This window comes from Methylomonas sp. ZR1, from assembly GCF_013141865.1.
In the GTDB taxonomy this organism is placed as follows: Bacteria; Pseudomonadota; Gammaproteobacteria; order Methylococcales; family Methylomonadaceae; genus Methylomonas.
In genome coordinates this window covers 1,437,311-1,552,653 of record NZ_RCST01000001.1, presented here as the reverse complement: position 1 = coordinate 1,552,653, position 115,343 = coordinate 1,437,311, and the positions used below count along the sequence as shown (strand labels likewise).

113 protein-coding genes, 1 tRNA gene and 5 pseudogenes (2 of these 119 running past the window's edge) are annotated in these 115,343 nt (G+C 52.9%); 32 read left to right on the top strand and 87 right to left on the bottom strand.

The genetic code is table 11. The features are described from left to right. The 4 genes from DDY07_RS07105 to DDY07_RS07090 form a co-directional block, all read right to left on the bottom strand. Window positions 1-93 carry the 5' end (the start) of a methanol dehydrogenase [cytochrome c] subunit gene (locus DDY07_RS07105; RefSeq protein WP_101052345.1) on the bottom strand. It extends 189 nt beyond the left edge of the window, so only the first 93 of its 282 coding nucleotides appear in the window; the start codon lies at window positions 91-93; its stop codon lies off the left edge, out of view. A gap of 157 nt (window positions 94-250) precedes the next feature. After that, window positions 251-727 (bottom strand): cytochrome c(L), periplasmic, encoded by a 477-nt coding sequence (gene moxG, locus DDY07_RS07100; RefSeq protein WP_171695352.1) that lies wholly within the window; start codon window positions 725-727, stop codon window positions 251-253. Between the two features lie 14 nt (window positions 728-741). Continuing rightward, entirely contained in the window at window positions 742-1,584 is an 843-nt protein-coding gene (gene moxJ / locus DDY07_RS07095) for a methanol oxidation system protein MoxJ (RefSeq protein ID WP_171695351.1), read from the bottom strand. Window positions 1,585-1,730: 146 nt separating this feature from the next. Further along, window positions 1,731-3,539, bottom strand: coding sequence for a methanol/ethanol family PQQ-dependent dehydrogenase (locus tag DDY07_RS07090; RefSeq protein WP_033156197.1), 1,809 nt, complete (start codon window positions 3,537-3,539; stop codon window positions 1,731-1,733). A 506-nt stretch (window positions 3,540-4,045) separates the two neighbouring features. Between DDY07_RS07090 and DDY07_RS07085 the strand changes: the two genes are divergently transcribed. Together DDY07_RS07085 and DDY07_RS07080 are read left to right on the top strand one after the other, a co-directional pair. Beyond that, complete coding sequence (locus DDY07_RS07085; RefSeq protein ID WP_171695350.1) at window positions 4,046-4,717, top strand: response regulator; 672 nt, start codon at window positions 4,046-4,048, stop codon at window positions 4,715-4,717. A gap of 438 nt (window positions 4,718-5,155) precedes the next feature. Further along, a complete protein-coding gene (locus DDY07_RS07080) occupies window positions 5,156-7,357 on the top strand; it encodes a hypothetical protein (RefSeq protein WP_171695349.1) in 2,202 nt (733 codons plus the stop codon). Window positions 7,358-7,497: 140 nt separating this feature from the next. On the opposite strand, the gene DDY07_RS07075 is transcribed toward DDY07_RS07080, so the two are convergent. From DDY07_RS07075 to DDY07_RS07055, 5 genes are all read right to left on the bottom strand, one after another. Beyond that, window positions 7,498-8,025, bottom strand: a complete 528-nt coding sequence (locus DDY07_RS07075) for an SRPBCC family protein (RefSeq protein ID WP_171695348.1) — start codon at window positions 8,023-8,025, stop codon at window positions 7,498-7,500. Between the two features lie 211 nt (window positions 8,026-8,236). Next, a complete protein-coding gene (locus tag DDY07_RS07070) occupies window positions 8,237-17,626 on the bottom strand; it encodes a YDG domain-containing protein (protein ID WP_171695347.1) in 9,390 nt (3,129 codons plus the stop codon). Window positions 17,627-17,652: 26 nt separating this feature from the next. Then, window positions 17,653-18,381: a SapC family protein gene (locus DDY07_RS07065; protein ID WP_101053099.1), complete on the bottom strand. Its 729-nt coding sequence runs from the start codon at window positions 18,379-18,381 to the stop codon at window positions 17,653-17,655. Between the two features lie 47 nt (window positions 18,382-18,428). Further along, window positions 18,429-20,150 carry a ShlB/FhaC/HecB family hemolysin secretion/activation protein gene (locus DDY07_RS07060; protein WP_101053101.1) on the bottom strand — a complete coding sequence of 574 codons (1,722 nt, stop codon included), beginning with the start codon at window positions 20,148-20,150 and terminating at the stop codon, window positions 18,429-18,431. 554 nt (window positions 20,151-20,704) lie between these two features. Continuing rightward, window positions 20,705-21,322 carry a TetR/AcrR family transcriptional regulator gene (locus DDY07_RS07055; protein ID WP_171695346.1) on the bottom strand — a complete coding sequence of 206 codons (618 nt, stop codon included), beginning with the start codon at window positions 21,320-21,322 and terminating at the stop codon, window positions 20,705-20,707. Between the two features lie 109 nt (window positions 21,323-21,431). Here DDY07_RS07055 and DDY07_RS07050 point away from each other — a divergent pair, with 109 nt between their 5' ends. From DDY07_RS07050 to DDY07_RS07040, 3 genes are read left to right on the top strand one after another with little or no spacing between them, the layout of a single operon-like run. Next, on the top strand, window positions 21,432-22,679 hold the full coding sequence (locus DDY07_RS07050) for an efflux RND transporter periplasmic adaptor subunit (RefSeq protein WP_171695345.1): 1,248 nt from the start codon (window positions 21,432-21,434) through the stop codon (window positions 22,677-22,679). A 3-nt stretch (window positions 22,680-22,682) separates the two neighbouring features. Beyond that, entirely contained in the window at window positions 22,683-25,874 is a 3,192-nt protein-coding gene (locus DDY07_RS07045) for an efflux RND transporter permease subunit (RefSeq protein WP_171695344.1), read from the top strand. Further along, entirely contained in the window at window positions 25,871-27,340 is a 1,470-nt protein-coding gene (locus tag DDY07_RS07040; RefSeq protein ID WP_171695343.1) for an efflux transporter outer membrane subunit, read from the top strand. Before DDY07_RS07045 ends, DDY07_RS07040 begins: the two co-directional genes overlap by 4 nt. A 374-nt stretch (window positions 27,341-27,714) precedes the next feature. On the opposite strand, the gene DDY07_RS07035 is transcribed toward DDY07_RS07040, so the two are convergent. Beyond that, window positions 27,715-28,929 (bottom strand): PepSY domain-containing protein, encoded by a 1,215-nt coding sequence (locus tag DDY07_RS07035; RefSeq protein WP_171695342.1) that lies wholly within the window; start codon window positions 28,927-28,929, stop codon window positions 27,715-27,717. A 13-nt stretch (window positions 28,930-28,942) separates the two neighbouring features. Beyond that, on the bottom strand, window positions 28,943-31,369 hold the full coding sequence (locus DDY07_RS07030; protein WP_171695341.1) for a TonB-dependent receptor: 2,427 nt from the start codon (window positions 31,367-31,369) through the stop codon (window positions 28,943-28,945). A 265-nt stretch (window positions 31,370-31,634) separates the two neighbouring features. Here DDY07_RS07030 and DDY07_RS07025 point away from each other — a divergent pair, with 265 nt between their 5' ends. Both DDY07_RS07025 and DDY07_RS07020 read left to right on the top strand, forming a co-directional pair. After that, a complete protein-coding gene (locus DDY07_RS07025; RefSeq protein ID WP_033156185.1) occupies window positions 31,635-31,829 on the top strand; it encodes a type II toxin-antitoxin system VapB family antitoxin in 195 nt (64 codons plus the stop codon). Next, window positions 31,826-32,215, top strand: a complete 390-nt coding sequence (locus DDY07_RS07020; RefSeq protein WP_171695340.1) for a PIN domain-containing protein — start codon at window positions 31,826-31,828, stop codon at window positions 32,213-32,215. Before DDY07_RS07025 ends, DDY07_RS07020 begins: the two co-directional genes overlap by 4 nt. 27 nt (window positions 32,216-32,242) lie before the next feature. On the opposite strand, the gene DDY07_RS07015 is transcribed toward DDY07_RS07020, so the two are convergent. Together DDY07_RS07015 and DDY07_RS07010 are read right to left on the bottom strand one after the other, a co-directional pair. After that, a complete protein-coding gene (locus DDY07_RS07015) occupies window positions 32,243-33,208 on the bottom strand; it encodes a FecR domain-containing protein (protein WP_171695339.1) in 966 nt (321 codons plus the stop codon). A gap of 6 nt (window positions 33,209-33,214) precedes the next feature. Then, complete coding sequence (locus tag DDY07_RS07010; RefSeq protein WP_171695338.1) at window positions 33,215-33,718, bottom strand: sigma-70 family RNA polymerase sigma factor; 504 nt, start codon at window positions 33,716-33,718, stop codon at window positions 33,215-33,217. A 514-nt stretch (window positions 33,719-34,232) separates the two neighbouring features. Here DDY07_RS07010 and DDY07_RS07005 point away from each other — a divergent pair. Beyond that, window positions 34,233-37,400, top strand: coding sequence for a hypothetical protein (locus DDY07_RS07005; protein ID WP_171695337.1), 3,168 nt, complete (start codon window positions 34,233-34,235; stop codon window positions 37,398-37,400). Window positions 37,401-37,406: 6 nt separating this feature from the next. Here the strand turns inward: DDY07_RS07005 and DDY07_RS07000 are convergent, their stop codons facing one another. Beyond that, entirely contained in the window at window positions 37,407-38,798 is a 1,392-nt protein-coding gene (locus DDY07_RS07000) for a glycoside hydrolase family 30 beta sandwich domain-containing protein (protein ID WP_171695336.1), read from the bottom strand. A 238-nt stretch (window positions 38,799-39,036) separates the two neighbouring features. On the opposite strand from DDY07_RS07000, the gene DDY07_RS06995 reads away from it, so the two are divergent. Continuing rightward, the gene (locus DDY07_RS06995) at window positions 39,037-39,276 is read left to right on the top strand and encodes a hypothetical protein (protein WP_033156179.1); all 240 of its coding nucleotides are present in this window, start codon (window positions 39,037-39,039) and stop codon (window positions 39,274-39,276) included. A gap of 94 nt (window positions 39,277-39,370) precedes the next feature. Here the strand turns inward: DDY07_RS06995 and DDY07_RS06990 are convergent, their stop codons facing one another. Next, the gene (locus tag DDY07_RS06990) at window positions 39,371-39,655 is read right to left on the bottom strand and encodes a hypothetical protein (protein ID WP_133120677.1); all 285 of its coding nucleotides are present in this window, start codon (window positions 39,653-39,655) and stop codon (window positions 39,371-39,373) included. Window positions 39,656-39,885: 230 nt separating this feature from the next. Here DDY07_RS06990 and DDY07_RS06985 point away from each other — a divergent pair, with 230 nt between their 5' ends. After that, on the top strand, window positions 39,886-40,206 hold the full coding sequence (locus DDY07_RS06985; RefSeq protein WP_171695335.1) for a hypothetical protein: 321 nt from the start codon (window positions 39,886-39,888) through the stop codon (window positions 40,204-40,206). Window positions 40,207-40,399: 193 nt separating this feature from the next. Here DDY07_RS06985 and DDY07_RS06980 read toward each other — a convergent pair whose 3' ends face one another. From DDY07_RS06980 to DDY07_RS06850, 26 genes and pseudogenes are all read right to left on the bottom strand, one after another. Continuing rightward, window positions 40,400-41,533, bottom strand: a complete 1,134-nt coding sequence (locus DDY07_RS06980; RefSeq protein WP_171695334.1) for a methyltransferase — start codon at window positions 41,531-41,533, stop codon at window positions 40,400-40,402. A 1-nt stretch (window position 41,534) separates the two neighbouring features. Next, window positions 41,535-42,146: a TetR/AcrR family transcriptional regulator gene (locus DDY07_RS06975; protein WP_171695333.1), complete on the bottom strand. Its 612-nt coding sequence runs from the start codon at window positions 42,144-42,146 to the stop codon at window positions 41,535-41,537. 177 nt (window positions 42,147-42,323) lie between these two features. Beyond that, the gene (locus tag DDY07_RS06970) at window positions 42,324-42,938 is read right to left on the bottom strand and encodes a hypothetical protein (protein ID WP_171695332.1); all 615 of its coding nucleotides are present in this window, start codon (window positions 42,936-42,938) and stop codon (window positions 42,324-42,326) included. A 189-nt stretch (window positions 42,939-43,127) separates the two neighbouring features. Continuing rightward, complete coding sequence (locus DDY07_RS06965) at window positions 43,128-44,453, bottom strand: hypothetical protein (protein WP_171695331.1); 1,326 nt, start codon at window positions 44,451-44,453, stop codon at window positions 43,128-43,130. Continuing rightward, window positions 44,438-45,640: a toll/interleukin-1 receptor domain-containing protein gene (locus DDY07_RS06960; RefSeq protein WP_171695330.1), complete on the bottom strand. Its 1,203-nt coding sequence runs from the start codon at window positions 45,638-45,640 to the stop codon at window positions 44,438-44,440. The genes DDY07_RS06965 and DDY07_RS06960 overlap by 16 nt, the downstream gene beginning before the upstream one ends. A gap of 29 nt (window positions 45,641-45,669) precedes the next feature. Next, on the bottom strand, window positions 45,670-46,098 hold the full coding sequence (locus DDY07_RS06955; RefSeq protein WP_171695329.1) for a toll/interleukin-1 receptor domain-containing protein: 429 nt from the start codon (window positions 46,096-46,098) through the stop codon (window positions 45,670-45,672). A 140-nt stretch (window positions 46,099-46,238) separates the two neighbouring features. Continuing rightward, entirely contained in the window at window positions 46,239-46,421 is a 183-nt protein-coding gene (locus tag DDY07_RS23855) for a hypothetical protein (protein ID WP_216614723.1), read from the bottom strand. Further along, complete coding sequence (locus tag DDY07_RS06945; RefSeq protein WP_171695328.1) at window positions 46,405-46,632, bottom strand: DUF6290 family protein; 228 nt, start codon at window positions 46,630-46,632, stop codon at window positions 46,405-46,407. Before DDY07_RS06945 ends, DDY07_RS23855 begins: the two co-directional genes overlap by 17 nt. Window positions 46,633-46,875: 243 nt before the next feature. After that, window positions 46,876-47,178, bottom strand: coding sequence for an XRE family transcriptional regulator (locus tag DDY07_RS06940; RefSeq protein ID WP_171695327.1), 303 nt, complete (start codon window positions 47,176-47,178; stop codon window positions 46,876-46,878). Continuing rightward, the gene (locus DDY07_RS23850; protein ID WP_367650912.1) at window positions 47,175-47,456 is read right to left on the bottom strand and encodes a type II toxin-antitoxin system RelE/ParE family toxin; all 282 of its coding nucleotides are present in this window, start codon (window positions 47,454-47,456) and stop codon (window positions 47,175-47,177) included. Before DDY07_RS23850 ends, DDY07_RS06940 begins: the two co-directional genes overlap by 4 nt. Further along, a pseudogene (locus DDY07_RS06930) lies at window positions 47,425-48,125 on the bottom strand (IS3 family transposase); the annotation flags it as partial. The gene DDY07_RS23850 and the pseudogene DDY07_RS06930, both read right to left, overlap by 32 nt. 144 nt (window positions 48,126-48,269) lie before the next feature. After that, window positions 48,270-49,139, bottom strand: coding sequence for an AraC family transcriptional regulator (locus DDY07_RS06925; RefSeq protein ID WP_319960792.1), 870 nt, complete (start codon window positions 49,137-49,139; stop codon window positions 48,270-48,272). A 66-nt stretch (window positions 49,140-49,205) separates the two neighbouring features. Next, window positions 49,206-50,246 carry an alpha/beta fold hydrolase gene (locus DDY07_RS06920; protein ID WP_171695324.1) on the bottom strand — a complete coding sequence of 347 codons (1,041 nt, stop codon included), beginning with the start codon at window positions 50,244-50,246 and terminating at the stop codon, window positions 49,206-49,208. 40 nt (window positions 50,247-50,286) lie between these two features. Continuing rightward, window positions 50,287-50,741, bottom strand: a pseudogene (locus DDY07_RS06910) (flavodoxin domain-containing protein). Window positions 50,742-50,903: 162 nt separating this feature from the next. Beyond that, window positions 50,904-50,980: transfer RNA gene (locus tag DDY07_RS06905), tRNA-Met, on the bottom strand. A 119-nt stretch (window positions 50,981-51,099) separates the two neighbouring features. Further along, window positions 51,100-51,930 carry a heme-binding protein gene (locus DDY07_RS06900; protein WP_171695321.1) on the bottom strand — a complete coding sequence of 277 codons (831 nt, stop codon included), beginning with the start codon at window positions 51,928-51,930 and terminating at the stop codon, window positions 51,100-51,102. A gap of 176 nt (window positions 51,931-52,106) precedes the next feature. Then, window positions 52,107-52,619 carry a phosphatidylglycerophosphatase A gene (locus DDY07_RS06895; RefSeq protein ID WP_171695320.1) on the bottom strand — a complete coding sequence of 171 codons (513 nt, stop codon included), beginning with the start codon at window positions 52,617-52,619 and terminating at the stop codon, window positions 52,107-52,109. Next, entirely contained in the window at window positions 52,603-53,535 is a 933-nt protein-coding gene (gene thiL, locus DDY07_RS06890) for a thiamine-phosphate kinase (protein WP_171695319.1), read from the bottom strand. Before thiL ends, DDY07_RS06895 begins: the two co-directional genes overlap by 17 nt. After that, window positions 53,535-53,978 (bottom strand): transcription antitermination factor NusB, encoded by a 444-nt coding sequence (nusB, locus tag DDY07_RS06885; protein ID WP_033158640.1) that lies wholly within the window; start codon window positions 53,976-53,978, stop codon window positions 53,535-53,537. Before nusB ends, thiL begins: the two co-directional genes overlap by 1 nt. Beyond that, complete coding sequence (gene ribE, locus DDY07_RS06880; RefSeq protein ID WP_171695318.1) at window positions 53,978-54,454, bottom strand: 6,7-dimethyl-8-ribityllumazine synthase; 477 nt, start codon at window positions 54,452-54,454, stop codon at window positions 53,978-53,980. Before ribE ends, nusB begins: the two co-directional genes overlap by 1 nt. Window positions 54,455-54,516: 62 nt before the next feature. Continuing rightward, window positions 54,517-55,629 carry a bifunctional 3,4-dihydroxy-2-butanone-4-phosphate synthase/GTP cyclohydrolase II gene (gene ribBA / locus DDY07_RS06875; RefSeq protein ID WP_171695317.1) on the bottom strand — a complete coding sequence of 371 codons (1,113 nt, stop codon included), beginning with the start codon at window positions 55,627-55,629 and terminating at the stop codon, window positions 54,517-54,519. Then, window positions 55,626-56,282, bottom strand: a complete 657-nt coding sequence (locus DDY07_RS06870; protein ID WP_171695316.1) for a riboflavin synthase — start codon at window positions 56,280-56,282, stop codon at window positions 55,626-55,628. Before DDY07_RS06870 ends, ribBA begins: the two co-directional genes overlap by 4 nt. A 36-nt stretch (window positions 56,283-56,318) precedes the next feature. After that, on the bottom strand, window positions 56,319-56,561 hold the full coding sequence (locus DDY07_RS06865; RefSeq protein WP_171695315.1) for a hypothetical protein: 243 nt from the start codon (window positions 56,559-56,561) through the stop codon (window positions 56,319-56,321). Window positions 56,562-56,583: 22 nt separating this feature from the next. Further along, the gene (gene ribD / locus DDY07_RS06860; protein WP_171695314.1) at window positions 56,584-57,675 is read right to left on the bottom strand and encodes a bifunctional diaminohydroxyphosphoribosylaminopyrimidine deaminase/5-amino-6-(5-phosphoribosylamino)uracil reductase RibD; all 1,092 of its coding nucleotides are present in this window, start codon (window positions 57,673-57,675) and stop codon (window positions 56,584-56,586) included. Beyond that, a complete protein-coding gene (gene nrdR / locus DDY07_RS06855) occupies window positions 57,665-58,123 on the bottom strand; it encodes a transcriptional regulator NrdR (protein WP_064037024.1) in 459 nt (152 codons plus the stop codon). The genes ribD and nrdR overlap by 11 nt, the downstream gene beginning before the upstream one ends. A gap of 84 nt (window positions 58,124-58,207) precedes the next feature. Continuing rightward, complete coding sequence (locus DDY07_RS06850; RefSeq protein WP_171695313.1) at window positions 58,208-61,579, bottom strand: mechanosensitive ion channel domain-containing protein; 3,372 nt, start codon at window positions 61,577-61,579, stop codon at window positions 58,208-58,210. Window positions 61,580-61,622: 43 nt separating this feature from the next. Here DDY07_RS06850 and DDY07_RS06845 point away from each other — a divergent pair, with 43 nt between their 5' ends. After that, window positions 61,623-62,285 (top strand): class II aldolase/adducin family protein, encoded by a 663-nt coding sequence (locus tag DDY07_RS06845; protein ID WP_171695312.1) that lies wholly within the window; start codon window positions 61,623-61,625, stop codon window positions 62,283-62,285. A 37-nt stretch (window positions 62,286-62,322) separates the two neighbouring features. Continuing rightward, window positions 62,323-62,577 (top strand): glutaredoxin 3, encoded by a 255-nt coding sequence (grxC, locus tag DDY07_RS06840; protein ID WP_171695311.1) that lies wholly within the window; start codon window positions 62,323-62,325, stop codon window positions 62,575-62,577. Between the two features lie 150 nt (window positions 62,578-62,727). On the opposite strand, the gene DDY07_RS06835 is transcribed toward grxC, so the two are convergent. From DDY07_RS06835 to smpB, 14 genes are all read right to left on the bottom strand, one after another. Then, window positions 62,728-63,306, bottom strand: a complete 579-nt coding sequence (locus DDY07_RS06835; RefSeq protein ID WP_101052410.1) for a PilZ domain-containing protein — start codon at window positions 63,304-63,306, stop codon at window positions 62,728-62,730. An 89-nt stretch (window positions 63,307-63,395) separates the two neighbouring features. Next, the gene (locus DDY07_RS06830; RefSeq protein WP_171695310.1) at window positions 63,396-64,583 is read right to left on the bottom strand and encodes an O-succinylhomoserine sulfhydrylase; all 1,188 of its coding nucleotides are present in this window, start codon (window positions 64,581-64,583) and stop codon (window positions 63,396-63,398) included. Window positions 64,584-64,594: 11 nt separating this feature from the next. Continuing rightward, a complete protein-coding gene (purF, locus tag DDY07_RS06825) occupies window positions 64,595-66,103 on the bottom strand; it encodes an amidophosphoribosyltransferase (RefSeq protein ID WP_101052408.1) in 1,509 nt (502 codons plus the stop codon). Between the two features lie 12 nt (window positions 66,104-66,115). Further along, a complete protein-coding gene (locus DDY07_RS06820) occupies window positions 66,116-66,634 on the bottom strand; it encodes a CvpA family protein (RefSeq protein WP_171695309.1) in 519 nt (172 codons plus the stop codon). Window positions 66,635-66,676: 42 nt separating this feature from the next. Continuing rightward, window positions 66,677-67,516: an SPOR domain-containing protein gene (locus DDY07_RS06815; RefSeq protein WP_171695308.1), complete on the bottom strand. Its 840-nt coding sequence runs from the start codon at window positions 67,514-67,516 to the stop codon at window positions 66,677-66,679. Between the two features lie 11 nt (window positions 67,517-67,527). Then, the gene (gene folC, locus DDY07_RS06810) at window positions 67,528-68,793 is read right to left on the bottom strand and encodes a bifunctional tetrahydrofolate synthase/dihydrofolate synthase (RefSeq protein WP_171695307.1); all 1,266 of its coding nucleotides are present in this window, start codon (window positions 68,791-68,793) and stop codon (window positions 67,528-67,530) included. An 11-nt stretch (window positions 68,794-68,804) separates the two neighbouring features. Then, a complete protein-coding gene (gene accD / locus DDY07_RS06805) occupies window positions 68,805-69,743 on the bottom strand; it encodes an acetyl-CoA carboxylase, carboxyltransferase subunit beta (protein ID WP_171695306.1) in 939 nt (312 codons plus the stop codon). A gap of 24 nt (window positions 69,744-69,767) precedes the next feature. Further along, on the bottom strand, window positions 69,768-70,571 hold the full coding sequence (gene trpA / locus DDY07_RS06800; RefSeq protein WP_171695305.1) for a tryptophan synthase subunit alpha: 804 nt from the start codon (window positions 70,569-70,571) through the stop codon (window positions 69,768-69,770). Then, complete coding sequence (trpB, locus tag DDY07_RS06795; RefSeq protein WP_101052402.1) at window positions 70,568-71,770, bottom strand: tryptophan synthase subunit beta; 1,203 nt, start codon at window positions 71,768-71,770, stop codon at window positions 70,568-70,570. The genes trpA and trpB overlap by 4 nt, the downstream gene beginning before the upstream one ends. 5 nt (window positions 71,771-71,775) lie before the next feature. Then, complete coding sequence (locus tag DDY07_RS06790) at window positions 71,776-72,396, bottom strand: phosphoribosylanthranilate isomerase (RefSeq protein ID WP_171695304.1); 621 nt, start codon at window positions 72,394-72,396, stop codon at window positions 71,776-71,778. Between the two features lie 119 nt (window positions 72,397-72,515). Further along, on the bottom strand, window positions 72,516-73,277 hold the full coding sequence (locus DDY07_RS06785; RefSeq protein ID WP_171695303.1) for a DUF2231 domain-containing protein: 762 nt from the start codon (window positions 73,275-73,277) through the stop codon (window positions 72,516-72,518). A 52-nt stretch (window positions 73,278-73,329) separates the two neighbouring features. Next, on the bottom strand, window positions 73,330-74,355 hold the full coding sequence (locus DDY07_RS06780; RefSeq protein WP_171695302.1) for an FAD:protein FMN transferase: 1,026 nt from the start codon (window positions 74,353-74,355) through the stop codon (window positions 73,330-73,332). Window positions 74,356-74,370: 15 nt separating this feature from the next. Further along, window positions 74,371-74,937, bottom strand: coding sequence for an isochorismatase family protein (locus DDY07_RS06775; RefSeq protein ID WP_171695301.1), 567 nt, complete (start codon window positions 74,935-74,937; stop codon window positions 74,371-74,373). Between the two features lie 5 nt (window positions 74,938-74,942). Continuing rightward, a complete protein-coding gene (gene smpB / locus DDY07_RS06770; RefSeq protein ID WP_020481594.1) occupies window positions 74,943-75,428 on the bottom strand; it encodes an SsrA-binding protein SmpB in 486 nt (161 codons plus the stop codon). Between the two features lie 100 nt (window positions 75,429-75,528). Here smpB and DDY07_RS06765 point away from each other — a divergent pair, with 100 nt between their 5' ends. The 5 genes from DDY07_RS06765 to DDY07_RS06745 all read left to right on the top strand — a co-directional run bounded on the left by DDY07_RS06765 (window position 75,529) and on the right by DDY07_RS06745 (window position 79,105). Next, window positions 75,529-76,887, top strand: coding sequence for a sodium-dependent transporter (locus DDY07_RS06765; RefSeq protein WP_171695300.1), 1,359 nt, complete (start codon window positions 75,529-75,531; stop codon window positions 76,885-76,887). Next, the gene (locus DDY07_RS06760; RefSeq protein ID WP_201798987.1) at window positions 76,888-77,325 is read left to right on the top strand and encodes a type II toxin-antitoxin system RatA family toxin; all 438 of its coding nucleotides are present in this window, start codon (window positions 76,888-76,890) and stop codon (window positions 77,323-77,325) included. Then, window positions 77,315-77,596, top strand: coding sequence for an RnfH family protein (locus DDY07_RS06755; RefSeq protein ID WP_171695299.1), 282 nt, complete (start codon window positions 77,315-77,317; stop codon window positions 77,594-77,596). The genes DDY07_RS06760 and DDY07_RS06755 overlap by 11 nt, the downstream gene beginning before the upstream one ends. 161 nt (window positions 77,597-77,757) lie before the next feature. After that, window positions 77,758-78,279: a hypothetical protein gene (locus DDY07_RS06750; protein ID WP_216614722.1), complete on the top strand. Its 522-nt coding sequence runs from the start codon at window positions 77,758-77,760 to the stop codon at window positions 78,277-78,279. Between the two features lie 28 nt (window positions 78,280-78,307). Continuing rightward, window positions 78,308-79,105 carry a restriction endonuclease gene (locus DDY07_RS06745; protein ID WP_171695298.1) on the top strand — a complete coding sequence of 266 codons (798 nt, stop codon included), beginning with the start codon at window positions 78,308-78,310 and terminating at the stop codon, window positions 79,103-79,105. 334 nt (window positions 79,106-79,439) lie between these two features. On the opposite strand, the gene DDY07_RS06740 is transcribed toward DDY07_RS06745, so the two are convergent. The 3 genes from DDY07_RS06740 to DDY07_RS06730 form a co-directional block, all read right to left on the bottom strand. Then, entirely contained in the window at window positions 79,440-79,631 is a 192-nt protein-coding gene (locus tag DDY07_RS06740) for a hypothetical protein (protein ID WP_171695297.1), read from the bottom strand. A 179-nt stretch (window positions 79,632-79,810) separates the two neighbouring features. Next, complete coding sequence (locus DDY07_RS06735; RefSeq protein ID WP_171695296.1) at window positions 79,811-81,517, bottom strand: ATP-binding protein; 1,707 nt, start codon at window positions 81,515-81,517, stop codon at window positions 79,811-79,813. 4 nt (window positions 81,518-81,521) lie between these two features. Further along, window positions 81,522-82,877: a (Fe-S)-binding protein gene (locus tag DDY07_RS06730; protein WP_171695295.1), complete on the bottom strand. Its 1,356-nt coding sequence runs from the start codon at window positions 82,875-82,877 to the stop codon at window positions 81,522-81,524. 324 nt (window positions 82,878-83,201) lie between these two features. On the opposite strand from DDY07_RS06730, the gene DDY07_RS06725 reads away from it, so the two are divergent. From DDY07_RS06725 to DDY07_RS06715, 3 genes are all read left to right on the top strand, one after another. Next, complete coding sequence (locus tag DDY07_RS06725) at window positions 83,202-83,510, top strand: DUF6156 family protein (protein WP_171695294.1); 309 nt, start codon at window positions 83,202-83,204, stop codon at window positions 83,508-83,510. 125 nt (window positions 83,511-83,635) lie between these two features. Then, on the top strand, window positions 83,636-84,238 hold the full coding sequence (locus tag DDY07_RS06720; protein WP_171695293.1) for a GNAT family N-acetyltransferase: 603 nt from the start codon (window positions 83,636-83,638) through the stop codon (window positions 84,236-84,238). Continuing rightward, a complete protein-coding gene (locus tag DDY07_RS06715) occupies window positions 84,231-85,091 on the top strand; it encodes a carbon-nitrogen hydrolase family protein (protein WP_171695292.1) in 861 nt (286 codons plus the stop codon). The genes DDY07_RS06720 and DDY07_RS06715 overlap by 8 nt, the downstream gene beginning before the upstream one ends. Before the next feature lie 105 nt (window positions 85,092-85,196). On the opposite strand, the gene DDY07_RS06710 is transcribed toward DDY07_RS06715, so the two are convergent. Beyond that, a complete protein-coding gene (locus DDY07_RS06710) occupies window positions 85,197-85,370 on the bottom strand; it encodes a hypothetical protein (protein WP_171695291.1) in 174 nt (57 codons plus the stop codon). Here DDY07_RS06710 and DDY07_RS06705 point away from each other — a divergent pair. After that, on the top strand, window positions 85,369-85,968 hold the full coding sequence (locus tag DDY07_RS06705) for a hypothetical protein (protein ID WP_033158672.1): 600 nt from the start codon (window positions 85,369-85,371) through the stop codon (window positions 85,966-85,968). The two genes, DDY07_RS06710 and DDY07_RS06705, sit on opposite strands and share 2 nt — an antisense overlap. Before the next feature lie 46 nt (window positions 85,969-86,014). On the opposite strand, the gene DDY07_RS06700 is transcribed toward DDY07_RS06705, so the two are convergent. Then, window positions 86,015-86,374 (bottom strand): hypothetical protein, encoded by a 360-nt coding sequence (locus tag DDY07_RS06700; RefSeq protein WP_129871394.1) that lies wholly within the window; start codon window positions 86,372-86,374, stop codon window positions 86,015-86,017. Window positions 86,375-86,841: 467 nt separating this feature from the next. Between DDY07_RS06700 and chrA the strand changes: the two genes are divergently transcribed. The 8 genes from chrA (at window position 86,842) to DDY07_RS06660 (ending at window position 94,281) form a co-directional block, all read left to right on the top strand. Further along, the gene (gene chrA / locus DDY07_RS06695; RefSeq protein ID WP_171695290.1) at window positions 86,842-88,218 is read left to right on the top strand and encodes a chromate efflux transporter; all 1,377 of its coding nucleotides are present in this window, start codon (window positions 86,842-86,844) and stop codon (window positions 88,216-88,218) included. Between the two features lie 609 nt (window positions 88,219-88,827). After that, window positions 88,828-89,637: an energy transducer TonB gene (locus DDY07_RS06690; protein WP_171695289.1), complete on the top strand. Its 810-nt coding sequence runs from the start codon at window positions 88,828-88,830 to the stop codon at window positions 89,635-89,637. A gap of 17 nt (window positions 89,638-89,654) precedes the next feature. Then, on the top strand, window positions 89,655-90,422 hold the full coding sequence (locus DDY07_RS06685; RefSeq protein ID WP_171695288.1) for a MotA/TolQ/ExbB proton channel family protein: 768 nt from the start codon (window positions 89,655-89,657) through the stop codon (window positions 90,420-90,422). Then, a complete protein-coding gene (locus tag DDY07_RS06680; RefSeq protein ID WP_171695287.1) occupies window positions 90,422-90,832 on the top strand; it encodes a biopolymer transporter ExbD in 411 nt (136 codons plus the stop codon). The genes DDY07_RS06685 and DDY07_RS06680 overlap by 1 nt, the downstream gene beginning before the upstream one ends. 158 nt (window positions 90,833-90,990) lie before the next feature. Beyond that, window positions 90,991-91,884: a dienelactone hydrolase family protein gene (locus DDY07_RS06675; RefSeq protein ID WP_171695286.1), complete on the top strand. Its 894-nt coding sequence runs from the start codon at window positions 90,991-90,993 to the stop codon at window positions 91,882-91,884. A gap of 18 nt (window positions 91,885-91,902) precedes the next feature. Next, entirely contained in the window at window positions 91,903-92,613 is a 711-nt protein-coding gene (locus tag DDY07_RS06670; protein ID WP_171695285.1) for a cytochrome b/b6 domain-containing protein, read from the top strand. A gap of 35 nt (window positions 92,614-92,648) precedes the next feature. Beyond that, window positions 92,649-93,110 (top strand): cytochrome c, encoded by a 462-nt coding sequence (locus DDY07_RS06665; RefSeq protein ID WP_171695284.1) that lies wholly within the window; start codon window positions 92,649-92,651, stop codon window positions 93,108-93,110. A 322-nt stretch (window positions 93,111-93,432) separates the two neighbouring features. Then, window positions 93,433-94,281 carry an EAL domain-containing protein gene (locus tag DDY07_RS06660; protein WP_171695283.1) on the top strand — a complete coding sequence of 283 codons (849 nt, stop codon included), beginning with the start codon at window positions 93,433-93,435 and terminating at the stop codon, window positions 94,279-94,281. A 902-nt stretch (window positions 94,282-95,183) separates the two neighbouring features. On the opposite strand, the gene DDY07_RS06655 is transcribed toward DDY07_RS06660, so the two are convergent. After that, window positions 95,184-95,933, bottom strand: a complete 750-nt coding sequence (locus DDY07_RS06655) for an IS5 family transposase (protein WP_171695282.1) — start codon at window positions 95,931-95,933, stop codon at window positions 95,184-95,186. Between the two features lie 218 nt (window positions 95,934-96,151). Between DDY07_RS06655 and DDY07_RS06650 the strand changes: the two are divergent. The 3 genes and pseudogenes from DDY07_RS06650 to DDY07_RS06645 all read left to right on the top strand — a co-directional run bounded on the left by DDY07_RS06650 (window position 96,152) and on the right by DDY07_RS06645 (window position 97,971). Then, window positions 96,152-97,274, top strand: a pseudogene (locus DDY07_RS06650) (IS5 family transposase). A gap of 265 nt (window positions 97,275-97,539) precedes the next feature. Next, window positions 97,540-97,784: pseudogene (locus DDY07_RS24020) on the top strand (conjugal transfer protein); the annotation flags it as partial. A gap of 40 nt (window positions 97,785-97,824) precedes the next feature. Then, window positions 97,825-97,971, top strand: a complete 147-nt coding sequence (locus DDY07_RS06645) for a hypothetical protein (RefSeq protein ID WP_165385956.1) — start codon at window positions 97,825-97,827, stop codon at window positions 97,969-97,971. Window positions 97,972-98,189: 218 nt separating this feature from the next. Here DDY07_RS06645 and DDY07_RS06640 read toward each other — a convergent pair whose 3' ends face one another. The 26 genes and pseudogenes from DDY07_RS06640 to DDY07_RS06520 form a co-directional block, all read right to left on the bottom strand. Continuing rightward, window positions 98,190-99,047 (bottom strand): GyrI-like domain-containing protein, encoded by an 858-nt coding sequence (locus DDY07_RS06640; RefSeq protein ID WP_367650856.1) that lies wholly within the window; start codon window positions 99,045-99,047, stop codon window positions 98,190-98,192. A 203-nt stretch (window positions 99,048-99,250) separates the two neighbouring features. After that, the gene (locus DDY07_RS06635; protein WP_171695280.1) at window positions 99,251-99,790 is read right to left on the bottom strand and encodes a methyltransferase dimerization domain-containing protein; all 540 of its coding nucleotides are present in this window, start codon (window positions 99,788-99,790) and stop codon (window positions 99,251-99,253) included. 1 nt (window position 99,791) lies between these two features. Next, entirely contained in the window at window positions 99,792-100,403 is a 612-nt protein-coding gene (locus tag DDY07_RS06630) for a TetR/AcrR family transcriptional regulator (protein WP_171695279.1), read from the bottom strand. Window positions 100,404-100,580: 177 nt separating this feature from the next. Then, window positions 100,581-100,904 (bottom strand): hypothetical protein, encoded by a 324-nt coding sequence (locus tag DDY07_RS06625; RefSeq protein WP_171695278.1) that lies wholly within the window; start codon window positions 100,902-100,904, stop codon window positions 100,581-100,583. A 5-nt stretch (window positions 100,905-100,909) separates the two neighbouring features. Next, window positions 100,910-101,134, bottom strand: a pseudogene (locus DDY07_RS24410) (hypothetical protein); the annotation flags it as partial. Window positions 101,135-101,288: 154 nt separating this feature from the next. After that, window positions 101,289-101,444: a hypothetical protein gene (locus DDY07_RS06620; RefSeq protein WP_171695277.1), complete on the bottom strand. Its 156-nt coding sequence runs from the start codon at window positions 101,442-101,444 to the stop codon at window positions 101,289-101,291. A gap of 166 nt (window positions 101,445-101,610) precedes the next feature. After that, window positions 101,611-102,084 carry an N-acetyltransferase gene (locus DDY07_RS06615; RefSeq protein ID WP_171695276.1) on the bottom strand — a complete coding sequence of 158 codons (474 nt, stop codon included), beginning with the start codon at window positions 102,082-102,084 and terminating at the stop codon, window positions 101,611-101,613. A 24-nt stretch (window positions 102,085-102,108) separates the two neighbouring features. After that, window positions 102,109-102,741: an FMN-binding negative transcriptional regulator gene (locus DDY07_RS06610; RefSeq protein ID WP_171695275.1), complete on the bottom strand. Its 633-nt coding sequence runs from the start codon at window positions 102,739-102,741 to the stop codon at window positions 102,109-102,111. Between the two features lie 40 nt (window positions 102,742-102,781). Beyond that, on the bottom strand, window positions 102,782-103,171 hold the full coding sequence (locus DDY07_RS06605; RefSeq protein ID WP_171695274.1) for a tautomerase family protein: 390 nt from the start codon (window positions 103,169-103,171) through the stop codon (window positions 102,782-102,784). 41 nt (window positions 103,172-103,212) lie between these two features. After that, window positions 103,213-103,503 carry a DUF1330 domain-containing protein gene (locus DDY07_RS06600; RefSeq protein ID WP_171695273.1) on the bottom strand — a complete coding sequence of 97 codons (291 nt, stop codon included), beginning with the start codon at window positions 103,501-103,503 and terminating at the stop codon, window positions 103,213-103,215. Further along, the gene (locus DDY07_RS06595; RefSeq protein ID WP_171695272.1) at window positions 103,500-104,189 is read right to left on the bottom strand and encodes a CTP synthase; all 690 of its coding nucleotides are present in this window, start codon (window positions 104,187-104,189) and stop codon (window positions 103,500-103,502) included. Before DDY07_RS06595 ends, DDY07_RS06600 begins: the two co-directional genes overlap by 4 nt. A gap of 24 nt (window positions 104,190-104,213) precedes the next feature. Further along, a complete protein-coding gene (locus tag DDY07_RS06590; protein ID WP_171695271.1) occupies window positions 104,214-105,032 on the bottom strand; it encodes an alpha/beta fold hydrolase in 819 nt (272 codons plus the stop codon). Continuing rightward, the gene (locus DDY07_RS06585) at window positions 105,020-106,516 is read right to left on the bottom strand and encodes an amidase (RefSeq protein ID WP_171695270.1); all 1,497 of its coding nucleotides are present in this window, start codon (window positions 106,514-106,516) and stop codon (window positions 105,020-105,022) included. Before DDY07_RS06585 ends, DDY07_RS06590 begins: the two co-directional genes overlap by 13 nt. 7 nt (window positions 106,517-106,523) lie before the next feature. After that, the gene (gene lspA, locus DDY07_RS06580) at window positions 106,524-107,012 is read right to left on the bottom strand and encodes a signal peptidase II (protein WP_171695269.1); all 489 of its coding nucleotides are present in this window, start codon (window positions 107,010-107,012) and stop codon (window positions 106,524-106,526) included. 17 nt (window positions 107,013-107,029) lie between these two features. Further along, window positions 107,030-107,431 (bottom strand): GFA family protein, encoded by a 402-nt coding sequence (locus DDY07_RS06575; RefSeq protein WP_171695268.1) that lies wholly within the window; start codon window positions 107,429-107,431, stop codon window positions 107,030-107,032. Then, on the bottom strand, window positions 107,428-108,171 hold the full coding sequence (locus DDY07_RS06570) for a bifunctional 2-polyprenyl-6-hydroxyphenol methylase/3-demethylubiquinol 3-O-methyltransferase UbiG (protein WP_171695267.1): 744 nt from the start codon (window positions 108,169-108,171) through the stop codon (window positions 107,428-107,430). The genes DDY07_RS06575 and DDY07_RS06570 overlap by 4 nt, the downstream gene beginning before the upstream one ends. Before the next feature lie 96 nt (window positions 108,172-108,267). After that, entirely contained in the window at window positions 108,268-108,897 is a 630-nt protein-coding gene (locus tag DDY07_RS06565) for a class I SAM-dependent methyltransferase (protein ID WP_171695266.1), read from the bottom strand. Beyond that, complete coding sequence (locus DDY07_RS06560) at window positions 108,894-110,021, bottom strand: alpha/beta hydrolase (RefSeq protein ID WP_171695265.1); 1,128 nt, start codon at window positions 110,019-110,021, stop codon at window positions 108,894-108,896. Before DDY07_RS06560 ends, DDY07_RS06565 begins: the two co-directional genes overlap by 4 nt. Next, window positions 110,022-110,588, bottom strand: a complete 567-nt coding sequence (locus tag DDY07_RS06555) for a hypothetical protein (protein WP_171695264.1) — start codon at window positions 110,586-110,588, stop codon at window positions 110,022-110,024. It lies immediately after the preceding gene. A gap of 71 nt (window positions 110,589-110,659) precedes the next feature. Beyond that, a complete protein-coding gene (locus DDY07_RS06550; RefSeq protein ID WP_171695263.1) occupies window positions 110,660-111,343 on the bottom strand; it encodes an SAM-dependent methyltransferase in 684 nt (227 codons plus the stop codon). 36 nt (window positions 111,344-111,379) lie between these two features. Next, entirely contained in the window at window positions 111,380-111,781 is a 402-nt protein-coding gene (locus tag DDY07_RS06545) for a DUF4260 domain-containing protein (protein ID WP_171695262.1), read from the bottom strand. Window positions 111,782-111,987: 206 nt separating this feature from the next. Further along, complete coding sequence (locus DDY07_RS06540) at window positions 111,988-112,791, bottom strand: shikimate dehydrogenase (protein WP_171695261.1); 804 nt, start codon at window positions 112,789-112,791, stop codon at window positions 111,988-111,990. Between the two features lie 36 nt (window positions 112,792-112,827). Further along, a complete protein-coding gene (locus DDY07_RS06535; protein ID WP_171695260.1) occupies window positions 112,828-113,388 on the bottom strand; it encodes a histidine phosphatase family protein in 561 nt (186 codons plus the stop codon). Between the two features lie 39 nt (window positions 113,389-113,427). Further along, on the bottom strand, window positions 113,428-113,922 hold the full coding sequence (locus tag DDY07_RS06530; protein WP_171695259.1) for a GNAT family N-acetyltransferase: 495 nt from the start codon (window positions 113,920-113,922) through the stop codon (window positions 113,428-113,430). Then, complete coding sequence (locus tag DDY07_RS06525) at window positions 113,919-115,028, bottom strand: NAD(P)H-dependent oxidoreductase (protein WP_171695258.1); 1,110 nt, start codon at window positions 115,026-115,028, stop codon at window positions 113,919-113,921. The genes DDY07_RS06530 and DDY07_RS06525 overlap by 4 nt, the downstream gene beginning before the upstream one ends. Window positions 115,029-115,035: 7 nt before the next feature. After that, window positions 115,036-115,343, bottom strand: the 3' portion of a protein-coding gene (locus DDY07_RS06520) for a GNAT family N-acetyltransferase (protein ID WP_171695257.1). The gene runs 124 nt beyond the window's last position; the window shows 308 of its 432 coding nt (coding positions 125-432); its start codon lies beyond the right edge, outside the window; its stop codon occupies window positions 115,036-115,038.

Below are 115,343 nucleotides of genomic sequence, written 5' to 3'. Positions count from 1 at the left end.
GGCTTCTTTGCATTTGGTGCCGTCGTAGGCTTTTGCCGCGCCGGACAGGCCAAAAGCCAGCAGGACCGCGCCTAACATTACTAATTTGTTCATGTTGATCTCCTGATATATTAAATTTAAATTTGCTTTAGCTCTTCCTCGTTCCCACGCGCTGCGTGGGAACGCATGGCTTGTCCGCGCTGCGGCAAAATCGCCATTACCATTTATGCCCTTGGGTACGCGACGCGCGAGAACGAGTCAAAACGTGGCTTCACTTCAACCACTCGGCTTTCTTCGGATCGCCCTTATAAATGCTGCGCAAGAAAGCCATGATGTGTAGCATGTCATCGGTGCTGAAGTTGACGTACTGCGGCCCCATCATGCCGTTGGCGCCACCGAACAGGATTTCGAACAAGCCCTGGTCGGTCAGGCCGCGCGGATAAGTCCAGTAGTCGTCGGCCAGACCGGGGCCGAGTTTGCCTTCGGCTTCATGGCCGTGGCAGCCCGAGCAACCGGTCATGTACAAGCTTTCGCCTTTCTTGGCTGCCTCGGCATCGCCGTTGTAAGGATTTTTGCCGGTTTGCATGAATTGCTTGAATTTGTCGGTGTTGCCGCCTTTTTTGGCGAAACTCAAATCCAGCGCTTCCCCGGTCAAGGCATGGCGCAGGGTAATATCGGCCTGGACAGCACTTGCCGCCAGCGCTGACATCGACAGCACGGCGCCAGTCAAAAATGTTTTCAATTTCATTCAAGGTTTCCTGTTTAGTTCATGGACACGGCTGTTTCGGGTTGATCCAGCAACGGAATGCCTTCCGCTTCCAGCAACGCTTCGATATTGTCCTGCCCGTCTTTGATGATTTTGTTCAATTGCCCCAGCAAAGCGCTGTCGTCCTTGCGCACACCGATGGCGGTGCTGTAATGCAAACCTACCTTTTCGCCGTCGGCGCGCTTGGCGTTGTCCGGAATGACCGTCATCGTCAGCGGCGTGGCCGATGCCTTCACGTAGCGGGCCGCGGCGGGCCCCCACAAGATGGCGATTTCCGCTTTGCCGGAAGCCACTTCGTTAACCAGCTTGTCGTTGTCGTACTTGACGTACTGGTTACGTTTGGACTTGAAGCCGGCCAACTCTTGTTGGTAATTGAACATATCGTTGTAACGGCCGATGGCCCGCAGCATGGTTTCGGCCGGAGAGCCCGGTGCGAAAGCAATCCGCTGGGCTTGCTTCAAGGCCGGGCTATCCCAGTTCTGCAAGTCCAACCCGTCTTTTTCGCGGCTGATAAAGACATAGCCGGACCGGTAGTAAGGTGCCGTGGTCAACAAACGCGGGTCGCCGGCATCGACGCCCATTACCACGTCGCACAAGCCTTTATCCAGGTAATCGCGGATAAAGTAGCGCGGATCTGTCCAGCTGACGGTTTCCAATTTACGGCCCAGTTGTTCGGCCACATACTGCGCCAATTTGTTTTCAAAGCCTTCGCCGTTTTTATTGGAGTAAGGCATTTCGTTTTCAGCCGTGCAGACTTTTAAAACCGGCTGTTCGGCTTGAACTGTGGAAAAACCAAAGCCCAATGCCAACGCAGCCACAATGCGTGTGCTTGTTTTCATAGTGATTCTAGGAATTAAGTAGACTCGTTGCCTCGTTCCCACGCGCTGCGCGGGAACGCCTTAGTAGCCGCGCTGCGGCAGATCATCGCCACCGCAGCGCGGTTAACCTGAATTCCCACGCAGCGCGTGGGAACCAGGAAAGCTTTCTACAACGCGAACACCATCACGCCGCCACCCATTTGGGTGTAATGCGCTAGTTCCTTGAACGCACCCACCGCACCCAAACCAGCGGTCGGATCGGCCAAGTCGAATACCAGACCTACGCCAGGCCAGCCGCCGACACCGTAATAAATCGCAACGTACTGTTTGTTGTTGTGTTTATAGGTGATCGGATGGCCGATAACACCGGAAGGCAATTTAAACTTCCACAGCTCTTCGCCGGTTTTGGAATGACGAGCTTTGATGTAGCCGTCCAGGGTGCCGTAGAACACCAAGTCGCCGGCAGTGGCGGTGGTGCCGCCCCACACTGCGAATTTCTCTTGAACTTCCCATTCCATTTTGCCGGTCACCGCGTTCATGGCTTTGACTTGGCCCAAAGTGCCTTTTGGCCCCGGATACATGTTCAAAGTCGCGCCGACGAAGAACTGGCCGGCACGGTAAGGCAGCATGAACGGTTCCCAGTCCATGCAGATATGGTTGGTACCCATGAAGAACAGCTTTTTGTTCGGATCGTAAGACTCGATACCTTGGTTGTGGTAACCCATCGCCGACGGGCAGATACCGGTGGCTTGGTGGTCCATGTGTGTCGAATATTCCGGATCGCGGATCGGCAGACCGGTTTTCAGATCGACTTTTTTCACCCAGTTGACGGTGTCGTCGATTTTGAAGGCATTGACCAAGCTGCCGTTTTCGCGGTTCAAGGTATACACCAAGCCGTTACGGTCCGGGTGCGTCAGCAGTTTGGTCATTTTGCCGTCGACCATTTGCTCGGACAGCCCCATGTAGTTGACGCCCGCGTAGTCCCACTCGTCGTGCGGGGTTTTTTGGTAACCAAATTTGGCTTCGCCAGTGTTAACGTCGCGGCCCCAGATGGTCATGGTCCATTTGTTGTCGCCGGGACGCATGGTTTCGTTCCACGGTGCCGGGTTACCGGAGCCGTAGTAGAGCATTTCCAGGTCGCTGTCGTAAGCATACCAACCCCAGTTGGTGCCGCCGCCGATTTTCCAGGCATCGCCTTCCCAGGTTTTCAGACCCAAACCGAACTGACCGTAATGCGGGTTAGCGCTGTTGAAGTCTTTGGATAATTTGATGTCTTCATCCGGACCGGTGGCATACACGCGCCAGGCTTGCTTACCATCTTTGATGTTGTAAGCGGTGGCGTAACCACGCACCCCCAACTCGGCACCGGAGGTACCGACGATGACTTTGTCTTTCACCACGAACGGTGCGACGGTCAACGTCGAACCCATGGCGATGTCGGAGTTTTCCATTTTCCACAGTACTTCGCCGGTCTTGGCGTTAATCGCCACCACATGACCATCCAGCTGGTTTAAGAAAATGGTAGCCGGATAATCTTTGCCGGCCGGTGCATAGGCCAAGCCCCGGTTGACCACGTCGCAACAAGCGACGGCGCGCGCCGCTGGATTTTGCTTGGGTTTGAACTGCCACAAAATTTTGTCCGGCTCGTCCAGGCTGATTGCAAATACGTTGTTAGGATATGGCGTATGGACGTACATAATGCCATCAACAACCAGAGGCCCACCTTCATGACCGTTGAGCACGCCCGTGGAAAACGACCACGCCACTTTCAGATTTTTGACGTTGTTGGCGTTGATGTCGATCATCTCGCTGAAATGAGTCGAGCCATAATCTTTGGTCTGCATCACCCAGTTGGTGTTTTGCTTGGCTAGTTGTTCCAGTTCTTTATTCGCTTGCGCCGATGACGACACGGCCAAGGCCGCAGCCGTGACTAAGGCCGTGGTCGATACCTGCTTGGCAAACCGTGAAATTTGCATGAATCCTCCTATGTTGTTTATTAGGTTGCATGGCCCGGCAAATCGGTTGGTTAGGGGAGCCTTCCGTTAAAAGCGGATAACGCCATCGGCATTTCCGGGCAAAATCAATCACACGCTGCGCTTAATTTTGGCGTCCATCCGTGACGCGAGATTTTGCTTTGCGGCAGAAATCTCCTTCACTTTTCACATCAGCAATCTCAATCAAGTCGCACACAATATTGACTTAGACCTACCGGGCCATGCTGGCGCAAATGGTAAAGAAGGCGGCCTATCGGGCGTTACGGAATAATCCATAAATAGCCTGGGAATTCCGCGAAAAAAGTCGTGGAAGTTTTCCCAGTCGCAGGCAGCCGCACGCCGCAGCAAAACGGGAAAAGCTCCCATGGTTTCCCGGCATAAAAATCGGCATCATGGCGGGGCAAGAAGCGCCGGCTAGGGATAGCACCGGTTCTGCCGGGGGCGTTTCTTGCTCATCCACACCAAAAACCAATCAGGGCACGTAGTTAGTGGCGAATAAAATCAGCGTTTTATTAGTAGACGACCATGCAGTGGTCAGAGCCGGTTACAAGACTTATTTATCCTTGTCTGAACGAATAGGCGCCGTCTATGAAGCCGATAGGGGCGAGACCGCTTGCCAGGTATATGACAAGCAGACGCCGGATGTGGTGGTGATGGATTTATCCATGCCCGGTCTGGGCGGTTTGGAATCGGTGCGGCGCTTATTGGTTCGCTACCCCAGTTGCAAGATATTGGTATTTTCGATTCATAACGAACTGGTCTACGTCACCCGCGCGATCAAGGCCGGCGCCAAAGGTTACATCACCAAAAATAATGAGCCGGACACGCTGGTGACCGCAGTTTGCACGCTGGCGGAAGGCGGCACGTACATCGAACCGGCTTTGGCGCAGCAATTGGCGGTGAATATGGCCATCGGCCAGGATGAGGCATATAAGGTTAAATCGCTGTCGCCGCGCGAATTCGACATTTTTTGCCTGCTGGCCAATGGTTTGAGCACCCGTCAAGCGGCGGAAAAATTATGTTTGAGCTACAAAACCGTCTGCAACCACAGTACGGCGATCAAAGAAAAATTAAACGTCAAAACCATGTCGGAATTGACACTGCTGGCTGGTCGCCAGGGTATTATCAATACCGGAAGCGAACTGTGTGAGCACAGCTAGCGCGGAACACACCCTTCCCTAATAACCAGGCCCCATTTATCCCTGGCATGCCGTTCGGACTGAGCGAATCGAAGCCTAGGCCGGTGTGCGCTTCGATAGACTCAGAGCTAACCGGTCTAACAACGCTGTGAATGGCCGCTTGCGACCGGAACTCCCGGTTGTAAGCCTGCAATCCCCCTCCCAAGCAACTGGCTCAAGACGCCCGATTCAAGCCTTCCGGGTCTAAAAGCTGCGCCAGTCTTAATCATTACTTCATTATATTTTCATCTTCAATTCATGTTGAATGGTTATTGTGCCGACTGAATAACCTTATTAAAAAAAGTAATAAAGCATCATCGAGAAGCGACGCGGTATCGGATGTTGGCCGTTTGCTTCCATTCATATGGGCAATTCATTAACGATTACCCATCCGATCAAAACGTATTCATGGGAGATATTATGAATGCACGTCTATTTATATTTCAGCTTTTGCTGATTTTTCTGGGTGTATGCGAATTTGGTAGCGTCCAGGCGCTTGAACTCAAACCTAATTCCGTCGAAATCTTCGTGGGCGAAATAGCCAAGATTGCGGTCACAAAATCATCCGGAAGCATCAGTGTAAAATCCAGTAATACCAGTGTGGCGACAGTCACTTACGCCAGCGGTATCGCTAGCATCAAGGGTGTAAAAGCTGGTTCTACGACGGTCACAGTAAAAGATCGTAAGAGCTCGAAGCGCGTGGAAGTCAAAGTCATCAGCGCCCCTTCTCCCGTCTTGACGATTTCGCCGGCCGTATTGGCGGTCAATGTGGGCGGCACTGCCACCGTCACGGTCACTAACGCCTCCGGCACAGTAAACGTTCAATCGTCGGACAACTCAATTGCTAGCGTCGGCTATGCCAATAATCTCGCTACCATAAAAGGTCTTAAAGCCGGCTCGGCCACGGTGACCATCCGCGACAGCAAGACCTCCAAAACGGTCGCAGTGACGGTGTTAAATACCACGGCTGTCGGCGAATACACCCTGCTCGCCTGGAATGATTTAGGCATGCATTGCATGGACGGCCTGGATTTTTCCGTGTTCGCCATCTTGCCGCCCTACAATACTTTGCATGCGCAATTGAAAGACAAAAACGGTAAGTTAGTCAGCAGCAACGTGTTGCTGACTTATGAAGCAGTCGCCGACAGTAGCGGCTCTATCAATACCAGCAGCGCCAACAAAACCAATTTCTGGTCTTGGGTCGGTGAGTTGGTAGGCTTGAATCCGGCACCGGATGTCGGGGTTAACCTGGACGGACTCGCCAGCGGAAACCCCATGCCCGGCAACAAAACGCCATCCCTGACACCCGCGCCGATGACCTACAACACAGCGTTCGGATGGTTCGAGGCCGAGGGTATTCCGGTGACGCCCTTCGACGACAAAGGTAATAAGAACTTCTATCCCACCGTTAAGGTCGTCGCCAAGGATGCGCTGAGCGGTAAGGTTCTGGCTAGCGCTACCACCGTGTTGCCGGTCAGCGACGAGATGACTTGCAAAGGCTGCCACGCATCCACTGACACCAATAACAATGCCGCGCAAATTGCCGCCAAACCGGCGACGGGCTGGGTGTTCGATGCCGATCCCGACAAAGACTGGAAGCGTAACATTCTGCGTCTGCATGATGAAAAACAGGCCGCCAATCCATTATTCAAGGATGCGCTGACCACATTGAATAGCAAAGGCTACAAATCAACAGGCTTACTGGCGACGGCCGATGCCGGGCAACCGGTTCTTTGCGTGGCGTGCCATGCCAGCAATGCCTATTTCGATAAGGAAAACAAGACCACGGTGATGGGCGGCATGACCGGCATTGCGCCATTCACCCAGTCCTTGCATTTAAAACATGCCGATGTAAAAGACCCTGCCACCCAGTTAACCCTGGATAGTCTGGACAACCGCAGCGCTTGTTACCAATGTCATCCGGGATCGGTAACGCAATGTCTGCGTGGCGCGATGTCCACCGCCACGGACGCCAGCGGCGACCCGTCTATCAGTTGCCAGAGCTGTCACGGCAATATGAAAGCGGTCGGTAGTGCCACTCGGCAAGGCTGGTTCAACGAGCCGACCTGCGAGTCTTGCCACAATAGCGCCGCACCCGGCAAACGCGCGATTTCAGGCATCGACGCCACCGGCAAAGCGATTGTGCCAACAGATCATACCTTTGCCACCAATGCCAATACGCCTGTTCCCGGATTGAACTTGTACCGTTTCAGTAAAGGCCACGGCGGCTTGCAATGCGAGGCTTGTCACGGTGCGACACACGCGGAGTATCCCTCCACACATGCCGACGAAAACCTGCAAAGCATCGCCGTGCAAGGACACGCCGGTACGGTAGCCGAATGTAAGGCTTGCCATACTACAGTCCCGAACACGGTAAACGGCGGCCCTCACGGCATGCATACCACCGGTGACGCCTGGGTTAAGCAACACGAAGACGCCAATAAAAACGGCACAGCCACTACGCCAAGCTGTAGCTATTGCCATGGTACAACCAGCGCCGGCACTCCCTTGAGTGCGGTAAAGGTTGCGAAAACCATTGATGCCGATGAGTTTGGTATTAAGAATTGGCCGGCGGGTTATCAAGTGAGTTGTTTTAGCTGCCACAACGGACCCAATCCGTAAAACTTCAGACAACAGATCGCCCCGCAAGGGGCGATTTTTTTTGTGGGTTGACTCCGCTCACTACAGGAGACGATTGAAATTCACATACAAAGGTCTCTGGCTCTGTCACTCCCACGTAAGCAGGAATGACGACATAAAATTTACTTCTCCAGCTTGGCCTTCAAGCCATTCAAGCCGTTCTTGAAAAAATGCGTCATTGCTTTAACCGCCGCTTCGTCACTCAAATTCTCCGGTGGCGTGTTGCCGGTATCACCGCGGTAGAAGCGGCTTTTGATGGTGACCACGCTGCTGTCGGCGGCCTCACCTGCCGCGACTTTCACATCGACCGTATGCGAACTGGTCGGAAGCGCTTTGGTGTTTTCGGTTTTCAGCCGGTAGCTGTATTCGTGTTCGGCTTCGTTGTAATAATCCAATTCTTCAGTGAGGGTTTCGTCGTTTTGAAAGGTTAACGTGCGTAAACCGCCGGACTGATTCTTGCCGTCACCCGCACTCTTTTTCAAGTCGCTATGCCAATTGGCAATGTCGTCGAAATTTTTCAGCTCTGCCCATACCTTGGCGATAGGCGCTTGGATGGTCACAGACTCCTTGGCTTTTTGCGGCGTCGGGCCGTGAGCGTGAACTTGCCAGGAAAGGAGCAAAAAGCTGAATGAAAGCATGATGTGTCGCATAAGCAATCCCGAAGGGTGGTGAAAAACCCGGTATTATCCGGGCGCACCGCCAGCGTTCATCGGGAATAAACCCCGAATTGATCCGGGGAAACTTCATTTAGCCTGCTGCCGGCAACTGCCGAAAGGAGCGAAAAGGTAAGTGCATCGCGAAGCCGACGCAGTTAAACCGAGCAAAGGTTCGCCCGGTCGATCAGCTTTTATCGCCGCAGATTCAGATTGCTTGGTCTTGTTTTTCGATAGTCACCACAATCGATTTTTGTTGGCCGCTCGCGCTGGTCTGAGTGATTACGACTTGCAGCGGTAACTGCGCCGCACCGGCGCTGTCGGTACTGAAGCTTAACGACTGACTATTAAAACTCAGCCAAGCCGGTAACGGCTCGCCGTTACCCATTTTCGCCGAGACCGTGCTGTCTCCGGCCGTTGCAGGCAGTGCTCCGGCAGGCAGCGCAAAACTGAAGCCACTTGAATAATCATTAACCTCAACGTTGGCAACGATCTGCATCTGCCCTCCCGCCACCAAGGTTTGGGACGCCAATAAATGCACGGTATTGCCTGATTGCGTCGGCCCGGTACCACCCGTCGTCAAGCCGGTGGCGCTACTACCACCACCATTGATCCCCGAGTCGGCGATATTAAATTGTACGGTCCGGTTGCTATCGGCACCGCGTAACGCAGAAAGCGCCAAGCCGCCGGTTTTGGCGCCGCTGTTGGAACCGTTGTTGCCCACGCCGCCGTTTCCGCCGCTGTCCGGTACTACGGTACCGGCGTCGACGGTATCGGTTGGCGTATTGCCGGCGGAGCTTTGTAGGATGGTGACCACTGGATTGCCGCCGGCTAGCGTGTAATTGCCGGCCAAGCCGCCATTTCCGCCGTCGCTCAAGGCCAAGGTTCCAAGATCGACCGGTTTATCGATACCGGCGCTACTATCTAACATTTGGCCAGCCCCGCTCAGCAGCAGAGTTTCATTGCCAACCAAAGTGCCTAAATTGAATACATTAGCATTCACAAGGTTACTGCCGTCGAACGCCCTCGAACCGGTTAAATGGATGACGTAAGGCAAAATTGTGCTGGTCGTGTTATCGCTGTAACTGATTGCGTAGTTGTTGCCACCATTGCCGTCGGAAACGCTAATACCGCTAACTCTCACAGTGCTACCGCCGCTGGCATTCTTATCAATGAACGTGTACACACCGCCGGATAAACTGTCCGAGCCGAACAGTTGGCTAGCGCTGCCGGCTTTGACGATTGGCGTGCCCGAGGCGGACGTGGTGCCGTCGTACGTTTTGATGATGTCGCTGGTGGTCAAAACCAAATTGGCTTGGCTGATGTCCGCTCTAAGATCTCCTCCTATCAAGGTGTAATTGCTGGCCAAGCCGCCGTTGCTGCCGTCGGCCAAGGTCAAAGAGCCTAAGCTCACGCTTTTGCCGATGCCAACGTTTTTATCAGCGATGGAGCCCGCACCTGATAGGGTTAAAGTCTCGCTACCGACCAGACTTCCGATGTGCAAATCCGTGGCGGCGACGGCTGTGGTGCCGTCATAGCTCCTGCCGCCACTCAGGTTCACAACAAACGGGCTGATAGTGCTGGTTGTGTTGTTCAGATAGGACACCGAATAATTATTGCCGGCATTGCCATCGTTCACGGTGACCCCGGCAACCGTGACGGTCTTAGTGCCGATACCGACATTTTTATCGGTGAAGGCAAACGTGCCGCCAATCAGGCTGTCGCTACCATAGAGTGTGCCGCTTGAGACCATGGCGGCGCCTATCACCGACGTATTGCCATCGTAGGTTTTACTGACGTTTCCAGTGCTGACGGTCAAACTTGCCGTAGTGAGGGTCGCGTTATGTGTGCCGCCCGTCAGCGTGTAATTGCTAGCCAAACCGCCGTTGCTGCCGTCGGCCAGCGCTAGGCTGCCCAGCGTCACGGATTTACCGACCCCTACGTGTTTATCCGCTACCGTACCGGTACCGCTTAGGTTCAAGGTTTCGGTTCCAAGCAGCGCACTCATGGCAAAAATATTGTCAGCCACATCGGCACTGCCGTCGTAGCTGCGATTGCCTGTCAAACTGACTGTGTAAGCCGTAATATCGGCACTAAGCGTACCGCCAACCAAGGTGTAATTGCTGGCCAGACCGCCGTTGCCGCCATCATTCAAGGCCAAAGAGCCTAGCGAAAGCGTTTTACCGGTGCCGACATTTTTATCGGCGACCGTTCCGGCACCGCTCAGGCCCAGGGTTTCGCTACCGACCAGGGTAGAGGTCGCCAAACTAGCGGCAGTGATGGCGGTGGTGCCGTCGTAAGTGCGACTGCCGGTCAGGTCGACGACGTAGGCCGTAATATCGGCAGCATGCGTGCCGCCCGTCAGCGTGTAGTTGCTGGCCAAACCGCCGTTGCTGCCGTCGGCCAGGGCCAAAGTCCCCAAGGTCACCGCTTTGCCGGTGCCGACGTTTTTATCGGCGACCGTGCCGGTGCCGCTCACACTCAGGGTTTCGCTGCCAACCAAGCTGCCGGTGGAGAAAATGCCCGCCGCCACGTTGCTCGAACCGTTATAGGCCCGGTTGCCGGTCAGGCTGACCACGAACGGCGTGATGGTGCTGCTGGTGTTATTGGCGTAACTGATCGAATAGTTGGCACCGCTGTTGCCGTCGCTCACCGTCACGCCGCTGACGCTCACCGTTTTATTGCCGCTGCCGACGTTTTTGTCGGTGAAAGCGAATGTCCCACCGCTCAGACTATCGCTGCCGTACAGCGTACCGCCGGTCAGCGTGGCAGTACCGGCCGCACTGGTGCCGCCGTCGTATGCCTTGCTGACGTCGCTGGTGCTGACGGTCAAGCCGGCCGCTGAAATATCGGCGGTATGCGTGCCGCCCGTCAGCGTGTAGTTGCTAGCCAAACCGCCGTTGCTGCCGTCGGCCAGGGCCAAAGTCCCCAAGGTCACCGCTTTGCCGGTGCCGACGTTTTTATCGGCGACCGTGCCGGTGCCGCTCACACTCAGGGTTTCGCTGCCAACCAAGCTGCCGGTGGAGAAAATGCCCGCCGCCACGTTGCTCGAACCGTTATAGGCCCGGTTGCCGGTCAGGCTGACGACATAAGGTGTGATGGTCAAAGTGCCGTTGACGTAGCTGAAATCGTAGTTACTCGCGGTATAGCCGCTCGCGGTGAAGGTGTAGCTACCCGCATTGGTGGCGCCTTGCGAGGTGCCGCCGTAACTGACGCTGCCGCCCAATACGCTTGATGTTTCGCTGTTAACGAAGCCGGTAATATTGACGCCATGACCACCGCTATAGCCCAAGCCGTTGTAGGCGCGGCTGTCGTCACTGGCGGTCACGGTCAGCGTTTTTTTGTTGACCGTTAAGGTTCCGCTGGCGCCGCCGGTGCCTATCGTCGTCGAATAACCGGCCCCGCCACTGATGGCGGCCGAACCGACCGCGCCGTTGACGGTATAGCTGCCGACCGCGCGGGCAGTGCCGGCGGTGCCGCCGACGATGCTAAAACTGGGCGTGCCACTTAAACCCGCAACGGTGGCGGAGTCCGTCACGCCGTCGTCGTTGACGTAACCCGAAAACGCGCTGCTCGCGCTCGGATCGGCGTCGCCGTAGGTTTTGCTGATGTTGCCGACGTCGACGCTCAGGCTAGGCTGGTAGTCATAGATCAGGTGATTGCCCGCGACGATTGTTGCCGGCGCGTTGCCATCGTAAGTTTTGTTGTATAGTCTGGGGAGCGCCGAACCCGCCGCCCCGGTCAGGCCGCCCTCGGTCGAGCCGGATGGACTGTGCATATACACTAGCCACCGTCCGTTGGCGGCGGACAGTACACCATTGCCGACATTGTTGATCAATTCGCCGCCGCTGGCGGCCGCCAAAACCAGCGCATCCCCGCTGCCGCTGGCGGTCAAGCTCGCGCCGCTGTTCAAAACGATATTCTTGCTGCCGCTCGCGCCGCCGGTGCCGCGATGGATAATGCTGATGGTATCGGCCAGGATTTGTCCCGCCAGGGTGATGTTGCCGCTGTCGTCCTCGGTGTTGCCGGTGCCGTCGCGTAACTCCATGGTGACCGAACCGGCGCCCGCATCTATCGTGACACCGTTGGCAACTTCGATAACGGCATTCCCGGCCGCGCGATCAGCGTCGACAACGCCGTTGGCCGCCAAATCGTTGGCGTGCAGCACTAGGTTGCCGCCGTCGGTGGTGACGTCGGCATTGACGTAAATGCTGCGTCCCGCCTCCAATTTCAGGGTCGCTGACGAACTGAAAAGCCCGGCGACATTGAGCGCGCTGTTAACAGTGATGTCGTTGCTGGCTTGTAGCGTGACGTTGGTACCCCAGCCGAGTAGATTGGTCAAAACGTCCGGGGCTATGGTCATGTCCTTGCCGACCGCCATACCATAAGTAATGCGACTCGGATCGGTAGCACCCGAGGTTACCCGGCCGCTATTTTCGTTGGCGAAGCTGACCACGAAGGTATCGCCGTGGTCATAAGCAAAGCCTGGCAGCAGGCTGAAATAGTTGGTGCCGGCATATTGATAGTAATCCACCCAAGGGCCGCCGGTATCGAAGCTGATGCCGCTGTTCGCCGTGGTGCCGACAACGCTGTTCGCGTCCGAAACCTCGCCGAAAATACCGTAGAAGGCATCGCCGTAGGTCACGGCGCCGGCGTTCGCCAATCCGCCGTTGCGCCAATCGGTATCGATGACCAGATAGTCGTAATAGTAGGTATTGTAGTTAACGGTTAATCTAACTTGGTTCAGGCCGACGTCCTGATTGCTGTAACTACCGATCAAGCTATTGCTGGCCGACACCGCGCCGGCTCCGCCGATACTGGCGCGCGCCCAGGATAGCGCGCCGGCATCCGCCGCGGAACCGTTATGCCAGTGCCGGCTACCGACCAAATAAGACACGCCCAAATCGATGACCCCGTCGCTACCGACCTGGTCGCCAGCCTGGCTGCCGACTAAGCTGTTACCGATTCCGACCACCGCACCTTGGCTGCTCTCGCCGTAAGCGAAGCCGGTTTTTTCCGCGACCCAGGTCACCGCGCCGGCATCGGCGTTGGCGCCACTATGCCAGTGCGGACTTAGCACCAGATAGTTGTAACTCGAGACGCCGTTGATAGGATCGTAACCGTTCGTCAAAACCGTGACGCCGCCGCTGCCGACCTGATCGCCGGACGTGGCGCCTATCAGGCTGTTGCTGCTGCTCACCGCCCCTAAAGCGCCGGTCAGGCGGCTGCCCCATGTCACCGCACCCAACTGCGTGTCGGTGCCGTTACCCCAGTTCGGGCTGATCACAACATAGCCCACCCGCGTCGCGTTGTTATATTCCGCCGGCAGTGCGACCACGCCGCCACTGCCGACGCGGTCGTTGGCGTAAGTACCGACCAAACTGTTGGCCGCGCTGGCATTGCCGGTCAACGGCGACGCCGCGCCGGCCGTCGTGGTGACGCTGCCCCAAGTCACCGCGCCGGCATCGGCCGTCGCGCCGTTGTCCCAATAAGGACTCGCAATCGAGTAATAATCCAGATGGTACTGTTTCTGACCTACTCCGCTACCCGTGGTCCAGTCGTACGGCAACAGCGTGACGCCGCCGCTGCCGATTTGATCGCCTGCGGTACCGCCGATCAAGCTGTTTGCCGAGCTAATACTTCCGGTTATGCCTGTGGCCGCCGCGGTTTTGGTAACGGCCCCAACGTTCGCGTTGCCGCCGTCGCTCCAATTGGGGCTAATAACCAAATAATAAGCAGTGCGGGTGCCTGACCAAGTGCTTCCGTTGTAAGTCAATTCGGTATATTGCCCGGCTTTGACACCGCCGCTGCCAACCTGATCAGCTGCGGTGTCGCCGACGAGGCTGTTACCAGAGCCAACGGTTCCTTGGATACCGCTGGCTTCGGCGCCGAATGTGACAGCTCCGCGATCACTGTCCCAATGCGGGCTGATCACGCCGTAAAAATAGGTGTAAGTCCAGTTATTTGCGGTATCTACACCATTAAAGGCTGTTACTACGCCGCCGCTACCTACTCGGTCGTTGGTATGACTTCCAATTAAGCTGTTGCTGCTACTGATAGCGCCACTGACGCCGCTGCCGAAACTACCCCAACTGGCGGCGCCGGCATCGGCATTACCGCCGTTATCCCAGGTGGGGGTTAGGACCACGTAATCGGCCACGCCCACGTCGATAATATTATTCGCATCGCTGCCGACACCGTCGTTGGCGGTACTGCCGACCAGGCTGTTTCCCGCGCCGACCGCGCCGCTGACGCCGCTCGTTTTGCTGCCCCAGGTGACCGCCCCGGCATCGGTGGCTCCGCCGTTGTCCCAATCAGGGCTCAACACCAGATAATAACCGTCTTTCAACAAGATTCCGCCCCCTCCGACATGATCGTTGGCGGTCGTACCGACCAGACTGTTGGCCGAGCCCAAGGTGCCGGTCTTGGTGGCTGTGGCGTTCCAAAAGGTCACCGCACCGGCGCTGCCATTCCATAGCGGACTAAGTACCATGTAACCCGGATCTTGCCCTAGGTAACTGGCGCCGCCGCTACCAACCTGGTCTCCGGCATGGCTGCCGACCAAGCTGTTGCCGCTGCCGATGACACCGGATACGCCGCCGTTGTTGGTGCTGGTTTCGGTCGGAATATTCGTTAGCGTGTTTCCGAATAAGTCCGTCGTCGTGACGGTGCCGTAGGTGATGGTGCGGCCGTCGCCCCAGGTAATCGCGCCGGCGTCGGCGGTTGAGCCGCCATTGTTGAAATGGGGACTGAGTATCAAGTAATACGGATGAGTTGAAGTATAGCCGGTATCGGGGCTGCGGCTGGTGTAGTGGCTGAGTAACTGGATGCCGCCGCTGCCGACCAGATCGCCGGCGGTCGCGCCGACCAGACTGTTGGCGGACGATACCGCGAAACCGGCAGTCGCGCCGCCGGACGCGTAACCGGTGGCGGCATTGAGCCAGGTGACTGAACCTTTGTCGCCGTCCCAATGCGGGCTGGCGACCACATACGCCGCGTCGGTACGGTAAGTGTTAACGTGGCCGTGCGGCGGGGTGTCGCCGGGTTGACTGGTATAGTTGGTACTGCTGGAGTAATAAAGCGCTTTGATGTCGCCGCTACCGATCCGGTCGTTGGCATTGCCACCGACCAGGCTGTTCGACGAAGAAACGGTGCCGGTCAATGCGGCCAAGCCGCTGGCCCAAGTGACCGCACCGGCGTCGGCGCTGGCACCGTTCTGCCAATGCGGACTGGCGATCACGAAAAAATTTCGGTAATACTCGGTGCCGGTAATCAACGCGCCGCTACTGTTGTAATCGTGAAACTCGGTGACAAATTGCGTGATCCCACTACTGCCGACTTGGTCTCCAGCAGCACCACCTACCAAGCTGTTGGAAGATGAAATGACACCGGATATTCCGCTCAAAGCACTGCCCATCGTGACCGCACCGGTACTGGCATTCCATTGCGGGTTTAGGACCAGATATTTCAAATAGCCGTTGTCGTTGCTCCAAGTGTGACCGGTTGCGCCGTAATAATTATCGACCAACACGATACTGCCGCTGCCCACCGCATCGCTTGCCGAGCTGCCGACCAAACTGTTGGCTGACGATACGGTGCCGCTCAAGCCGGCGGTACCGCTGGACCAGGTCACCGCCCCCTTGCCACCATCCCAATGCGGACTGGAAATCAAAAAGTTGCCTAGCGAATTGAACGAGACGTTGACGTTGGTATTGGTATTTTGGCTAACCAGCTGGGTGATCCCACCACTGCCCAGGCGATCATCGGCGTGGCTACCGGTGACCGTCGCGATCAGCGCCCCGGACCAGCCGTTGTACAAATAAACCGCGCCGGCATCCTGGCCGCCGAAGTCGTCATAGGGATTCGTCACAGCCACGTTGGTGCTCCACAGGACCGAAGTGCCGGTGCCGAAGCCGGATGTGACGCCCAGTGTGTTGGTCGGATTGGGGTCTTCGAAATCGAATTGCGGGTACTGGCCGCTGCTGTCGATGGTGATGTTGCGCGGATCGAGTAATAGACTGCCGTTGCGGCCCTGACTGGCCAAGGTGGTAACCGTTCCGCCAAACAGTAGGGCGTCGTGAGACGAGACTTCAACGGTGCCGCCGTCGCCGCCCGCCGAACCGCCCTTGGCGGAGATCGTGCCATAAAAATCGGTTTTCTGATCCGACCAAACCACGACGTCACCGCCATCGCCCTTTTCAGTTGCGTCGGCTTGCAGTTGGGTGAAGGGATTGATTCGCGTTATCGTGGCATTGCGAACTGCCGCGTCCTTGCCATGAAAGCCGCCGCCAATGCTGATCTTGCCGCCGCCTTTGGCACCGTTGGCGGTGATCGTCGCAGCGGCCAACGTAACGTCTTTGCCGCCGGTGACGGTGATCTTGCCACCGCGTCCAGAAATGCCGCTAGCATCGATGGTGGCGGAACTGAACACGCCACCTTGGCCACCCGTGGTCACGGCGATGTCGCCGCCGTTTTGGCTTCCCTTTGTGGACAGCTTGGCGGATGCGGTCTGGATGACTCGACTGTCGGCGGCAATCGTAATTCGGCCGCCGTCGGAGACGGTACCTTCGGCACTGAGCGTTCCGGTTTGCAGTACGCGGTCGCCGGTCAGGTGAATATCCCCGCCGCTATCACCGTCGGCGCGGATGGCGCCGGTATCGACGACCAACCGGCCGCGCTCGACGACATTGCCGCCTTGGGTATTCTCGGCGGCGGATACGTCCAGTGTGCCGCTGTTGCTGACCTCGTCGCCGATCAGTTCTATCGAACCGCCGCGATTGACCAGGGATTTGGCCTCAACTACGCCGCTGTTGTTAATCGCGGCGCCGCGCAATTGGTCGGCGGCGCTAGCCGTCATGATCACCCGGCCGCCATCGGCGCGGATCAGCTGTTTGTTCTCGATCAGTATATTGACGGTGGCTGGATCGACCTGAACATTGACCAGTTTACCTTCGTCCAATTCCAGTTTTACGCCATCGCCGCCGGCTAGCGCCACCGTGCCCAAACGGGCCTGGACCAGACCTTCGTTGCTGACGCTGGGGGCCAGCAACGCCACGTATCCGCCGTCCTTGGCACGGATGTCGCCCTGATTGACGACGCCGGCGTCGCTGCCCTCGCGCTTGAAATGGTAGTTGCCGGCACGGAAATCGGCATCGCTGATGTTCATCGTCGACGCCGCCATCGCGCCGACATCGACTTGGGCGCCCTTGGCAAACAGCACGCCGTTGGGGTTCACCAGAAACACTTGACCGTTAGCGGTCAATCGGCCGGCAATGACCGATGCTTCGCCGGATGTCACGCGGTTCAGCGCGATCGCGCTGGCGTTAGGCTGTTGATAATCCACATGGGCACTGGCGCCGATGTTGTAGCTCTGCCAGTTGATGATAGCTTTATCACTGCCTTGTGCGACATCCATCCGTGCGCCATCTTGGTGGATTTGTGCCTGTCCCGACGTCACCTGGCCGCCATTAGGCAGCGCATTGCCGGCCAATTCGGCCAAGGCCGGCTGCCAAGCACCGGCCAAGGCGATTTGTATCGCCAGCACCAGCGGATGACGGTTGAAGTGCGGCGTGCGACTTTGGTAGGCATATCTGGTCATAAGACTGTCCTCTCGAATCAGTGCGGTTATTCGGTGCTTACGGCGGCTTTACGCTCCAATAGGCGGGCAAAATTGCTCAACGACGCCAAGTGCAGATAGATCAATCCTAACCAGCCGGCTTGGAACAGGCTGTCCAACGCATCGCCGCCGATTTTTTGGAAGCGCGCCTCGTCCACGATCCAAAGGCCGGATAAGGAGTAACGCTCGCCGCTCGGTGATACTGCATCGGCCCGGCGTTCGGTTAAGAGGTCCAATTCGTGCAAGGTAGCGGCAAATTGCGCAGTCCGCTGCGATTCGGCGTGGAACTCCCGCAAAAAGGCGATGATTTGTTGCAGGTAAGCTGACGGTGCGCCGTCCACCAGCAAAGGCTCGCCGGCCGTTTCGTTAAAACGCGGGCAAGTGTCGTCAAAACAGACGACCAATTGCTTGTCTTCGGCCTGTTCGGCAGGTACGAACGGGTATCGGCGGACGAAGGCTGGTATGTAATGTCCGGTCCAACGGCCAGCAGCGTTGACGAACAGGTTTTCGCCGTCGTTCAAGCCCAGCACTACCACCGGAACGAAGTGGCCGTCGCCGGCTTTGGCGAAGGCGATCGGGTATTCCTTGCCGGCTTCGCTGAATTCGGGACCAATCAGCGGCACCGAGTTACTAACGCGCGCGTAACCGACGTCTTCGGATGGCGCAATATGCAACCGGCCGTGAGCGGCTGGGTTCAAACTGACGATGCGTTTATAAAACAGCAATTGGTTATCCACAGTGGTATCGCCGGTTGAGTGGGTGGAAAAATGGCGTCAAAAGACTTTTAAAACGCTTTGCTCAGGCTGACCCAAAAATGAGGCGTTTTGTAAGTGCCGTCCGAATCGTTGCCGTCTGCCGAACGGGCTGGGTTGGCGCCTATGCGTTGGGCAACGCTGCCGCGGATGACGAAATTACCGGGTACCACCCAGTTGATTCCAAAGCCGCCGCCGCTGAGCGTGTAATGGTTAGGCCCGCCTTCGGTGGCATTCGGCCAGAGGTCGTTGTGCAGCGTGATGCCGCCGTGATCGATGAAGCCGACCAACTCGACATGCTCATAAACCTCGTAGCGTAGTTCGAAATTCATCAGATAGCCTTCGTCGCCCAGGGCTTCGTTGACTGGATAAGCTCTGATGCCGAAAGGCCCGCCCAGACTGAATTTTTCGGAAGAATCCAGATTTTTGGTGGCCAGTTGTCCACTGACGCCGGCATAGAAGCGCAATTTGTCGGTCAGGCTTTGTAGACGGGAGGCGTTAAGCGAGAACTTTTGATAGGCGCCGCCGGCGCGGGCCGTGGCCCGGTTTTGAGTCTGGTCGGCCAAGCTTCCCGACAAATCCAGGTTGCCCGCCACCATTGTTGCGCCGAATAGCGTGACCGCGCCGCCCAGCAAGTCGTCCTGATGATCGCCGCTCAGACCTATGTAGCCGCTTTGTACCTCTTTATCGCTGACCACGCTCCCGAGGCTGGTGTTGTAATAGTGGCGATCGTCGAAACCGCTGGCCACGTAAAGATTCGTGCTCACCCCGCGAAGCAAGGGATAGGTGGCGAAGGTACCGCCGGTCCAGGCCGAACCTTGAGCGTCCAACGACTGAAAGGGTTCACCCAGGGTGTAGTCCAGCGCGGACGCGGCGAGACCAATCCGCAGCCCGGAGTAGCCTACCGGCAACGAATAGGCAATTCTGCCGTAAACGTTACCGCTGCCGCCTTGAACCCGTAACGAGGCCAGATCGCCGAGGCGCAACGGATTATTCAGGTTTAGCGATCCGCCGAATTGGTTCATGCCAACTGAGCGCACGCCGGTATTGCTGTAATCCAAGGAGCCGCTGATTAAGTTGCTGGGATCGATTTTCAGCAGCAGGTCGGATTCGCCGGCTCTAGCGCCGGCCTTCAGAGTGGAAGAAACCGTGCCGCCGGTCAGATCGTTCAACAGCAGGATGCCGCGTTGCATATCGGCCAATCGCAAAGCCTCCCCTGCGGGCTGAGCCGCCAACATGGTTTGTCGGGGAATATCGTTTCGGTAGACGGCGGCCGGATCGTCGACCTCGACTTTGCCTAATTTCGCTTCGCGGATCAGGATTTCGACGATGCCGTCGCGAATTTGCTGAGCGGGCAATACCGCGCGGGCAAAAAAGCCACGTTGCTGGTAATACTCTGCTATATCGCGAGTGATCTTGCGCAGTTCGGCCAAGCTTAAGTCCTTGCCGATGTGGTCTTTCAGAAACGCCTGTAGTTCGGCTTCGCCGATCAACTCGGCGCCGCTGATTTTCCATCCCTTAACTTGAATACGGATGTCGCCTTCACCGGCAGGCGCCGGTTGCTCCGTGATTTCGAACGGGACGTTCGAATCACCCGGCAAAATCGGTTCGGGTTTGATATTTCGTAGAATCGACCCCGCCTCGGGAACCACTTCAGCCGCTTGACCGGGAGCCGGACAACCGATTAGGAAAACTAAGGCAGCGGCGCTAAGCCGAATATGGATGAGTTTGCGATTTCGAAAGGTCGGTTGCATACGATTCCAATTGCTGACATGAATGGAAATGGTCGCCTGTCCGCTTTTTGTCTTAAGGCCGCTAGGTCAGTTATGACTAACGCGGCCCGTCTGGCGGTTACTCGATGCGGATTAGCGTGCTCAGACAAAATAGCGGCCCGATCATAACCGTTCAGTTCAGTTGCCGCAAAGGATAGTTTCCGACAGACCACAAGAACGGTATGGAAATAACATAGTCGATTTAAAATGAGTCGAACGCAAAAATTTGCCTAGCTTTAATTCAAGCGCGTTAATTAGGTTTCTAGTTTGAGCAAACCGCGGCTTTTCGCGCTGTGACCGACTATATTGTCAACTTCTCGAATATGCGGCGCTTGTCATTAGCCATGGGCTTACCTGCCGCCCTGTTGCTAGGAAATGAAAATAGCAGCCCAACGACCTATCTCGGTGTCCGAAAAAAGTTGCCCACTACAACCGGACCTTGATGATCGTCACCGCCGCGAAATCCGGAACCCCGTTACCGGAATGGATTAACTGCGAGGTCTGACGGATGCCGCCGGCCCGACACATGAAATGCCTTAACGGGTTACCAGACACCCGTGCAAAAACAAGCTGACAGACTGACGCACCCAAACGTCTATCTCCGCTTCGTCGGGCGTCGGCTCCAAACCCAGTTGTAAGCGCTGTAAGCGTTCGCCACGCACCGCACTGATGAATTGGTCGGCAAGGAAATACGGGTCCAAATCTATCATTAAGCCGGCCTGTTGCTGGCGGATAAAAAACTGCGCTAACAATCCCAGCGTCCGGCGCGGTCCTTGCTCGTAAAATTGTGTCGCCAGATCAGGGAAACGAGGTGATTCGCCGATCAATATCGCCCGCATCCGCAATACATCCGGACGGGTAATCCGATACAAAAACTGCCGGGCAAAATTGGTCAACGCCTCTTCCAATGCGCAATCGTCGGACAGGCTACCGATAAATTGATCACTGCAACGCCGGATCAACGCGCCGAACAAGCCGGCTTTGCCGCCGAATTGGCTATAGATCGTCCGCAGCGATACCCGCGCATCGCGGGCGATGGTTTCCATACTCAGGTTTCCGTAACCATTTTCAAGAAAAAGCTGTAAGGCTGCATCGAGTAATCGATCCCGACTTTGCTGTTCATCGCCCTTACAGGGACGTCCACATTTAACCATGCTGTGTGATTCGCGAAATGAATTGACTTGGATAAAGATGATAACCTAGACTAAACGGTAATAGATATTACCATTTTTAGTTAAACCACGACTAAGGCAGTACACGGCAATGGCAAAAAACCCGCGCATGACGCTTGCAGACCAACAGACCCCTTCATCGCCGGTAGCGGCTGATTTTGCAGGGCAAACCCATCGCCAAGCACTGCGACATGTGGTAAAGCTCGGCGTGGTCGGCATCGCCCTGCAACTGACTTTGGCTGGCTGTGGCGATGCCGGAGCCCCTGCCGGCGCAACAGCCGCGCCACCGCCGCCCAACGTAAAAATCGCGCAGCCCTTAAACCGCGAAACGACGGAATTGGACGAATACACCGGCCGGATCGAAGCCATCAACTCGGTGGACATCCGCGCCCGGGTTGGCGGTTATTTGGACACCGTTAATTTCACTGCCGGCGCCAAGGTCAAAAAAGGCGACTTGCTGTTTCAAATAGACCCTAAACCGCTAAAAGCCCAGCTTAATTACGCACAAGCCGAACTGGAGCGCGCTAAAACCAAACGCGAGCTGGCGAAAAACGATTTGACCCGCGCCGAAAACCTGTTCAAAGCCAAAGCCATTTCCGCGGAAGAATACGACATGCGCACCAAAGGCTTGCGCGAAGCAGCGGCGGCGGTCGAATCGGCGGAAGCCAACGTCTACACCGCAAAATTAAACCTGGAATACACCGAAATCCGCGCGCCCATCAGCGGGCGGGTCGGCCGCGAGATGATCACCGCCGGCAATTTGGTCAAAGCCGACGACACCGTGCTGACCAATATTGTGTCCACTGATCCGATTTACGTGTATGTAGATGCCGACGAACAATCGGTGTTACGTTATCGGCGGCATGCCCAGCAACACGGCCAAGGCGCCGCCGATTTGAAAGGTACGCCGGTGCAACTGGCGGTGGCCGACGAAACCGATTTTCCGCATCAAGGCAAACTGGATTACATCGCCCCGCGCGAGGATGCCGCCACCGGCACCCTGAGCTTGCGCGGCGTGTTCGCCAATCCGGACGAATTGCTCAGCCCAGGCTTTTTTGCGCGCTTACGGGTGCAGGCCTCGGCATCCTACCCTGCCCTGTTACTGCCCGACCGCGCCGTCGCCACCGATCAGGCGCAGCAGTTTGTCTGGGTCATCAATCAAGACAACCAAGCCGAATATCGGCAAATTACCCCCGGCTCACGCATCGGCGAGTTGCGGGTGATCCGCAGCGGCTTGCAAGCTGGTGATTGGGTGGTAGTAGAAGGCGTGCAAAAGCTCAAACCCGGCGCCAAAGTCAATCCGGAACGCATCGATTTGGCCGCGCCGGGAGCGCAATAAGCCATGGATAAATTCAGTCATTTTTTTATCGACCGGCCGATTTTCGCGGCGGTGTTGTCGATTGTCATCCTGTTGGTCGGCGGTTTGGCGCTGATCGGCCTGCCGATTGCCCAATACCCGGAAATCGCTCCGCCCACGGTCGTGGTTAGCACCAACTATCCCGGCGCCAATGCCAAAGTCGTCGCGGAAACGGTGGCCACACCAATCGAGCAGGAAGTGAACGGCGTGGAAGACATGTTGTATATGTCGTCGCAGTCCACCAATAGCGGCGCGATGTCTTTGACCGTCACCTTCAAACCCGGCGCCAATCTGGATAAAGCCCAGGTGTTGGTGCAAAACCGGGTGGCGCTGGCCGAACCTAAGTTGCCGGAAGAAGTGCGCCGCCAAGGTTTGAGCGTGAAAAAGCGCAGCCCGGATTTAAGCCTAGTGGTTAATCTGGTATCCCCGGATAAACGCTACGACAGCGTTTATATGAGTAACTACGCGCTGCTGCAAATCCGCGACACCTTGGCGCGTTTGCCCGGCGTGGGCGATATTCTGCTATTCGGCGCCCGCGACTACAGCATGCGCCTGTGGCTGAATCCGCAAACCATCGCCGCCCGCAACCTGACCGCCGCCGAGGTAGTGAATGCGGTGCGCGAACAAAACGTGCAAGTGGCGGCCGGGGTGGTGGGTCAACAACCCTCACCGAACAGCGCGGAATACCAATACACCGTCAGCACCCTGGGCCGCCTCAGCACCCCCGAGCAATTCGGCGAGATCGTCATCAAACAAGGCGAAAACGGCCAAGTGACGCGCCTCAAAGACGTGGCGCGCATCGAACTGGGCGCCAAGGATTACAATTCCGGCTTGTATCTGGACGGCGACGAGACGGTCGGTCTGGCGATTTTCCAACTGCCCGGCTCTAACTCCATCGACACCAAAAACGCGGTAATGGCGGCGATGGAAAAGCTGAAGACCCGTTTCCCGGAAGGCTTGGATTACAAATTGGTGTACGACACCGTGGTCTTCGTCGAGCAATCGATAGACGCGGTGGTCGAGACCCTGTTCGAAGCCTTGCTGTTGGTGGTCTTGGTGGTGATCGTGTTCCTGCAAAACTGGCGGGCGGCGGTGATTCCGTTGCTGGCGGTGCCAGTGTCGTTGATCGGCACCTTTGCGGTGATGTCGGCTTTGGGGATTTCCTTAAACACCTTGTCGCTATTCGGCTTGGTGCTGGCTATCGGCATTGTGGTGGACGACGCCATCGTTGTGGTGGAAAACGTCGAACGGCATATCGCCGAAGGCCTGCATGCTCGCGACGCCACGCGCCTGGCGATGTCCGAAGTAGTAGGCCCGGTGGTTGCCACGGCATTGGTATTGGTGGCGGTATTCGTGCCCACTGCTTTTATCACCGGCGTATCGGGCGCGTTTTACAAGCAGTTTGCCTTGACCATTGCGGTGTCCACCGTGATTTCGGCGTTTAACTCGTTGACACTGAGCCCGGCCTTGTGCGCGCTGCTGCTGGATCGCGCTCATGACAATAAAGACACTTTCACCAAAGTATTCGACAAGTTGTTCGGTTGGTTTTTCGGCGCGTTTAACCGGTTTTTCGAGCGTTTCAGCCTGGGCTATTCGCGCTTGGTTAGCCGGTTAATCCGCGTGACCGCCTTGGTGCTTGCATTGTATGTCGGCCTGAACGGCTTGAATTTCCTGGCATTTGAGAAAGTACCGACCGGTTTTATTCCGCAGCAAGACCAAGGCTACCTGGTGTTGTACGCGCAATTGCCCGACGCCGCTTCGCTCGCTCGTACCCAGGACGTGGTACAACAAGCCAGCAAGATCATTCTGGATACGCAAGGCGTACAACACGTCAACGCCTACGCCGGTTGGTCGGTGCTAAGCGGGGCTAACCAGTCCAATGTGGCCACCATGTTCGCCCGCTTAGGCGAATTTACCGACCGGGCCGGTCACCCCGAATTGCATGCCGACGAGATCGTCAAAAGCCTTACACAGCGCCTGAGCGTGATTCCCAACGCCCGCATCGCCGTGTTCGCGCCGCCGCCGATTCGCGGCATGAGTTCGGTCGGCGGTTTTAAGCTGCAAATTGAGGACAGAAACAACGCCGGCGTGGACGAATTGCAGCGCGTCACCAATGAAATGTTGGGCAAGGGTAATCAACAGCCTGGTTTGGTAGGTTTGTTCAGCACATTTAGGTCCGGCGTGCCGCAATTGTTTGTGGACGTGGATAGAACTCGGGTGAAGGCGATGGACGTACCGTTGAAAGACGTGTTCGACACCTTGCAAATTTATCTGGGCTCCTTGTACGTCAACGACTTCAACGCCTTTGGCCGCACCTATCAAGTCACCGCCCAATCCGATGCCCCATTCAGGATGTTGCCGGGCGATATTGACCAATTAAAGACCAAAAACCGCCAAGGCGGCATGGTGCCTTTGGGTGCGGTCAGCGAGGTGAAAGAAATCGCCGGCCCGGACAAAATCACCCGCTACAACATGTATCCGGCCGCGGAAATTAACGGCGGCACCCTACCCGGCATCAGTTCCGGCCAAGCCATCGACACCATGAGTAAATTGCTGTCCGCCGAGTTGCCGCCGGGCTTTGATTTCGAATGGACCGAACTGAGCTTGCAGCAGGTCTTGGCCGGCAATGTGGCGATGCTGGTGTTTCCGCTCAGCGTGATCTTCGTCTTCCTGGCCTTGGCCGCGCAATACGAAAGCTGGTCGCTGCCGTTTGCGGTGATTTTGATTGTACCCATGTGTATTTTGTCGTCGATGACCGGGGTTTGGTTGAGCCATATGGACAACAATATCTTCACGCAAATCGGCTTCATCGTCCTGGTGGGGCTGGCGAGTAAGAACGCCATTTTGATCGTCGAATTTGCCAAGCAGCGCCAGGAAAGCGGCCTTAACCGCTTCGAAGCTGCCGTGGAAGCCTCTCGCATCCGCTTACGCCCCATTCTGATGACCTCGTTTGCCTTCATCATGGGCGTGTTTCCTTTGGTGATTGCCCAAGGTGCCGGTGCCGAATCCCGGCGTCTGCTGGGTACGGCGGTGTTCAGCGGCATGATCGGCGTGACGGTGTTCGGCTTGTTATTAACGCCGGTGTTTTATGTGGTGGTACAAGCCATCGCCCAACGCCTGCGCCCCACAGCCACCGACTTAACCACTCATCAACCTGCAATCGAGGCCCACAAATGAGTCTGCGCCCCTCCAAACGCCGGCATCACGCCCTGAGTGCTGCCGGCCTGCTCGGCGTGCTGCTCGGCGGCTGCGCGGTTGGCCCGGATTATGAATTGCCGGCCACTGCGGATTTACCCGCCAGTTTTGCCAACGCCCAAGAATTTTCTGATCGCGGCATCGAAGAGCAGTGGTGGCAGCTGTTCAACGATCCGCAATTGAGCGCCTTGATCGATAACACCATCAGCCATAACTACGAGCTAAAAGTCGCCCGCGCCAATCTGGCGGAAGCGCGCGCTTTGTATCTGGAAACCGGCCTGAACCTGTTACCGACCGTCACTTCGCACGCCAATTACACCGAGCAAAAACGCAGTACCGGCTCATTCAATAATCGCACCGGGGTTTTTCCACGCGAATTGAAGCTGTACAACACCGGTTTCGATGCTTCCTGGGAAATCGATTTCTTCGGCCGGGTGCGGCGCAATGTCGAGGCCAGCAACGACGAAGTCGAAGCCCAAGAAGCTAGCCTGCGCGACATCGGCGTCAGTCTGATTGCCGAAGCGGCCCGAAATTATTTTGAATTGCGCGGCTTGCAAAACCAGTTGGCGGTCGCCCGCAAAAATGCCGACAACCAGGCCCAAACCCTGGCACTGACCCAAGTCAAACTGGAAAACGGCCGTGGCACCGAGCTGGACACGTCCAGAGCGCTGGCGCAATTGGAAAGCACCAAAGCCACCATTCCGCGCCTGGAAAGCGCAATAGCGCAAGCCATCCATAGACTCAGCGTTTTGACTGGGCAAATGCCGGACGCCTTGACCAAAACCTTGGTGCAGTCAGCACCCTTACCGAAAGCCCCAGATGCCATCCAGATCGGCAACCCGGAACAATTGTTGCGTCGCCGGCCGGATATTCGTATCGCCGAACGCAGCTTGGCCGCTGCCACCGCCCGCATCGGCGTAGCCACGGCCGACCTGTTCCCGCGCGTGACGTTCGTCGGCAGCCTGTCGCTGGAAGCCAGCACGCTGTCCGGCTTGGTCGCTCCGGGCTCGGAAACCTATTCAGTTGGCCCGAAAATCAGCTGGGCAGCATTTGATTTAGGCCGGGTCTACGCCCGCATCAAAGCCGCCGACGCCCGTGCCGAAGCGAGTCTGGCTCAGTATGAACAAACCGTACTAAATGCCTTGGAAGAAACCGAAAACGCCCTGGTCAGCTACAGGCAAGAACGCGCCCGCCGCGGCTCGTTACTGGCTGCGGCGCAGGCCAGCGAAAAAGCCGCGGCACTGGCGCATCTGCGCTATCAGGAAGGTATAGCGGATTTTCTGACCGTGTTGGATAGCGAACTTCGCTTGTTGCAAGATCAAAGCCAGCTGGCGCAAAGCGAAACCGCCACCGCCACCGCCTTGACTGCGGTTTACAAGGCTTTGGGCGGCGGTTGGGCGGAGTCGTCCGCCCCAGCGGGTAAGCTGGAGACTAGCCTTATCCAATAGGTTTCTAAGATTACAATAGCTAACCCTCTAGCGATTGTCGCGCCGCCTCTACCAAGTTTGTTGGCAGGGGCGTTTTTTTATCCCGCCCCCACCCGCCGAGCCAATCCAAATACGAGAGACTAAGCAATTAGCCGGCTACTTTGTGTAACGCTGTCCAAACCTACGCATGCCAATTAGCGCTGATCCGTATCAAAAACCGTTCGCCCTGAGTTTATCGTTGGGGTGAGGCACCAACCGCAACACGACAACCATAAAACCACCCGCAAACCATCAGCAACCCAACAATAAAGTGATTGATCACTTTTAGACCATCAATATTGGGATAGGCCATCATGTTGGGGTTCTTGCCTCACCCCTACGGCCCTGCGACAAGTTTAGTTAGGCTTTCGAATACGCACTTGTTTTGCAGCCCTTCGCTTTTGTAGCCAGCGAATCAAACCGGTGACGAACAGCGCCGCGCAAACCAGCCCGCTGGCCAATACCAGCACACGGCCCGGTAGGCGCAGAAACTGGCCGGAATGCAACGGCCACTGCCACTGTAAAAACACGTTGCCGGCCCCGCCGGACAAGGGCGTGGCAACATGCAGAATTTTCCCGTCGGATTGGTCTAAGACTATTTGCCAACGGCCGCGAAACACACCGCCGAAATCAACGTGTTTGGTAAAAATGAACGTCCCATCGGCAGCATCGGGCAGTTTCAGCCAATACCACTGGCCGGCCGGCGTGGCTTGGTCGGCCAGAGTCAAGGCTTGTTCTGCCGAGAGGGGCTTAGGGCCAGGGCGAGCGACGGAATGAAACTGTTCCAGCGGCTTGGTTGACGAGAAGCAATCGACCAGCCCGCGAAATGGCTCGCCGAAATTGAAATACACCCCGGACAGCATCACCCCGAACAGAATCAAGCCGCTGTAAAAACCCAGGGTTTTGTGCAGATCGTGGTTGAAGCGCTCGACACTGGCCCGCGGTTTGATTGTCCACGCGCTGCGCCAGCGTCCGGTCAGCGGCCACCACAAAATCAAACCGGTCAGTACTGAAATGGCACTCAAAATGGCGACGGTACCGACGATCCAGCTGCCGTCGTCCCAATCCAGCAGTAAGGCATAATGCAGCTTGAATACAAAACCGATCAGGCTGCCGGCTAATAAATCGTCCGCATGCTCCCACAAGCGGATGCCCGTGACTCGGGCCGTGTAAGGGTCGACGAAGGCGTTCCAGGTATGCTGACGTGCCTCGCCGCCGGCCGGCTGCTCGTAAAACAGCCAGAAGGCTTGTTCGGCGTGGCGCGGGTAATAAATGTAGCCGCGTTTGGCGTCGGCCGGCATCGCCGCATCGGCGGCCGCGACAATCTCGTCCAGCGGCCGGTAAGCCGCTGCGCCCTCTGCCGCCGCCGAAACCTGGTGCATGGTCGGGTTCAACACCGCATCCAGCTCCTGCCAGAAGGTAATGATGCTACCAGTCAGGCCGGCAATCAATAAAACCGAACCGGCCAGCAAGCCCAGCCACAAGTGAATTTGCAGCCAGAACTTGCGGCGGCGTTTTAGCTTAGTTAAGCGCCGGGCGGAGTGGGAAAGTACCGGTTCAGCGTTGCCCATCCCCTGCCCCGTCTCAATATTCCAGACGAATCGAACCAAAAGCCATCAACGGTTCCGCCGGGTTATTCGACCAAGTTGCGCGTTGGATGTAATACTGGGTCGAAGACACGTTGTTGATGTTAACCTGGGCAGTCAGGCGGGTCTTGCCGATATTCATACGATAAGCCGCCATTAAGTCCAGGCGGGCATATGCGTCGTCATAAAAGCTGTTGTCCCGGTCGCCATAGCGCAAACCGGCGGCATAAATGCCGGCGCCGACGCTGAAGCCCTTTAGGAAGTCCTGTTGAAAATCGTACTTCATCCACAAACTGCCGGAATGCAATGGCGCGTAGGGTAAACGGTTGCCTTGGACGCCGGAGTTGTCCTTGGTTATTTCGGTATCGGTATAGGCATAGGTACCGATCATGCTCAGTGCATTGGTCAACTGGCCGCTGACATCCCATTCCAAGCCCTGGCTGCGCGCTTCGCCGATGGCAACGCTGAGGTTTGGCGTCACCGGGTCGGGCGTCAGCACGTTTTGCTTGGTCAAATGGTAGTAAGCCAGAGTGCTGGTTAACTTGCCGTCGAAGAACGAGGTCTTGATACCGCCCTCGAATTCCTCGGAAGTCTGCGGCGCAAACGGCTTGCCGGACGCCTGCCGGCCGTTGTTAGCACCGAAGGACTCGACATAATGGCCGTACAACGACAACCAGTCGCTCGCCTCGTAGAGAATGCCGACGCGCGGGCTTAAATTGTTTTCCTCAATATCGTCGTAAGCGGCACCGGCCAGCGCCAAATTCTGATCGGAATAGCCGTAGCCATAAGTTGAAATGTCGTAACGCAAACCGCCCATGACATGGAGTTTATCCCACAACGTGATCTCGTCCTGACCATAAACCCCAAACCACTCATTGTCTTCGATAGCGCTATAACCAAATGGTGGCTGCATGGCGGCTTGTACATCAAACAAGGGCATGCTCTGGAAAATGTTGACCGTATCCAGAGCACGCGCCGTCGCTTGGTCGCGCGTGCGCTGATGGTAATAATCGCCACCGATCAGCATGTTGTGGTCTATGCCAAAGGTATTGAATTTGCCGGTCAAATCCAGATACACGGTTTGAGTATCGTACCCCAAACCGCCAAACCAGGCGCCGCGCGGCGTATCGCCGTTTACCGCCGCCTTACCGTCGGCATAGGTTTCTTGCAAATTGGCGTCACCTTCGACAATGACCATACCGTTTCTGATCTTCCAGTTATCGTTGAAGCTGTGCGACCAATTGAAATCGACCAACCAGTAGGAGTCCTTGTCCGCCAGCCCTTGCTGGGCGAAGGTTCGAGAAATCGGCGCCGGCGCGACCCGGTTGCCGGTCACCGGCAGTCCCGAGTCGTACGTTTTTTCGTCGTCCAGGTATTCCACCGAAAGATTCAGCTCGGTGCGATCCGTAGGCTTCCAGCTCAGACTGGGGGCGAAAAATATCCGGTCATTAAAGACGTTGTCCCGAAACGAATTGCTATCGAGATACGACATGTCCAAGCGGTAGGCCAGCGATTTGTCGTCAGTGACCGGGCCGGTCGCGGTAGCTTCGGTGCGGTAATAATCGTAGAAACCAAAGCGTTGTTCGATCGAATAGTAAGGGTCGGCCAAGGGCTTTTTGGTCACCACGTTGATCAAACCGCCGGCTTCGATACGGCCGTACAAGCCGGAAGCCGGACCTTTGACGACTTCAACCCGGTCAAGGTTGGCAAAGTCGGCGCTGCTTTTTTGCATGCGGATGCCGTTGCGATAGTAGTTGCTTCTAAAGCCCAATTCAAAGCCGCGCACCACGTACGCATCGGCACCACCGGTGGTGCCGCCATTCGAAGACTTTTGCTGCACGCCGCTAACGTTTTTCAAGGCATCCTGCAAACGAAAGGCTTGTTGATCGCGAATAACTGCTTGCGGAATCACCTGTACGGACATCGGAGTTTCCATCAGTGCCGTGTCGATTTTAGTTGCAGTTGAAGCGTTTCTCCGATTGTAATCCGGGTTATAAGGATCAGCCGAATCATAAACCGCCTTTCCCTCCACCCTCACCGCCGGCAACGTCGATACGTCAGCAGGCGCTTCCTCCACTTTAATCGCCACCGCATCACCCGCCGTAAACGTGTAGGTCAAGCCAGTTCCCACCAACAACTTCTGTAAACCTCGCTCTACGGTAAATTCGCCCTCCAGCCCCTGGCTGGTTTTGCCATCGGTTAAACGGGCATCTGCCGAAAGCATAATCCCGGCGTTGCCGGCGAACTGGCTTAGCGCATGGCTCAAGGTGCCACTGCTGATGTGATAGCTGCGCTCGACACCGGCTGTTTCTGCGGCAAGCGCGGGCATGGCCGCCAGCGAGGTTGCCAGCACCAAACCGGTCATGGCCTGTTGCACGCTGTTGCTGGTTTTGTCGATGGGGTGCTTGGGTTTTCGCTTGGACATGGGGTCACTCCCTTGGTTTGTTTAGGTTTCAATTCACTTGCCAATCGAAACGCGAAAAAGGGAACCGCAAAGGTGAATTTTTTTCGATTATTTGCAATTATTTTTTTATGTTGTTAATAATCAAATAGTTACTAACCTATGCTTTTTATAGGCTTCTCCGTGCATCATTGTGCATATGCGCGGTTTGCCTGGTAAATAGTATGGGCGGAGACAAATCGCTAGTTGTGATGTATGATTTTCAAAAATCATACACACGGAGATTCCGATGCGGACCAATATCATGATTGATGAAGCACTAATGGCCGATGTTTTAAGCGTGACAGGCATTAAAACCAAGCGCGAAGCGGTCGAACAGGGCTTAAAAACTTTATTGATGCTAAAGCAGCAGGAAGCCATCAAAAAAATGAAAGGTCAATTAAAGTGGGAAGGCGATTTAGACCAAATGCGGGCTGAGCGGTGATTTTGGTCGATTCCAGTGTTTGGATCGATTATTTCAACGGCACGGAAACCATCGCTACCCAAAAACTGGACGGTTTGCTAGGTGTAAAGCCTGTGTGCACGGGTGATTTGATTTTGATGGAAGTGTTGCAGGGTTTTCGCAACGATCAGGATTACCAAACCGCAAAAGCGATATTATGTGCTTTGCCCATGCACACCATGCTTGGTAGGGAGATTAGTTTAAAGAGTGCGGAAAACTTTAGAAGTCTACGCAGGCAAGGTATCACCATTCGCAAAACCATCGACACCCTGATTGCTACTTTCTGTATTGAAAAGCAGATGCCATTGTTGCATTCGGATAAGGATTTTCTGCCATTCCAACAGCTTTTGGGCTTGCAGGTTATCTGAGCCTGCCATGGGCCGCCAGCGCAAAACTCAACGCAGCTCAATCCTCACCCACAACGGCGACACTTGCGATACTTTAACCGGCAAGGTTTTTTCCAGCTCGGCCAAAATCCGATCGGTGTCATGAATGGGGTAGGCACCGACGATGCGCAGTTCGGCAATCTCCGGCGCACAGGTGATATAGCCATGGTGATAGCGATTGAGTTGCACCACAAATTCGCTCAGCGGCTGGTTGTCCGCCAACAAAAAGCCTTGGGTCCAGGCCGGTTGATTGAGTTCGGTGGCTTGAATGGGGGCGATGGCTTGGGCGTTAAACTGGGCTTGCTGTCCGGCGCTTAAGGTCTGGCGACTGGCACCGGGGCCGCTTGGGGTGATCTCCACGGCACCGGCGTAGACACTGGTTTGGCTTTCTTCATGTTGTTGGTGAACGCTGAAGCGGGTACCAATTGCCCTAACCCGACCTTCCGCACTATCTACGATGAACGGGCGATGCTGGCCGTTGCTGTCCGGTGCGGTTTCAATATAAATTTCGCCACTTAGTAGGCGGATTCTGCGCAAGTCAGTTGAAAAGTCTACGTCGATAGCGCTAGCCGCATCCATCTCGATGCGGCTGCCATCCGCCAAGCTAAGGCTGCGCGTGGCGCCTATGCCGGTTCGGTAATCAGCTCGCCACCCGCTCAGATAATCGGACCGCCACAACTCAAAGCCGGACAAGCCTACCGCAGCCAAAATCGCCAAGTTTTTAAGAGCCTGACGGCGCTGCATATCCGGCGAGCCTAAGGCCGCCGCTGCGGTTTGCGTGGGCAGACCATCGAATTTATGGGTAAAAAATTCCACCCGAGACCAAGCCGCCCGATGCGCGGGATGCGACGCCAGCCAGGCCTGCCATTGTTGCTGTTCAGTTTGACTGGTAGCGCCTGATCCCAATACCGCAAACCATTCCGCTGCCTCTGCCAGGATGCGGGGGTGAATGTCCGGATGATGTCGTTTAGCCATGATTGTTTATAGTGTGGCGGTGAGGCAATGCAACATCGCTCGGGCCATGTATTTTTTCACCATCCTATCGGAAACCCCCAAGCGTTGCCCTATCTGTACATAAGTTAAGCCATCCAGTTGCGACAGCAAGAATGCGGCACGGACTTTGGCGGGTAGTTCGTCCAGCAAGGCATCGATTTCCTGTAGGGTGGCGAGGATGATGGCATGCTCTTCGGGCGATGGCGCCAATGGCTCCGGATACGCCGCCACGGAATCCCAGTAGGCTTGTTCGATAGCAGAGCGGCGCCAATCATTGATCAACAAGCCTTTGGCAATGGTTGTCAGATAGGCGCGCGGCTCGCGAATGGCTTGCATATCCTGTGCGGTAAGGACGCGCATGAAGGTATCGTGCGCGTGGTCTTCGGCCTGCAAGCGGCATTGAACGCGGCGGTTTAGCCAACCGAGCAGCCAGGAATGATGCTCTTGGTAGAACTCAGCCAACCCTTTGTCGGGCATTATTGTGGCTGTCATGATTTATGTCCTTCAGCGTGCAAAATGAGTGTGAATCCAATCAAGAATAAACAGGGGCGGACAGTGTGTTGTGTGCTCATGGAGGTTGCCACAATCAGGGTAAGGGCCAATTCAGACGCGCGATTTCTTATAAAAACCTATAAACAAAGCAAATTTAGGGCCGAATATAGGGCTTTGACTGCGCCTGTGCGTCGCTTGCCAGCTTATTATTTTATTTCAACGGCTTACAGGGGGACTTTCCGCGGTGTTAACTGGGGACTAACTGTAGCTCAGCGACTTGCATGGATAAATGAGCGCAGAAAAGACCGCTTAGGCGGGGATTTAACCGAATTGGTTTGTGGCATATGACGCAGTTTAATTTTTTAAGCGCTCTGCCGGTTGTTAAACCATGCAGTCTGCACACATCAGCCTTCTTTTTTAAAGCGAACTGTCGCGGCGTAGGAACCATGCTGGCACTTAGCAAAACGCTTGCTAGAGTTGTAGTACTTTCAATCCCGAAAACAACGGTATCCCCATGAATCAGCCCCGCTATTTCTTCGCCGGTGACCAATGCTTTGTCATCGAACAGTATAACGACTGTGCCCCCTTCGCCAGCTTTCTGCCGGGGATTGCCGGCATGCATGGACGTCCGGCCTGGGCGTTTTATGTGAATCGCGGCCAGGCGATTGCCAGTTTTGGGGTGCGGAATAAGGACGGGGCATTTTTAGAGTTTTTCCCGGCGGACAAGGCCTACCAACTGACGCCGTCGCGCGGGTTTCGCACGTTTTTGAAAATTGACGACGGCCAGCATACTCGCCCATACGAGCCGTTTCAACGTGGTGCTGGGCTGGAGGTGAAGCAACGTCTTTACGTGACTCCGCATGAAGTAGGCGTGGAGGAAGTCAATCCCCCACTGGGTTTACGCTTGCGCGCCGACGTGTTCACGCTAGCCGAAGCGCCGGTTGCCGGGTTGCTGCGGCGGGTAGAGATTGCCAACACCATGGATAAAGCCCTACACCTCGAGATCGTCGATGGCTTGCCGCAAGTGCTGCCTTATGCGATGAATCAATGGATCCTCAAATTCATGAGCCGCACGTCCGAGGCCTTTATGCGGGTGGAGGGCGCGGCGGAAAATCGGCCGTTTTATCGCTTGAAAGTCTGGCCCACCGACAGCCCGCAGGTGGAGCCGGTGATTGCCGGCAATTTCTTCGTCGGCTTTTTGGATGGTCAGCACAATCAAGCTATTGTCGATCCGGAGCGGATTTTTGGTTTGGCCGGCGATTTTTCGCAAGCGGAGCGATTTTTTTCAGACCAGCCCTTGGACTTTGCCGAGCAAGTCTGCGGCAATCAAACGCCGGCGGCGTTTCAACATCTTAAGCTGTCTTTGCAGCCCGGTGAAAGCCGGGTGTTTTACGGCGTGTACGGTCACGCCGGCTCCCGTGGAATTTTCGATCAATTTCTGCTTGAAGCTCTGCAACCAGGCTATTTCGAGGCAAAGCGCGAGATCAATCGTAGCTTGGTTAATAACATCAGGCAACGCGCGTTCACCGCCACCGCCCAGCCGCTATTCGATGCTCACGCCCGCCAATGTTATCTGGACAACGGTTTGCGCGGCGGCTTTTCCATGCCGGTGCCGGGCGGCGCGCATTTGTATTTGTTTGGTCGCAAGCACGGCGATCTGGAACGCGATTACAACGATTTTTTATTGCAGGACACGCCCTATTCCGAAGGTAACGGCGATTTTCGCGATGTGTTGCAAAATCGGCGCATGGATTTGTTCTTCGACCCGGCCTTGGATGCCAAGAACATTCGCTATTTTTTCAATCTGATTCAGCCGGATGGCTATAACCCTTGTGCTTTGCGCAACTCGCGGTTTGTCGTGGATGCACCGGCAAATTTTGCGCACTTCTACGGGCGTTTTCCAGAACTGGAGCCCTTGCTACACAAAGAATTTAAGTATGCGGAACTGGTGGAAATCGTGGGAGCCGCGGACGATGCGGAAAACATCCTGACTACTGTTTTGTCCCACGCCCAAGAATTGGAAGATGCTGAATTCGACCGCGGTTATTGGTCGGATCACTGGACCTATCTGGTGGACTTATTGCTTAGTTACGCGACGATTTTTCCGGATCGTTTGGCCGGTTTATTTCAGGACAAAACCTACAGCTTTTTTGACCCTACCCATAGGGTGGCGCCGCGCGCGCAAAAGTATGTGGTCACCGCAAACGGCGTGCGCCAATACAATGCCGTGCGCTATTGCCCGGAGAAAAAGGCATTGATCGATGCGCGACAGCAGCGCCGTTATCAAGTACGTTCGCAAGCCGGTCACGGCGAGATTGTCTACACCAGTTTATTGGGGAAGATTCTGACCCTGGCCGCCAACAAGCTGGCGACGCTCGATCCCGCCGGCGTAGGTATCGAGATGGAAGCCGATAGGCCCGGCTGGTGCGATGCGCTAAACGGCTTACCCGGCATTTTAGGTTCGTCGGTCAACGAAACCATCGAGCTGAAGCGCCTGGTGGATTTTACCCTTAGCACGCTGAACCAATTGGATGGCGCGTGCGCCGTACCCGTTGAATTGGCCGACTTTGTGTCGGCGTTGCATAAGTTGTTAACTCGCGATGATTTGACGCCGGAACTGTTATGGCAGGAATGCGGCATCCTAAAAGAAACGTATCGGCAGCAGGTATTCATGGGTTTTGCCGGTGCCGAACGCTCACTGGCGCTGAGCGACATCCAAGCCTTCCTGCGCTTGGTAACCCATTATCTGGACGCCGCCATCGACAAAGCCCGCACGCCCCATGGCATCGTCACCTATTTTGCGTACGAGGCAGAGCAATATCATGAGTTGGAAACCGGGGGCATTGCCGTCACGCGCTTTCAGCAAAAGCCGCTGCCTTTATTCCTGGAAGGATTTGTGCATGCCTTGCGTATCGCCGATCCGACACAAGCGCAATCACTCTATCAAGCCGTGCAAAACTCCGAGTTGTTTGATCGCGAACTGGGCATGTATCGGGTCAACGAACCCTTGGGTGACAAAGCACTGGACTTTGGGCGCATCGGGGTTTTTAACTACGGTTGGCTGGAGAATGGCTCGATCTTTTTACACATGCATTACAAGTTTGTGTTGGAAATGGTGCGTGCCGGCTTGATCGAAGAGTTTTACGCCCACATCGAAACGCTCTTGCTACCGTTTCACGATCCGGGCGCGTACAAACGCAATCCCATCGAAGCCTCCAGTTTTCTGGTCAGCAGCGGTTTTACGGTGGATGCCCGGCAGCACGGACGCGGCTGCGTGGCCCGTTTATCCGGCGCCACTGTGGAGTTCTTGCACTTGTGGACACATCTGTTCCTGGGGCCGGCGCCGTTTGTGTATGCGGATGGCGTGTTGGCGTTTAAACCGACACCGCTGTTGGCTGCCGCGTTTTTTACCGCTGAAGCACAAATTGCCACGCCGTTTGTCGAGCCTGAAACCTTGCCGGCCGCTAGTGCGACCTGCACGCTCTTCGGTTCGACGCTACTGGTTTACCGCAATCCGCAGCGCCTGAATACTTTTGGTCAGGAGGCGGTTAAACCGATTGAGTACCGGCTGTATGGTCGAGACGGCACGACACAGACCCTAACCGCAGCCAGTGTCTCAGGCCCGGTAGCAGAAGCGTTACGTTTAGGGCAATTTCGCCGGGTCGATGTACTACTGGGCTAAATGCCGCTAGGCTGCCCACACATAGGTAGCCACTGCTCTGCCCGGTATCTCAACAAGCGCGTTTTTGCCTTGATAGTGGATAGCAAAGGCTTGCGGCTCGGCTGCGTCGTTTAACACGATCAATACGATAGAACCTGCTGGCGTGAGGAAGGCAACGTTCGGCAAATAGTCGTTTTGCACGCCGGAATCAATCCGCACGGAACCGGGCCGGACAAACTTCGCCGCGTGGGCAATCACGTAATAAGCAACATTGCGTGTGACCTGATCGCCGTCTATCGTCAACGCGCCCACGCAGCGGGCTTCGCCGCCCGGCGTGTGCGGCCCGCAAAACGGATCGGAGGCCAAATTCCATTCCAACACCGCCCTGCTCCAGTGCCGCAACGAGCCTATCAACACGTGGCGGGCGTGCCACATTAAATCGCCGCCAAATTCGCCGTCCGAACCCACCCATTGTTCGGTGAAATACAGTTTCATGTCCGGGTAAGCTTGATGCACTTCCGATAACACCGAAATATCACCGCCATAAAGATGCCATGCGGAGCCGCTGAGATATTGCCGAGCCTCGGCGTCGGCGAACACCGTCAACGGATACTCTTTGACATCGCAATTGTGGTCCCAGCAAAACAATTCCACGTCGGCTAATCCCGCCTCGCGCAAGGCCGGTCCCAAATAATGCTTGATAATTTCGGCCTGTTCCGGCGCTTCCATTACCATGCTCGGCTCGTTTTTTTGATTAAGCGGCTCGTTCTGCGGCGTGATAGCGTGAATCACGATGCCGCGTTCGCGCATCGCTTGCAGATATTTCACCAAATACGCCGCGTAGACGGCATAGCATTCGGGCTTAAGTTTGCCGCCGATAAACGCTTGGTTAGTCTTCATCCAGCGTGGTGCCGACCAGGCGGTGGCAATAATTCGAATAGTTGGATTGAGCGCCAGAATGTCTTGCAGTAGCGGAATAACGTACATATCGCCGGCATTCAAATCAAAATGCGCGAGTTCCATGTCGGTCTGACCATCAGGCATGTCGGCATAGCTAAAGCAACGCTCGCTTAAATCGGAAGCGCCGATACTAAGCCGCAAACAGCTGACGCCGATCCCGTCACCATCAGGCAAAAATAGTTCCTGCAACAAAGCTTGCCGTTCGACCTTGGGCAGTGCCGCTATCAGCATGGCGCTGCCGCCGGTCAAGGAGAAGCCAAAAGCTTCCACGGTTTGATAAACATCGCCGGTATCGACCGCTATTAACGGCACATCGCCGAGAGGGTTGTTAAAACCAAAACCACTGGTCTGTGGTTGTAGCAAAGCATGCTGGTCGGCAGTCGTCAGCCAAATCTCTATAGGCTCGCGCCCCTCGCTTTCGGAAGATTGTGATTGAAAAGCGTTGGTTTGCTCAGACATGACAGCCCTCATGGTTAATGCGGAAGCGGTTCCGCCGGATTTAATACAAACAGCATGGCGCTATATTATCGACTTTGCTCAGGCTAGCCAGTTAATTTTCCCGCCTGTTTAATACCATCGTGAAAACTGCACAATCCACACATTGTGCTCAGGGTCTCAGGCTTTTTGTTGGGCAATGTCATAAAACCGTCAAAATCACTTATACTGCGATTTCCGTTTTAACGTATGGAGATCGGATATGAAAAAATTGGTTTCAATTCGCGCGCTAACCACTCGGCTAAATCGTAAGCTGGCCAAGGAGTCGAAGAAGTTATTGAAGTACAAGCCGAGGTTGCAGAACAACGATACGATTGTCGAATACGCCGTTGTGGATCTAAAGACGAACTCCATCATTAATTTTCATATGGCGAGCGAATTGCAAGAATTTGCCAGAGGACTAGGCTGCTTAGCCAGTCTGGAAGAAGTTTCTTTCGAATAGCAGCCGTTTAGCGTTGCAGTTCCATGAAGCCGGGTACGCCCGGCTTTTTTGTGCGCCTAAATCACAGCTGATCTATATTCAGCGCGTCGGCTTTTTAGGTTTTGCCGTTTAACTGGTTACTCAAAGCGCGTTCCGAAATGTCGTTGTACAAATTGGCTAATTCAGCGATCAACTTTTGATATTCAGGGTGGTGCTTCAATAGCGGCATCATCGTGCTGGCCTCTGAAAGCATTTGTTCAAAATGCATGATTTCAATCTCGTTCAGCGTATCGCCCTCTTCCACTCTTTTTTTAACGGCCAACGCGCGCGGAATAGACTGCTCTTCCAATTGCTCCACAAAGGCAGTGATAATGCCGATTTCATCATCTGACGAATACATTTGTATTTCCTGTTTGTTGCGACGAAAAGCCATCGCTGCTGAATTATCGCCTTGTCTCCCGGAAGTCTCTAACCTTCTGCCTGTCTCGGAGCATAGCGTTTCCTTTGGTTTTTAGAAGCTCCCTTCCCTGAGTTTTTGGTATTTTACGGAAAAAATCAGATGTAAATTTTGACTTTAAACATGGTAAAGCCGAATATTGAAACTACTCTTTAGCATTTTTGGATAAAAAGATGACGTTTCTTAAAAAAATATCTGCCCTAGCCCTGTTATCTCTGACAACGAATACCGCCTGGTCCGAACCTGTTCACTTTTGCAAAGTGCAAAGAGTTTATGAAGACGATGTCAGCGTACAGCCAAAGATTGTCCATGAGGACTGCTCCGGCGTCGCCTTTCTTTGGTATGCCAAATTTTACGTCGAAGCATCCTGCTGGCCCGGCGCTATCGAATTATTGAAGGGTAAATGCGAACAAACTGAACTCGATTCCAAAGACTATGCTCCCGAGCCAACGGCAATCGAAACCCAAGAAGAAAATCAGGAAAAAGGCCTTTAGGCAACAAGCCCTATCAAGCAGAAACGCTTGACCTGCGGTTCAGGTTTTCCTTCCCTGCGTCGATTGCCTTCAGACTTGCCGGTAAGATCCACAACAACCATCCGCCGGACATGCTGTTGGCCGTCCGGCCGTGAAATGACCAAGCCTGCCGAAATTCATCCGTAGGCGAACTCGCGCCATTCCAATTCCGGAATCAGGCCTTGCCGGTGCTGTGAACCGCCCGCAGCACCAATATTTTCCCGAACGTTCGCAAGCTCACCACCTCTTGAAGTACCAATCCACTGGCATCGAACAGTCGCCGCCATTCGGCCAGCGTTCGCTCCCGGCCGCGGGTGTTGACGAACATTTGCATGTCGAATGAGGCTGCAGCGATGTCGGTCGGACTATCCGGCATCACCATCTCCATCACGGCGATGGCAGCGCTGCTATCTGCACTAGCTTGCGCGACATTGCGCAGCACGGTGACGCAGGTGTCGTCATCGAAGCCATGCAGCACCGCGCTCAGCAGGTAAATGTCCTTGCCGCTTTGCGCCTTGGGCACGGCTTGCAGCAGGTCGCAGGCTTCGAAGCGCATGCGTTGCAGTGCCGCGCCCTCGCCTTTTTCCTGCCAGAACTGCGCCGCGCCTCGGATAACCTGTTCGCGGTCGGCTACCAACGCCGTAAGCTGCGGATGGCGTTTGAGGATGGCAAGCGATTTTGCGCCTTTGGAACCGCCGACGTCGATGATGCGCTCGAAGCGCGACCAATCCAAATCGGTAACAAAGCTGTCTCCGGCCAAGGCTTCCACGCTATCCATCGCCTGCGCGAACAACGCATCGAATTCGGGATGGTTGTCCATATAGGCGTAAAACGCCTGCCCGTGCGCCAATTCGAACGGCACGCCGCCGTAGCGCACGCCCTGTTCCAATTGTTCGAACCACGGCCGGCTCATTTCCGGCGAGTTGTGCATCAGCACCATCGCCCGCACGCTTTGGGGATGATCCGGGCGCAAACAAGACGAAAGCTTGTTATTTTGGAAGCGACGCGGCGAGACTTCCTCGAACACGCCCAGCGCCGCCAGCATGTGCAGCAAGCGGTAGATGGCATCGGCGTCGGCGCCGACCCGGTCGGCCAAAGTTTGGGCGCTAGCTTCGCCTTCGGCCAAAGCGCCGGCGAGGTCCAACCGCGCGGCGACATACAACGCCCGCGATTGCCAATAGGCCGAACCGATCTGCATCAGGCGGAACGGCGGCGGCACGATTTTGTTGGGCAGATTTTGCAGCCAGGCGCCGAATCTGGCGAGTCCGGCTAAACGGCGCACCGCGCCGGCGTTCTTTTGCAATGTCATGTCACGCTCCCGCTTGCGCGGCGGCCATGCCAGCCGCCAATAGTTTGCCATTGAGCGCGGCGAGTTCGTTGAGGAAGGCCTCATCCATCTGCCCGCCCATCTGTTCCTCGAAGATGTCTTTCAGCAGCATCGGCATCATCGCCAGGCTGACGAAAGCCATGCGCGCCACGTCGGGATTGATCGCGAGATCGACCTGGCCGCTTGCCTTCAGCTGTCCCAGCCGCCGCGCACCGCCGTTGCGGCCGCGTTCCAGCAACTGCAGGATGAAACGCCGTCCCGGCCCGTGGTTGAGGGCAAGCACCTTGAGAATAAGCTTGGGAAACTCGGGATGCCGGCGCATGGTGTCGTAATAGAGGCGCAGATATTCAGCGAAACCACCGGCCTCGGACAGCGTATCGCTGTCGAGCATGTCCAATATGGGCTTGAGCGTCTCGCGTATCATTTCTTCGTAGAGGCCTTCCTTGTTGCCGAAATAATAGCGGATCATCGAGACGTTCACGCCCGCCTGGTCGGCGATGGTGCGGGTGGTAACCTTGTGGTATTCGTCGGCGAGGAAACACTCCAGCGCTGCCTTGAGCAGGCGCGCGTAAACCGGGTCGTTAATATCGTTCATCACAAAAACTCCTGCAAGCCAAGATGGCGGCAGGTTAGCACCGGCGGCACAGCTACCCTAACGTTTTCGCCAATCAAGATGATGGGTTTGATTGAAGTGCAATAGAAGAAAGCCGATCCCCCTGTCGCCGCCTCGCATCGCATTTTCTGCGGGACGGCCAACGACATCCCTTCGCGGTCAGCGCAATAAACGAACCCCGAGCAACATGCATCCCACGGCAAAGGTGAAAATTCCAACAGTAGACACATACACCGAAATCATCGGCCCCAGCGCATAAACCACGGCGCCGGCGAAGATCAATAATGCCGCCGGCTTGGGATAGATCGCCGAACGGTAGATAGTCAGGCAAAACAGCACTATACCGATCAATATCGTCGCGGAAGCCAAAATTCTAAACGCCAACACCGCCGGATCGTTTTTGATGACGGCGTCCCGTAACAGAAAGGCGGTTTCCGGATAGCGGGCGATGACGGGGTAAAGAAACAGCTCCCAAGTGACCTTGCAAGCCTGCAGCAAATAAGCCGCCTCGACGAATAAAAAACCCACGGCGCCCTGCACGCCAGCCGTGTCGCGCATCTTGGCATAAACCGCATAAAACCCCACCAACAGCGCTAACACGCCAACGAAGGCGACCAGCGCCAAAGGCACCCAAGCTGAGTTACGCACCATCTCGGCATAGTCGAAGGTTCCTGTCCCTAACGGCAACAAGATTGGGAACAAGACCGCATAGGCGCTAAGCAATAGCGATCCCAAGATGATGGCGATGCCGCCGAGTTTTTCGAAAATGGGCATGTAGTTTTCCTTGATTCGATGGATTGTCTGCCAACGACCCTGAGCTGCCGCAAAATATTTAATTTGCGATGACAACGATTGGTAAATAAGCTGCCAACTGCGTAGGGTATGCACCGCATACTATTTTCGGGATTTCCAATGAGCCAAACGCCAAAAAGGTACGCGGTGCGTACCCTACTTGGCTTTTGTTCAAGGTCGGGTAGTTTGGAGAAAATTGTTGCGTGAATTACCAATATCAAGCTTTGAGTAAACTGCCTGTTTTATTGGCTCCTTTGCTGTGTGAGTATTAAAATAGCACTGGGTTCTAATAGATATAATCTTGTTGATAAAAAATGATTTCGATACTGGATATTTTTCGATGATTTCAAAGAGCCTTTCTTTTGCCAAGTGATCAAACTTACTAAGAGTATCTAAAAAATAAAAATAACTTATTATGTCGTAGGCCGGAGTATTTTTCTCTCTAGCGAGAGCCTCAATAATCTCTTTAAGCTCCGGCTTACTTATAGAGCTAACAATCTTTTCAATATTTCCCATCACCCAAACAAATATATTGAATAAAACGTTTTTTCTGATTTCCGCAAGTTGAATAGATTGTTGTTTATTTGGATCAAACCTGTCGGACATTTTGTATTGCCTTTGAATAAACTCAACTATATCTTCTAGCTTCTGCTTGTCTGTAAGTAAAATCTTAGCCAATCTCAATCCGGCATCGCAAATTATTTCTATAATGTCGTGTATTGTAGTTATTTCTAATGACCCTGATTTGTTTTTCAATAACTGACTTAGTATTTCAATATTTTTATGACATTGATATATGCTGCCAAGAAAATGATCCTCATCAAGTTCGCTTTCTGTGGAGTCTGAAGTGGAATTTGATTCAATAATATCCCTTATATTTCTCTGTTGCTCCCTTTCAATCTCTACGTTCTCATTATTTGATAATTGGGCAGGTATCGATTTAAGAAGTTCGACAAACATGTCTGTTTCTTCTTTATCCAACTTGGCCGGAATCACATCATCAATTGCACAAATAGTGTAAGTTAAAACTTCATTAAGAATGTCATGCGTTTGGGAATGATGAATTGTAAATATTAGTGTTAAAGAATTGTTTCTAAAGCGACTTTTTGACACCAGATCGATAATTAAGTCGTGGCAAAATTTATGATTTGTAGCGAGATACTGACCTAAAAAATAATAATAACTATAAGCAAGATTAAACTTTATAAATCCATTGCAAGTCTTAATTAACCCATTAGGCCCAACCAGCCTATTAAGAATTGCCTTGTTGACAATGTATTTTTTCCTGTATTTATCAACAAAGGCATCATATTGATGATGATCTATAGTTATGCCTGCCGAGTTTAAACTATGAATCTCAAAAGCAAGGTGTTGTGCAAAATTAAAACAGAAATTAACTGAATCATCATCATTATTTATGCCAGACTTTCTTATATGAGCAAGTATCAAAACATAATAACAATGTCCATAGGCAGTAATTTTTAAATCTTTAGGCATAAATGCCTCGTAAGACTGCAGTATTGTGAGAATGAAAATGGGTATCTAGGTAGTATTTTATTGTCAATAATAATTGAGTTTATATTATTTTCAATTTTGTCTATTTCTGAATACCCTGTATCTTCATTGAAATGTGCGCGTGTTACTGTAAGCCATTTCTTTATAAGTTTTTCTTGTTTTGCATGGGTAAACTGTTTGACGGACAAGCACGTAAAATCTATTAGGCGTTTATCATCAGAAAAAAAACTCGCATAATCATCTGACGAAGTAGTTATAATAATCTTGTCGAAAACTTTTCTTGCTTCAGCCAAATGATCCAAGCACTTTCCATGCGGAGAAAGATTATCAAAAATAATTATTTTTTCATCTTTTTGAGACCAAATATCATAATTGCCAATATATTGACTTTCATAACAATTTCGAAAAATATCACCACCTGCCTTTTTGTTTGAAATATTATTCAAATCAATTAAAAGTACAGGACGCCCTTCTTTTATTAGACTTGTCAGCAAGTGGGTGCATAATTTTGATTTCCCGCTTCGTTCCTCTCCACAAATAATTACCTTTCCGCCTTGAAGTATTTGCAGAGGGGTCTCTATTAATATTTCCGATGTCAAATCTACTTGCTTTACTACATTAGGAAAGACAAATATGTCGTTAATATCCATTCTTTCACTTGCTTGTGAATAAAATTCTGTCTTTGAAATCTCGCTTAAGAAATCTGGACGTAGCGCAAAGCATTTAGAAATTTCTTCAGAAACTTTTTTAATTTCCTCATATATTTCGTTGAGGGCATCATCTTTAAAAGGCTGTTTAGAAATTGGCTCCTTGTTTTTTGGCAGAACTTTCAGCTTGTGCATACCATAGTAATCTTGCCAAGGACAGGATTCTAATATAATTGGAATTATGTGTTTTTTATTATTTTCAATATATTGTTTTGCATACAGAAATTGGCGTTTACAGTCATTATCAGAAATAAAGGCGGCGCTCAAGAGAACAACAATAATATCTGATTTATCAATTTCGTACTGAACTTCCTTATCAATTGTTTGGCCTGCCAACACTTCTTTTCTTGACCAGTCTTTTATCTTATTGTTCTCCTTCAGAATAGCAAAATAACGCGACAAGTCACTACAAAAACCTTGATTGTCAGGGTGATATAAATAAACTAGCCTTGGCTCTGCCATATCTGCCTAATTCCTTATGATTGTTAGTGTTATATATTTAATGCCAACTCTTTCACTTTCAAATATACGTTATGCCAAGCTTCATCTTGATCCAGCCATTTCATAATCGGCTTTCCATCTATTGGAAGAGCCAAATATTTAGACATATCATCGAAGTCAATCCACGGACATTCTCTAACAATCACAGAAACAAGTTTTTTGTTCATACCTTTTGCCATTAACCACTCATCTTTGCAAGCTTTTGAGCTTAAAAAGTCTATACTAACCAAAAACATTACGATATCCGCCTTCTGCATTGCTTTCTCAATTTCATCCAATAAATTTGCTCCGGCAAGAATTTTCCTGTCACACCAATCGTCAATTATGTTTTCACTTTTTAAAATTGATAGAAATTTCTCAATATTTTTTCTGTGTAACTCATCTGCATGACTGTAGCTATAAAAAACGTTTATTGCCATATAACCTCCGAAAGTATTAATTAGGGTAGTGGAATTTGCTGATCAGCGTGTGAGGTCGTAAACGTACCACACCCTACATTTCGGCTCAAAATTGAATAGGCATGACGAACTAAAAGGCCGTAAGGCGCAATCGTAGGGCGTCAATAGGCGTAGCCGTATTGCGCCGCATGTTGGTCATTAATGTTTCGGCGCATTACGCTAAAGCTAATGCGCCCTACGCGGCTAACTGAGCGAGACAAGGTTTTGATTCTGTCGCGAACCGGTTTGTCCAGCTTGTTGATGGCTTTGGCGGCGCCCGTCTTAAGCCTAATGCTCCAAGGCATTGAGTTGCTGCTCCCATTCCGCCAAGCTGATGGTATCGTCCTTGCCGCTCGTCAATTCTGCTAACGCAGTATCGGCGGCAGCCACATCCGCCAAGTCTTCAAGGTAATCGCTCAGGAGATTTTTGATTAATTGCGCGGGGCTGACTTGTTCCTGCTCTGACAACTGACGGAGCAGGTTCGCCGTGTCGTCGTCGATATTGAGTGTCATCATGCTGCCGCCTCTATTGTGATTTTAGACGCTTAGTCTCGTTGTATAACGCCGAGGGCCGTAGGATGTGCTGAACAGCGTGCACCGCACTTACGCCCTTTAGGGTATCGTTCGCGATTTGTACGGTTCGTAAACTCACTACACCTTACGCCTGCTTTTGCTGGACATTTGCCATAGGCACTTTCGTTTCGTCTTGCGAATTCTGGCCGGTTTTGAGCTTACCGCTACGGCCCTATCCGCCCAAGCTCACACAGATTCCAACTCTATTTTTACCTTTTTACCGAGCGCGGCGGCGGCGCTGACTAAGGTGGTCAAGGTTAAACTGGTGTCTTCTTCGTCCAGCAAGCGATTAAGCGAAGCCCTGCTGGTGTGCATTTTTTTGGCCATTGCCGTTTTACTGAGTTTTAGCGCCGACATGCCTTCCGATATTTGCCAAGCAATGACCCGCTTGGCCGCTACCGCTGTCACTTCGTCAAGGTTGGCTTCCTCACTTAGGAAGTCGTCGAAGCTGCTACCGATATAAGGGTTTTCTTCTTGGTTAGTGTTCATTGCTTACCTCGTAATGCTTTCAGTCTTTGTTTTGCCAAATCGATTTCCGTTTTCGGTGTTTTCTGACTTTTCTTGATAAAACCATGCAGCAAAATCATCGTCTGTTTATCGATGACAAACAGAACGCGAGCTATCCGGTTATCCAGCTTAATTTTGACTTCCCCAATATCGCCGTCAAGATGATAGAGGTGGCCCCAAACCTTTAAACAGCAATTCCCAAAATTAAAGTGAAATCCCTGCTGTTGGTTAGGCTGCCATTTTGACCGGTGGCAGCAAATCGGTATAGGCCTGATGAGGCTTTTTTCGGTTCAAGCTGGAATGGGGTCGCTTGTGGTTATACCACTCGAAATAATCCAGAATCGAGGCTCTGGCTTGGCCGAGGGAATCGTACGCATGTAGGTAAACCCGCTCGTATTTGACCGATCGCCACAATCGCTCGACGAAAACATTATCTCGCCAGGCGCCCCGTCCGTCCATGCTCAACTGGCAACCCTGATTTTTCACGGCATCGACAAACGCCTTGGCGGTGAATTGGCTACCCTGGTCGGTATTAACGATCTCCGGTTTACCATACAGCCGAAACGCCTGTTCCAGCACATCGACGGCATGACAGGCTTCCAGTGTAATCGCGACCTTGGCTGCCAAGACCTTCCGACTGGCCCAATCCACAACCGCAGCCAGGTAAACAAAGCCTTTTGCCATCGGAATATAGGTCGTATCCAGGGCCCAAACCTGATTGGCTCGGTTGATGGTCATGCCGCGCAGCAAGTAGGGAAAGATTTCGTGCCCTGGCGTTTTCTTGCTCGTATTAGGCTTGCAATACACGGCTTCGATGCCCATCCGCTTCACTTGTGCCCTGTGGGTATCAAGGTTTTCACATGCTTACGGCCAGTGGTGATCCCTTGTTCATTCAACTGATCTCGCAATTGCCGGGCGCCCATGAAAGGCCGTAAGGCGCAATCGTAGGGCGTTAATAGGTGTAGCCGTATTGCGCCGTATGTTGTTCATTAACGTTTCGGCGCACTACTCTAAAGCTAATGCGCCCTGCGCGGCTGAGTTTTACCATGGATCAACTATTCGACCGCTTTCGTTTACACCAAAGGCAGATATACATCCGTAATCTGTTCGTGTTCGGGCGTTTCAGGCACCCGTTTGATGTAATGAAAAAACAGTGGAAATTCCCGCAATTCCTCTCCGCTATCCGGCAACCACTCCCGGTAAAGGTAATAAACACTGTCGCTGATACGGTCGGTTGAACCGATATGGCGCACCACGGCGCAACGTCCTCCCGGAATCAATTTGTTGATCACCCCTTGCGAGTTTTCCGGCACGGGTTGCTTGACCTCACCGCATACATCGAATCGGAATGACTCTGCGGGCGTGACAGCCGGGTCGTCATACGCGATACCAAACGTCCGACTGCTGGCGATCGGCGACAAGCCGCTCTGTTTGCGCCAGTCTATGAAGCCTCTGACCGACTCCATTATCAGGCTGGGCGGGCCACGGTGCTCCAAGACGGCTATTGTGGTTTCTGAAAATTCGACGATGTTGACGTTCATTTGGGGACTCCTTATGCGTTTGGGTAATAGCATGCGCTCATTCCAAGGCTGCCATGCTGGGTGCTTTCGAAATTGAGTAGGCGTTTGTCCGAAGCACTTTTTGAATGCGCGGGAGAACGATTCCGCATTTAAGAAACCGGCGTCCAAGCTAATATCGGTAATGCTGCGCTGCTCCTGAAACACTAGTTGGTAAGACGCTTTGCGTAAACGCAATAACTGAATGTAGCGCGTCGTGCTCAGCCCGGTGTAAGCGGAGAATTGCCGTTGAAAGTGAAACCGGGAAAAATTGGCCTGTTTGCTCAGTTCATTGACCGACACCGGCTCGAACAGATGCTTGTCAATGTAATCGAAAATCCTATCGAAGCGCATGGCATAGGCCGCGCTGGCCGTTTTATCATCCACTTTCATACCTCCTCAATCGAGCGCTACTGTAACAAGCGCAGAATCATCTCGCCTGACTCAACGTGCTCAATTGACCAGAGGCATATCTAAAACAAATTCACGCACTGCGGCGACGAATTCATCGGCCTGATCGTGCATGATGAAATGGCCGCTATGACTGACGGTAATATGCCGCGAATGGCCGGACAAATGGGCCAGATCGTCTTGCTCGGCCATTTTAATCTTGGCGAGCACCTTTTCCGTTTCAACATCTTTGCCCGCTCTCTTCGCTTCGCGCTCGACTATAGCCAAATCCACCAGATTGCCGGCGGTTAGCACTAATAACGGGAGATTGCCTAAGCTGCGTGGTGGCGGTGTCGTCGGATCAAGTCCTTGGCGCATGACGGCGATTTCATTGACTACCGCATCAGCGGTATCGGTGCGATTTTGTATCGCGGTTTTCGCGGCCAGGATTTCAGCCGGTAGCGGAGATGGCCTGCGGTCGGCATCGGCGATGCCCAGCAGCCTGACGATACCGAGCCGCGACAACGGTTCTGCAATTACGATTTGCAGGGCTTGTTTCCGATAATCCCAAGCGGCATAAGGATAATCGTGCATGGGGCCTTGTTCGTGCGTCGAATCGACTAGAACAATACCCTGTGTCTGTTCGGGAAACCGCTGATAGAAAGCACGCACGTAGATTCCGCCCCGCGAATGGCCAACCAGTACAAACGGCGGGGCAATGCCGGCGTTGTGCAATACGGCCTGCAGGTTTTCAGCCACTTCTTCCGGCTGGATAGCAGCGGCTATGGGATCGCTCCAGCCCAAGCCTGGGCGGTCGTAGGCGCAAACGCGCATGGTCTGGGCAAGCTTGGCGTGAACCGGATACCAGCTCAACACGTTTTCGCCTAGGCCCGCTTCGAGAACCAGCGTTGGCGAACCGGAGCCCAGGCAATAGAGATGGAGATTCACGCCTTTCGCTGAAATCATGCGTCCTGGCGGCGGGAATGCGGCCTGGTCGGCTGTGGTTCTTTTGGCTTGATAAAATGTGCCCGTTAGCGCGGCGAGACTGCCGATGGTCAAACTTAAGAGCAAGTAACGCATACGCCGCGATAAAACGAATGTCATGTCAGCCAACGAAAGAATGGATTGCGAACAATGAAACTACCTACATAAAACAGATACGCTGTGCGAATGCATTCACACTCTTCCAATCGTTAAACTCAATCACGAGATTGGGATTAGTGGGGCCGCTAGTTATCCACATGATGCAACGGATGATATGTCTATTTAAGAAACGACAACTTGGATAGTCAATTTTTCCGGCAAAGACCGCCAACTCAAAAGGCCACCAAGCGGATTTTTCAGAAACTTCCTGATGTAAGGCTTGGTTTCAGGTCGATTTTTATCAGGCATTCGCGCCGTCAGATTGACCGAAAAAAACGCACTGGGTTTGTTGATCAGGATCGCTAAATTTCGGCGCACCCATTCGTATTGTGTTTTTTGCCGATGCAACAAATTCGGCCGAATGACCTGTGCCGGTGATTCGTTGACACTGCCTGCATTGGCATAAAAAGACAGACGCGGCTCGGATTTCACTGCGTATTGAACCGCTCCGCACATGCAGCCGCCTTTAAATTCGCTCATGCAATCTATCGATGTTAGGCGTGGGGAAAAGCTAATGGCGCTGATTTGTATTCCATAAATTCGCTTACTATCTGCTTACCAGAAACTTACAGGCAACAAAAAAGGCCTAGGTCGTTAAACCTAAGCCTTTGATTTGTCTGGTAGCGGGGGCAGGATTTGAACCTACGACCTTCGGGTTATGAGCCCGACGAGCTACCAAGCTGCTCCACCCCGCGATTGATTTGACTTATTATACAGACCTTAAATTATTTAGCAAGCAATAAACATGCTATTTGTTAAATAATGTCACCAGATAAGCTCCTTATCTGCTTGCCGTTGCTTTTAAAGCGGATGATTAAGGTTGGCCGGCAGGCAAATCCGCTGTATTCAGATCGGTATTTAAACAGGTGGGATGGCCGAAACCTCCTGCGCTAATTCCGGTACCACCGTTCGGATTGGCGGCAATGTCGTAAATGATATTATCAGGACGCTGTGGATCGCCACTCACTCCCCCGACGCCGACAATGTGGTCAAGCCCTAGATTATGTCTGACTCTCCAAGCGATATTATGATCGGCACAAGAGGTGTCGCCGCTTAAACCGACGCCACCGACCAGCGTTTTTCCCACTGAATACAAGCCTAGGCCACCACCGAATACATTAATGCCACCAATTTTTGACCCAACCATAGGATCTTGAGGAGTACCGTTTAAACCTGGATTTCCGCCATAAGCAACGCCGGTTTCAACGGGATTGCTCTCTTGAAGTCCGAATAAACTACCACCAGGCTGTACCGCTGAATATAAATTCGCTGTCGATAACGCCAAACCATTGGGCTTGCCGGAACCAGCAGAATCTGAGGAAGAATCAAGACTGAGCGAATTGGCTGTGTTGGCTTTTTGCGCTGAGATAACGCGACTGGCCGGCCATTGTGCCCCCCGATGGGTGCCGGAAAACGCTACGGCACAAACCACGCCGTCACGGTTGACTAAAGTGGCCCACATATGCAAATTAAGCCCGCTTTCCTCCGCACTCACTGCATCGTCAAGTGCTGCTTTCAATGTGGCGTGATTAGGCAAGCCCCTACAGGCTTGCCCCACTCCTTTATTGTTATCTTTATCGGCGATTGCCGCACCAGCGCTGGTCAGCATCACAAGTGAAGCAGCGAATAACCATCTTGTATTCATAAAAAGTCCTCCTAAGTGTTTGTATAGTTATTAGGTCTGAAGCTTAATATTTGCGGCATTCGCTGCACGCAACTAATCCCCCAAACCGGCATGGATTTTAGTCGCATGAATTATCATGGGTCAAATGAGAACAATGCCCCAAAACCACTGGCTTGTTGAACGAAAACAACGCTCACTCAGTTCGCCGGAAAATCAAACCAGAAGTGCATAATCAAGCCGGCAAAAACCCCTGCCACCACGTCGTCCAGCATAATGCCGAAACCACCGTGGACATGCTTATCAAGCCATTTAATCGGCCAGGGCTTGACGATGTCGAACAAGCGGAACAGCAGAAAACCGGCCAATAGACTCTGCCAGGAATAGGTTACGCCGGTCATCGTAATCAAAAATCCGGCGACTTCATCCCAAACAATACCGCCGAAGTCATGGACTTCCAATTTTTTAGCGGCTTGACCACAAATCCAGATGCCGATGCAAACGCTGATCAGCGTCACCGACAGATAAATCCACTCATTGGTTTGCAGTAAAGCAAGGTATAGCGGAATGGCGGCGAGCGTGCCCATCGTACCGGGCATTTTCTTAGCCAAACCGGAGCCGAAACCAAACGCCAAAAACAAGGTGGGATCTTTGACGATTTGTAACGCAGTCAAACGTGCGGTGCCGTAATACTCTCTAAGAAAAATGCTCAAAACCCTTCACCTCGAATGCCTCCACGCGCCCAGCCTTACGCATCCGCAAACCCGGCTCGGCTTCGATAATCCCCACGCAAGTAGCCGCCGGTAATGCATGAGAACAATCTGCCGGCACCGTAAAACACAATTCGTAATCGTCTCCGGCAATCAAGGGCATACGCCAATCGCCGCTGTGATTGATGAACTCTGCCACTGAGGCGGATAGCGGCAAGTTGTCCCATTGCAAACACGCGCCGACGCCGCTTTGCTGCAAAATGTGTCCCAAATCGGCGGCTAATCCGTCAGAAATATCGATGCAGGCACTAGCGATACCGCTCAGCGCCAAACCTTCCGACACTCGCGGTTTTGGTTGATTAAAGCGACGCAAAGCCAACTCCGGATCTGCGCAGACATAACCCTGTTTAATTTTTAAACCCAAGCCGGCGTTACCGAGCTGACCGGTAACGTATATCAAATCGCCAACCTGGGCCCCGGAACGCAATAGCGCCCTACCCTGCGGCACCGCGCCCATCGCCTGCACCGTCAAAGTCAACGGTCCGGACGTGGTGTCGCCGCCAATCAGATCGACATTGTGCTGACGAGCCAGATTGATAAAACCTCGTGAGAACGCTTCCAGCCAGGTTTCATCGACTTTAGGCAAAGTCAAAGCCAAGGTAACCGCGAATGGCTCGGCACCCATGGCCGCCAAGTCACTAAGATTCACCGCCAGTAATTTATGCCCCAGCAATTCAGGATCGGCATCGGCAAAGAAATGCACATTCTCGACCATCGTATCGGCGGTGACCGCCAATTGATGGCCGGCCGGCAGGTTCAGTAACGCGCAGTCATCGCCTATACCCAATTGATTGAACGGATGCCTAGGAGCATGCACCGCAAAATAGCGGCGGATCAAATCGAATTCGGCGACTGCCATCAGTTTTGAGATTTCGCCTGCTTGGCGGCAATCTCGACAGCACGCTGTTTCTGTGCGACTTTATCGAGAATGCCGTTGACATATTTATGACTGCCGTCGGCGCCGAAATCCTTAGCCAGATTAACGCCTTCGTTGATGATGACTTTATACGGCGTTTCCAAGCGGTTCATCAGTTCGTAAGCGCCGATGCGCAGAATCGCCCGCTCCACCGGATCGATTTTTTCCACCGGCCTATCGACAAATTCGGCCAGGGCCGCGTCGATCACAGCCAATTGTTTCGGTACGCCATGAAACAATTCGCTGAAATAGGTTTTTTGCGCGCCTTTCAGATGCTCTTCTTCCAGAAAATACGTTTCGATACGGATCAGGCTCTCGCCGGACATTTGCCATTGATACAGCGCCTGTACCGCGCACTTTCTGGCGTTGGTTTTTGCTTGACTCATTAAAGACCCAGGTTGTTGAACAGACTGACCATTTCGATCGCCGACAGCGCTGCTTCCGCGCCTTTGTTACCGGCTTTAGTGCCGGCACGTTCGATAGCCTGCTCGATACTGTCTACGGTTAATACCCCAAAAGCCACCGGTACGTCGTATTGCAAAGCCACCTGAGCAATACCTTTCACGCATTCACCGGCTACATATTCAAAATGCGGTGTACCGCCGCGAATGACTGCACCCAAAGCGATAATCGCATCGTATTTTTTGGTAGCCGCAATACGTTGCACCACCATCGGCAATTCGAAAGCACCCGGCGCCTTGACCAGAGTGATGTCGTTTTTATCCGCGCCATGGCGCACCAAGGCATCGATCGCACCACCTTCCAATTGTTCGACGATAAAGCTGTTGAAGCGTGAAGAAACGAGGCAAAACTTGCCGCCTTGCGCGGAAAAGTTGCCTTCCAGAGTAGTGACTGCTGCCATGTGTTTACCTGTTGTTGAATGATTAAAATCTTGCAAAACGGGTCGAATGAATCGACCCTGCCTTAATGCGTTGAATCGATATGTTCGACGACTTCCAAATCGAAGCCGGACAGACCGATGTATTTTTTCTGAGCCCCCATCACCTTCAGGCGCCGCACACCCAAATTCGACAAGATACGTGAGCCGGCTCCCGTGGTGCGCCAATCCGAATCGGCACTTAAATCCTGACTGTTTTTGACGCCATGATCCTGCATTTGATAGGCATGTATCAGTTCCACCAAATCCTTGTTGTTTTCTTTTTGGCGAATGATCACCAAAACCCCGCGCCCGGCTTCGGCGATATTTTTTAAGGCTTCCCGCACCGGCAAACTGCAATCGCTACGCTTGGAAAACAATAAATCGTCGATCAAGTTGCGGGCGTGGACGCGCACCAGCACCGGTTCGTCGCCGGCGACGTTGCCCATCACTAAGGCTAGGTGCACATTGTCGTCGTTACAATCCTGGTAGGCATACAATCTGAAATCGCCGAATTCGGTGGGATAAACGCATTCGCTGATCCGCTCCAGTGTGTTTTCGTGTTTGATACGGTAGTGAATCAAATCGGCAATCGTGCCGATTTTCAGATTGTGCTGTTCGGCGAAGACTTCCAAATCCGGCCGCCGTGCCATCGAACCATCGTCGTTCAGAATTTCCACAATCACCGCCGCGGGTTCCACGCCTGCCAACCTGGCCAGATCGCACCCGGCCTCCGTGTGACCGGCCCGATTCAATACGCCGCCGGCCTGTGCCATCAACGGGAAAATATGTCCCGGCTGCACCAGATCACTCGGCTGGGCATTTTTTGCTACCGCCGCCTGCACGGTCAACGCGCGGTCGGCAGCGGAAATACCGGTGGTGACGCCGGTAGCCGCTTCAATCGATACGGTGAAATTGGTGGTATAGGGCGTATTGTTGTCGCTGACCATCAAAGGTAAACGCAACTGTTGACAGCGTTCGCGGGTCAAAGTCAGACAAATCAGACCGCGGCCGTATTTAGCCATAAAATTAATGTCTTCCGGCCGGGCAAAGGCCGCCGCCATCAACAAATCGCCTTCGTTTTCCCGATCTTCGTCGTCCATGATGATGACCATCTTGCCTTGACGAAGGTCGGCTATGATTTCTTCTATGCTATTCATTTAATAAAGCCTGCGTTTTGTAATAAGGCCTCGGTGACGCCGCCTTGACTGTGAGCAGCGGCTTCCCCTTGCATCAGACGTTCCAAGTAGCGGGCCAGCAAATCGACTTCCAGATTTACCTCGCTGCCGGCTTCGGTTTGACCCAAGGTGGTTTCTTGTAAGGTATGCGGCACGATATTCACGGAAAAATAAGCGCCATCAACTGTGTTGACAGTCAGGCTGATGCCGTTAATGCAAATCGAGCCTTTTTCGGCGATGTATTTGGCCAGCGAATCCGGCGCCTTGAATTTGAAGCGAATCGAGCGGCCATCGGCCTGTTTCTCGACCACTTTACCAATACCATCGACATGACCACTGACAATATGCCCGCCCAACCGACTGGAAGGTGTCATCGCCAACTCCAGATTCACCGGCGTACCGGTATTTGCGGTCTTTAAAGTGGTACGCGACAAGGTCTCATTGGAAACGTCGGCGCAAAAATAATGTTCGCCCAACTCCACGGCGGTCAGGCAAACACCATTTACCGCGATGCTGTCGCCCAACGCGCATTCGCGCAGCGACAGCTTGCCGGTATCGATAATCAACCGGCAATCGCCGCCTTTAGGCTGGATGGCCTTGATTTTGCCGATGGCTAAAATAATCCCGGTAAACATGGTTATCACTCAAAAAAGTAAAAATGTCCGTTACAATCAGCGCGGAGCGGTCTCGGTGGATGGCTTTGGGGTTTGGGTGGCCGTGTCTTTGTTTGGCGACTTGGCCGGCTTACGATAAACATCAAAGGTTTGATAGGTGCCGCTATGATAATCGTAGACTTCGATTTCGTGCTTTTCGCCGATCACTTTGCCGCCTTGAATCTGCAAGGTGCTGGTTTCCGGTTTATCGTCCTCATCCGCCGTCGCCCAAGCAGGCAGCAGGCTAATTAACAATGTCATTACAACAATACTTTTCATCGTTTCAATCAGTTTTTGCTTGATAGCGCAATCTCAAATCCGGTCCAATTTGCCGGGCTTCTAGCAGGCGCAGGCATTTTTTATCCTGCATGGTCAATATGCCCGACAGAGTGAACAGGCCGCGCGCTTGATCGCCCAATACACAGGGAGCCATGTAAATCAACCATTCATCGATCAGCCCACTATCGAGCAGCGCACCGTTTAGTGTGGCACCTGCCTCCACCCAAACCGTGTTGATTTGTAGCTCGGCCAACAACTTAAAAACCTGAACCAAGTCCGCACGCCCATTCCGCTCATCGACTTGAAAGACTTTGCAGCCCACATCGCGTAATTTCTGCTGTTTTAGCGCGTCGTCACTACAGGTCATGATCCAGACATCTTCCGCATTTTCCAACAGCCTGGCGGATAAAGGCATGCGTAATTGCGAATCCAGCACCACTTTGACCGGCTGCACAGCATCGAAATCCACACGCGCATTCAATTGCGGATCGTCGTACAGCACCGTATCGATGCCGGTGACAATCGCGCTGCTGGCCGCCCGCCAGATCTGCACGTCTTGCCTGGCGTGGGCGGACGTAATCCATTGACTCTCTCCGGAGGCCAGCGCGGTGCGACCGTCTAAGCTCATGGCCAGCTTGCTGCGTATCCACGGCAAACCCTGCCGCATACGTTTAAAAAAGCCTTGATTTAGCTTTTCGGCTTCTTGCTGCAAGACGCCGACCAGCACCTCAATGCCGGCTTCGCGGAGTTTTTGCAAACCGCGGCCAGCCACCAGGGGATTGGGGTCCTGCATCGCCACGACGACTCGGCTGATGCCGGCAGCGATTAATGCCTCGCTGCATGGGCCGGTTTTACCGTGATGGCTGCAAGGCTCCAGCGTCACATAAGCTGTCGCGCCTCTTGCGTTGTCTGTTTTGGCCAGCGCATCAACTTCGGCATGGGCAAAGCCCGCGCGTTGCGTCCAACCCTCAGCTATAACTTTGTCGTCCTTGACCAACACACAGCCCACATGCGGGTTGGGGTCGGTCGTGTATTTGCCGTTCTCCGCCAATTTGACGGCACGCGCCATATAGGCCGCGTCTTGGCTAGGCGTCATGCTTTTGCAGATTTTCGATCATCGCGGTGAATTCGGAGACATCCTGGAAGCTGCGATACACCGAGGCGAAGCGCACGAAAGCGACATGATCGAGTGTTTGCAATTCTTGCATCACCAGTTCACCCAATTCGCGAGCCGGAATCTCGCGCTCGCCTTTTGCCGTCAGGGCTTTCTTGATCCGGCTGAGTGCTGCCTCGACAGCGTCTACTTGTACCGGGCGCTTTTCCAGGGCTCGCTGCATGCCGGCCCGCAGTTTGGCTTCGTCAAAGCTCTGCCGGGCGCCGTTGCGTTTGATGATGCGCGGCAGGGTCAATTCAACCACTTCAAAGGTGGTAAACCGCTCTTTGCAGGCCACGCATTCCCGGCGGCGTTTGACTTGATCGCCATCGTCGGCCAAGCGGGTATCGATTACCCGAGTATCTTGTGCTGAGCAAAACGGACAACGCATAGTTAAAGAGCCAAAGCCAGGTTCAAAGGGCGGCCATTTTATTACAGAATGGCTTTATATTGAAATCGGCTAATAAACCGCACCTCATTCGTTCAATATGCCTTTCGCGACTGATCGGATGTGTACATCGCGCTGCGGATAAGGTATCTCGATATGATGGGCCAGCAAGGCTTCGTAAATTTTCGTGTGCAGACGATGGGTAACCACCGTCCTATCGCTGAGTTCGCGGACAAATACGTTAATTTTGAACTGTAGGGCGCTATCACCAAAACCAATAAAGATTACCAACGGTTCCGGGTCACTCAGTACTTGTTCGATACTTTTTACCGCATCTGCCAGAATTTCCTCGACCATCTCTACGCTGGTGCCGTAGGCCACGCTGACCGGGACCACCACCCGGGTGACGGTATCCGATAACGTCCAGTTGATCAATCGGTCGGTAATAAAGGTTTTATTCGGCACGACCAACTCTTTTCTATCCCAATCGACAATATGCGTGGCCCGCATTTGAATGCGGCTGACCCGGCCGGTCACATCGCCGACCGTGACCGTATCACCCACACGAATCGGCCGCTCGAACAACAAAATAATGCCCGACACCATGTTCGCGAAAATCTCCTGCAAACCAAAACCTAAACCCACCGACAACGCCGCCACCAACCATTGCACTTGCGACCAACTGCCACCCAGCTCGTTGGCCACCGCCAAAAAGGCCACCGTTATCAGGGAATAACGCACCAATTGGATTAATGCGTAACGACTGCCGGCAGTCATCGCAAACTTGCCGGCGGTTACCAAATCCACCAAGGCCGGAAAGTTGCTGGCAAACACAAAAGCCAGAGCGCTATACACCAGGCAAATCAACAAATTGATCAGTGTGATGGGTTGCAATGTTTCCTTACCTTCTACCATTTCGCTGTGCTGCCACAGCACGACCTGGTCGAAAACGGTCAAGGCCGGCAAAATATCGCTCCAGATCATCCAGAAACCCATCAACATGATCACCATCACCACCGTGGTCAAAAGCTTATGGCTTTGCTGGTTGATTTTGGAAATATCCAGTAATTGCTCCTCGATCGCATACCCACCTTCCAGATTGGCGCTACTCACAGCGGCTTGCTCGACTTGTTTGCGTTTCTGCCTCGCGTTTTTTAAGGCTAATTGCCGCTCGGTATTGCGCAACCAACGCAATACCAGGCCCTGGAACAATACGGTGATAAAAATCAAACGTAGGGTCAGTAGTAGCTTAGCCTGTAACTCCAATGCGCTTTGGTAATAGCCCGCCACCGCAAAGCCGATGATGACCAATGGCGTCAGCACGGCAATGCCATACCAGAGATAACGCATACTGCTGAGCCAGCCGGCGGATTGTTGATAGAAGTTCTTGCCTAAACCGGTCAAGGGTTGCGTAAGGCGATGCAACACATAGCTCATCATCAACATCATCACGATCATTGCCGTTCTACCCAAGGCATGACTGTGTTCCGAAAACAAATCGCTACCGGTCATCGCGGTGATAAACACGCAAGGTACGAGAACGAATCGTGCCCATTTCATCTGCGCGTAAAGTAATCGAACCGCATGTTGCGGCCATTGCAACAAGGTGTCCGCGACGCCGCCCGGTTTAAACAAACGAAACACAAATTGCACCATGCACAAGGACACGGCCGTAGCGGTAAGGCCTTCGGCAAAAGCATGGCTAAACAGATCGGCCCGGACATTCAGGATCAACACCCCGGCCATCCAAGCCATCAGCAACGGACCGGACAAGGAGAGCATTAACAGATAAAGCAAGCTGGATAAAATGTCCGCAAACTCTCGATTGGCGGCTTTTTTTCCTAACAGCTCCGTCAAGCGCTGTTTGACGCCGGCGCGAAAGCGCCAGTGAAATATCACGACACTCAAACCACCGAGAGCCAGCAACGGGAAATGACTGATACCGTCCCAAAAGCCACTGAGCACTCCCAACCAGTTGCCAGGACTCATAAACCACAGCAAGGAGGAGAAAATATCTTGCAGGAAATATTTGTCGATCACCCGAGCGCTGGGCACCCAAAGCAAGCGTTGATCCAAGTACGCGCTAAATTTGTCGGCTATACCCAGCATTTGCTGCAAACTAAAATCGACATCGCCCAGCACGCGGCCATATTCGTTGTAACCGTTAGCCAATCTTGCCACCAGATCTTTCTGATCGTTCAGCAACATTCGCAATTCGGTGCGCACCCGCAGTTTGTCCGACTCAGGTGTGGCTTCCGGCAACTGCGCCATCCGCGCCAACAACAGCTGATTTATATCGACCAGGCCTTTTTTGGTTTCATCCAGCTTGAACATTTCCAGGCTCGCCAGCGCGATCTGATTTTGAATCTCATCGCCCAAGCTGCTGTATTGTTTGCGTTGCGGCAAATTGCGGCGCTGTTCCCGCAGTAAATTACCCAAGGCCGGGCTTAAACCCGCCAGACTGATTTTTTGTTCGGCACTTTGGAAATCTTTTTCCAGCTGTTTATAACGAACGTCTATTTCATTTTTTTGGAGCGAGTATTGCTCCATGTTTTTATTGATTTCCTGCAAACTGCGGTTGAACTGCATGTTCTCTTTCGTGGCAGCGCGAATTAACGGATGCTTGCCCTCGGCTTCTTTTTCAGCTTGCAATAACGCCGCCTGTTCTTTGTCGGTTTCCTGCTGACGCCGCTCAAGCAGGAAATTATCGAGGTCGGCAATCACCAAGCTCTGCTGCTCGCGCTGCAAGGTCAACAGATGGACACGATCTTTATTGGTTTGTAATTGCAGAGGATTGCTAAGATTTTCCAGCTCCAGCGTTTTCAGCGTGCTGTTTAACAAGCGAATCCGGCTATCCAACTGTACCTGTCTGGCTTCTTTTTGATAGAGATTATCGCCGGACTCAGACGCCAAGACTTGTTGTTCATGCTGACTGGCAGCCTGCTTGCTTTTGATTTCGGATACTTTTTCCCTGATCAATTGCGGGCGGCCGCTCAGTTCGCCCAACGTGGCTTCGATACGGCTGATCTCCGCATCCATATCGCTAAGCCGGGTTTTTTCGATAAGCAGACGTTGCTCCAACTCATCCGTCGGAAAAATCGTGAGCTTCTCCGGCTTACGAGTTTTCAAATTGCTTTCGGCCTCGGCTATTTGTCTTGCCAATTGCTTCACTTCTAGGGGCAAGCTGTTTAATGCCTGCTTGAACGACTCAGCCTGTTTATCCTGGGCCTCCAGTTCATTGAGGTTATCTTCGCTCTCCTGATAAGCGGCCAGAATCCGTTTTTTTTGTTCTTCAGGCAGATTTTGCTTGTCTTTGACGGTCTGAATACGTTGTTGTATGTCGGCAAGCGATAGCACTTTAATCGCTGTATTTTGATTTGCGGCGTGGGCAAGGTTTAAACTGATCAATAAAAACAGCAAACAAAAGGCAAAGCCGGGTCTTAAAAAATTTGGTTTCATGCGTTGGCTGGATAAAAAATAAATCTTAAAACACATTATAAGAATGGAAAACGGATTGAGCGAACTGGAAGGTGTTATTAAATATCGCCTTGATCATCAGCATGGCGAGTTCGCGGCAGACATTGATATCAGCGAACTCAACGCCTGGCGCAGCCTGTTTTATCGCTTGCGGCTGATTGGGCAAATCGCCGAAAAATACGCTGGGCTGGGATTTGGCAATATCAGTCGACGCTTGGCTCCCGGTGGTCAGGCGTTTTTGATCTCCGGCACGCAAACCGGACACTTGCCGGTCCTTAACAAGCAACACTATGCGCTGATCGAAAGCGCATCGCCGGAACGTAATACCATCAAGTCGCGCGGCTTATCTCAACCGTCCTCGGAAGCACTCACCCACGCCAGCGTTTATCGTCAACACCCGGCGATTGGTGCCGTGATACATGTGCACTGCCCGGAGTTGTGGTTGCAAACCGACCGGCTGAATCTGGCTTTTACTGCGGCAGACGTGCCCTACGGCACCCCGGAAATGGCCAACGCCGTTGCCGAGTTATTTGCCACAGGTAGACTGCAACAAACTGGATTATTCAGCATGCTTGGTCACGCTGACGGGATTGTGGCGTTTGGCGCGACCTTACCCGCAGCGTCCTGCTTATTAATCGAGGAACTCGCCAAGGCCATGACTATTGAGCAAAAGCAGCCGTCGCTTTAGAATACCTTCATTCATTAGCATTTATTAATTTTTTCTCATGCCGGAAATTATCATTTACACCGCGAAGTTCTGCCCGTATTGCACCATGGCAAAAAAACTTTTTGATCGCAAAGGCGTCGGCTATACGGAAATCAATGTGGATGCCGAACCTGGACTACGCCAGCAAATGATGGAAAAAACCAAACGTCGCACGGTACCGCAAATCTATATCGGTGAGCGGCATATTGGGGGGTTTGATGATTTGCATGCGCTTGATATGAGCCATGAACTGGATCCGCTATTAAACGCTTAAGCAGGTCAGCACGGGTTTTGACATGAATTTTTGGACTCGTTTCTAACTAAATGAGTCCAACTGCGATATACATATTCGTATTGTGCACGTTAACGTCTGGCCCAAAACTCACCAGAGCGAATGATCCGGCGCAAGCGGGTTAACCTGACTTTATTTAACGATGACCAATTGCAGACCAAGGCGAGTGGTCAGCTCGTTGCTCTCTACCCAAACCACTTTGCCCAAAGCGCTCAATCCCAGTTCAGCAGCCAACAACTTAACCGGAGCGTTGACCTTAATACAGGAATGATGACCGCTTAATTTCAGGCACATACCCTGTACCGAACGATTCACACCTTCCACGTTGAAGCGTTCCTTGTCGATAAACAATTCGGCTTTAAACGCTTCGAGTTTGCGGTAACCGCACCGCTTGCGCCAGAGTTTGTGGGCGTTATGCACGACATCCCGAAACTCCAGGCCCATCATGATGCGGTTGCGTTCCCTTTTAACCCAAACAATATCCACCTCGCCGGCCAACATTAATTCGGCGACAAATATTTCAGCTTGCCGGTCTTCGTTCAGCAACGCTTCGAAATCCTGAATAGTGGTGAGCAAATCGCCAGGACTGACTTCGACCATCGCACCTTTCAGCGACACATCGTAGCAATTCAGTTGCAAGGTTTCGCCACCCACAAACAGTTGGCCTTCCGCGTTAAAGTTTTTTCGGTACTCTTTTCTATCCTGAAACATGATCGCAATCTCTCTATAACGTCGGTCAAAGATAGCTTAATTTTGGATTTGCGTGGCGAGACAGCAGGCTTGACCGCCCCGCACCATCATTAACTTGTCAGTCCGTTAAGCAAATCGGCCTTGATGTCATCGATGTTTTCCAAGCCCACCGAAATTCTCACCAAGCTGTCTTTGATTCCAGCCTCGGCGCGCGCTTCCGGCGTCAACCGGCCATGCGTGGTCGTTGCGGGATGGGTGATAGTGGTTTTGACATCGCCTAGATTCGCCGTGATCGACAACATGCGTGTCGAGTCAATCAGCTGCCAGGCGTGATCTTTACCGCCTTGCAATTCGAAACTGACCACTGCGCCGAAATGCGTCTGCTGGCGCTTAGCCAACTCGTGCTGGGCATGCGATTCCAATCCGGGGTAATGCACCTTGGCTACAGCCGGTTGTTGCTCCAGCCATTTGGCCAGTTCAAACGCACTATCGCAATGCGCTTTCATGCGCAAAGCCAGCGTTTCCAGTCCACCCAGAAACACCCAGGCATTGAACGGGCTCATCGTCGCGCCGCCGGTACGCAGATAGGGATACACGTATTTTTCGATTAATTCTTCGTTGGCTACCACCGCGCCGCCGACGCAACGCCCTTGGCCATCGATGTATTTGGTCGTGGAATGCACCACCAAATCGGCGCCCAAGGTTAATGGCTGCTGCAAGATCGGCGTGCAGAACACGTTATCAACCACCAAGAGCGCGCCATGCCGATGTGCTATATCGGCTATGGCCCGAATGTCGGCGATTTCAATTAAAGGATTGGACGGCGTTTCCAGAAACAGAAACCGGGTATTAGGCTTAATCGCCGCTTCCCAGGCCGCCGGATCGGTCAAGCTGACGAAATCGGTCTCGACGCCAAATTTGCCGAAATAATTTTGGAAAGTCAGTACCGTGTTGCCGAACACACTGCGCGAACAGACTACATGGTCGCCAGCCTTCAGCAGAGCCATACCCACCGCCATGATCGCCGCCATGCCCGACGCAAACGCCAGGCAGCGCTCGCCTTTTTCCAGATACGCTAAACGCTCTTGAAACGCGCTGACGGTCGGGTTGGTGAAGCGTGAGTAGATATTGCCGGGTTGCTTTCCGGTAAAGCGCAGCGCCGCTTCCTCAGCCGATTTGAACACATAGCTGGAGGTAGCAAAAATCGGGATGCTATGTTCGTCTTCGTGAGTACGCTTGTGCCCAGTGCGGATGGCCTGAGTTTCTGGGGCATAATCTTGCCAATCAAATTCACTCATTTCGGGTCCTGTTACTTTGCAACCTGCATCTCTATGATAAAGCTGCTGCTGTTGCGCAATTCCTGCGCATTGTCATTGCGCAAGGCTTCGATGCGCGCCAGATAAGCATCGTCGATATCGCCGGTAATGTAATCGTGGCTGAAGCATGAGGTATCGAAATGCTTGATGTCCGGATTACCTCTACCGACCGCTTCGATCAGATCGTCCAAGCTTTGATAAATCAGCTTATCCGCGCCCAAGGCCTGGCAAATTTCCTCCTCGGTACGGTCGTGCGCTATTAACTCATGCGCGGCAGGCATATCAATGCCATAGACATTGGGATAACGAACCGGCGGCGCCGCAGACGCAAAATATACTTTCTTGGCACCGGCATCGCGGGCCATCTGGATGATCTGCTCGGAAGTCGTGCCGCGCACGATGGAATCGTCTACCAACAATACATTCTTACCGTCAAATTCCAGCGAAATAGCATTCAGTTTTTGCTTGACCGATTTTTTGCGCATTTTTTGTCCAGGCATTATGAAAGTCCGGCCGATATAGCGGTTTTTCATAAAGCCTTCGCGAAACTTCACACCTAGGTCGTGGGCAATCTGGGACGCAGCGGTGCGGCTGGTATCCGGAATCGGAATCACCACGTCGATGTCGTGGTCCGGCCATTCCCGTTGAATTTTTTCTGCCAGTTTTCTGCCCATCCGCATTCTGGCTTTGTACACCGAAATATTGTCGATGATCGAATCCGGCCGGGCGAAATACACATATTCGAAAATACACGGGCAATGATCGACTAATTCGGTACATTGCCGGGTATGTAACTGACCATCCGCTTCGATGAACACGGCTTCGCCCGGCTCGATGTCGCGTATCAATTGAAAATCCAACACGTCCAGCGCCACGCTTTCGGAAGCGATCATGTAATCAGTGCCATCCTCGGTTTTGCGTTTGCCAAACACAATGGGGCGAATGCCATGTGGGTCTCGGAAACCCAGTACGCCGAAACCGGCGATCATCACCACCACGGCATAGGCGCCGCGAATACGCTTATGCACGGCACTGACGGCCTGGAACACGTCATCCACGGTTAGTTTGAGTTTGCCGAATTGCGCCAATTCATGCGCGAATACGTTCAACAATACTTCGGAATCTGAATCGGTATTGATGTGACGTTGGTCATCCATGAACACCTGATATTTCAGTTCTTCGGTATTGGTCAGATTGCCGTTGTGCGCCAAGGTCAAACCGAACGGCGAGTTCACGTAAAAAGGTTGGGCTTCCGCGGAACTGGTGCAACCCGCGGTCGGATAGCGCACATGGGCAATGCCCATATTGCCTTTCAGCTTCATCATTTGCTTGCTGGAAAATACATCCCGCGCCAAACCGTTATCCTTACGCAAATGCAAACGGCTACCGTCGCACGTGACAATACCGGCGGCATCCTGACCCCGGTGCTGAAGTACCGTCAGGGCGTCGTATAAATCCTGATTAACACTTTGATTGGAAACAATAGCGGCAATACCACACATAGCAGACCCAAGTTATCGATAATGGATGTAATCCGCCAAACCGGTCGGCATGTGGGTTTTCAACCACATCGCCAAGGCTTGGAACGGAGGAATGAGAAGGGATTGTTTCCACCAGGGATCTTCCGGCAACGGCGTTAGCCCGGCCAGCATCACCAACAAGGAAACCAGTACCGCCCCGCGGGCAATACCGAATAACATACCCAGCAGACGATCACTACCGGTCAAGCCGGTCTTCTCGATAAGCTGACTCAGCAAAAAACTGATTAAACTACCCAAAATTAAGGTGGCGAAAAAAAGCAACGCGAACGCGGCGGCGATTCTGGCCGAAGGATAGCTGATGGTCGATTGCAACAATACCGAAACATCGCGGCAGTACTGCGTTGCCACCCATACCGCCACTATCCAAAGCACCAATGCAAACGCTTCTTTAACAAATCCGCGCAGTAGGCCCATTATCGCCGAAATCAAGATAATGGAGATGACGACGTAATCCACCCACAGCAACTTGGCCCAGGGTACAAAATCCAACATGATCTAGCCGGCTAAATCAAACAAAACGACGTTGGCAAAGGGCTATTCGTCCGCCGAAACAAAACTGTTGACGTTAATTTGCGCCAATTTGGCCTTAACCGCCTGAGCCTTGGCTTTATCAACGATAGGCCCTATGCGTACTTTAAACACAGTACCTTTATCGCTGGCAACCTCTCTAACCGATGCGGCGAAACCTTGTTGCTTGAGATTATCCTGCAAACTGACTGCGTTGGGTTTTTGACTGAACGTACCCACCTGCAAATACCAGCGATTGCTGTCCTCGGCAGCTGCCACAGGCGCTTTACTGGCCGGCGTGACGGCTAGTGCCGGCACAGGCGTTGCTGCCACCTCTGTTTTAGGTTCAGGTAATTTGTTAACCGGTTTAAGCACTTTCGGCGTTGGACTCACCGCTTGTAAAGGCTGGACGGCAGGCACAGGCGATTTGCTCGGTTTAGTGAGGACTGCCGGCGGCACATCTTCCGCTTCAGCAGGTTCTTCATCGACTTGCGCGACCGCCGCCGATGGCGCAGCGGGTTTGGCGGCCGGCAGACTGCGTGGCGCCGGCACGGTCTCTTTGGCAGTCAATTTAACCTGCGGCTTGGGCGCTTCCAACTCGGCTTCCGATTCGCCTTCTTCCAGCACTTTCATCGTTTGTTTGGGCGCAGTCTCGGCCGGCAGAGTTTCCGCTACCTCTTCAACTTTTTCCGGCAAAGGCATGATTTCCACGTCCTGAGCCTTGGCAGGCAGCTCGGGGATTTTCAATTCATTGATGCTTTTGCCGGTTTCGTCTATCGGGTCGTCAAATAACATTGGTACGAAAATCGCCGCCAACGCGGTAATGACCGCCGCACCAATCAATCGCTGCTTTAACTCTTGATCCATTCTGATCACCTCTAAGAAAATTTCGATAAATATTCGGATACTAGAAAAAAAGAACCAAAAATCAAAAGCAAGTCGTCCTGTCCGGTATTTTGCCGGGCAGTTTGAAATGCCTCGGTAAAATCGGTAAAACCGCTACGGACATTATCCAGGCCTTGTTGCTGAAAAATGGTTTCTAACATATCCGGAGTTGCAGCGCGAGGATTAGCAAGTGGCGCCAAATACCACGTGGTCACTCTGTCGCGCATCATGTTCAATACGCCGGCAATATCTTTATCCCGCATCATCGCAAAAACTGCATGTATTCTGATCTCGGGGAAGTATTCAGACAAATAGTTGATCAATGTTTGCACAGCCTGCGGGTTGTGCCCTACGTCAAGCAAAATGCGCGGCGCGCCGACAATCAACTGAAAACGTCCTGATAGCCGGGCACTTTCCAAGCCTTGCCGAATTGCATCGTCACTGACCGCTAATAGAGGCTGTAGGGTGTTTATAGCCATTATCGCCGCGGAAGCATTTCGATATTGGTGCTCGCCCTTAAACGCCGGCGCCGGCAAGCGATGTATTTGCTTATCCGCAGAGCGCCATTCCCAGCTATCGCGCTGTTTTTGATAACTGAATTCACTGTCCATTTGCAGCGCAATGGCTCCGACTTGCTCGGCTACTTCGACTACTGAGCGTGGCGCTTGCGCATCGCCGATTATAGCCGCCACACCGGATCTAAAAATGCCGGCTTTTTCCCGACCGATGGCTTCTTCGGTATGCCCCAGCCAATCCACATGATCAAGTGCTATCGTCGTCACAATCGCTGCATCGGGGTCAATAATATTCACCGCATCAAGTCTGCCGCCTAAACCGACTTCCAGTAACTGTATATCCAGATCTGCCTCGGCGAAAATACTCAAAGCCGCCAACGTGCCAAACTCGAAATAGCTCAAACTGGTCTCGCCGCGCGCCCCATCAATGCGGGTAAAAGCATCGCAAATCAAAGCATCCTCGACCGGCACACCATCAATACGAATGCGTTCGTTATAGCGCAAAATATGCGGCGATGTGTAAGCGCCAACCCGGTAGCCCGCGGCCCGATAGATCGCTTCCAGAAACGCCACGCAGGAACCCTTGCCGTTGGTACCGGCAACGGTGATGGTTAGCGGTTTTTTTTGTTCGGGATTAAGCTGCCGATATACGCCGGCAACTCTTCCCAACCCTAAATCGATAGGCCGAGGATGTAGTTTTTCCTGCCAATCCAACCAGGCTTGCAGCGAATCAAAACGTGTCATTTCGACCGTATTTATTCCTGAGACTGCAGATTATCGCTCTCACCCTGATTGCTTAATGGCTCGCTGGTGGCAATCACTCCGACCACGTCGGCGCTGCTGCCGGCGCACATAATAGCCAGAATGCTGGCTATTTTATCGCGCATCTCGCGGCGATCAACGATCATGTCTATGGCACCATGTTCCTGCAGAAATTCGCTACGTTGGAAACCTTCCGGCAGCTTCTCGCGCACGGTTTGCTCGATGACTCGCGGGCCGGCAAAGCCGATCAAGGCATCCGGCTCCGCGACGTTAATATCGCCTAACATCGCCAGACTAGCAGAAACACCACCCATGGTGGGGTCGGTCATGAAGGAAATATAAGGAATTCCGGCTTCGGCTAGTTTGGTTAAGGCTGCGCTGGTTTTTGTCATTTGAAACAGGGAGAACAAAGACTCCTGCATTCTGGCACCGCCGCTGGCAGTAAAGACGATGAACGGCACGCCCGAACGCAAACTTTCGTTTACGCCGCGCACGAATCGCTCGCCAACCACCGAACCCATCGAGCCGCCCATGAAACCAAAATCAAACGCCGCCGCAACGATACCGACACCTTTTAGCGTGCCCTTCATCACCACCAACGCATCGTTTTCGTTGCTTTGTTTTTGCGCCTGACTAATCCGGTCTTTATAGCGCTTGCTGTCCTTAAATTTCAAAGGATCGCTGGGCTTTAATCCAGCACCGATTTCTTGACGTCCATCTTCATCCAAAAACATATTCAGGCGTTTACGCGCCGAAATGCGTAAATGGTGATCGCATTTTGGGCAAACGCTTAAGTTTTTCTCCAGCTCGGCGTTAAACAAAATCGCATCGCAACGCGGACATTTATTCCACAAGCCTTCCGGCACGGTGGTTTTTTTCTGCGAGGATTCGGTTCTGATGGCAGAGGGAACCAGTTTTTCAAACCAACTCATTCGGTGTAGTCTCCGCTTGAAAGCTTAAAGATCCATGGCTGCACGCATGGATTTCAATAAAGTGATGATCTCATGCTTGGCTCGCTGAGGATCATCGAGATTCGCTTCTATTTTACTGATCAACGCGCTACCCACCACGACGCCGTCGGCAATCGCTGCAATGGTTTTCGCCGTATCGGCATCTTTAACACCAAAACCAACACCTACAGGCAGTGCGGTATTCTGGCGAATGAGTTGCAACTTTTCTTCGACATCGGCGGTATCTAGATGGCCGGCACCCGTGACGCCTTTCAGAGACACGTAATACAAGTAACCGCTGCCCACTGCATCCATTTTCTGGATCCTTTCGGCATTGGTGTTCGGTGCCAGTAAAAAGATCTGATCAATGCCACGCTCGCGCAGCATGCGAACACAAGACTCGGACTCTTCCGGCGGTAAATCCACCGTCAATACACCATCAACCTCAGCGCGCTGTACGGCATTCGCAAAGTCTTCGTAACCCATGATTTCTATCGGATTTAAATAGCCCATCAACACCAATGGGGTGTCCTGATCGGTTTTACGAAACTCCATGGCCATGCTCAATACTTTCCGCAAGCCGACATGATGAGATAAAGCCCGCTCGCTGGCGCGTTGTATCACTGGTCCATCAGCCATTGGATCGGAGAAAGGTACGCCTAATTCGATCAAGTCGGCGCCAGCTGCCACCATTTCATGCAGCAGTGGTACGGTAAATTCCGGATAAGGATCGCCGGCTGTAATAAAAGGGATCAAGGCTTTGCGCCCGGAGGCTTTTAATTCAGCAAATTTGTTGGCTAAACGACTCATAGACTGATGCCCTCGCGTTGCATAATGGTGTGCATGTCTTTGTCGCCGCGTCCGGACAGGTTGACGATAATAATTTGATCCTTGCGCATGGTGGGCGCCAGTTTCATCGTGTAAGCCATCGCGTGGCTGGACTCCAACGCCGGGATAATGCCTTCCATTTTGGTCAGAGCATGAAAGCCTTGCAGGGCCTCATCGTCAGTAATATTCGGATATTGAGCGCGGCCGGTATCTTTCAACCAGGCGTGCTCCGGGCCGACACCGGGATAATCCAGACCGGCGGAAATCGAATGGGTTTCAATAATCTCACCGTCGTCGTCGGCCATCAGATAGGTGCGATTGCCGTGCAATACGCCGGGTCTGCCGGCCGATAACGGCGCGGAATGACGACCGGTTTCGATACCGTCGCCGGCAGCCTCGACACCATACATCTTCACACCGGCATCGTCGATAAACGGATAGAACAAACCGATGGCATTGGAACCACCGCCAACGCAAGCAACCAAAGCATCGGGCAATTTGCCGGCTTGATCCAGACATTGCTGGCGAGCTTCCCGGCCTATCACGGCCTGGAAGTCACGGACCATAGCAGGATAAGGATGCGGACCAGCTACGGTGCCGATAATGTAAAAAGTATTGTCGATATTGGTGACCCAATCGCGCAAGGCTTCGTTCAGCGCGTCTTTCAGGGTTTTGGAACCTGACTCGACCGGTACCACGGTAGCGCCAAGCAACTTCATCCGATATACATTCAAGGCTTGGCGCGCGACATCGACAGCGCCCATATACACTACGCATTCCAAACCCAGGCGCGCAGCGACAGTGGCAGTAGCAACGCCGTGCTGGCCAGCGCCGGTTTCGGCGATGATACGAGTCTTGCCCATGCGCTTCGCCAGCAGAGCTTGCCCAACAGTGTTATTTACCTTGTGCGCGCCGGTGTGATTGAGATCTTCACGCTTCAGATAAATCTGCGCACCGCCCAGATGCTGGCTCCAGCGTTCGGCGTGATACAGCGGCGACGGCCGACCAACATAATCGCGCAGATCCGCATCCAGCTCGGCAATAAACTCCGGATCCAGCATATAGCGCTGGTAGGCTTCGTTCAGTTCGGTTATGGCCGGCATCAGCGTTTCCGCAACAAAAATACCGCCGTAAGGCCCGAAATGGCCCCGGGTATCCGGCATATCGTATCTATCTGTCATAGTTCTCAAGTCGCTTGATTAGTTATTCTTATGAAAGCAGCCATTTTCGCCGCATCCTTGATGCCTTTCCCGGCCTCAACACCGCTGCTGACATCCAGCGCATACGGTTTTACCGCTTTAATCGCTTCCCCGGCATTTTCCGGCATCAATCCACCCGCGAGAATGATCGGCAAACTGCGGGCCTTTGGAATCAAATCCCAGTCAAAACTGCTACCGCTGCCGCCCTGCACGCCCGGATGATAAGCATCCAACAGTAACCCGGCCGCATCGTGGTACTGCTGTTGCAATCCTACGACGTCGGTATCGGATTGCATGCGAATGGCTTTGATATACGATTTATCGTAAATCCGGCAATCCTCACCAGGCTCGTCGCCATGAAATTGCAGGCAATCCACCCTTACTTTATTCAATACTTCGCGGATCAAAGCCGGCTCAGCATCGACGAACAAGGCTACCACGTTAACAAAAGCTGGCAACGCTCTACTGATGCTTGCGGCTTGTTCAATACTGATGTTTCTTAGACTAGGCGGATAAAACACCAACCCAATCGCGTCGACGCCCAAATTGGCCGCATAAAGCGCATCTTCCACTTGGGTAAAGCCGCAAATTTTAACGCGGGTACGCATCGAAAGCCTCATAAAAAATGGCGGCGTAGGATAACACAGGTATCCGATATGTCATGTCCGCGCCAATAAAAAAAGGCTGACCCTTGTCAGCCTTCGTCCGGTGGCTCATCAGGCATGCGTCAATGCGCATGATCATGGTTGTGATGATGACCGGCAGCGCCATGCGGCGTTTCATCCTGATGGCTATCTTCCGGATTCAAATCTTCAACTTCGGTTTCGTCAGGCGTTGCAGGCAAATTCTGCAGCGCAACGCCCTCGTGTTCATGGGCCAGTGCTGCCGCGCGATTGACCTGATCTGCCGCTTGCACGGACACACCATGCTTATAAACCATCAGCCCACCCAGATCGGCGGTAAAAGCCAGCAAAGCCGATAAAATCGCCGCCAGTAATAAATACAGCGTGTTTGCCGGTCCGGCTATCAGCCCTTTGCTAAACAAACGCCACGCCGACAGCGCAGTAGCCAGACTCAATACCGAGATACCCAGATGTTCGTGATGCTCCATGATCTCGTGAACATCCCCACCATGCGCCACACTCCCTGCCGCCACTAAACCCGCCGCCACGGTAAGCGCGGCGAACACAGTACCCAGATACAAAAATGCACCGGCAATCTGCCGCCACTCGGTGCGCTTCGCCAAGCTGCCGATCAAATCCAATGTAAAGAACAAGGTCAGCAACGCAATTGGAAAATGCACCAGCAGGGGATGAATATTCTGAAGCGCGGCAATACCTGGCAACACACTATTAAAGCTTTCCGCCGGAGATTGCCGCACCAGGACTTCCAGGAAGGACAATAAGCTCTCCACCCCGCCAGCTACTCCGCCGCCGTTGTCGCCGCCACCATGCACGGCGAACGTCAAGTGATCGTTTATACCCCACATAAAATCTCCCCCGATTTAGTTTTGCGCGGATACTACCACGATAGAACTAAGCCTAGTTAATCGTCACTTGGGTGGACATGGTCAAGGCTCTAGTTTTACTTTCCAAAAACTCGGTGCCTTGCTGCTGAATAAACATCACCTGCAATTTCTCGGCATCGGCAAGTTTCATCCCCTCCTCTTGCCCCAGGCATAACAAAGCGGTAGACCAGGCATCGGCGATAGTCGGACTTTCATTAAATACACTGACCGCCACTAAATCGTGACTAACCGGTGCGCCACTACGGGCATCGAGGATGTGGCTGTAGCGTTTACCTTTGACGTCAAAATAATGCCGATATGTGCCGGAAGTCATCACCGACATGGGGCTGTCTTTCGGCAAGGTCACGACCTTATGCATTTTTTGTTCGCCCGGCAGCGGTTTTTCTACCGCAATCCGCCAAGCCTTGCCGTCCGGTTTGCTACCCAGCGCTTTCAACTCGCCGCCTATTTCCACCAAGTAGTTTTGGATACCCATCGCCTGCAGCGCATTGCTGATTTTCTCTACGCTGTAACCCTGAGCTATCGACGACACATCGACACGCAACCTCGGCAGTTTTTTTGATATATGGCTATCGTCCACCAACTGCAACTTGTCCATGCCGACATTCGCCAAAGCGGCCTGTAACGTTGCATCGTCGGGAATAGTCAAATCATCACCCATGAAGCCCCAAAGCTCGAACAAAGGTTTGATCGTCAAATCGTAACACCCCTGGCTCAGGGCGCTGACGTTCTGCGCGATTTTAACCAAAGCCACGATTTCCTCGCCAACTGGCTGAGCATTCGTCGATGCGTTGGCATTGAACTGCTCGATTAGCGAATCAGGTCGGTAATTGGATAAGGTTTTATCCAAATCCAGGAAAACTTTTTCAACTTCGGCGGTGATCTGCGCCTCGTCCAGGGCTTGCGGCGCCCAATAGCTAATATGGTAGGTGGTCCCTTGCGCAAAACCGCTAAAAGTATGCAACGGCGGCAGCGGCTCCGCACAACCTTGTATCAGCAACAGTCCCAGTAAGACCGCGTTCCATCCCTTCCTTAGCATTAATCCCCCGTGGCACTAGCGCAAAAGCGCTGAAATAGTTTTGAAATGACTATGCCGAGCATCCCGCAACCATTCGAACAACACGGATTCGTGACAACTCAACGTAACACCTTGCTGCTGCATGCGCTGCAAGGCGTAATCTTTGTGCTGGACTTGGCGCGAGCAAACTACATCAGCCAACACATGCACTTGATAGTTTGCACTTACCAACTCAAGCGCGGTTTGCAACACGCACACATGCGCTTCCTGACCAATAATAAGAACTTGCTGCCGACCGGTGTCAGCCAGGGCTTGCTTGAAACCGTCCGCGGCGCAACAAGAAAAACCGGTTTTACTGAAAATCCGGGCACTGCCGGGCAAACACTCGCTAATCTCTGCTTGAGTGGAACCTAGCCCTTGCGGATACTGTTCAGTCACTAACACCGACACATCCAACAGCTCGGCGGCTTTCAGTAAGCGCTGACCGTGCGAGAGCATTTGTTGCAAGTCGGTAGCCGGCATCGCCGCCGACAAACGCTGTTGAATGTCCACCACCAGCAATACGCTGTTGTCTGCCTCCAGTAAATTGGGATGCGTCGCCATCGAGCTTAGCCGTGCTTCATGATGCGCGCGCGGTCGCGCTGCCAATCCTTATCTTTGGATGCGGCGCGTTTGTCGTGCAGTTTTTTACCTTTCGCCAAACCGATTTTCAGCTTGGCACGGCCCTTAATCCAGTACATCGACAACGGAATCAAGGTATAACCCTTGCGCTCCACGGAGCCGATTAATTTGTTCAATTCACGTCTGTGTAATAGCAATTTTTTCTTGCGCACTGCATCGGGATTGACATGGGTAGATGCCGACAGCAGCGCCGACACGTGCGCACCGCTCAACCAGGCTTCGCCGCGCCTGATCTCGACATAGCTTTCCTTGAGTTGAATCCGACCGTCGCGCAGGCTTTTGACTTCCCAGCCTTCCAATACCAAACCGGCTTCGAAAGTCTCGTCTATGGTGTACTCGTGGGAGGCCTGGCGATTAACCGCAATGGTGTTATCGGTGGCTTTGTTGTCCTTCTTGGATTTTTTGGCTGCCATTACGTAGCGAAGATTTTTTAAACTGACTGAAAACGTGAATTTTGATATTTTACTCACACACCCGTTAAATAACGACATAAAAACACAAGGGCTCTCCAACATGACCGATAAAACCCCATCCATTCACGGCGAATGGTCCTCCCGTTTCGCCTTTATTCTGGCCGCCACCGGTTCGGCGGTCGGTTTGGGTAATATTTGGAAGTTTCCTTACATCACCGGCCAAAACGGCGGCGGCGCTTTTGTGATGGTGTATTTAATCTGCGTGGCAGCCATCGGCATACCGATCATGATGGCGGAAATCATGCTGGGCCGCCGCGGCCGGCAAAGCCCGATCAACACCATGCAAACCCTAGCTGCCGAAGCCAAAGTCGATCCGCGCTGGGGCTATTTGGGCTGGATGGGCATGATCGCCGGTTTCTTAATTCTGTCCTATTACAGCGTGATTGCCGGCTGGGCTATGGCTTACATTTTTAAAGCCTTTTTCGGCGGCTTCTTCGGCACCGACGGCGGCGAAGTTAAGGAGATATTCGACAACTTGATGGCCAGCCCGATCCAGCAAATTTTCTGGCACACCGTGTTTATGTTCATCACCATGCAAGTCGTGATGCGTGGTGTAAAAGGCGGCCTGGAAAAAGCCGTACGCTTTTTGATGCCTGCCTTGTTCGTGATACTGATCATTTTAGTGGCTTATGCGATGGCATCAGGCTATTACGCGCAAGGCATCCACTTTCTATTCAGCCCCGATTTCAGCAAAATCACCGCTGATGCGGTGCTGACCGCGATGGGCCACGCCTTCTTTACGCTTAGCTTGGGCATGGGTGCCATTATGGTGTATGGCTCTTACCTGCCCGGTCATGTCTCGATTGCCAAAACCACGTTTTTCATCGCGGGCGCCGACACGGCGGTAGCCTTGTTAGCCGGTATCGCCATCTTCCCCTTGGTGTTTGCCAACCAGTTAGAAGTGTCTACCGGGCCTGGTCTGATTTTTCAAACCCTACCCTTGGCCTTTGGGCACATGAGCGGCGGTTGGTTATTCGGCGTGCTGTTTTTTGTACTGCTGTTTTTCGCCGCCCTCACCTCGTCCATTTCCTTAATTGAACCGACCGTAGCCTGGCTGGTGGAAAACAAAAATATCGATAGGCAAAAAGCCTGTATCTGGGCAGGCGCTGCTTGCTGGAGCTTGGGCGTGGCCGTGGTGTTTTCGTTTAACATTTGGTCCGACTTTAAAATCTCCGATAAAAATCTGTTCGAACTGCTGGATTACCTGACCGCCAACTTGATGCTGCCCTTGGGCGGTTTGTGCATCGCCGTGTTTGCCGGCTGGATGATGAAACAAGCCCATGCCGAACAAGAGTTGGAACTGCCTGCGCAAGGCTTTCAAGCCTGGCAATTTTTGATTAAATATGTGGCGCCGGCTGCCGTATTCATCGTCTTCTTACATGTACTCGGGGTGCTGTAAATGATCACGGTTGTACAAAAAAGCGCCTTGGTCAAATTCTCCGCCAAACAAATGTTTGACCTGGTGGATGATATCGAGTCGTATCCCAAATTCTTACCTTGGTGTTCGGGCAGCAAAATACTGAAACGTGAAGGCAATATCGTCGAAGGCCAAATCGACATCGCCAAGGCAGGCTTTCATAAATCCTTCACTACACGTAACAAGATCGATCAAGGCGGACGAATCCAGATCAGTTTGCTGGACGGGCCGTTTTCCTCGCTAGAGGGCTTTTGGAGTTTCATGCCGCTGCGCGAGGACGCCAGCAAAATCTCGCTGGACCTGGAATTTGAAATCTCCGGCATGCTGGCCAATTTGGCCTTCGGTCCGGTGTTCAACCAAATCTGCAACACCATGGTCACCTCCTTCACCCAACGTGCCAAAGCCTTGTATGGCGGATGATTTGATAGCGGTGGAAGTGGCTTACGCCACGCCGGATCGGCAACTACTTATTCCTGTCAGCCTGGCGGCAAATTCCACCGTCGAACTAGCCATAGAAGCTTCCGGCATCTTGCGGGAGTTTCCGGAAATCGATTTAGGTCAGCAGAAGGTCGGAATTTTTGGGCAAATTTGTAATTTGGACAAGAATCTCAGCGCCGAAGATCGTGTCGAGATTTATCGATCTTTAAAGCAGAATCCGATGGATGCGAGGCGGGGTCGGTTGCAGAAGTAGTCTGGGTAATCTGTTGATGGTTAACCAATTTGATTTAGGCAGTGCTAAATGCAGACACACAGTTGAAATGAAAAGATATTTTTATTTTTTAAAACTTTTTGACATCGTTTTGACGCAATGTTTTGCGTCATTTAGGATGTCTAATTGTAGTTAGAGTGCTTATGCCTCAGAAGCCAATCACCATTCCCGATGCAGTTAGGCAATTGCTTGCGATTGTTGAGCTATTGCGCCAGTCGTACAAGACACAGAAAAAACAATTCACTCTCGATGGCCGATTGGTCGGCGACATCGGCGAGGTATTGGCGGAAGAAGCTTACGACATCAAGCTATTTGAGGATATCCAAAAGCACCACGATGCAACTGCCAGTGACGGCCGACTTGTTCAGATAAAAGCAACAATGCAAAAGAATCTGACCTTTCCGGTTGACCACATCCCGCTCTACTACATCGGAATACAAATTCACAGCGATGGCACATTTTCAGAGGTATTCAACGGCCCTGGCGCGCTCGCTTGGGAGGCCGTGAAGAACCGAAAGCCAACGAAAACAAATTTGCACTCTGTGTCCGTCTCAGCTCTTTCAAAACTTAACGCCAAGGTAGCGCCGGCTGATCGCATCCCAAAGCGCGCTCTAACCCTGCGCTCAAGTGGGACGCCTGCCGGCAAGCCGGCAGCCGCCCCTTAGCTCCACGTTAAGTTCCAACCCCTCGTATATGACACGCATATCAACTGAATATGAAGTGCTTGTACGCGATCTTCACGCGGCACTCGTCCGAAATGATCAATTTGACAACGTAAACGTTCTTCACAACGTGAAGATAAATGGCCGTTCCGGGGCCACGTATCAAATTGATGTCTATTGGGAATTCAAAGTTGCTGGCGTCACCTACAAGACCTGTATCGAATGCAAGCACTACAACAGTCGAGTAAAAAAATCTGATGTAGCTTCTTTTGTCGGAACCATCCAAGACATTGGAAACGTCACTGGAGTATTTGCTACTACCGTAGGGTATCAACAAGGCGCCGTACTCATAGCCAAAGCGAATGGCGTTCGCCTAGTCACTGTCAATCACCTGCTCAAATCTGTGAGCATCACCTCAAATTTCACTGCCCCGAACACGGATATCTTGCAAATCAAATACGACGAAGAACAAGCCAAAGAGCTCCTCAAAGAAAGAGGGCTGACTTCTTTTTCAATGGCTTCTCAGTGGAACCGAAACACCGTGCTGTTCGATGCGAATGGAGAAGAGAAAATTGGTCTCGTTCAGTTCGTTAACGAAACAATGACAGAAGAAGGTATAGGCACTGTGGAGCCAGTCGATATATACGACAAAACGGAGCTAGGCTTGCTTCGTATCGCTGAAGTTCAATACCGCCTAACAATGCATCGCTTCCAAACTACTGATGAGGTCGTTCTGAACGATACAGCGCGGGCCATCATGGAAGACGTTTTAGCAAATCAAGCTTGCTACCTGAATGACGATGGCTCAGTATCAAAAATTGAAACCTAACCCCTCATTCAACGGGACGCCTGGCGGCGCCCGTTAATTCGAACATTATGTTCCGCAAAATGGACTCCGTTGAATTCGAGCTTATTGGGCAATGGCCGGATATTGATGACAAAGTCCTCGATGCCCTCCTTTGCCAAGAGTACTACTATGGTGGGGCGCTAGCCGCCCGACACGACGGTGCTCAACCGGTTGTGATATTGCAATAATATAGAGAGCAGAGCGAAGCCCAACAAAATGCGAATGTTGGGCTTAATGTATACAACTTAACTTTTATGCCGGCCACCAGAGTCCTAAGGATTGGTTTTCCTAAACTTCAGGCTATTGGTAAATATCATTAATGCCGATCAATTTCCTTCGCTTGTGCCCCGCTATCAATGGCTTTATCAATCAACATCACGCTACCACGCATCAATGCGGCAAAGAGCAATATGGAAAACACCAATCCCATCGGTAATATGCCGAGCAAACCGGCAATGACAATGATCAGCATAGCTATGCCGGTATTTCCTATCTTAGCGATCTTCATTTGGCCTCCCGGACCGTTTATCGGTCGAAACGAAATCTCGCATTCACTATATCGGCTTATTAAAATTCAACAATACACGCAAGCGGTAATTTATTGTTTTACTTAATAAAACAGTAACAATACTAAGTGTATTTGTGATTCACCCCTATTCGATGCAAACAGCCACCCTATTTTTTAAATTAGGCGGCTTCGTCCAGCAACTCCAGGCCTCTAAACACCGAGCAGCGCTTAAATACCTCCAACTCCGGCGCCAATTTCTTTTGCTGGCAGAACTTGGCGACCAATTTGGTCAGGCCCTTGATGTCACGACCGGTAGCGCCAGGAAAGACGGCCGCCAATTCATCGATCAATTCTTCTTTGACCGGCAAGCTAAATTGCTCAGTCATCACCCGCCAGATTTTGCATCTATCCGCGTGGTCCGGGGCGTGGTAGCGCAGCATGGCGATGCAGCGGGAAATGATCGCTTCGTCGATGTCATCGACCCGATTGGTGGTCAGAAACAACAAGCCGTTGAAATACTCCAGCACCCGCAAGAACACACCCACCACTGCATTAGAGGCTAAGTTGTCGGCACGGCTTTTGATGTAAACGTCGGCTTCGTCAATCAGCATCACCGCCCCCCAGCGCTGGGCGCGTATCAAAGTGTCCTTCAAGGTTTTTTCCATCTCCGCGACGTTTAAACCCAACTGCCCGGAATGCACCCGGTACAAGGGCCGCTTGATGATTTCCGAATACACCTCGGCGGTCAGCGTTTTGCCGACCCCCGCCGGACCTGCACACAGCACCGTGGTACCGCCGGATTTGCCGGCGACGATGTCGTCCATCAGCATGTCCATTTCCGCCGTCAGGATGTCGATCAAATCGGTTTGTTCGGGCGGCAGGATCAGCTTTTGTTTCAACTCCGGCTGATACACATAAGGCTGGGTATCGTCGACATGCACCCAAACATGGTGATGCAATTCCAAATGAAACATCAGGATATAGCCATGCACCGGCATTTCCGTGAACATACCTTTGGGTACATCGGCTTTGGCGGCTTCCATCGCGCTCTCGGTTTTGCTGTCGTAACGCATGCTTTTGCCGGCTTTGCGCAGATAGGTGCCGAGAATGTCGCCGGATGCGTCCAGACTCAAAGCCCGTTCGCTGAGGATATTTTCGTCGTTGACCAAGCGGCAGATCCCGCCACCCGAGGACATGACTACCGTATTCTTGCGCGTCCAGTCGCTGCTGCGATGGCTGGCGGTTGGGTCCTCGGCATATTCGCCGGTCCCCCAGCCGGAAAACTGTTCGCCATAGCGAGCTCGCCAATCAAAGTACCGGGCGGTAGCCTCATCGTAACTGGCGATTAATTCCGGGGTTTCTTTTAAATAGCCTTTCGTGGCAAAAATCTCCGGGATGGTTTTGTTCGCCAGATCTTTGCTACGAATGATGAGGCTCTCAACCATGATTTTACCCTTGGTGTTGGCCTTCAATTCGATCAGGATCCGCCCGGCTTCTTCTTCTCCCGGTGGGGTGTAATCCAGGCGAGTGATCAGATAAGCCAAGGTTCTGCCGGAAGGCTGCACATGGAATAGCCAACCACGCAGCCCGCCCTCCAATAAATAATTGGCAATGGCCGGCAACAACATTTCCAGTTGATCGACGTTGTAGCGATGGCTGTTGTCGGCCAGCGCCGCTTGCAAAGCTATCAATAGCGCTGCTTGCTGTTGTAAGGCTTCACCGTGTTGCAAGTAGATGTCGGCCAGACTGGCTAATTCTGCCTCACTGAGTAAATCGTAAGGCACTTGCGCCTTGGTGCCAAAACGCAATTGCTCATTGATGCTTCGTAAGCGGGGGTGATCGTTAAGCAGTTGTTCGAGATGACGTTTGTCGATGGTTAATTTCATGGCATCAATCCTGTGACGGTAAGGCTAAACAAAGTACTTCGGCTAAATGCAGCGGCTTGGCGAAACCGCCATTACCGATCTGCTGCTGACAAGAGAAACCGTTGCTGACCAGCAATGCGTCAGGTTCGGCGCGCAGCGCTGGAAATAAGGCCAACTCGGCCATGGCTTGGGATTGGTCGAAATGCTCGGCTTCGACACCAAAATTGCCGGCCATGCCGCAGCAAGACGATTCGATCAGCTCGAATTTCAAATCCGGCAGTTGCTTGAGCAACTTGCGAACCGACTTGATGGCGCCGACTGCTTTTTGATGACAGTGGCCGTGCAATAACAAGCTGTTAACGCCGGGGATGGCTTGAAACTCGATAGGCCAGCGCTTAGCGGCTTGTTCGCGGACAATAAACTCTTCCAATAACAAGACCTTTTCCGCCAGTTTTTGTGCAGGTTCGCCCAAGCCGAGTTTTAAATATTCGTCGCGTAAACTGAGAATACAAGAGGGCTCCAGACCAATAATCGTGCGCCCCGCAGCGACATGCTCGGCTAGCGCCGCCAGCATGCGCTGCGCTTCGATGCGGGCTTTATCGATCAGACCATTGGAAAAGTAGGTGCGGCCACAGCATAAGGGCCGATCCGCTTCATCGCCAGCCGAGGGCGTCGCGATATGCACATGGTAACCGGCGCTATGCAGCAGCTTTTTAGCCGATTCTGCAGCAGTCGGGTTGAAGTAATAGTTAAAGGTATCGACCAGCAGCACGACCTGTTTGTCGGCTAACTCCGGATGCAAACTTAATTCGGATTGCGTGGGAATCTGAAACGGTTGCGCCGCCGGCTCCGGCAGCCGGACTTTGGCGCTGATGCCCAGCCCGGCTTCGCCTAAACGCGCCAGCAGCGGCATCCGATTGCGCCACTGAATCAAAGGCCGGAGCGCGCGCCAACGTAGTATTTTCGGCAACTCCGCCCACAGGCGCCGCCGCAGCGTCAAGCCATTGCGCTGCACTTGCTGCGCCAGAAACTCGGCCTTGATCAAGGCCATATCCACTTCGTTCTCACACTCGCGCTTACAACCCTTGCAACTGATACACAAGGCCATGGTTTCGGCCAGTTCCGGATTGAAAAAAGCCGCATCATTATAGGCGTTCAACGCTGCCTTCAACGCCCTTACTCGTCCGCCCGGCGATAAACCGGCATTTTGCGTAACCCTATAGCTAGGGCACATCACCCCTTTAGCATCCCGTTCGCATTGCTTGCTGCCGATGCACACCGCCACGGCCTTGGCGAAATCGGCGCCATGCTTGGGAATATCAGCATAGGCGTCGCCCATCCCGGCGTTTTCATAAGACGACCAATCCAGAAACAGTTTCATAGGCACCAGGCTGATTAAAAACCTGGGTCAAGCAAAAACGAAGCCAGTCGGACCGGCATAGGGCGGATAAGCGCAAAGCATCCCGCTTTCCCTTCAGTGCTTGGCGGATGCGCTGCGCTTATTCGCCATGCCTTTAATGCGATTGTGACATTTCCGAACCGGATTGCTGCTCGGCACACTGTAGCAAAACCGACAATCCGCATAAGCCGCGAACGATTTGTCACAGCGTAGCCTAGCCAAAGCACCGGCGACCCCAGGTAATTCGGGGCACCTATTTCGGCACAAATATTGCGGTAATTAGATTTTTTGCCTGGGAAAATTGAAGTGGAATTAGAAAACTGCGATACCCGCTATTTCATCAGCTATAGCGGCGTAAAACTACCCTTGAAACTGGTCAACGAACTGGCAGACGAAAGCCATCTGGAAAACCGCAATACTTACTTTCGCGGCTGCTACGCTGCCGACCAGCGTCTGATGCTGCTGGAAAAACTCGTCTACGGGGAAGTGGAATTACGCCACGTCTATACCTATCATGCTAACGGGGTTCTAGCCGAGGCGGAAATAACGGATGCGGACGGCGAGATCGACCTGTTACGCTTTGACGAAACAGGAGTTGCGTTGAAAATTGATTAGCTGGCCGGTGTGATAGATTCATAAACCTTTGCCATAGGCAATTCGCCACCGCCTACAATACAATATGTCTCTCGCGCCTTAAGCTTGGCGACCGACATTTTGTTTTCATTCAACCGCAAACCAGCATGAGCAAAGACATCCGCATCCAGCGCCTCAGCGGCGAAGCCTTGATTCAATACATTCCGGAACTGGCGCGCCTGCGCATTGAGGTGTTCCGGGATTTTCCGTATTTGTATGACGGCGATTACGAGTACGAAAAGAAATACCTGCAAACTTACATAAATTGCCCGGAAAGCGTCATCGTGCTGGCATTCGATGGCGACGCCATCATCGGCGCGTCGACGGCGATCCCGTTGAAATATGAAACCGACGAGGTCAAAAAGCCGTTCATCGAACATTGCTACGATCCGAATCAAGTGTTTTATTGTGGTGAATCGGTGTTGAACAAGGCCTACCGCGGGCTCGGCATTGGCGTGAAGTTTTTCGAACAACGCGAAGCCCATGCCGAAGATTTGGGCGGTTTCAGACACATCACCTTTTGCTGCGTCGAGCGCCCGCTTGACCACCCGCGCCGGCCAGCCGATTACGTGCCACTGGATGCGTTCTGGAACAAGCGCGGTTATTTCAAACATCCCGAGCTGAAAACCACCTACACCTGGAAAGACCTCGACGATGTCGCCGAAACCGCCAAACCGATGACTTTTTGGTTGAGAGAAGACCGTGCCTAAAATTGCCAGCGCCCAATACGACATCAGCTTCCTGGAAACCTGGGAAAACTTCGAAACAAAGGCCCGCCGTTGGGTCAAAGAAGCCGCCGAGAACAAAGCCGAGATTCTGCTGTTCCCGGAATATGCCTGCATGGAATTGGCATCGTTGTTTCCGAAGGAAGTTTATTCTTCATTGAACGGCCAACTGGATGCTTTGCAAACCTTATTGCCCGGCTATCTGGACCTATTTAAAGCGCTGGCCGCCGAATACCGAGTCTACATTCAAGCAGGGACTTACCCGGTCAAACACGCCAACGGCGAATTTCGCAATCACGCCTATTTCTTTACCCCGCAAGGCGACGTGGATTATCAAGAAAAGCTGACCATGACTCGCTTTGAAAACGAGCAATGGCATATTTCCCGTGGCTTGGACATCAAGTTATTTGATACCGTATTCGGTAAAGTCGCTATCAATATCTGCTACGACAGCGAATTTCCGCATTACGCCCGCCAACAAGCGGAACGCGGCGCAACCTTAATTTTGGTCCCCAGTTGTACCGACACCGAAGCCGGTTATTATCGAGTGCGCATCGGCTGCCAAGCCCGCGCCTTGGAAAATCAATGCTATGTCGTACAAGCCTCCTTGGTCGGTAACGCCGATTGGTCGGAAGCGGTGGACGTCAACTGCGGCGCGGCGGCGATTTACACGCCGGTGGATCGTGGTTTTCCGAACAACGGGATTTTGGCGATTGGTGAATACAACCAGGCGCAATGGGTGTATGCCGACCTGGATTTAGCGGCAGTGGATACTGTGCGCCAAGAAGGTCAGGTGTTCAATTATCGGGATTGGCCTAAGCAGTTCGATTGCCGCTAGGCACTCACAACCCATCTCTAAGCAGTACGCCAGGCAGCACGAGGCCTGGCGTATCTGGATAATATCGTAATTCGCTCCAACAGAACGCCGATCAATTAAGGCATTTCAGCGTTCTAAACGTACATCATCAAGGCCAGTTGCTTTAACAACGCTTACCTCCTTGGTTTTTGCGCCAATTCTCCTAAACTTGCGCAATGCCGAAAAATCAGTGCCCGCAATAGCCAAAGCCCGGTTATTATTGGCCGTTGTCCATTTACACGCCCCGGTGGAGATATGCATGCTTGACTCAATCGCTCTTGATATTCAGGCTCTGGTCAATCTGCTCAGCAGGTTAAGACCGGAATTGCTGGATCAAATTTGCGCGAAGCATCCCGGTTACACCGAAACCCTCAGGCCCGGAAAATTAATCGGGCAAGACAATTCGTCGCAATCCCAGTTACTGGTCGATTTAGCCATGAGCACCAAAGGCCTGGTCAGACAGGAGTGTTTGAGTATTTATAATTTGCTGAGCACACGTTTGCGAGGCTCGGTGCGCTTGCGTTTGATCGGCAGCACCATCGCCACCCTGTCGGCGGGCGCATTGATAGCGGCATTAACCCAGGGTGTGCCAAAATTGGTATTGGCTTTTGCAGTATTGACGGTGTTTGCGGCAGCATTCATGCTGGTGGGCGAGTGCCTGGAGGGTTATTTCGGCCGGCAGCGCGGCTTGCGAGAAATGCAGGATAGGCTTCTGAAAAACCTGCTGGAAGTAGCTGATATTGAAGCCGAACTGCGTCTGATGGAATTTCGTGGCAATTTCGACGGCATCGAACCGCAAATCCGCAAATTAAATACCGTCGCGATTACCAGTCAGCAAATCCAACATTTGGTCGGCTAAGCGCATTTCCAGACTTGAATCTTGTCCGACCAACAGATACCTGATTTCAGTAACGAAACTTCAAATCGCATGCCCCAACCAATCGACTGGACAGGGAATTGTCTTCACTGGCGAATTGGTTTACATCGACACCGCAACCCAAGTTTACTGGTCGGCTTTTGCGTTTTTCAGTCGGATTAATGTTTGCCGTGCTGCGCCCGGCATTACTCAACAAAAGATTCGAGCTATCAGTGGCATCGGCTGTCAGTGCTTGATCCGAAGGAGTCAGAATTAACGCGGAAGGCGTTTCAAAACTTACCGGCGGCGCATCTGCGAGGACATTTAGCGCACAAATAACCAGCCAGCCGCCAATGACGGCGGAAATGGGTTTGGACTGCTTCAGAAACGAAAAATCATGGGCTTTCATGATTTCCTCCTGTTCCAAAGTTGGCATTATGAGCTCGGCGAACAAATCCTCCTTTTAAAGACGCTTGTCCAACCCGCTCGGTCTAAGCTATCTGCCGGTAGCGGCCAAAATTACCCTGACGATTAACAATCCGCTATGGCAAATGCGTTCCTATCTAAGCATTGATCGCTTAACACATTTTTAATTCCGTACTGCGAACCAGGCCGCAAATGCAATCCTGGAAACAGGACTAATAATAGTCCGATACCCGTTGCGTGGCGAATTTTAAAACGCTTAGTTGCAAAATTTTTCTTATGATAGTCAATTAGTTGACGAATAAATCTCATAAATTTTCGAGCATAATTGATGCCAAACAACAAAGACACGCACCAAACCAGGCAAAGTCATGGCAAGCCGCGTTTGCTTCGCAGATCAAAACCGGGAAAGATTTTCGACACTTTTTGTAAGGCCCTCTCAGGAACAAACAGATGAACAACAATCAGGCATCCAGAAATCCACCGCCGCCCGTGAGTTTGAAACAGGCTTTTGGGTATTGGCTGAAACTGGGCTTTATCAGCTTCGGCGGTCCCGCCGGACAGATCGCCATCATGCATCAGGATCTGGTAGAAAATAAGCGCTGGATCTCCGAGCGCCGTTACCTGCATGCCTTAAATTACTGCATGCTGCTGCCCGGCCCGGAAGCCCAACAATTAGCAACCTATATCGGCTGGCTGATGCATCGCAGCTGGGGCGGCATCATGGCCGGCGGCTTGTTTGTATTGCCATCCCTGTTGATTCTAATCGGTTTGGGTTGGGTTTATATGGCTTACGGGCATTTATCAGCCGTGGCCGGGGTACTGTATGGCATAAAGCCCGCCGTGACCGCGATTGTGCTGTTTGCCGCGTATCGAATTGGCTCCCGGACCTTGAAAAACGCTTGGTTATGGGCAATCGCCGCCCTAGCGTTTCTGGCTATTTTTGCGTTGCGAATACCGTTTCCGCTAATCGTGTTCGTCGCCGGGTTGCTTGGTGCGCTCGGCGGTAAATGGGCCCCCCAATATTTTAATTTAGGCGGCGGTCACGGCAAATCTAACCCACATTTCGGCCCGGCATTGATAGACGACAACACGCCCCCACCCGAGCACGCCCGCTTCAATACCGGTAAGCTGGTCAGGCTGGCCTTTATCGCTTTGGGATTATGGGGCGGTGCGCTCGGTTGGCTTTGCACTCAGTACGGCTGGGACGGCGCATTAACGCAGATGGGTTGGTTTTTTACCAAAGCGGCCCTGCTCACGTTCGGTGGGGCCTATGCGGTGCTGCCTTATGTGTACCAAGGCGCGGTGGAACATTACCACTGGCTGACACCAACGCAAATGATTGACGGTCTGGCCTTGGGCGAAACCACGCCCGGTCCGCTGATCATGGTGGTCACCTTCGTCGGCTTCGTCGCCGGCTGGAACCAGACACTATTCGGCGGCGAGCATTTATTTTTAGCGGGCGCACTAGCCGCTACCGTGGTGACTTACTTCACCTTCCTGCCCAGCTTTCTGTTCATTTTGGCCGGCGGACCGCTCGTGGAATCAACTCACAACAATTTGAAATTCACCGCACCATTGACCGGCGTTACCGCCGCCGTGGTAGGTGTCATTCTGAATCTGGCTGTATTCTTTGCCTATCACGTCTTCTGGCCCCAAGGACTTGAAGGCGTGGCGGACAAGGTCGCTCTAGTAATCGGACTGGCCGCCATACTGGCTTTGTTTCGTTACAAAGCCGGGGTTATTCCGGTTATTGTCGGTAGCGGTACGGCCGGGCTGTTATGGAGCTTTCTAAAGCCATGGCTAAGTCAACACGGCATAAACTTGTAGTTGCCAGCAAACTATTAACCCCGCCCTTACATACCGTTAGCCTTTATGCCTTTTGCGGAACGGCAACAATTGCAATCCCAAACCGCCTAACAAAGCTTGCGGCAGGTATTGGAATTGCTGGCGGACAAAAGCTCCGACCAAACCCAAAGGTTTTCTGTAGCTGTCGGCATTGGCGACCCAAGCCGACAGCAGCGTGGCCTCGCCGGCTTACTTAGGCCCATCCCACACTCAGCGCATGTTGTCGTTTGCGGCTAAGACATCTCTTGCACTTAACAACTGTTGCCCTGTAAACACCCTTTAAACACAAGCTCCGGAAAATTGGTGCTCAGCAAGCAATACGGGATTGAATATCCGCTGAAATTCCTAGCTATCCGCTCGCGCATCGCCCGGCGTTTTCCCTGAAAAACAATCGATAAATAAACCACTTAGCTCTCTAACTCGCCATCCAAGCCAGATATAGCGACGCCATCCGACAATCTGGCACAGCTCGTGCTCTATTAGAAATCAATAGCAGCGATCAAAGCCTATTCACCATTCTAAACAATCGCTTACTTTACGCGGCACAACGGGGAATATGGCCTTTATATTTAAGAAATGGGGAACATTGGCATGAGTAGTCCTTTAGCAACTTTTAATAAACTGGTACCGGCGGGAGCCCCCGCGGATTGGGACGCGACAGAGGTGGTTTCATTAAAATCGCCTGTCACTCCGTTGCCGGAAGGTTTGACGCATTCACGGGTTGCGGTGGCCTTGGGAGACTTTAAATACGTCACCGAAACCCGCGATCACAAATGGGTCGATTTTCTATTAATCGGCGCACTAACAATCTTTATCCACAACACGGTAGTCGATCACTTCAGCGGCGCGGCGTTTGAACAAGAAATTGTGGAGCCGATCAAGCCCGAAACCAAAGTACAAATCACTTTGACCAGGCCGCAACCCAAACCGGTGCCGCCACCGCCGCCAAAAGTTAAACCGCAACCACCCAAACCCAAGGTCGTACCGCTAAAGCCGCCAAAAATCCAACCCGTGCCCAAAGTCGTTGAGGAAGCGCCGGCGCCGGCGCCTGTTGAAGGGCCGGTGGTAGAAAACGCCCCACCGGCTCCGCCAGCGCCTCCCGCGCCGGTGGTTGAAGAAAAAATCACCGAGCCGGTAGCCGACGCGGCTTACCTGCACAACCCACTGCCGGAATACCCGGAAGTTGCGCAAGAACGCGGCTGGGAAGGCAAAGTGGTGATGAAAGTACACGTGCTGCCGGACGGCACCACCGATAGCGTTACCGTCAGCAAATCAAGCGGCCAGAAAGTCCTGGACGATGCTGCCGTCAAAGCCGTTCTCAAGTGGTCTTTCGTGCCGGCCAAACGCGGCGATACGGCGATTGCCCGCTACACCACGGTTCCATTCACTTTTAAATTGTAATTTTTTGAGGATCAAAAATGTCTGATATCGCAACCAATGTCATCGTCGATGGCACTCTGAACACATTAATTGCCGCCTCGGTAGTTACCTGGGGTTTAATCCTGATAAAAGGCGTGCAACACATCCGCATTTCCTATCACAACCGCCGTTACAACAAGGAGTTTTGGAGCGCGCCCAATATCCAGGCTGCCGCACATTTGGAAAATCAGGATGGTCCGGCCGCCAGAGTCGCCGGCATCGGTTTCTCCACACTGATCGAAACCGACGGCGGCGCCTCTACGCACGACCTGGAACACACTTGGGATAGGCAGGAGTTGCTGGACAGACGCTTGCGTCAGCAAATGCAAAAAGAGCGCGGCTCGCTGGAAAGCGGCCTGGCGGTGCTGGCCACCATCGGCAGTATTTCCCCATTCGTCGGTCTGTTCGGTACGGTGTGGGGCATCATGGGCGCGTTGACCAATATCAGCAAAACCGGCTCGGCCAGTTTGGAAGTCGTTGCGGGTCCTATTGGTGAAGCATTGATCGCCACGGCAGTCGGTATCGCGGTCGCGGTACCAGCGGTTGTGGGTTACAACTTTTTCATCCGCCGCAATAAAGTGGTTTGGGCCTTCCTGGACGATTTTGCCATCGACTTTGTGCACTTGGCCCTGAAAAGCTCTTTCATCATCGAACGCACCGGCAGCAAACCGGCAGCGTCCGCACGTTTGACCGATGTCAGCGGCGGCAAAAAATCCAATATCAAAGATACCCATGAAGACTTAATCGCGAAAGAGGCGCACGCATAATGGCATTTAATACGAAAGAAGACGGCGGCGATGACGTCATGGGTGAAATCAACGTCACCCCCTTAGTGGATGTGATGTTGGTGCTGCTGGTGGTGTTTATCGTCACAGCGCCCTTATTGACCCAGGCGGTACACGTTAACCTGCCGAAAACCGCGGAAACCGCGCCGCCGGATGACAAACAGGCGTCTTACTTAAGCGTCGATGCGCAAGGCAAAATCTACATCGATAAACAGGAGTTTCCATTGGAAATCATCGAAGGCGAACTGAGAAACCGCCTGGCTGCCAATCCGGAGTTTGCGTTAAATCTGAACGCGGACGACGCGGTGCAATACGGCATCGTCGCCAAGGTGATGTCATCCATCGAACGAGCCGGCGTCACCAAGCTGTCGGTTCTGACGGTTCCGCAATAAATCATGAACTGGCCGGGTAACAAGTTTGCCCGGCTGATTAATCACGGCGGCAAACGCCGTGGCACAAGCACAATCCGAACCACGCCAAAACCAAGGATGCAGCCGCTGCGTCCAGGGTTTCCTTGCGTTTAGGCACAAACTTTTAGGAGAACTGTAGGATGGCGCGCAAAACCGCTCAAGATTTTCATCCGGAAGCCTTACAAGCTTTCGATAAATACGTGCATGGCGATATTTCCCGGCGGGATTTTTTATCGTCGGTACCTAAGTACGCTCTGCTCGGCCTGACCGCCGAAGCGTTGCTGGAAGCGCTGAATCCGCGTTTTGCCGAAGCGAAGCAAGTCGCCGACGACGATCCGCACATTAAAGCCACGTATGTGGAATATCCCTCCCCACACGGTAACGGCAAGATTCGCGGCTACTTGGTGCAACCGGCCAAAGCCGCCGGCAAACTGCCCGTGGTGTTGGTTATCCACGAAAACCGGGGTTTGAATCCGCATATCCAAGACATCGCCCGGCGCCTGGCGCTGGATAATTTCATTGCCTTTGCCCCGGACGCGCTGTTTACCTTGGGTGGTTATCCCGGTGACGAAGACAAAGCCCGCGAATTGTTCCAAAAACTGGATAAAGACAAAACCCAGGCCGACTTTTTGGCGGCTGCGCAAGCCATTAAAAAACTGCCGCAAAGTAACGGCAAATTGGGCGCGGTAGGCTTTTGCTACGGCGGCGGCATCGTCAACTTCCTGGCTACCCGGCTGCCGGATCTGGGGGCCGGCGTACCGTTCTACGGCGCGCAACCCGCCGCCGATCAGGCCGCAAAAATCAAGGCGCCGTTACTGATCCATTACGCCGGCGTCGACGACCGCATCAATGCCGGCTGGCCGGCCTATGAAGCGGCCTTGCAAAAAGCCGGCGTCAATTACGAAGCCCACACCTATCCGGGCGTGCAGCACGGCTTTAACAACGACACCACCCCACGCTACGACACCGCCACCGCCAAGCTGGCCTGGGACAGAACCATCAGTTTCTTCAACGCTTATCTACGCGAAAGTTAAATCATCGGGAGGATTTCAATGAAAGTGGAAGTGCATATTTGGGATTGGCCATTACGCCTGTTTCATTGGTTGTTGGTCATAGCTGTGGTCGGCGCTTACGCCACGGGCAAACTGGGCGGCAATCTGACCGACTGGCATGCCCGCTTCGGCAGTTTGATTCTGGGCTTGTTGGTATTCAGATTGATCTGGGGATTTATTGGCACCACGCATGCCAGGTTCGCCAGTTTCTTTCCGACCTTTTCCAGACTGGTGGACTACGTCAAAGGCGAATGGCAAGGCGTCGGCCACAATCCGGCCGGTGCGATAGCGATTATTGCTTTGCTGGCGGTATTGAGCTTTCTGGCCTTCACCGGCTTGTTTGCTAACGACGATATTGCCTTTGAAGGCCCGCTGTTTCATAGCATCGATAAAGAGTTCAGCGACAAACTGAGCGGCTGGCATATTTACGCGGTGAATATCCTGCTGGGCTTAGTAGCCGTGCATGTCAGCGCGATTATCCTATATCAACGCCTGAAAAAAACCAATCTGGTCGGCGCGATGCTGACCGGCAAAAAGCAATTGCCCAGATCACTGGCGCCCTCCCCGATCAAGCCGGTTGGTCCGTTCCGTTTCGTCATCACTTTGTTGATCGCGGTGACGGTGGTCTGGGGCGTTTGGAGCGGCGGCTTTGTGAATTATCTGACGCCGTTGGCCAGCTTCCAAACGGCTACGGCCCATCCAAAAACTTAAACGTTACATTTTCTACAACCACAAGGAGTTAACCCATGAAATTGAAACTGATAGTCGCACTGGCGCTGGGCGCTGCCACGACGGCGGCCGTGGCCGGCGAAGTGGAAGACCAGATCCGCTTCCGCCAATCCGCCTACTCGTTTTTGGGCTGGAATACCGCGAAAATCAAAGCGCAGGCAGCCGATCATCCGGAAACCTTTAACAAGGATCAGGTGATCGCGGCCGCGAATGCCGTTGCCGCGGTCGCTAATTCCGGCCTGCTCAGCCTTTACGGCCCGGGCACCGATAAAGGCACCGGCTGGAAAGCGACTCGTCTGAAACCTGAATTTTTCGAAAAGCAGGACGAGGTGAAAGAAATTGAAGCGACGTTCATTAAGGAAGCCAACGAGTTGCAAAAAGTGGCGGCCAATGGCGATGCCGCAGAAGTTAAAGCCCAATTCGGCAAAGTCGGCGCTACCTGCAAAAGCTGCCACGATTTGATTCGGGTTCGCGAATAATTCCATCGGCTCTGAACGCCAAATATCCAGCTTTAAAGCATTTCCAGCCAGCAACCCGGCTTGTCGGGACTTGTCCGAAGCCTATTCGGACGAGTTCCATTTCTAAACCACGAATAGAAACACCCGTTCACAAAGGTCGACCAACACGTCATATCGCGTTTGACCACTTTCCTAAAAATCGGCATGCCTGGCTTTGCGGCTGCACTTCTAATTTAGGCATATTAATTTCAAATATTATCGTTTTATTTAATGAGTTAGTTTCGCTACCCTCTGCGTTTATTAGCAAACCATCCGTTATTAGGGACTTACTGGACAGATACTCATGCCTTTACAACAATTAGTCGAATATTTTAACGATAGACTGGAGCAGGAACACAATAACGGCTTACGGCCATTTGTGCTGGATAACGGCGCGGTGCACGGGGTATTCGGCCCCATCTGCATCGGCAGCAGATTGTCGCCGCTGCGCCAGACTTTGCGCACGGCCAATGTTATCGGGCACATTGCGCAACTGAACGTGTCCACTATTCACAAACAAACGATACAAAGCAGCGAGCTGGAACAATACCTGGCCCAGCCCCAGGCCGAACAGGCTAATATCGAGTCCATCATCAACTTCGACCGGATGTCGCGAGCCGTGCATATGCTGAACTATTTGCCGCAAGCGCATCTCGACGAATTATTGTTTCTGGAAGTCGACCCTCGGCATATTCTCGGTGTCAAGGAAGATCATGGCGCTTATTTTGAAGAGGTGATAGTGGCCTGCGGCCTGCAAACCGCCAACGTCGCCATCACACTGACAGCAAACAACGCCTATGCCGGTTTTTATCAATTGCTGCTGCGCGGCCTGCAAAATTATCAACGCCGCGGTTACCAACTGGCATTGAAGTTTGATTATCACTCGCTGGAAAAATCGGCCTTCGAGTTAATTGCTCGCGCGGCGCCCGACTTCGTCGGCATCTCGGCGCTGGAATTGGACCGCATCCGCGACAATACACTCCTGGAAAAACTCCAACAATTAAGCAGTTTGGCAAGCTCGATCAACAGCCGAAGCTTCATACTGCAAATCGATGACAAACGCACAGCCGCATTAGCTCGTAACACCGGCTTTGATCTGGTACAGGGAGACTATTTCGAACGAAGCGTCGAGCTCTCTGCGGCCAATGGCTAATTCAGAGCAATCCGCACAAAAAAGCCCGCATAAAGCGGGCTTAGCTTTTAGACACGGCTTGGTAAATGGGCTATTTGAGCTCATAAATCTTGTCGCAGACGCCAAAATTAAGCGCCACCAATCTACCGCGGCTTCAGGCAGTCTGCCAGCATCCATTGCATAATCCAACGCAGCGCCAGCTCGCATCGTAATATACCAGCCTGCACGAGCGATACTGCAGCGTACTTTTGAATCAAATCAAAAGCCATTGCACGGCTAATTAAAGTGGATCGTAAATCCGCCATGTCGCTTAGCATTGTGTAAAACATCCTCGCAATTTCAGCTGAAGCCTTTGGGGCACTATGGCGGTAAACATGTCCAGTTGGCTTCTAATACTGCATCACTGCGAGAATCACGCTGGTTTTTCATAGCCTCCCAGGCGACAATAGCCAATAGAAACGACACAGCCGGCCAATGACCAATCGATACCTGCCGAAGACATCCATCAATACAGCTTCTATAACGACAAAATCAGATTCTCACCTTCCTAGACAAACGTATTCCAGGGTAATCATCAAAAACCATTTCCCGCCCAGGTTGCAAAGCTGTTGCGGTGCAGGCGTAGAATTGCATTTGATATAGGTTTTTTAACGAATGAAGGCACGTGTACAACCTGAAGAAACCCATACTAAAACCTACACTACCCGCTAAAGTGTGGATAATATTTTTAATAAAAAATATTACTTATATATCAAATATTTAAAAATGAATAATCAGAAAACACAGGGCACCAAGCAAGACGAGAAAATGCAACACACGCCCATGATGCAACAGTGTATTACCCATGAAATATAAGGATTTTTTTATATTAAACTTAATTTACTATACTAAAACCTATACTGTCACTAGGGGCTGTTGCCGTTTCACATCGGTAACCATATAAATGCACAAGCCAGGGCGATAGCACCTTCAAAATTGCGTTTTAGTTTGTCATATCGGGTGGCAATAGCTCTAAAATGTTTCAGTCGCGCAAATACGTTTTCAACGAGGTGGCGATATTTATAGAGACACCAGTCCATTTCCTCATTCCCGATTATTGAATTTTGTTTTCTTGGGATGATGGGGACTGTGCCTTGGTCTCGAATTTGAATTCGTAACGGCTCGCTGTCATACCCTTTGTCTGCAATCATGTAGCCCGCCTGGGGGAGCTTGGCCACAAATTCCGGCGCCTCTTTGCAGTCATGTACTTCGCCCCCCGTAATCGAGAACTGGATGGGAAGTCCACCGGCATCAACCGCCATATGGATTTTGGTCGTGTTGCCTGCGACCGATTTCCCGATGGCTGTTGGATTTTCATGGGCGCCGCCGCTACTGTGTTGATGGGCTTTAATAATGCTGCCATCAATAAATAGCCATTCCAAATCAGGCTCAATCACTAGCGCCTGAAAGATACCCCTCAGCTTTTCTTGCAGTGACCAGGCATTGAAGCGCTTGTAAACGGCATTCCACTTGCCAAAAGCGACGGGCAAGTCTCGCCAAGGGCAGCCAACACGCAAGCGATAAAAAATCCCTTCGACCGTTTGCCGAAGACCGGGTTTGTCGTAAATGCTGAAACTCAACATAATCGTTTTTAGCTTTTCCCAGTGGGTATCTGTAAGCAGTTGGCGTGGCATTCGCTAGTTATCGTTTGATTGAAAACTCAATCAATATGGCTCGCCAATCGATTTTCAAAGGGATTATGACAAAATGGCAACAGCCCCTAATGAAACGCCTCATCGTCTCAATTCCTTGGCTTTTAGCAGGCTGGTGAAAAACTGAGCTATCGAGCGTCACTAAGGATCGTGGCGGTTACAAGAGGTTAAAATAGGCTACCTAAATTTGGAGCCTTTCAATGCGCGGACACGATGCCATCCAAAACAACTGGTTCAGCTACATCAACCTGGAAGACCGCATTCCCAAACAGCATCCGTTGCGCCGTTTACGGCTGTTGGTCGATGGCGTATTGGCCTCGATGGATGCCGTCTTTGCCGCGCGTTACTCGCACACTGGCCGTCCCTCGATTGCCCCCGAAAAACTGCTGCGCGCCTTGCTGTTACAAGTCCTGTATACGGTCCGTAGCGAGCGTCAGTTGATGGAACAACTGGACTACAACCTGTTGTTTCGCTGGTTTGTTGGTTTGTTGGTTTGGGTATCGACGATGCTGTCTGGGAGCGCAGCGTGTTCAGCGCCAACCGCGAACGCCTGCTGTCCGAAGCCCTGAGTCGCGAATTTTTTGAGCGGGTACTGGCCATAGCCGAATGGCAAAACCTAGTGTCCGACGAACACTTCAGCGTTGACGGTAGCCTGATCGAAGCCTGGGCTTCCCACAAAAGCTTCGTCATTTATGCCCTTTGGGTAAGAAAGACGGCAGCGGCCCGGACAAACCCGCCGGCCGCAATCCCGAGGTCGACTTCAGCGGCGAAAAGAGCAGCAACGCCACCCACCACAGTACGACCGATCCCGAAGCCCGGCTTTACAAAAAAGGCGAATACACCGAGGCCAAACTGCGTTACATCACCCATGCCTTGTCCGAGAATCGCAACGGCCTGATTGTCGATGTCGAAACCACTCAAGCCACCGGCACCGCCGAAATCGAAGCCGCGCAAAACATGATCAAACGCCGCGTGCCCCAAGGTGGCAGCGTCGGTGCCGACAAAGGCTATGACCAACCGGCGTTCGTCAACGGACTCGAGTCCCGTGATATCAAAGCCCATGTGGCCCGCAAAAAGATTGGCAGTGCCGTCGACGGCCGCACCGCGCGCGGCAAAGGTTACGCCCAAAGTCTCAAGCGCCGCAAAATCGTCGAAGAAGCCTTTGGCTGGGTCAAAACGGTCGGCGGCCTGCGCAAAACCCGTCACATCGGCTTAGCCAAAGTCGCGGGTCAGGCCTTGTTTTGCTTTGCCGCCTACAACCTGACGCGCATGCTCAACCTATTGGTGTTCACGCCGAAACCGGCGTGGAGTGCACCCGCCTAGGGTGAAGTTCGCCTGAAAACCGTCCACAGACGGCTTCAGGCGAATCAAAAGCCCTTGAAACCGGGGCAAAACGCTTGAAACTCGATGTCATGACCGATTTCAACTCGAAAAAATCACGGCAACCGTGGGTAAGGGGAAATATCAGTGGGTTTTTAACCAGCCTGTTAGGTGCCAGATCTTCACAACACACTCTTTGTTATCAGAAAATTTCACACTGAAATTATGATGTTTTTCTGCTGACTCCGCATCCCTGTGGCTCGCCACTAAAGTACAAGTCGCTCACATTGGCTTTGACTCATTATCGGATGGCATGGTTGGCAGCACCATTGATTCGATTCTGTTGACGGATCTGGCCGCCGTCGTTAGCAATCGCTACAACTATGGCGTCTCGGAATGGCCCGTGGCTGTCTTTGTCCACGAGGCGACGTAAGTCTCATCAATGATCTCTTCATTCAGGTTTTGAACAAAGGCCGAGGCGCCAAGATTCACCCGTTCATCGCCACGGAAAGCAGTTGTTTAACTTGATTCTCTGGTTATTGGATAGTGATGATTGGCTTTTTGGAATCTCAAATCCGCTACACCACACAACGCTGGTTTGATCGATCGCTTGTTCGTTACTACCGGCTTTCTAGTCGATGTCGCCGGCCGGGAACACGTGGCTTATTCCGGCTATTTATTGCGGAAGAAATCGGCGTAGGTCGACCAAGCGCAGGTGTTTACCAAGGCGATCACAGTTCTGATTTTTTTACACCGATGACACGCCTGCTTACACACTCTTCTCCCTGGAGGCCATCGGAAAAGCTAAATCTTAGTCTTCCGCTTTTTCACAAGGGATGGCAAAGATTATCGTCACCCGGCCCTGCCCTCCACGCACCCCGAGTTTTACCCTAGCTCGGCAGTTCGACCGCTTTCCGCTTACACCAAAGGCAGATAAACATCGGTAACCTGTTCGTGTTCGGCCGTTTCAGACACGCGTTTGATGTAATGAAAAAATACCGGAAATTCCCGCAATTCCTCACCACTTTCCGGCAGCCACTCCCGGTAGAGGTAATAAACACTGTCGCTGATACGGTCGGTTGAACCGATATGGCGCACCACGGCGTATCGCCCTTCCGGAATCTGCTTGTTGGCCACGCCGTGCGAATTGGCCGGCACGGGTTGCTTGACCTCCCCGCAGACATCGAATCGGAATGAGTCCGTGGGCGTGTTAGTCGGGTCGTCATACGCGATACCGAACGTCCGAATACTGATGATCGGCGACAAGCCGCTTTGCTTACGCCAGGTTATGAATTCTCTGACCGTGTCCATAAGCAGGCTGGGTGATGCACGGTGCTCCAGCGCTGCGACTAGGGTTTCTGAAAAATCGACGATGGTAACGTTCATCCGGGGACTCCTTAGGCGTTTGGGCAATAGCATGCGCTCATTCCATGGCTGCCATGCCGGGTGCTTTCGAAATTGAGTAGGCGTTTGTCCAATGCATTTTTTGAACGCGCGGGAAAACGATTCCGCATTCTCGAAACCGGCGTCCAGGCCAATATCGGTAATGCTGCGCCGCTCCTGAAATACCAGTTGGTAAGACGCCTTGCGTAAGCGCAATAACCGAATGTAGCGCGTCGTGCTCAACCCGGTGTAAGCGGAGAACTGGCGTTGAAAGTGAAATCGGGAAAAATTGGCCTGTTTGCTCAGTTCGTCGACCGACAACGGCTTGAACAGATGTTGGTCTATGTAATCGAAACGCATGGCATAGGCCGCGCTGGCCGTTTTATCGTCCACTTTCATACCTCCTCAATCGAGCGCTACTGTAACAAGCGCCTAATCTTCGCGCCTTACTCAACGTGCTCAATTGATACCGGAAATGCGTAGAACAAATGGAATGCACTGGCGCGAGTGCGGCAGATCGTCGGACGCCACCGTTTTGCCGACCACCCGGGAGGCGGGGCCTGCCAGGGATGCAAGCGTGGCAGAAGTATCGCCACTCAAGTTTCGGCGACACAATGGCCTGCTGTCCGCTGCGAGTGGCTGTCCATGTAGTCGTAAAAAGCCTGTCCGTGCGCCGATTCGAACGGCACGCCGCCGCTACGCACACCCTGCTCCAACCGTTCGAACCACGGCCGGCTCATTGCCGGCGAGTTGTGCATCAGCACCATTGCCCGCAGGCTGTTGGGATGGTCCAGACGCAGATAAGTCGATAGTTTGTTATTGCGGAAGCGACGTTGCGAGACTTCTTCGAACACGCCCATCGCCACCAACATAAGCAGCAAGCGGTAGAGGGCATCGGCGTCGGCGCCGACCCGGTCGGCCAAAGTTTGGGCGCTAGCTTCGCCTTCGGCCAAAGCGCCGGCAGTGTCCAACCGCGCGGCGACATACAACGCCCGCGATTGCCAATAGGCCGAACCGATCTGGATCAGGCGGAACGGCGCAGGCACGAGTTTGTTGGGCAGGTTTTGTAGCCAGGCACCGAATCTGGCGAGTTTGGCAAAGCGGCGCACCGCGCCGGCGTTGTTTTGCAATGTCATGTCACGCTCCCGCTTGGGAGGCGGCCATGCCCGCCGCCAACAGCTTGCCGTTGAAAGCGGCGAGTTCGTCGTGGAAGGCTTCGTCCATCTGCCCTCCCATCTGTTCCTCGAAGATGTCTTTCAGCAGCATCGGCATCATCGCAAGACTGACGAAAGCCATGCGCGCCACGTCGGGGTTGATCGTTATATCGATCTGGCCGCTTGCCTTCAGCTGTTCCAGCCGCCGCGCACCGCCGCTGCGGCCGCGTTCCAGTAATTGCAGGATGAAACGCCGGCCCGGCCCGTGGTTGAGGGCCAGCACCTTGAGAATAAGCTTGGGAAACTCGGGATGCTTGCGCATGGTGTCGTAATAGAGGCGTAGATATTCAGCGAAACCACCTGCCTCGGACAGCGTATCGCTGTCAAGCATGTCCAAGAGAGGCTTGAGTGTCTCGCGGATCATTTCTTCGTAAAGGCCTTCCTTGTTACCGAAGTAATAGCGGATCATCGAGATATTGACGCCCGCCTGATCGGCGATGGCGCGGGTGGTGACCTTGTGGTATTCGTCGGCGAGAAAACAGTCCAGCGCCGCCTTGAGCAGACGCGCATAAACCGGGTCGCGAATATCGTTCATCGTAAAAACTCCTGCAAACCATGACAGCGGCAGGTTAGCACCGGCGGCACAGCTACCCTAACGTTTTCGCCAATCAAGATGATGGGTTTGATTGAAGTGCAATAGAAGAAAGCCGATCCCCCTGTCACCGCCTCGCATCGCATTTTCTGCGGGACGGCCAACGACATCCCTTCGCGGTCAGCGCAATAAACGAACCCCAAGCAGCATACAGCCCACGGCAAAGGTGAAAATCCCAACAGTAGACACATACACCGAAATCATAGGCCCCAGCGCATAAACCACGGCGCCGGCGAAGATCAATAATGCCGCCGGCTTGGGATAGATCGTCGAACGGTAGATAGCCAGGCAAAACAGCACGATGCCGATCAATATCGTCGCGGAAGCCGAAATTCTAAACGCCAACACCGCCGGATCGTTTTTGATGACGGCGTCTCGTAACAGAAAGGCGGTTTCCGGATAACCTCGTTGCTGGCGGCGGCCTGCTTTAGCAAAAACAGACAATTACGCATGAATGGCGGATTGCCGATGGCATGTTGCGCGACCAACCAGGCGGCCCAAGCCCCCTCCTCGCCCACAAGACTGTGTACAGGCCAACCGTATTGCTCGATGATGGCTGCAAGGCGAGCGGCATTGCTGATATGTACGGCTTCCATATACGGGTGATAGAGAGCGTGGCCTAGAGAGCCATCGGCGACCAACGCCTCCCGTACTGAAAGGTCGTTTTTTGCCATCGCTACCAGTTCCTGGCTTAACATTTCGTTTGAATGGTGCATCGGGGCTCTGTTTTGGCAATTAGTAAGAGGCGCTTCAGCTTGTGCCGACCGGTGAACGATCTGCCGCGCGCCACGTACCCGGCTGCCAATCAGCGTCGAACGCTAATCTGCTTTAAGCGGACGGACGTTTGATCAAGAGCCGAATCCAAAACCATGTCTCGAAGCCCGCACCAACGATGAAAGCGGCGTTACCGATACCGGAATAACCGACCAGATAACACGCCACGGCTACCGCTAAAATCATGACGGTGATGATGTGATGTTTCATAGAACTCTTCTCCTACGTAATAAAGTTAAGGAACAACATTAACCAACATCCCGGCTAATTCTGTAGCAATCCGCATCAATGGATCGATGGAGGGACCGCGCCAGCAACTGACCAGGATAAAAACTTCCCGATTCAAACCATACCCATCATATAAACCATACACGGCTTAGTCGTTTAAAGGTTCAATGGCCGGGATAGGCAAATAGTAGACATAAAACTGTTCGTCACGTGTCCAACCGGTTGTTCGATAAAGTGCCTGCGCCTCGGTGTTGATTACTGCCGTCGACAAGGTCAGGCGGACTGCGCCTAAGGTTGCCGCATATTCGACTGCCGCCGCTATGAGCCGGCCGGCAATGCCTTGCCTACGAAATTCGGCATCGACAAATAGATCGTTGAGAATGTAGGTTCGAGCCAGCGAGACTGACGAAAAGCTGGGGTAAAGCTGAACAAAGCCGGTGGCTCTATTGACCTGCTCGGCCAGGAATAGTACCGATTCGCCGTGTTCGAATCGATCCCGCAAAAACGATTTCGCCGCATGCGGATCACTGGATTTACCGTAAAACCGGCGGTAATCGTCGAATAACGGAACGAGTGCATCCAGGTCGGACAGCGTGGCTTGACGAACGGAAAATGGCTTCATGACGGCTTCCATCAATGGTTGGCGTTAGGGTTTAGCTACGTCGGCAACCAAATTTGCCATGGCCGCCTGGCCGGATGCGCGCAACGCTTCGATCACGCTGTTGCAGTTTTCCGGCGGCTGGTTTTGGCTGACTTTCCATTTGCCTTGCAGTCGGGTCACGCTGATTTCGATGCCGACAATTTGCGTGAGCAAGCGTTCGGTAAAATCGGCGGGCGCGTCCGCTATTGCCCAAGGCTCTGGGAAACCGGCTTCGAATTCATCCGTCATGGCCTGCAATTGCCCACGAATCCAGGCCGGGTCGTCGATTATCCTTAGTTTGCCGTATGCATGCACGGCGGTGTAGTTCCAGGTCGGCACCACCTTGCCTGTTTGCGGTTTGCTTGCATACCAGGACGGCGAAATATAGGCGTTTTCCGCTTGAAACACCGCCAACACTTCGGTTTGCGGATCGAAGTCCGTCCACAGCGGATTCGATCGGGCGATATGGCCGCGCAAGCTGCCGTAAGGCAAACCGTCGTCCTCTACCCAATGCAGCGGAATGTGATTAGCGTTGAGGCCGTCGGCTGATAAGGTAACCAGCGTCGCCAGCGGATAATCGCGTATCAATGTCTGCATGACATCAATTCGGGGTTCGTTGAAATGCTTAGGGATATACATGAGTGCTTGCTGGATGCTTACTGTTTAAGTGTCGATGCCGTTACACATTGATTTTGTAATTCAATGTCACTTCGTCGCCATGCATGCCTCGGAATCCCCAATTGCAGGCGGGACTTTCATAGATACAAATTTCAATATCCTGGTGAGCGATGCCGATTTTTTCTTGGATGCGATCGAACAGCAAACGAATCAGCTTTTTCTTGGTTGCCGTTTCCCGGCCGCTAATCATAGTGATTTCGATGATCGTATAGGCATCGGTTCTGCCGCTGGGCGCGAACAGGTCGTCTTTTTCCAGCGGGAAGAATCTGTGCGCCCTCTTGTCTTGCGGAAACTTCAGCGCTTCCACCACGCATTCATGAATCACATCGGACAATTGCCGCTTGATGGGGTTGAGATGGTCTTTAATCCCGTAGATTTTGATTTGTGCCATTTGATGATCTAACCGTTGTTATGTTGGGCTTGACTGTTGCGTTACAAACATCCATCCACTAAAACGAGTTTACTGGTGGTTGTTTGATGGCGTAAAGAAAAAAGCGTTTGCGATTCGGGGTCTTGAAGAAAGCTGTTCGCTTGTTCTCGTGATGGAAACTCGATGACAACGACCCTTTCAGGGCTCCAATCACCCTCGATAACGGTCGGCTGTTCGCCCCGGACCACGTACCTTCCGGAATGTTTTTCTATCAATGCCGGTATTTTCAAGATGTATTCTCGGAATCGATCAAAATCATGGATCGTTAGATCCAAAATGAGATAGGCATTCATAGTTTTGCCACGGCCCTTAAAAACGCCGAAACCAAAGGGTGCGGCTGCTCCGGCGTGGATCGGGCTTGCGGCACGAACAGCGTACCAATGAAAAACGGATGATCCGGCCATTCGATCACCCGAATCTCGCCTTCGACATCGGCACCGGTGATTAGCAACGAGCCTTGTTTCAATACCTCGATATAGTTCGGGTTGATGCCGAAATTGCAGTAATACTGTTCGCCGGCGGTCGACGCGCCGTAAATCTCGGCGACGCGCGAGCCGGGCTTGAAGGTCAGCGGCAACTGCCGCCCAGCCAGCGAACAAGCCAGCTGCGAAATAAATAAACTCGAGGCATAGGGATCGTACTCGGCGTGTTGCGCGTCTTTGAATCCCAGCACATTGCGGGCGTATTCCAAAATCATGTGCTGAAAACCACCGCAGGTGCCGAAGCATGGAATGTTGTTTTCTCGGGCATGGCGAATCGCCGACAACGTTTTATCCATGTTTTTATATGGACTACCGGGCGCAATCCAGAGTCCGGAGTAGCGTTCGAACAGCGTTTGGTCGATGTCCTCGGTTGAAACCCAGTCGGCGTTAATCTCCAACCCCAAAGCCGCCTTGGCATGTTCGATGGCGGCGTTGGTCGCCAAATGCGGCGGAAATGTCGGCGTGTATTCGCCAAGCAATGCGATTGATAAAGTCATGGCTGAGTCAATTTCTGGGTGAGTTCAGGGGGTGATCGCTTTACAGATCGCCGGTGCGGTTCGATACAAGCAGGAATAATGAGAAAGTCCGTCCAGTACCGTGATTTTCGAACAGCTAGGCAACGCCGATGCCAGAAAATCGGCCATGGCAAGCGGCGACCAGTTGTCTTCCGCGCCGTGCCAGATCTGAGTATCGACGTTGATATCGGCCAGCGTTGCTTTCCAGGGCTGGACGTAGGCGATGACGTCGCGAGCATAGCCTAGGGAATCGCGCTTGAAGCAGGTTTTGAGCGTTTTCATCATCGTGATCCGAAACCCCTGATCGGCCAGCAACGCTCGGTCTTCGCCGGCTACGCTGGCAAATAACATCCGCAACAACAGGCCGGGAAATCGACTCGCCAACCATCCTTGTACCCGAGCCAGCAGCAGAAATGTCGACGGATGATTTTGAGCCAGCCGGAAAACGGCTTTTCCCGCCGCCGCGTCGATAAAGTTGCCGGCATCCAGCGGCGCGGCGGCGGAAACCAAATGCAGGCTGCGGACTTTGCCGTTCATCGCGCGACAAACTTGCAAGGCAACGAAAGCGCCGATCGAAAAGCCGATAAAATCAACGGGTTTATCGCCAACCTTCTTGGCAATCTCATCGGCTATGCATTGGTAATAAGCATCGCCTTGCAAACTAGGGGCTATGGTCGAGCGGTCATAACAAATTATGGTCAGCTGATGTTGTTTGCCATAAATATCGAATATTTCGCATTCGTCAGGCGAACCCGGCGTACCGTGGAAATAAATCACCGGCCGGCCGTCGGCGGCGCCGAATTGGCTAAATTCTATTGATGGCATAACGGCGGCATCCTGTGTTTCCAAGGTTCGGCTTGTTCGAGTTGGGCGGCCAGTTGCAACAATAGCCGGTCGTTACCGGTTGCCGCCATGAACTGCGCGCCATGCGGCAAGCCGTCGCCGCTCCAATACAGCGGCATCGACATGGCCGGTTGGCCGGTGATGTTGGCAAGAGGGGTGAACGGCGTTTGCTGCACGGCTTTGCTGATGATCGCATCCAGCAAGCTGTCGGAGAATAGCTTGTCGGCCAAGCCGGTCGCCAGCAATCCGCGCATCAGCCATTGTTCCAAGACGTTGGGATCGAGCGCGTCGGATGCCAACGGTGGCGTGGCGACCGTCGGCGTCAGGATCACGTCGTAGCGACTATGAAAATCGGCCAAACGTCCGGCAATCCGCTGCCAGACAGCCAGCGCCTGCTGCAGCTGTTCGTCGCTCACGCCTTTGCCGATGCCGGCCATCAGACGGGTATTCAATTCGATGGCCAGCTGAGGCTCGGTCAGCTCCAGCAGTTGCGCCATGTTGGCGACATCCCGTGCGGTATAGTAAAAAATTACGGTCAGAAAGGCGCGCATCAATTCGCGGCCATCGAAGTTCCAGGCCGCTTCCTCCACAACGTGGCCGAGCGCTTCGCAGTGTTTGGCGGCTTTGGCCGCGGCAGCGATACACTCGCGGTGTATCGGCGTTTCGACCGGAGCCCGGTTGATCAGCGCAATTTTCAGGCGTTTCGGTGGCTGCGTGGCGGCATATAGATAAGACTGGGGCGGCGGCTTGGTCGCGGAGTAAGCCTGATCGGTGTTGCCGGTCACCAGATCCAAATAGGCGGCGCTGTCGCGCACGCTGATCGTGCAGACATGGCTGACCACCGCCCCACCCCACGCCTTCGATAAATCTTCGAAGCGGTTCAAGCCTCGGGACGGTTTGAAACCGAAGATGCCGCAATAGGAAGCCGGCAGCCGGATCGATCCACCGCCGTCGCTGGAATAGGCCATAGGCACGATGCGGGCAGCCACGGCTGCGGCACTGCCGCCACTGGATCCACCCGAATTAAGGCTTAAATCCCAGGGGTTGCGGGTGCTACCGAACACGGCGTTGTTGGCCAGCGCCGATGCGCCGAGCTCGGAGGTGTTGGTCTTGCCGAAAGTAATCAAACCGGCGGTATTGAGCCCGGTGGCCATTTCGCTATCGGCGGCGGGACGGTAATCCTTCGTCGCCACGCTACCGTTCGACATCGGGACGCCTGCAAAACGCAGCATCAAATCCTTGACCAGAAACGGCACGCCGGTAAACGGCCCACGGTTGCCTAGATTTTTCACCAGCGATTCCGCCAATTCATCCATCGGCGTGACGACGGCATTCAGTAACGGATTGAAAGCGGCCAAACGCGCCTGAGCCGCCTTCAGCAATTCCCCAGCCGTGACCTCGCCGGATTGCACCAACTGCGCGAGGCCCAAGGCGTCGTATTGCGGATATTCTCGGAAAGGATTCATTGTTCAATCAGCCCCTGTTAACGCAGGGCATACCAATAAATAACATCAACGCGCCAGCGACCACAACCACATCGGCCACGTTGAACACACCGGTGCGGATTGGCCCGATGCCCATGTTGATAAAATCCACCACATAGCCGCCGTACATCAATCTATCGATCAGATTGCCCAAGCCACCCGCCAATAACAGCGTATATGCCAATATTGAGGACGGCGAGGTCGATTTTGCAAGCAAGATGTAACCCAGCAAAGCCAATAACGCCAAGGCAACACCACCTGAAAACAAGCCGTCGCGCAGGGTGTCCGGAAGCGACGACCCCAAACCCAAAAATGCACCGTGGTTGTGGGCCAACTGCAAGCGCACGGTATCACCCCAAAACGACCAGACTTCGGTCTCGGATAAAAACGATTGGGCTATGGACTTGGTGGCCTGGTCGCAACCGACGCAGGAGACCAACACAATAAAGACCAGGAGTGCGCGTTTCATCATGTTCATTTCGGTGTTTCCTCAGGTTAGACGTGTTCTTTTATTTCAAGACTTGGATCTACAAAGTCCCAGGGCTGATGGCTTGCATGCCAAAAAACGGTTTGTGGCTTAAACAAACCGGGATTGTCCAAGGTCGCGGCATGGAAAAACAGCATGCCCGGATAACCCGATGATTTCTTTAAAACCGGATTGCCGCAAGTCGGACAAAAGCCGCTCGTGACGGTATTGCCGCTATCGGCAGTCAGTTCGTAAAATTTCAGCGCTCCCGAAATCATCGTGTCGTTTGCCGATGCCACAAACTCGGCCGAATGGCCTGTGCCGGTGATTCTTTGACATTGCCGACATTGGCATAAAAAAGACAAACGCGGCGCGGATTTCACTGCGTATCGAACCGCTCCGCATATGCAGCCGCCTTTAAATTCGCTCATGTCATCTCTCGAAGTTGGGGCTTAATCGCTACGATGGTCGTCATTCGATTAACGACTTCGTTAAACGCCATCCTCAAGCCACAATCGGCAAGGATTTTCACGACATTGTTTGGAGAGACACGGACTTTATAGTAGGAACTCACTTTTTGCTGCCAGCCGTTTTCCGTTTTAATCTGCAACAAATCCGTCACCCGCACCCGGTCTGCCTCATAATCTAGGCAGCAGGTCAGTATTTTGGTGTCGTCACTTTTTACTGGAATAAAGCGCTGATCGCCTGTGAGTGGCGTTGAATAATCTCGAAAAGATAAAACCAGTTTTCCGCTTTCAATTAACGATTCGCAGCAATCGATAATCAATTGCCGAATGTCATCCAAGCTTTCGAGATGCGTCAGTGTGTCGCCGCAGCAAATAATAAGTTCAGGTTTGGGATCGGCATATTCTTTGACCTGACGAATATCGTCATTAAAGCCGATAACGGAAAGTCTCTGCGCATTGTCGATCAATTCGGATAACAGCTGTTGGTTAAAGTCGATTGCTTTTACCGTGTATCCCAGTTTGGCCAAGGATACGCTTTGTACACCGTGCCCTGCTCCCAGATCTAAGGAAATTGAATTACTTTTTGGAGATAAATCGTTTGCCGCCAAGAATTGTTGAAATTCTTTTTGCCTGGCGTCGAAGTCTCCAACCATCCACGCATAAAAATCGCCAAGATGCCGGTCGTAGTGTTCTTTTACGGTCATGCTATTTCCTGTAGTCTTTCAGTTATTCGATTCCCAATACATCGTGAGTTTTAAATAAAGTACGCCACTCATCGAATTGCGCATCCGTTTTCCAATTTAGCGTTTTTTCCCGAAATAATGAATGGCATGGGTTTTTGCACCGGAAACTGTCGCGGCCTCAGTGACAAAATGGCTAATTTCATCAAATAGCGATAATTCTTCAGCAATCTCTGTAGGAACAAAATGTTTCATTGCCACATTGAAAGATGCGGTGAACGTGCCCGTTGAAGAATAATGGATGTTTTCCGACCGATGAAATTCGACGCAATAAATGATGCCACCTTCATTCAGCGACTCATAGGCCGATTCGACGATTTTCATGCGCTGCGCCTTAATGGGAATGCAGGTCAGTACGGCGCAAAATAAAATGACGTCGAATTTTCCAATGTCGGCAAGTATTTCATGGCTATCGATGTAACGTAGATCGAGCGTTGGATAGTGTTTTAAGCCGCGCCTGATCATTTCGATTGACGTATCTACGCCTGTCAAACAACCGTATCCTCTGGCGTGCAGCTCGCTCGTTATCCTGCCATAGCCGCAACCGTAATCCAGTATTTTTGCATTCTTGCTAATTAGCGTTGCTAACTTATCCAAGTCCGGCTCAAGCGAAAATGAGATTTCACCGGCTATTTTGTTCCATGCATTTTGCTGGGTATCGACAAGCGCTACAGGATTATTGGAACTCACTCGACCTCCATAGCCATAGAGTATGTGCTTACTGATGCGGAGTCCGAGGCAGAATCGTTAGGACTTCGGAAAACGGGAGTACTTTGTACAGCACTCGCGGTAATAGTCTCGATCATTTGTAAAATCGTGTTCGCAACTTCGTGAGCATGACGATGATTGGTCATCAGGGATATATGATCGGCTTCTTCAAGGGTTCGCAACGAGCTGTTCGTCGATAAATTCAGCCAATTGCGCTGTTGTTTCCGATGCCAATCGATGAATTTTGCCGCAGCCTCGGCATCCAGACCGGTAAACTGGCCCGCTACGATTACCGCTACCGGCAGATCGTTTAAGGGTTGCAAGGAACGAATTTGCTTCAACGTGTCCGGTAGAAAACGGTATTCCCAAACGACGGTTTTGAGGTAATCGGTTTGGGCAAGGAAGGCATTGGCGACCGCTTCCGTATCGGCGGGCAGTCCCGCGGCAAGATTGAACAACCCCAAGCCAAGAACCGCGCGCATTGCCCCGACAGACGCCAGATAGGGAAATACCTGAACGGTTGGTGGCGTCCAGTCTTCGACCTTCGGTAAATCGACTTCGGCATAGGTTTCCAGCACCGACGGGTTGGTCGCATCGACCAGAACCAATCCTGCCACATCCTGAGGGTAATTTGCGGCAAACATACGCACATACGCTCCGCCGATAGAGTGGCCAACAAGAATATAGGGCCCGGGAATATTCGCAACGCTCAATAATCGGTGGAGTTGCCGGCTGGTATTGATGGCATCCATCGGGAGCTCGCTTGGCGCGCTCCAACTGTATCCTGCTCTGTCATAAGAACAGACCTTCGCATTTTTTGCCACCTCCGGCTGTATCCAGGCCCAAGCCAGCGAGGAAGCACCTGCGCCGCCTTCGAGAATCACGGTCAATGGACCTGCGCCCGAGCAATTAATATGAAACAGATGCCCGTCCACGTCGACCGTCCGACCAGATGGCGGGTATTTTTCCAAGTCGGCCTTTACCGCGAAGTGTTGATAAGCGGCCCCAATCAGTAGCAATGCGGTTAACACTACCAACCCGGCTTTTATGGCCCGATATATCCAGCGCCAAACGTTGCGCAATAGCGTAAGAATATTGGTTGCCATTTAGAGTGCTCCGGCCAGCGATTCCTTGAGTGGCATATCGGCATGGAGTCTGTACCAGTCATTGAATCGCTGACGATAAGATTCAAAAGGCTGATGCAGCTCCCCTCGCGGATCGTTGCTTAGCGCGTAGGCCATGCCTTCGATTAGCCAGTGCTCACCGGTTAGCAGCGCCAGGCTGCCGAATTGGTCGGCCTGCCAATGATGGATGAGCTCATGCGCCACGTAGTGTGGCTGCCAACCTCGCGGCGCGATGGCGATAGCAAAACTGCCCAAGGTGAATCCTGCCTTGTTTGATAGGCCGAATACGGACCGGCATTGCTCCGTGCTGCAAAACACGATCTTCGGCTCGCCGATGGACAAGCCCCATTGAGTAGCAAGATAAATTTTCGAGTCGTTGAGCAATGACTCAGCGGTTGCAAGCTGAGAGACATCATCCACGCATAGGTTTTGTGGGTTGCAATGGACGCCGAATACTTCAGGGATCAGTACCCGAACCGGTTTGAAAAAAGCCCACGCGGAAATCGGCACTAACAGGAAAATCACGGCTACCCATCTACTGTATTTCATCAAGCTTTCTCATGGCAACTAACGCATACGTTTCGGTAAAGCGCGGAGTTTATGAACGGGATCCCTGTTCGTTATTGAGGCTTAATGACCAGCATTTGATTGCCGCCGCGTTGAAATTCATAATCAACCTTAACGATCTGTACGTCAAATCCTCGGCTGGCAAATTCTTCGCAGACCATGGAAAGATATGGCGACAGAACCCTATCCAGCGCAAGCAGCGGAAATATCCGTACCTCTCGGGCTACCCGCAACATTTCCTGTACTGCCTGAAGATGAAACTCCGCCGACAAGTGTGCACTGTACAAAAACAAAAAATGCGACGACAAGGCCATATCGAATTGTCTGTCTTCAAAAGGCAGTGCAGGTAACTCTCCCGCTAGGTATCGGCCTTGTTGTTTACCCAACTCGAAATCGGCAAGGAAAGTGTCCATGGCCGTCATACGGATTTCTCCTAGCGCCTCTATCGAAGGAATGACATCCCAGATAAAGTCGCGTTGGTTTTCAAGCGTCTGAGCCATGACAGTTTCATAGGTTTCGGCGATGCGGCTTTTGATCTGCTCGACATCAAACATGTAGACAGGGTCTACTGAAACGATATGCCCGCCACGTTGGGTCAGTTCAGCGTTGAATCCGGCGGGCCCGTCACCGCAACCCAAAATATGCCTACCCAGATCGGCCTCGCTCAAGCTAAACATGCTGACATATTCCGCGTATGAACGCCCCCAGGGTACGACCTTGTCGAGTGTAAAAGCCATCCTATGTTCCTTACCTGTTTCGGGTCTTAAACCCGGTTATTGTGCTTCCGAATGTTTGGCAGCAAATCGCCCGATGCGGCCAAGGTGGGTAAAACCGAATCCCGCCGGATACTTGAGTCCGTAACCCAGCGCCCGGTCAAAACCGATATGGGCGCACCAGATCAAACCGGCACATTGGAGGGCCGACGACGGAACCGTGAAGCCAATCACCAGACTGGCAACGGCACCGAGGTATGAGTGCGCAGTGTTATAGCTAATAGCGCCAACCTTAGCGCCGGCGAAATAACCGAGCAACGAAATATCGGGGACCAGGAAGTAGAGTGCGAAAGTGCTCCAGTTCAGATCGAGTTTTGCGTAAGCGATGCAGGCGGCAAGCAGCACGCACAATCCCTCCAGTCGCAATAACACCCGAACGGCACCTGTGGTTTCACCTAGCATTTGGACTCCGGCAGTTTCTATATAGAAACGGATTATTTTGGGTTAATTACAACTCAGGATCAGGCCTTGCAACAACTGTCAGTATTGACAGGGTTATGGTGTGAAACTCGTAACCTATAGCGTACAGCTCGCTTATGATCCACCATCACTGCAACCACAATCTAGTACTTATTCTATATCGACAAGCGCTCTTGGCCCATTGCATCTCACTCGGCCCCCATGAACGCCAACATCAGATGCATTTGTGCGGCCAACATGGGAACGCCGGTATGGATGATTTTCCTTTGGCCGGACGCTTCCTGAAGTAACGGCGTCATTTCAGGGGCGATCACGCATTCGGCTACCAAGTCGCAATGCCGTATCAAAGGATTGGCTATCGGTAGCTCATCATTCGGCTTCATGCCGAGAGAAGTAGCGTTGATGGCAATATCGTAGTGGCAATTCGCACGCACCTCTGTCGATATTGTCACTTGCGGATAGGCATGGCGGACTCTAGCAGACAGCGCACTGGCTCTTTCCGGTGTTCGATTTTGTATGCAAAGTGAAGCGCAGCCGTGTTTGGCAAGGGCAAAAGCAATTGCCGATGCAGCGCCTCCGGCTCCGACCAGAAGGATGTGCGTGCCTTTCACGCTGTAGCTGGCGCCGGCTAATCCGGCAACAAAACCTTCGCCGTCCAGCATGGTACCAATCAGGCGGCCGTCACCGTTCCGGCGAATGACATTCACGGCACCAACCAGGCGTGCCTCCGGCGTCAGTTCATCAACCAAGCTGGCGGCAACGACTTTGTGTGGCATGGAAACGACGGCGCCCCCGAAGTTTTTCAAGGCGCGCAGGCCGGCAATAAAGGCGGGAAAGCCTTGCGCCGATACTTGCATGGGGAGCATGACAAAGTCACCCCAGCGCCCCCGTTCACCCAATAATGCGTTTGCCATAGCCGGTGTTCTGGCCTGGCTGACCGGGTCGGCGATGACGCCGAATATTTTGGTGTTGCCGATAATCGATGCGAGCATATTGTTGAATGTGGCTTAAATTGTTCCCTTTGCGGTTCATGTTGCACGATAGCGATATACCCCATATTCCCAATAGCCGCCGCCCGGCTTCGCGGGACCAACCCAATTTCGGGCTAACAACGCCTGGGCTATGAAGTAATTAACGAAACCATGCCCCACCAACAAGACGCTTTGATGCTCATGCGCCAGGTCTATTAATAACGATGCCGCGACTTGCGCCCGCAGTTTTGCCATGGCGAGCGACTCGCCGTTTCGCGAGAATCCCATCGTCGACAGACAGCGTAACAATAAGCCCCAGGCACCAACCGACATCGTCAACCCACCCTGTTTGAAATGAGGGACAGCAATTTCCCGAAACACCGGGTCACTCAGCAAAATATCAGCAAATCCCAATGCCTTGGCCGATTCCAGAGAACGGATAAAGTCGCTGCAAACGGCGACATGGCATGCCGAAGCGCGCTGCTTGGCGTGTTCCGGCGGTTCGTCAGCTATGCCGGATAAATCATAACAGCTGACAATTTCGCCGATGTCCCGCGCTTTGACTTTGCCTTTCAGCTCGAACGCCGGTTTACCGTGTCGGATTAAAGTAATTTCCATAAGCGGATCTAAAGTTTCTTGGACAAACGGCTATTATCGCTACGTAACGGTGTTTAGCGCTGAGAGTAGCAATTGCATGGGCACGAATGCTACACCTTTGCCCTCAATCTTTGGCCCCAGCGGCTGAAAGCCCAGTCGGGCATAAAACGGCACAGAGGGCAGCGAAGCATTCACCGTGAAGGTCTCCGACGGGCATGCGGCCAACGATAAGTTGATGGCGCGCAACGCCAATGCCGTGCCGATACCTTGGTATTGGCAGTCAGGCGCCACAAACAGATGAAACAGATGCCGGGCATCGCGAACTGCAACCACACCGGCCAGCTTACCGTTTAGCAAACCGACGAGATAAAGGAAATTAGCGTCGGCGATGTAGCAACCAATCGCTTGCGGGCTGATGCTCGAATAAAACAACTCGGCACCGTCGCCTGTTGGGGTAATCGTACAACGGTTGGCAACGCTGCCAATCAGTTGGCTGACGCACTCGGCATCGGTTGCTACAGCGGGACGGATGATTAACGGCGAGTTTGTCGTCATGGTTCAGTAACGGCAAGGTCCGGCAAGTTGTGATAAACCTGCTCGACGGTTTGGTGTTCGGTTAAGGCTTTGACGACGGCCGGTATGGGTTCCGCATGGATGCCGGGCAAGTCGTGTTCCAAGGGATTCACAATCGGAAAGGCCAATTTCTCCAGCGGCGGGCAAAAGCCAGCCTCCACGCCGGGCTTGTTGCCGCGCGCATCAACCCGGTACCAACCGTGTTGCGGCAGGTAAACTGCGTTCAAACCGTGCAAGCAATAAGGCGGCTGGTCGCCGTCTATCGTCAATCGCTGGTAACACAGTCCAGCCGGAATACCGTTGGCGCGCAACAATGCGGCCAACAAATGGCTTTTGGCATAGCAGTAGCCGGTGCCGTGGATTAACACATCGGAGGCTTTACAGGTCACTGGGTTCAGCCGGTAATCCCAACTATGTTTGATTTCGTCGCGAACGAATTCGAAACAGCGTTTGGCGATTACTTCCTCATCGGCGCAGCCCTCCGCCAACTTGGCGGCTTGAGCGACGATAGCGGGATGTTGGCTGTCGATATAAACACTGCTGCCGAGATAAGGCTTCATGTCCGGCAACCACTTTACCGCGCGTTGGATTTTGGTTAATACGCCGGTCAGTAGTGAAACGATTTCCGGCATCGCCAACAGCTCGGCTTCGCCTATGTGCGCGCTCGGCAACGGCAAGGTGATCGATGCTGCTTCGATCAGCGTGGCCGACATGGTGACCAAGGTTTCCCGGAGCGCGGCATCGGCATGATGGGCGCGTGGCGTGGCGTTCAATACCGCCACCGGTTTGTCAACAAAGCCCTCGAATGCCACCAACCAATCCAGCGCGTTTTTGATGGTGCCGGTAACGCCGTGGGCATATTCCGGGCTGGCGATCAGTAAGGCATCCGCCGCGGCTACGTCATTGCGCAATTGCTGGGCGACGGCTGGAGGCGTGTTTTCCAAATCCGGATTATATAAGGGCAAGTCGCCAAGCCGGGAAAACAGACCGACTTCAATCGAAGCCGGTGCCAACTGTTTTACGACCCTCAGCACGGCGGAATTGATAGACGCCGCCCGCAAACTGCCCGATAAGGCCAGAATTTTCATGGCAAATCTAGATGTTGAGGATCAGGGAAAAGTGATGACTGCTCAGCTGAAAGCCCTTGTTAAGATACAAGCGATGGGCGGTAAAGCGCTGATGGCCGGAATCCAGATGCACGCCCCGGCAATCGTGGGCTTTGGCATGGGCTATCAGCCAATCGAGCAAAGCGCTGGCGAAGCCTTGCGCAGTCTCGCCGCTTCGCGTGGCCAAATCGTCGATATACAGTATTTTGCCCCAGGCCAAAAACTCGGCGAAACGAAAACCCGCCACGCTTTTAACGGCGCCCTGCTGTCTAACAGCCAGAATTTGGTAGGACTGCA

Coding starts and splice junctions, on each gene's coding strand:
- ribD (WP_171695314.1), bottom strand. CDS start 57,675: ATGACGCCTAGCCAAGACGCGGCCTATATGGCGCGTGCCGTCAAATTG.
- DDY07_RS06975 (WP_171695333.1), bottom strand. CDS start 42,146: ATGAACGATATTAACGACCCGGTTTACGCGCGCCTGCTCAAGGCAGCG.
- DDY07_RS06775 (WP_171695301.1), bottom strand. CDS start 74,937: ATGGCGACGCATCCCAATTTACTGGAGGCAGACAACAGCGTATTGCTG.
- DDY07_RS06680 (WP_171695287.1), top strand. CDS start 90,422: ATGGCATTTAATACGAAAGAAGACGGCGGCGATGACGTCATGGGTGAA.
- DDY07_RS06545 (WP_171695262.1), bottom strand. CDS start 111,781: ATGCTAGGTGAAACCACAGGTGCCGTTCGGGTGTTATTGCGACTGGAG.
- DDY07_RS06985 (WP_171695335.1), top strand. CDS start 39,886: ATGACGTTTCTTAAAAAAATATCTGCCCTAGCCCTGTTATCTCTGACA.
- lspA (WP_171695269.1), bottom strand. CDS start 107,012: ATGAACATGATGAAACGCGCACTCCTGGTCTTTATTGTGTTGGTCTCC.
- DDY07_RS06675 (WP_171695286.1), top strand. CDS start 90,991: ATGGCGCGCAAAACCGCTCAAGATTTTCATCCGGAAGCCTTACAAGCT.
- DDY07_RS06765 (WP_171695300.1), top strand. CDS start 75,529: ATGACCGATAAAACCCCATCCATTCACGGCGAATGGTCCTCCCGTTTC.
- DDY07_RS06845 (WP_171695312.1), top strand. CDS start 61,623: ATGGAAAACGGATTGAGCGAACTGGAAGGTGTTATTAAATATCGCCTT.
- DDY07_RS06610 (WP_171695275.1), bottom strand. CDS start 102,741: ATGTATATCCCTAAGCATTTCAACGAACCCCGAATTGATGTCATGCAG.
- DDY07_RS07070 (WP_171695347.1), bottom strand. CDS start 17,626: ATGACCAGATATGCCTACCAAAGTCGCACGCCGCACTTCAACCGTCAT.
- DDY07_RS06785 (WP_171695303.1), bottom strand. CDS start 73,277: ATGTGGGGTATAAACGATCACTTGACGTTCGCCGTGCATGGTGGCGGC.
- DDY07_RS06995 (WP_033156179.1), top strand. CDS start 39,037: ATGAAAAAATTGGTTTCAATTCGCGCGCTAACCACTCGGCTAAATCGT.
- DDY07_RS07045 (WP_171695344.1), top strand. CDS start 22,683: ATGGATAAATTCAGTCATTTTTTTATCGACCGGCCGATTTTCGCGGCG.
- DDY07_RS06555 (WP_171695264.1), bottom strand. CDS start 110,588: ATGAAATACAGTAGATGGGTAGCCGTGATTTTCCTGTTAGTGCCGATT.
- DDY07_RS06670 (WP_171695285.1), top strand. CDS start 91,903: ATGAAAGTGGAAGTGCATATTTGGGATTGGCCATTACGCCTGTTTCAT.
- DDY07_RS06590 (WP_171695271.1), bottom strand. CDS start 105,032: ATGCCATCAATAGAATTTAGCCAATTCGGCGCCGCCGACGGCCGGCCG.
- DDY07_RS06945 (WP_171695328.1), bottom strand. CDS start 46,632: ATGATGACACTCAATATCGACGACGACACGGCGAACCTGCTCCGTCAG.
- DDY07_RS06585 (WP_171695270.1), bottom strand. CDS start 106,516: ATGAATCCTTTCCGAGAATATCCGCAATACGACGCCTTGGGCCTCGCG.
- moxG (WP_171695352.1), bottom strand. CDS start 727: ATGAAATTGAAAACATTTTTGACTGGCGCCGTGCTGTCGATGTCAGCG.
- DDY07_RS06830 (WP_171695310.1), bottom strand. CDS start 64,583: ATGAGTGAATTTGATTGGCAAGATTATGCCCCAGAAACTCAGGCCATC.
- DDY07_RS06655 (WP_171695282.1), bottom strand. CDS start 95,933: ATGCCACGCCAACTGCTTACAGATACCCACTGGGAAAAGCTAAAAACG.
- DDY07_RS06705 (WP_033158672.1), top strand. CDS start 85,369: ATGCTTGACTCAATCGCTCTTGATATTCAGGCTCTGGTCAATCTGCTC.
- ribE (WP_171695318.1), bottom strand. CDS start 54,454: ATGGCAGCAGTCACTACTCTGGAAGGCAACTTTTCCGCGCAAGGCGGC.
- DDY07_RS07005 (WP_171695337.1), top strand. CDS start 34,233: ATGAATCAGCCCCGCTATTTCTTCGCCGGTGACCAATGCTTTGTCATC.
- DDY07_RS06955 (WP_171695329.1), bottom strand. CDS start 46,098: ATGGCAATAAACGTTTTTTATAGCTACAGTCATGCAGATGAGTTACAC.
- DDY07_RS06750 (WP_216614722.1), top strand. CDS start 77,758: ATGCCTCAGAAGCCAATCACCATTCCCGATGCAGTTAGGCAATTGCTT.
- DDY07_RS07060 (WP_101053101.1), bottom strand. CDS start 20,150: ATGCAACCGACCTTTCGAAATCGCAAACTCATCCATATTCGGCTTAGC.
- DDY07_RS06730 (WP_171695295.1), bottom strand. CDS start 82,877: ATGAAACTGTTTCTGGATTGGTCGTCTTATGAAAACGCCGGGATGGGC.
- DDY07_RS06550 (WP_171695263.1), bottom strand. CDS start 111,343: ATGGCTTTTACACTCGACAAGGTCGTACCCTGGGGGCGTTCATACGCG.
- grxC (WP_171695311.1), top strand. CDS start 62,323: ATGCCGGAAATTATCATTTACACCGCGAAGTTCTGCCCGTATTGCACC.
- DDY07_RS06535 (WP_171695260.1), bottom strand. CDS start 113,388: ATGGAAATTACTTTAATCCGACACGGTAAACCGGCGTTCGAGCTGAAA.
- DDY07_RS06835 (WP_101052410.1), bottom strand. CDS start 63,306: ATGTTTCAGGATAGAAAAGAGTACCGAAAAAACTTTAACGCGGAAGGC.
- DDY07_RS07080 (WP_171695349.1), top strand. CDS start 5,156: ATGAATGCACGTCTATTTATATTTCAGCTTTTGCTGATTTTTCTGGGT.
- DDY07_RS07040 (WP_171695343.1), top strand. CDS start 25,871: ATGAGTCTGCGCCCCTCCAAACGCCGGCATCACGCCCTGAGTGCTGCC.
- DDY07_RS06710 (WP_171695291.1), bottom strand. CDS start 85,370: ATGCATATCTCCACCGGGGCGTGTAAATGGACAACGGCCAATAATAAC.
- DDY07_RS06745 (WP_171695298.1), top strand. CDS start 78,308: ATGACACGCATATCAACTGAATATGAAGTGCTTGTACGCGATCTTCAC.
- DDY07_RS07075 (WP_171695348.1), bottom strand. CDS start 8,025: ATGCGACACATCATGCTTTCATTCAGCTTTTTGCTCCTTTCCTGGCAA.
- DDY07_RS06940 (WP_171695327.1), bottom strand. CDS start 47,178: ATGAACACTAACCAAGAAGAAAACCCTTATATCGGTAGCAGCTTCGAC.
- DDY07_RS06690 (WP_171695289.1), top strand. CDS start 88,828: ATGAGTAGTCCTTTAGCAACTTTTAATAAACTGGTACCGGCGGGAGCC.
- DDY07_RS06630 (WP_171695279.1), bottom strand. CDS start 100,403: ATGAACGATATTCGCGACCCGGTTTATGCGCGTCTGCTCAAGGCGGCG.
- DDY07_RS06700 (WP_129871394.1), bottom strand. CDS start 86,374: ATGAAAGCCCATGATTTTTCGTTTCTGAAGCAGTCCAAACCCATTTCC.
- DDY07_RS06660 (WP_171695283.1), top strand. CDS start 93,433: ATGCCTTTACAACAATTAGTCGAATATTTTAACGATAGACTGGAGCAG.
- DDY07_RS06615 (WP_171695276.1), bottom strand. CDS start 102,084: ATGAAGCCATTTTCCGTTCGTCAAGCCACGCTGTCCGACCTGGATGCA.
- accD (WP_171695306.1), bottom strand. CDS start 69,743: ATGAGTTGGTTTGAAAAACTGGTTCCCTCTGCCATCAGAACCGAATCC.
- moxJ (WP_171695351.1), bottom strand. CDS start 1,584: ATGAAAACAAGCACACGCATTGTGGCTGCGTTGGCATTGGGCTTTGGT.
- DDY07_RS06965 (WP_171695331.1), bottom strand. CDS start 44,453: ATGCCTAAAGATTTAAAAATTACTGCCTATGGACATTGTTATTATGTT.
- DDY07_RS06720 (WP_171695293.1), top strand. CDS start 83,636: ATGAGCAAAGACATCCGCATCCAGCGCCTCAGCGGCGAAGCCTTGATT.
- trpB (WP_101052402.1), bottom strand. CDS start 71,770: ATGACAGATAGATACGATATGCCGGATACCCGGGGCCATTTCGGGCCT.
- DDY07_RS07090 (WP_033156197.1), bottom strand. CDS start 3,539: ATGCAAATTTCACGGTTTGCCAAGCAGGTATCGACCACGGCCTTAGTC.
- DDY07_RS06790 (WP_171695304.1), bottom strand. CDS start 72,396: ATGCGTACCCGCGTTAAAATTTGCGGCTTTACCCAAGTGGAAGATGCG.
- DDY07_RS06595 (WP_171695272.1), bottom strand. CDS start 104,189: ATGACTTTATCAATCGCATTGCTTGGCGAATACACGCCGACATTTCCG.
- DDY07_RS06570 (WP_171695267.1), bottom strand. CDS start 108,171: ATGACCGTAAAAGAACACTACGACCGGCATCTTGGCGATTTTTATGCG.
- DDY07_RS06525 (WP_171695258.1), bottom strand. CDS start 115,028: ATGAAAATTCTGGCCTTATCGGGCAGTTTGCGGGCGGCGTCTATCAAT.
- DDY07_RS07015 (WP_171695339.1), bottom strand. CDS start 33,208: ATGGCTAAACGACATCATCCGGACATTCACCCCCGCATCCTGGCAGAG.
- DDY07_RS07035 (WP_171695342.1), bottom strand. CDS start 28,929: ATGGGCAACGCTGAACCGGTACTTTCCCACTCCGCCCGGCGCTTAACT.
- trpA (WP_171695305.1), bottom strand. CDS start 70,571: ATGAGTCGTTTAGCCAACAAATTTGCTGAATTAAAAGCCTCCGGGCGC.
- DDY07_RS07025 (WP_033156185.1), top strand. CDS start 31,635: ATGCGGACCAATATCATGATTGATGAAGCACTAATGGCCGATGTTTTA.
- DDY07_RS06685 (WP_171695288.1), top strand. CDS start 89,655: ATGTCTGATATCGCAACCAATGTCATCGTCGATGGCACTCTGAACACA.
- DDY07_RS06735 (WP_171695296.1), bottom strand. CDS start 81,517: ATGAAATTAACCATCGACAAACGTCATCTCGAACAACTGCTTAACGAT.
- DDY07_RS06920 (WP_171695324.1), bottom strand. CDS start 50,246: ATGACATTCGTTTTATCGCGGCGTATGCGTTACTTGCTCTTAAGTTTG.
- DDY07_RS07050 (WP_171695345.1), top strand. CDS start 21,432: ATGGCAAAAAACCCGCGCATGACGCTTGCAGACCAACAGACCCCTTCA.
- DDY07_RS06620 (WP_171695277.1), bottom strand. CDS start 101,444: ATGAAACATCACATCATCACCGTCATGATTTTAGCGGTAGCCGTGGCG.
- DDY07_RS06600 (WP_171695273.1), bottom strand. CDS start 103,503: ATGAATGCCTATCTCATTTTGGATCTAACGATCCATGATTTTGATCGA.
- DDY07_RS06780 (WP_171695302.1), bottom strand. CDS start 74,355: ATGCTAAGGAAGGGATGGAACGCGGTCTTACTGGGACTGTTGCTGATA.
- DDY07_RS06960 (WP_171695330.1), bottom strand. CDS start 45,640: ATGGCAGAGCCAAGGCTAGTTTATTTATATCACCCTGACAATCAAGGT.
- DDY07_RS06900 (WP_171695321.1), bottom strand. CDS start 51,930: ATGAATACAAGATGGTTATTCGCTGCTTCACTTGTGATGCTGACCAGC.
- DDY07_RS23855 (WP_216614723.1), bottom strand. CDS start 46,421: ATGCCTTGGAGCATTAGGCTTAAGACGGGCGCCGCCAAAGCCATCAAC.
- DDY07_RS06605 (WP_171695274.1), bottom strand. CDS start 103,171: ATGGCACAAATCAAAATCTACGGGATTAAAGACCATCTCAACCCCATC.
- DDY07_RS07010 (WP_171695338.1), bottom strand. CDS start 33,718: ATGACAGCCACAATAATGCCCGACAAAGGGTTGGCTGAGTTCTACCAA.
- DDY07_RS07030 (WP_171695341.1), bottom strand. CDS start 31,369: ATGTCCAAGCGAAAACCCAAGCACCCCATCGACAAAACCAGCAACAGC.
- DDY07_RS06755 (WP_171695299.1), top strand. CDS start 77,315: ATGGCGGATGATTTGATAGCGGTGGAAGTGGCTTACGCCACGCCGGAT.
- folC (WP_171695307.1), bottom strand. CDS start 68,793: ATGACACGTTTTGATTCGCTGCAAGCCTGGTTGGATTGGCAGGAAAAA.
- smpB (WP_020481594.1), bottom strand. CDS start 75,428: ATGGCAGCCAAAAAATCCAAGAAGGACAACAAAGCCACCGATAACACC.
- ribBA (WP_171695317.1), bottom strand. CDS start 55,629: ATGAATAGCATAGAAGAAATCATAGCCGACCTTCGTCAAGGCAAGATG.
- DDY07_RS06815 (WP_171695308.1), bottom strand. CDS start 67,516: ATGGATCAAGAGTTAAAGCAGCGATTGATTGGTGCGGCGGTCATTACC.
- DDY07_RS06990 (WP_133120677.1), bottom strand. CDS start 39,655: ATGTATTCGTCAGATGATGAAATCGGCATTATCACTGCCTTTGTGGAG.
- nrdR (WP_064037024.1), bottom strand. CDS start 58,123: ATGCGTTGTCCGTTTTGCTCAGCACAAGATACTCGGGTAATCGATACC.
- DDY07_RS07000 (WP_171695336.1), bottom strand. CDS start 38,798: ATGTCTGAGCAAACCAACGCTTTTCAATCACAATCTTCCGAAAGCGAG.
- purF (WP_101052408.1), bottom strand. CDS start 66,103: ATGTGTGGTATTGCCGCTATTGTTTCCAATCAAAGTGTTAATCAGGAT.
- DDY07_RS06870 (WP_171695316.1), bottom strand. CDS start 56,282: ATGTTTACCGGGATTATTTTAGCCATCGGCAAAATCAAGGCCATCCAG.
- thiL (WP_171695319.1), bottom strand. CDS start 53,535: ATGGCAGTCGCCGAATTCGATTTGATCCGCCGCTATTTTGCGGTGCAT.
- DDY07_RS06540 (WP_171695261.1), bottom strand. CDS start 112,791: ATGCTCGCATCGATTATCGGCAACACCAAAATATTCGGCGTCATCGCC.
- DDY07_RS07055 (WP_171695346.1), bottom strand. CDS start 21,322: ATGGTTAAATGTGGACGTCCCTGTAAGGGCGATGAACAGCAAAGTCGG.
- DDY07_RS06760 (WP_201798987.1), top strand. CDS start 76,888: ATGATCACGGTTGTACAAAAAAGCGCCTTGGTCAAATTCTCCGCCAAA.
- DDY07_RS06970 (WP_171695332.1), bottom strand. CDS start 42,938: ATGCCCATTTTCGAAAAACTCGGCGGCATCGCCATCATCTTGGGATCG.
- DDY07_RS06850 (WP_171695313.1), bottom strand. CDS start 61,579: ATGAAACCAAATTTTTTAAGACCCGGCTTTGCCTTTTGTTTGCTGTTT.
- DDY07_RS06865 (WP_171695315.1), bottom strand. CDS start 56,561: ATGACATTGTTAATTAGCCTGCTGCCTGCTTGGGCGACGGCGGATGAG.
- DDY07_RS06530 (WP_171695259.1), bottom strand. CDS start 113,922: ATGACGACAAACTCGCCGTTAATCATCCGTCCCGCTGTAGCAACCGAT.
- DDY07_RS06980 (WP_171695334.1), bottom strand. CDS start 41,533: ATGACATTGCAAAAGAACGCCGGCGCGGTGCGCCGTTTAGCCGGACTC.
- DDY07_RS06665 (WP_171695284.1), top strand. CDS start 92,649: ATGAAATTGAAACTGATAGTCGCACTGGCGCTGGGCGCTGCCACGACG.
- chrA (WP_171695290.1), top strand. CDS start 86,842: ATGAACAACAATCAGGCATCCAGAAATCCACCGCCGCCCGTGAGTTTG.
- DDY07_RS06560 (WP_171695265.1), bottom strand. CDS start 110,021: ATGGCAACCAATATTCTTACGCTATTGCGCAACGTTTGGCGCTGGATA.
- DDY07_RS06820 (WP_171695309.1), bottom strand. CDS start 66,634: ATGTTGGATTTTGTACCCTGGGCCAAGTTGCTGTGGGTGGATTACGTC.
- nusB (WP_033158640.1), bottom strand. CDS start 53,978: ATGAGTCAAGCAAAAACCAACGCCAGAAAGTGCGCGGTACAGGCGCTG.
- DDY07_RS06635 (WP_171695280.1), bottom strand. CDS start 99,790: ATGACATTGCAAAACAACGCCGGCGCGGTGCGCCGCTTTGCCAAACTC.
- DDY07_RS06575 (WP_171695268.1), bottom strand. CDS start 107,431: ATGAGCGAATTTAAAGGCGGCTGCATATGCGGAGCGGTTCGATACGCA.
- DDY07_RS06740 (WP_171695297.1), bottom strand. CDS start 79,631: ATGAAGATCGCTAAGATAGGAAATACCGGCATAGCTATGCTGATCATT.